Source organism: Aeromicrobium erythreum (assembly GCF_001509405.1).
Taxonomy (GTDB): domain Bacteria; phylum Actinomycetota; class Actinomycetes; order Propionibacteriales; family Nocardioidaceae; genus Aeromicrobium; species Aeromicrobium erythreum.
In genome coordinates this window covers 784,838-900,180 of sequence record NZ_CP011502.1, presented here as the reverse complement: position 1 = coordinate 900,180, position 115,343 = coordinate 784,838, and the positions used below count along the sequence as shown (strand labels likewise).

General features: G+C 72.3%; 100 protein-coding genes and 3 tRNA genes (2 of these 103 running past the window's edge). 43 read left to right on the top strand and 60 right to left on the bottom strand.

What is annotated here, in order from left to right; translation table 11 throughout:
• The 4 genes from Aeryth_RS04320 to Aeryth_RS04305 form a co-directional block, all read right to left on the bottom strand.
• Positions 1–6,472: the 5' portion of a type I polyketide synthase gene (locus Aeryth_RS04320; RefSeq protein ID WP_067855125.1), read on the bottom strand. 2,669 nt of this gene lie to the left of the window's left edge; the window shows 6,472 of its 9,141 coding nt (coding positions 1–6,472); it begins with the start codon at positions 6,470–6,472; the stop codon falls past the left edge of the window.
• Positions 6,473–6,837: 365 nt separating this feature from the next.
• The gene (locus Aeryth_RS04315) at positions 6,838–7,587 is read right to left on the bottom strand and encodes an SDR family oxidoreductase (protein ID WP_067855123.1); all 750 of its coding nucleotides are present in this window, start codon (positions 7,585–7,587) and stop codon (positions 6,838–6,840) included.
• Positions 7,587–8,804 (bottom strand): acetyl-CoA C-acetyltransferase, encoded by a 1,218-nt coding sequence (locus Aeryth_RS04310; RefSeq protein WP_067855120.1) that lies wholly within the window; start codon positions 8,802–8,804, stop codon positions 7,587–7,589. Before Aeryth_RS04310 ends, Aeryth_RS04315 begins: the two co-directional genes overlap by 1 nt.
• A 72-nt stretch (positions 8,805–8,876) precedes the next feature.
• Positions 8,877–10,022: an acyl-CoA dehydrogenase family protein gene (locus tag Aeryth_RS04305; protein ID WP_067855117.1), complete on the bottom strand. Its 1,146-nt coding sequence runs from the start codon at positions 10,020–10,022 to the stop codon at positions 8,877–8,879.
• A gap of 120 nt (positions 10,023–10,142) precedes the next feature.
• On the opposite strand from Aeryth_RS04305, the gene Aeryth_RS04300 reads away from it, so the two are divergent.
• Positions 10,143–10,721, top strand: a complete 579-nt coding sequence (locus Aeryth_RS04300; protein ID WP_144433659.1) for a TetR/AcrR family transcriptional regulator — start codon at positions 10,143–10,145, stop codon at positions 10,719–10,721.
• Between the two features lie 74 nt (positions 10,722–10,795).
• Here Aeryth_RS04300 and Aeryth_RS04295 read toward each other — a convergent pair whose 3' ends face one another.
• The gene (locus Aeryth_RS04295; RefSeq protein ID WP_067855111.1) at positions 10,796–11,329 is read right to left on the bottom strand and encodes a YceI family protein; all 534 of its coding nucleotides are present in this window, start codon (positions 11,327–11,329) and stop codon (positions 10,796–10,798) included.
• Positions 11,330–11,457: 128 nt separating this feature from the next.
• Here Aeryth_RS04295 and Aeryth_RS04290 point away from each other — a divergent pair, with 128 nt between their 5' ends.
• Positions 11,458–11,949, top strand: coding sequence for a MarR family winged helix-turn-helix transcriptional regulator (locus tag Aeryth_RS04290; RefSeq protein ID WP_067855109.1), 492 nt, complete (start codon positions 11,458–11,460; stop codon positions 11,947–11,949).
• A gap of 78 nt (positions 11,950–12,027) precedes the next feature.
• Here Aeryth_RS04290 and ettA read toward each other — a convergent pair whose 3' ends face one another.
• The 4 genes from ettA to Aeryth_RS04270 all read right to left on the bottom strand — a co-directional run bounded on the left by ettA (position 12,028) and on the right by Aeryth_RS04270 (position 18,475).
• On the bottom strand, positions 12,028–13,710 hold the full coding sequence (gene ettA / locus Aeryth_RS04285) for an energy-dependent translational throttle protein EttA (protein ID WP_067855106.1): 1,683 nt from the start codon (positions 13,708–13,710) through the stop codon (positions 12,028–12,030).
• Between the two features lie 67 nt (positions 13,711–13,777).
• Positions 13,778–15,439, bottom strand: a complete 1,662-nt coding sequence (locus Aeryth_RS04280) for a GTPase (protein WP_083516247.1) — start codon at positions 15,437–15,439, stop codon at positions 13,778–13,780.
• On the bottom strand, positions 15,436–17,169 hold the full coding sequence (locus tag Aeryth_RS04275; RefSeq protein ID WP_236749815.1) for a dynamin family protein: 1,734 nt from the start codon (positions 17,167–17,169) through the stop codon (positions 15,436–15,438). Before Aeryth_RS04275 ends, Aeryth_RS04280 begins: the two co-directional genes overlap by 4 nt.
• Before the next feature lie 97 nt (positions 17,170–17,266).
• Positions 17,267–18,475 (bottom strand): PrsW family intramembrane metalloprotease, encoded by a 1,209-nt coding sequence (locus tag Aeryth_RS04270; protein ID WP_144433658.1) that lies wholly within the window; start codon positions 18,473–18,475, stop codon positions 17,267–17,269.
• Between the two features lie 86 nt (positions 18,476–18,561).
• On the opposite strand from Aeryth_RS04270, the gene Aeryth_RS04265 reads away from it, so the two are divergent.
• Positions 18,562–18,635 (top strand) — tRNA-Arg (locus Aeryth_RS04265).
• A 77-nt stretch (positions 18,636–18,712) separates the two neighbouring features.
• Here the strand turns inward: Aeryth_RS04265 and Aeryth_RS04260 are convergent.
• Entirely contained in the window at positions 18,713–19,663 is a 951-nt protein-coding gene (locus Aeryth_RS04260) for an aldo/keto reductase (RefSeq protein WP_067855100.1), read from the bottom strand.
• 35 nt (positions 19,664–19,698) lie between these two features.
• On the opposite strand from Aeryth_RS04260, the gene Aeryth_RS04255 reads away from it, so the two are divergent.
• Both Aeryth_RS04255 and Aeryth_RS04250 read left to right on the top strand, forming a co-directional pair.
• On the top strand, positions 19,699–20,091 hold the full coding sequence (locus Aeryth_RS04255; protein ID WP_067855098.1) for a fluoride efflux transporter FluC: 393 nt from the start codon (positions 19,699–19,701) through the stop codon (positions 20,089–20,091).
• Positions 20,088–20,447 (top strand): fluoride efflux transporter FluC, encoded by a 360-nt coding sequence (locus Aeryth_RS04250; RefSeq protein WP_067855095.1) that lies wholly within the window; start codon positions 20,088–20,090, stop codon positions 20,445–20,447. Before Aeryth_RS04255 ends, Aeryth_RS04250 begins: the two co-directional genes overlap by 4 nt.
• 49 nt (positions 20,448–20,496) lie before the next feature.
• Here the strand turns inward: Aeryth_RS04250 and Aeryth_RS04245 are convergent, their stop codons facing one another.
• Complete coding sequence (locus Aeryth_RS04245; RefSeq protein WP_067855092.1) at positions 20,497–21,294, bottom strand: DsbA family protein; 798 nt, start codon at positions 21,292–21,294, stop codon at positions 20,497–20,499.
• Between the two features lie 150 nt (positions 21,295–21,444).
• Here Aeryth_RS04245 and orn point away from each other — a divergent pair, with 150 nt between their 5' ends.
• The 3 genes from orn to Aeryth_RS04230 all read left to right on the top strand — a co-directional run bounded on the left by orn (position 21,445) and on the right by Aeryth_RS04230 (position 22,738).
• Positions 21,445–22,077 (top strand): oligoribonuclease, encoded by a 633-nt coding sequence (gene orn, locus Aeryth_RS04240; protein ID WP_067855089.1) that lies wholly within the window; start codon positions 21,445–21,447, stop codon positions 22,075–22,077.
• A gap of 72 nt (positions 22,078–22,149) precedes the next feature.
• A tRNA-His gene (locus Aeryth_RS04235) sits at positions 22,150–22,225 on the top strand.
• A gap of 309 nt (positions 22,226–22,534) precedes the next feature.
• The gene (locus Aeryth_RS04230; protein WP_067855085.1) at positions 22,535–22,738 is read left to right on the top strand and encodes a cold-shock protein; all 204 of its coding nucleotides are present in this window, start codon (positions 22,535–22,537) and stop codon (positions 22,736–22,738) included.
• Positions 22,739–23,420: 682 nt separating this feature from the next.
• Here the strand turns inward: Aeryth_RS04230 and Aeryth_RS04225 are convergent.
• Both Aeryth_RS04225 and Aeryth_RS04220 read right to left on the bottom strand, forming a co-directional pair.
• Complete coding sequence (locus tag Aeryth_RS04225) at positions 23,421–24,203, bottom strand: DUF4097 family beta strand repeat-containing protein (RefSeq protein WP_067855083.1); 783 nt, start codon at positions 24,201–24,203, stop codon at positions 23,421–23,423.
• Entirely contained in the window at positions 24,203–25,939 is a 1,737-nt protein-coding gene (locus tag Aeryth_RS04220) for a glycerol-3-phosphate dehydrogenase/oxidase (RefSeq protein ID WP_067855080.1), read from the bottom strand. The genes Aeryth_RS04225 and Aeryth_RS04220 overlap by 1 nt, the downstream gene beginning before the upstream one ends.
• Positions 25,940–26,064: 125 nt before the next feature.
• On the opposite strand from Aeryth_RS04220, the gene Aeryth_RS04215 reads away from it, so the two are divergent.
• From Aeryth_RS04215 to Aeryth_RS04180, 8 genes are all read left to right on the top strand, one after another.
• Complete coding sequence (locus tag Aeryth_RS04215) at positions 26,065–26,610, top strand: hypothetical protein (RefSeq protein ID WP_067855075.1); 546 nt, start codon at positions 26,065–26,067, stop codon at positions 26,608–26,610.
• 46 nt (positions 26,611–26,656) lie between these two features.
• Positions 26,657–28,318 (top strand): phytoene desaturase family protein, encoded by a 1,662-nt coding sequence (locus Aeryth_RS04210; RefSeq protein ID WP_083516246.1) that lies wholly within the window; start codon positions 26,657–26,659, stop codon positions 28,316–28,318.
• Between the two features lie 49 nt (positions 28,319–28,367).
• Positions 28,368–28,443 (top strand) — tRNA-Lys (locus Aeryth_RS04205).
• 250 nt (positions 28,444–28,693) lie between these two features.
• Positions 28,694–29,140: a hypothetical protein gene (locus Aeryth_RS04200; protein WP_067855072.1), complete on the top strand. Its 447-nt coding sequence runs from the start codon at positions 28,694–28,696 to the stop codon at positions 29,138–29,140.
• 63 nt (positions 29,141–29,203) lie between these two features.
• Positions 29,204–29,911 (top strand): hypothetical protein, encoded by a 708-nt coding sequence (locus Aeryth_RS04195; protein ID WP_067855069.1) that lies wholly within the window; start codon positions 29,204–29,206, stop codon positions 29,909–29,911.
• A 530-nt stretch (positions 29,912–30,441) separates the two neighbouring features.
• Complete coding sequence (locus Aeryth_RS04190; protein ID WP_067855066.1) at positions 30,442–30,723, top strand: TFIIB-type zinc ribbon-containing protein; 282 nt, start codon at positions 30,442–30,444, stop codon at positions 30,721–30,723.
• Positions 30,724–30,781: 58 nt separating this feature from the next.
• Positions 30,782–31,633, top strand: a complete 852-nt coding sequence (locus tag Aeryth_RS04185) for an NAD-dependent epimerase/dehydratase family protein (RefSeq protein ID WP_067855063.1) — start codon at positions 30,782–30,784, stop codon at positions 31,631–31,633.
• A 14-nt stretch (positions 31,634–31,647) separates the two neighbouring features.
• Entirely contained in the window at positions 31,648–31,947 is a 300-nt protein-coding gene (locus Aeryth_RS04180) for a DUF503 domain-containing protein (protein WP_067861323.1), read from the top strand.
• A 4-nt stretch (positions 31,948–31,951) separates the two neighbouring features.
• Here Aeryth_RS04180 and Aeryth_RS17825 read toward each other — a convergent pair whose 3' ends face one another.
• From Aeryth_RS17825 to fdxA, 9 genes are all read right to left on the bottom strand, one after another.
• Complete coding sequence (locus tag Aeryth_RS17825; protein ID WP_158509170.1) at positions 31,952–32,122, bottom strand: hypothetical protein; 171 nt, start codon at positions 32,120–32,122, stop codon at positions 31,952–31,954.
• Positions 32,123–32,181: 59 nt separating this feature from the next.
• Positions 32,182–32,862, bottom strand: a complete 681-nt coding sequence (locus Aeryth_RS04175; protein ID WP_067855060.1) for a response regulator — start codon at positions 32,860–32,862, stop codon at positions 32,182–32,184.
• Positions 32,859–35,399: an ATP-binding protein gene (locus Aeryth_RS04170; protein ID WP_067861322.1), complete on the bottom strand. Its 2,541-nt coding sequence runs from the start codon at positions 35,397–35,399 to the stop codon at positions 32,859–32,861. The genes Aeryth_RS04175 and Aeryth_RS04170 overlap by 4 nt, the downstream gene beginning before the upstream one ends.
• A 4-nt stretch (positions 35,400–35,403) precedes the next feature.
• Positions 35,404–35,976 (bottom strand): potassium-transporting ATPase subunit KdpC, encoded by a 573-nt coding sequence (gene kdpC / locus Aeryth_RS04165; protein WP_236749866.1) that lies wholly within the window; start codon positions 35,974–35,976, stop codon positions 35,404–35,406.
• 5 nt (positions 35,977–35,981) lie between these two features.
• Entirely contained in the window at positions 35,982–38,012 is a 2,031-nt protein-coding gene (kdpB, locus tag Aeryth_RS04160; protein ID WP_067855053.1) for a potassium-transporting ATPase subunit KdpB, read from the bottom strand.
• Positions 38,009–39,679 (bottom strand): potassium-transporting ATPase subunit KdpA, encoded by a 1,671-nt coding sequence (gene kdpA, locus Aeryth_RS04155; RefSeq protein WP_067855050.1) that lies wholly within the window; start codon positions 39,677–39,679, stop codon positions 38,009–38,011. Before kdpA ends, kdpB begins: the two co-directional genes overlap by 4 nt.
• A gap of 7 nt (positions 39,680–39,686) precedes the next feature.
• Complete coding sequence (locus Aeryth_RS17275) at positions 39,687–39,776, bottom strand: potassium-transporting ATPase subunit F (RefSeq protein ID WP_083516245.1); 90 nt, start codon at positions 39,774–39,776, stop codon at positions 39,687–39,689.
• Positions 39,777–39,960: 184 nt separating this feature from the next.
• Positions 39,961–41,067, bottom strand: a complete 1,107-nt coding sequence (gene dapC, locus Aeryth_RS04150) for a succinyldiaminopimelate transaminase (RefSeq protein ID WP_067855047.1) — start codon at positions 41,065–41,067, stop codon at positions 39,961–39,963.
• An 82-nt stretch (positions 41,068–41,149) separates the two neighbouring features.
• Complete coding sequence (gene fdxA / locus Aeryth_RS04145) at positions 41,150–41,473, bottom strand: ferredoxin (protein ID WP_067855044.1); 324 nt, start codon at positions 41,471–41,473, stop codon at positions 41,150–41,152.
• Positions 41,474–41,587: 114 nt separating this feature from the next.
• Here fdxA and Aeryth_RS04140 point away from each other — a divergent pair, with 114 nt between their 5' ends.
• Complete coding sequence (locus Aeryth_RS04140; RefSeq protein WP_083516244.1) at positions 41,588–42,532, top strand: GNAT family N-acetyltransferase; 945 nt, start codon at positions 41,588–41,590, stop codon at positions 42,530–42,532.
• A 116-nt stretch (positions 42,533–42,648) separates the two neighbouring features.
• On the opposite strand, the gene Aeryth_RS04135 is transcribed toward Aeryth_RS04140, so the two are convergent.
• Together Aeryth_RS04135 and Aeryth_RS04130 are read right to left on the bottom strand one after the other, a co-directional pair.
• Positions 42,649–45,993: an ExeM/NucH family extracellular endonuclease gene (locus Aeryth_RS04135; protein ID WP_067855038.1), complete on the bottom strand. Its 3,345-nt coding sequence runs from the start codon at positions 45,991–45,993 to the stop codon at positions 42,649–42,651.
• Positions 45,994–46,034: 41 nt separating this feature from the next.
• Entirely contained in the window at positions 46,035–49,124 is a 3,090-nt protein-coding gene (locus Aeryth_RS04130) for an Ig-like domain repeat protein (protein WP_067855036.1), read from the bottom strand.
• A gap of 270 nt (positions 49,125–49,394) precedes the next feature.
• On the opposite strand from Aeryth_RS04130, the gene Aeryth_RS04125 reads away from it, so the two are divergent.
• Positions 49,395–49,988 (top strand): ATP-binding protein, encoded by a 594-nt coding sequence (locus Aeryth_RS04125; protein ID WP_083516569.1) that lies wholly within the window; start codon positions 49,395–49,397, stop codon positions 49,986–49,988.
• A 64-nt stretch (positions 49,989–50,052) separates the two neighbouring features.
• A complete protein-coding gene (locus Aeryth_RS04120) occupies positions 50,053–50,469 on the top strand; it encodes a hypothetical protein (protein WP_144433657.1) in 417 nt (138 codons plus the stop codon).
• A 15-nt stretch (positions 50,470–50,484) separates the two neighbouring features.
• On the opposite strand, the gene Aeryth_RS04115 is transcribed toward Aeryth_RS04120, so the two are convergent.
• Positions 50,485–51,564 carry an adenosine deaminase gene (locus Aeryth_RS04115; protein ID WP_202967706.1) on the bottom strand — a complete coding sequence of 360 codons (1,080 nt, stop codon included), beginning with the start codon at positions 51,562–51,564 and terminating at the stop codon, positions 50,485–50,487.
• A gap of 173 nt (positions 51,565–51,737) precedes the next feature.
• On the opposite strand from Aeryth_RS04115, the gene deoC reads away from it, so the two are divergent.
• Genes deoC through Aeryth_RS04100 form a run of 3 tightly spaced genes read left to right on the top strand, consistent with a single transcriptional unit; the run spans position 51,738 to position 55,081 of the window.
• The gene (gene deoC / locus Aeryth_RS04110) at positions 51,738–52,712 is read left to right on the top strand and encodes a deoxyribose-phosphate aldolase (RefSeq protein ID WP_067855023.1); all 975 of its coding nucleotides are present in this window, start codon (positions 51,738–51,740) and stop codon (positions 52,710–52,712) included.
• 33 nt (positions 52,713–52,745) lie between these two features.
• Positions 52,746–54,194: an aldehyde dehydrogenase family protein gene (locus Aeryth_RS04105; RefSeq protein ID WP_067855019.1), complete on the top strand. Its 1,449-nt coding sequence runs from the start codon at positions 52,746–52,748 to the stop codon at positions 54,192–54,194.
• Complete coding sequence (locus tag Aeryth_RS04100) at positions 54,194–55,081, top strand: aldehyde dehydrogenase family protein (RefSeq protein WP_067855013.1); 888 nt, start codon at positions 54,194–54,196, stop codon at positions 55,079–55,081. The genes Aeryth_RS04105 and Aeryth_RS04100 overlap by 1 nt, the downstream gene beginning before the upstream one ends.
• Before the next feature lie 508 nt (positions 55,082–55,589).
• Here the strand turns inward: Aeryth_RS04100 and Aeryth_RS04095 are convergent.
• The 15 genes from Aeryth_RS04095 to Aeryth_RS04025 form a co-directional block, all read right to left on the bottom strand.
• Positions 55,590–56,060 carry a MaoC family dehydratase gene (locus tag Aeryth_RS04095; protein WP_067855010.1) on the bottom strand — a complete coding sequence of 157 codons (471 nt, stop codon included), beginning with the start codon at positions 56,058–56,060 and terminating at the stop codon, positions 55,590–55,592.
• A 21-nt stretch (positions 56,061–56,081) separates the two neighbouring features.
• Positions 56,082–57,371 (bottom strand): thymidine phosphorylase, encoded by a 1,290-nt coding sequence (locus tag Aeryth_RS04090; protein WP_067855004.1) that lies wholly within the window; start codon positions 57,369–57,371, stop codon positions 56,082–56,084.
• Complete coding sequence (locus tag Aeryth_RS04085) at positions 57,368–58,585, bottom strand: cytochrome P450 (protein ID WP_236749813.1); 1,218 nt, start codon at positions 58,583–58,585, stop codon at positions 57,368–57,370. Before Aeryth_RS04085 ends, Aeryth_RS04090 begins: the two co-directional genes overlap by 4 nt.
• A complete protein-coding gene (locus Aeryth_RS04080) occupies positions 58,582–59,061 on the bottom strand; it encodes a cytidine deaminase (protein WP_067855001.1) in 480 nt (159 codons plus the stop codon). The genes Aeryth_RS04085 and Aeryth_RS04080 overlap by 4 nt, the downstream gene beginning before the upstream one ends.
• Positions 59,061–60,323: an ABC transporter permease gene (locus Aeryth_RS18170; protein ID WP_067854998.1), complete on the bottom strand. Its 1,263-nt coding sequence runs from the start codon at positions 60,321–60,323 to the stop codon at positions 59,061–59,063. Before Aeryth_RS18170 ends, Aeryth_RS04080 begins: the two co-directional genes overlap by 1 nt.
• Before the next feature lie 236 nt (positions 60,324–60,559).
• A complete protein-coding gene (locus tag Aeryth_RS04070; RefSeq protein WP_067854995.1) occupies positions 60,560–61,678 on the bottom strand; it encodes an ABC transporter permease in 1,119 nt (372 codons plus the stop codon).
• Positions 61,675–63,261, bottom strand: a complete 1,587-nt coding sequence (locus Aeryth_RS04065) for an ABC transporter ATP-binding protein (RefSeq protein ID WP_067854992.1) — start codon at positions 63,259–63,261, stop codon at positions 61,675–61,677. The genes Aeryth_RS04070 and Aeryth_RS04065 overlap by 4 nt, the downstream gene beginning before the upstream one ends.
• A gap of 145 nt (positions 63,262–63,406) precedes the next feature.
• Positions 63,407–64,459 carry a BMP family lipoprotein gene (locus tag Aeryth_RS04060; protein ID WP_067854990.1) on the bottom strand — a complete coding sequence of 351 codons (1,053 nt, stop codon included), beginning with the start codon at positions 64,457–64,459 and terminating at the stop codon, positions 63,407–63,409.
• Between the two features lie 135 nt (positions 64,460–64,594).
• A complete protein-coding gene (locus Aeryth_RS04055; RefSeq protein WP_067854987.1) occupies positions 64,595–65,758 on the bottom strand; it encodes an amidohydrolase in 1,164 nt (387 codons plus the stop codon).
• Between the two features lie 115 nt (positions 65,759–65,873).
• Positions 65,874–66,278 carry an SRPBCC family protein gene (locus Aeryth_RS18255; protein WP_236749864.1) on the bottom strand — a complete coding sequence of 135 codons (405 nt, stop codon included), beginning with the start codon at positions 66,276–66,278 and terminating at the stop codon, positions 65,874–65,876.
• On the bottom strand, positions 66,178–67,560 hold the full coding sequence (locus Aeryth_RS04045; protein WP_083516242.1) for an MFS transporter: 1,383 nt from the start codon (positions 67,558–67,560) through the stop codon (positions 66,178–66,180). The genes Aeryth_RS18255 and Aeryth_RS04045 overlap by 101 nt, the downstream gene beginning before the upstream one ends.
• Entirely contained in the window at positions 67,557–67,967 is a 411-nt protein-coding gene (locus Aeryth_RS04040; RefSeq protein ID WP_067854981.1) for a MarR family winged helix-turn-helix transcriptional regulator, read from the bottom strand. The genes Aeryth_RS04045 and Aeryth_RS04040 overlap by 4 nt, the downstream gene beginning before the upstream one ends.
• 523 nt (positions 67,968–68,490) lie before the next feature.
• The gene (locus tag Aeryth_RS04035; RefSeq protein WP_067854979.1) at positions 68,491–69,237 is read right to left on the bottom strand and encodes a succinate dehydrogenase/fumarate reductase iron-sulfur subunit; all 747 of its coding nucleotides are present in this window, start codon (positions 69,235–69,237) and stop codon (positions 68,491–68,493) included.
• Between the two features lie 13 nt (positions 69,238–69,250).
• Positions 69,251–71,215, bottom strand: coding sequence for a fumarate reductase/succinate dehydrogenase flavoprotein subunit (locus tag Aeryth_RS04030; RefSeq protein ID WP_067854976.1), 1,965 nt, complete (start codon positions 71,213–71,215; stop codon positions 69,251–69,253).
• Entirely contained in the window at positions 71,215–71,931 is a 717-nt protein-coding gene (locus tag Aeryth_RS04025) for a succinate dehydrogenase cytochrome b subunit (protein WP_236749812.1), read from the bottom strand. The genes Aeryth_RS04030 and Aeryth_RS04025 overlap by 1 nt, the downstream gene beginning before the upstream one ends.
• 92 nt (positions 71,932–72,023) lie before the next feature.
• On the opposite strand from Aeryth_RS04025, the gene Aeryth_RS04020 reads away from it, so the two are divergent.
• Positions 72,024–72,911 (top strand): LysR family transcriptional regulator, encoded by an 888-nt coding sequence (locus Aeryth_RS04020; RefSeq protein WP_067854973.1) that lies wholly within the window; start codon positions 72,024–72,026, stop codon positions 72,909–72,911.
• A gap of 15 nt (positions 72,912–72,926) precedes the next feature.
• Here Aeryth_RS04020 and Aeryth_RS04015 read toward each other — a convergent pair whose 3' ends face one another.
• A complete protein-coding gene (locus Aeryth_RS04015; protein ID WP_067854968.1) occupies positions 72,927–73,493 on the bottom strand; it encodes a dihydrofolate reductase family protein in 567 nt (188 codons plus the stop codon).
• A gap of 70 nt (positions 73,494–73,563) precedes the next feature.
• Between Aeryth_RS04015 and Aeryth_RS04010 the strand changes: the two genes are divergently transcribed.
• Positions 73,564–74,124: a TetR/AcrR family transcriptional regulator gene (locus tag Aeryth_RS04010; RefSeq protein ID WP_067854963.1), complete on the top strand. Its 561-nt coding sequence runs from the start codon at positions 73,564–73,566 to the stop codon at positions 74,122–74,124.
• A gap of 18 nt (positions 74,125–74,142) precedes the next feature.
• Here the strand turns inward: Aeryth_RS04010 and Aeryth_RS04005 are convergent, their stop codons facing one another.
• Together Aeryth_RS04005 and trpS are read right to left on the bottom strand one after the other, a co-directional pair.
• The gene (locus Aeryth_RS04005; protein ID WP_236749811.1) at positions 74,143–74,709 is read right to left on the bottom strand and encodes a 2'-5' RNA ligase family protein; all 567 of its coding nucleotides are present in this window, start codon (positions 74,707–74,709) and stop codon (positions 74,143–74,145) included.
• On the bottom strand, positions 74,702–75,715 hold the full coding sequence (gene trpS / locus Aeryth_RS04000; protein WP_470207142.1) for a tryptophan--tRNA ligase: 1,014 nt from the start codon (positions 75,713–75,715) through the stop codon (positions 74,702–74,704). Before trpS ends, Aeryth_RS04005 begins: the two co-directional genes overlap by 8 nt.
• Positions 75,716–75,767: 52 nt before the next feature.
• Between trpS and galK the strand changes: the two genes are divergently transcribed.
• The 10 genes from galK (at position 75,768) to Aeryth_RS03950 (ending at position 85,674) form a co-directional block, all read left to right on the top strand.
• Entirely contained in the window at positions 75,768–76,877 is a 1,110-nt protein-coding gene (gene galK, locus Aeryth_RS03995; protein WP_067854947.1) for a galactokinase, read from the top strand.
• Between the two features lie 23 nt (positions 76,878–76,900).
• The gene (locus Aeryth_RS03990) at positions 76,901–77,746 is read left to right on the top strand and encodes a prephenate dehydratase (protein WP_067854942.1); all 846 of its coding nucleotides are present in this window, start codon (positions 76,901–76,903) and stop codon (positions 77,744–77,746) included.
• Positions 77,747–77,816: 70 nt separating this feature from the next.
• Positions 77,817–78,059: a hypothetical protein gene (locus Aeryth_RS03985; RefSeq protein WP_067854938.1), complete on the top strand. Its 243-nt coding sequence runs from the start codon at positions 77,817–77,819 to the stop codon at positions 78,057–78,059.
• A complete protein-coding gene (locus Aeryth_RS03980) occupies positions 78,056–79,186 on the top strand; it encodes a GNAT family N-acetyltransferase (protein ID WP_067854935.1) in 1,131 nt (376 codons plus the stop codon). Before Aeryth_RS03985 ends, Aeryth_RS03980 begins: the two co-directional genes overlap by 4 nt.
• A 150-nt stretch (positions 79,187–79,336) precedes the next feature.
• Entirely contained in the window at positions 79,337–80,872 is a 1,536-nt protein-coding gene (locus Aeryth_RS03975; RefSeq protein WP_317697578.1) for a DHA2 family efflux MFS transporter permease subunit, read from the top strand.
• 10 nt (positions 80,873–80,882) lie between these two features.
• Positions 80,883–81,746, top strand: coding sequence for a formyltetrahydrofolate deformylase (purU, locus tag Aeryth_RS03970; RefSeq protein WP_067854932.1), 864 nt, complete (start codon positions 80,883–80,885; stop codon positions 81,744–81,746).
• A gap of 169 nt (positions 81,747–81,915) precedes the next feature.
• Positions 81,916–82,998: a sulfate ABC transporter substrate-binding protein gene (locus Aeryth_RS03965; RefSeq protein ID WP_067854929.1), complete on the top strand. Its 1,083-nt coding sequence runs from the start codon at positions 81,916–81,918 to the stop codon at positions 82,996–82,998.
• 37 nt (positions 82,999–83,035) lie between these two features.
• On the top strand, positions 83,036–83,881 hold the full coding sequence (gene cysT / locus Aeryth_RS03960; protein ID WP_067854926.1) for a sulfate ABC transporter permease subunit CysT: 846 nt from the start codon (positions 83,036–83,038) through the stop codon (positions 83,879–83,881).
• A complete protein-coding gene (locus Aeryth_RS03955) occupies positions 83,874–84,704 on the top strand; it encodes a sulfate ABC transporter permease (protein WP_067854921.1) in 831 nt (276 codons plus the stop codon). The genes cysT and Aeryth_RS03955 overlap by 8 nt, the downstream gene beginning before the upstream one ends.
• A 13-nt stretch (positions 84,705–84,717) precedes the next feature.
• Entirely contained in the window at positions 84,718–85,674 is a 957-nt protein-coding gene (locus Aeryth_RS03950; RefSeq protein ID WP_067854916.1) for a sulfate/molybdate ABC transporter ATP-binding protein, read from the top strand.
• Between the two features lie 169 nt (positions 85,675–85,843).
• Here the strand turns inward: Aeryth_RS03950 and Aeryth_RS03945 are convergent, their stop codons facing one another.
• Positions 85,844–86,806 carry an MFS transporter gene (locus tag Aeryth_RS03945; protein WP_083516240.1) on the bottom strand — a complete coding sequence of 321 codons (963 nt, stop codon included), beginning with the start codon at positions 86,804–86,806 and terminating at the stop codon, positions 85,844–85,846.
• Between the two features lie 23 nt (positions 86,807–86,829).
• Between Aeryth_RS03945 and Aeryth_RS03940 the strand changes: the two genes are divergently transcribed.
• A complete protein-coding gene (locus Aeryth_RS03940; RefSeq protein ID WP_067854912.1) occupies positions 86,830–87,390 on the top strand; it encodes a TetR/AcrR family transcriptional regulator in 561 nt (186 codons plus the stop codon).
• A 25-nt stretch (positions 87,391–87,415) separates the two neighbouring features.
• On the opposite strand, the gene Aeryth_RS03935 is transcribed toward Aeryth_RS03940, so the two are convergent.
• Together Aeryth_RS03935 and Aeryth_RS03930 are read right to left on the bottom strand one after the other, a co-directional pair.
• Complete coding sequence (locus Aeryth_RS03935; protein ID WP_067854910.1) at positions 87,416–88,621, bottom strand: MFS transporter; 1,206 nt, start codon at positions 88,619–88,621, stop codon at positions 87,416–87,418.
• Positions 88,622–89,816: 1,195 nt separating this feature from the next.
• Positions 89,817–92,033, bottom strand: coding sequence for an NADP-dependent isocitrate dehydrogenase (locus tag Aeryth_RS03930; RefSeq protein WP_067854908.1), 2,217 nt, complete (start codon positions 92,031–92,033; stop codon positions 89,817–89,819).
• Positions 92,034–92,192: 159 nt separating this feature from the next.
• Here Aeryth_RS03930 and Aeryth_RS03925 point away from each other — a divergent pair, with 159 nt between their 5' ends.
• On the top strand, positions 92,193–93,791 hold the full coding sequence (locus Aeryth_RS03925; RefSeq protein WP_083516239.1) for a catalase: 1,599 nt from the start codon (positions 92,193–92,195) through the stop codon (positions 93,789–93,791).
• Between the two features lie 109 nt (positions 93,792–93,900).
• Positions 93,901–94,887 carry a malate dehydrogenase gene (locus Aeryth_RS03920; protein WP_067854905.1) on the top strand — a complete coding sequence of 329 codons (987 nt, stop codon included), beginning with the start codon at positions 93,901–93,903 and terminating at the stop codon, positions 94,885–94,887.
• A 97-nt stretch (positions 94,888–94,984) separates the two neighbouring features.
• Here the strand turns inward: Aeryth_RS03920 and Aeryth_RS03915 are convergent, their stop codons facing one another.
• From Aeryth_RS03915 to Aeryth_RS03905, 3 genes are all read right to left on the bottom strand, one after another.
• Positions 94,985–95,968, bottom strand: coding sequence for a M14 family zinc carboxypeptidase (locus Aeryth_RS03915; protein WP_067854900.1), 984 nt, complete (start codon positions 95,966–95,968; stop codon positions 94,985–94,987).
• 70 nt (positions 95,969–96,038) lie between these two features.
• A complete protein-coding gene (locus tag Aeryth_RS03910) occupies positions 96,039–96,323 on the bottom strand; it encodes a DUF3017 domain-containing protein (RefSeq protein WP_067854897.1) in 285 nt (94 codons plus the stop codon).
• On the bottom strand, positions 96,320–97,183 hold the full coding sequence (locus tag Aeryth_RS03905; RefSeq protein ID WP_067854895.1) for a bifunctional methylenetetrahydrofolate dehydrogenase/methenyltetrahydrofolate cyclohydrolase: 864 nt from the start codon (positions 97,181–97,183) through the stop codon (positions 96,320–96,322). The genes Aeryth_RS03910 and Aeryth_RS03905 overlap by 4 nt, the downstream gene beginning before the upstream one ends.
• Before the next feature lie 147 nt (positions 97,184–97,330).
• Between Aeryth_RS03905 and Aeryth_RS03900 the strand changes: the two genes are divergently transcribed.
• Positions 97,331–97,975 (top strand): TetR/AcrR family transcriptional regulator, encoded by a 645-nt coding sequence (locus Aeryth_RS03900; protein ID WP_144433655.1) that lies wholly within the window; start codon positions 97,331–97,333, stop codon positions 97,973–97,975.
• Positions 97,976–98,027: 52 nt separating this feature from the next.
• On the top strand, positions 98,028–98,645 hold the full coding sequence (locus tag Aeryth_RS03895; protein ID WP_083516238.1) for a TetR/AcrR family transcriptional regulator: 618 nt from the start codon (positions 98,028–98,030) through the stop codon (positions 98,643–98,645).
• Positions 98,646–98,727: 82 nt separating this feature from the next.
• On the opposite strand, the gene Aeryth_RS03890 is transcribed toward Aeryth_RS03895, so the two are convergent.
• The 4 genes from Aeryth_RS03890 to Aeryth_RS03875 form a co-directional block, all read right to left on the bottom strand.
• The gene (locus Aeryth_RS03890; protein WP_067854884.1) at positions 98,728–99,153 is read right to left on the bottom strand and encodes a GNAT family N-acetyltransferase; all 426 of its coding nucleotides are present in this window, start codon (positions 99,151–99,153) and stop codon (positions 98,728–98,730) included.
• A 117-nt stretch (positions 99,154–99,270) separates the two neighbouring features.
• The gene (gene purH, locus Aeryth_RS03885) at positions 99,271–100,827 is read right to left on the bottom strand and encodes a bifunctional phosphoribosylaminoimidazolecarboxamide formyltransferase/IMP cyclohydrolase (protein ID WP_067854881.1); all 1,557 of its coding nucleotides are present in this window, start codon (positions 100,825–100,827) and stop codon (positions 99,271–99,273) included.
• The gene (gene purN / locus Aeryth_RS03880) at positions 100,824–101,474 is read right to left on the bottom strand and encodes a phosphoribosylglycinamide formyltransferase (RefSeq protein ID WP_417864205.1); all 651 of its coding nucleotides are present in this window, start codon (positions 101,472–101,474) and stop codon (positions 100,824–100,826) included. Before purN ends, purH begins: the two co-directional genes overlap by 4 nt.
• Positions 101,365–102,597 carry a cell division protein PerM gene (locus Aeryth_RS03875; RefSeq protein ID WP_067854875.1) on the bottom strand — a complete coding sequence of 411 codons (1,233 nt, stop codon included), beginning with the start codon at positions 102,595–102,597 and terminating at the stop codon, positions 101,365–101,367. The genes purN and Aeryth_RS03875 overlap by 110 nt, the downstream gene beginning before the upstream one ends.
• Positions 102,598–102,666: 69 nt before the next feature.
• Here Aeryth_RS03875 and Aeryth_RS03870 point away from each other — a divergent pair, with 69 nt between their 5' ends.
• Entirely contained in the window at positions 102,667–104,487 is a 1,821-nt protein-coding gene (locus Aeryth_RS03870) for a SigE family RNA polymerase sigma factor (RefSeq protein WP_067854873.1), read from the top strand.
• A 171-nt stretch (positions 104,488–104,658) separates the two neighbouring features.
• On the opposite strand, the gene sucD is transcribed toward Aeryth_RS03870, so the two are convergent.
• The 3 genes from sucD to Aeryth_RS17820 all read right to left on the bottom strand — a co-directional run bounded on the left by sucD (position 104,659) and on the right by Aeryth_RS17820 (position 107,139).
• Entirely contained in the window at positions 104,659–105,552 is an 894-nt protein-coding gene (gene sucD, locus Aeryth_RS03865; RefSeq protein ID WP_067854870.1) for a succinate--CoA ligase subunit alpha, read from the bottom strand.
• A gap of 10 nt (positions 105,553–105,562) precedes the next feature.
• The gene (gene sucC, locus Aeryth_RS03860) at positions 105,563–106,729 is read right to left on the bottom strand and encodes an ADP-forming succinate--CoA ligase subunit beta (RefSeq protein ID WP_067854868.1); all 1,167 of its coding nucleotides are present in this window, start codon (positions 106,727–106,729) and stop codon (positions 105,563–105,565) included.
• Positions 106,730–106,872: 143 nt separating this feature from the next.
• Positions 106,873–107,139 (bottom strand): hypothetical protein, encoded by a 267-nt coding sequence (locus tag Aeryth_RS17820; protein WP_067854865.1) that lies wholly within the window; start codon positions 107,137–107,139, stop codon positions 106,873–106,875.
• 163 nt (positions 107,140–107,302) lie between these two features.
• Between Aeryth_RS17820 and Aeryth_RS03850 the strand changes: the two genes are divergently transcribed.
• Positions 107,303–108,082 carry a M23 family metallopeptidase gene (locus Aeryth_RS03850; protein ID WP_067854863.1) on the top strand — a complete coding sequence of 260 codons (780 nt, stop codon included), beginning with the start codon at positions 107,303–107,305 and terminating at the stop codon, positions 108,080–108,082.
• 60 nt (positions 108,083–108,142) lie between these two features.
• Here the strand turns inward: Aeryth_RS03850 and pcrA are convergent, their stop codons facing one another.
• Positions 108,143–110,530, bottom strand: coding sequence for a DNA helicase PcrA (gene pcrA, locus Aeryth_RS03845; protein ID WP_083516236.1), 2,388 nt, complete (start codon positions 110,528–110,530; stop codon positions 108,143–108,145).
• Positions 110,531–110,595: 65 nt separating this feature from the next.
• Entirely contained in the window at positions 110,596–111,399 is an 804-nt protein-coding gene (locus Aeryth_RS03840; protein ID WP_144433654.1) for a hypothetical protein, read from the bottom strand.
• A 145-nt stretch (positions 111,400–111,544) separates the two neighbouring features.
• On the opposite strand from Aeryth_RS03840, the gene Aeryth_RS03835 reads away from it, so the two are divergent.
• The gene (locus Aeryth_RS03835) at positions 111,545–111,901 is read left to right on the top strand and encodes a GntR family transcriptional regulator (protein ID WP_067854858.1); all 357 of its coding nucleotides are present in this window, start codon (positions 111,545–111,547) and stop codon (positions 111,899–111,901) included.
• Positions 111,898–112,341: a GNAT family N-acetyltransferase gene (locus Aeryth_RS03830; protein WP_144433653.1), complete on the top strand. Its 444-nt coding sequence runs from the start codon at positions 111,898–111,900 to the stop codon at positions 112,339–112,341. The genes Aeryth_RS03835 and Aeryth_RS03830 overlap by 4 nt, the downstream gene beginning before the upstream one ends.
• Before the next feature lie 663 nt (positions 112,342–113,004).
• On the opposite strand, the gene zwf is transcribed toward Aeryth_RS03830, so the two are convergent.
• Positions 113,005–114,438: a glucose-6-phosphate dehydrogenase gene (gene zwf / locus Aeryth_RS03825; protein ID WP_067854847.1), complete on the bottom strand. Its 1,434-nt coding sequence runs from the start codon at positions 114,436–114,438 to the stop codon at positions 113,005–113,007.
• A 59-nt stretch (positions 114,439–114,497) separates the two neighbouring features.
• On the bottom strand, positions 114,498–115,343 hold the end of the coding sequence (locus tag Aeryth_RS03820) for a cation:proton antiporter (protein ID WP_067854845.1). It continues 873 nt past the right edge of the window; only the last 846 of its 1,719 coding nucleotides appear in the window; the start codon falls outside the window, past its right edge; it ends in the stop codon at positions 114,498–114,500.

Below are 115,343 nucleotides of genomic sequence, written 5' to 3'. Positions count from 1 at the left end.
GGCGGGCGCCGGTGCGGGCGTGCGAGCGGTAGAGCTCGCGGAAGAAGCCGACCTTGCGGCTGTCGAGGCTCGACGTGGTGGCGACGACCGTCGCGCCGCCGGCGAGCAGCTCGCCCACCACCGACGCGGCGATGGAGCCGCGGCTGGCACCGGTGACGAGCGCGACGTCGTCGGCCCAGGCGCCGGGCGTCGTGTCGAGCGCGACGTCGGCCACCTGCTCCAGACGCCTCTTGAGTCCTGCGTCGTCGGTGCGCCCCGCCCACCAGCGGGCCTGGCTCGCGATGACGTCGCCGGCACCCGTGAACCGGCCGGGCTCGACGTCGACCTGACCGAGCGCGAGCCGCGCCAGGTCCTCACGGGCACTCGCCCACCGGTCGTCGAGCAGCACGGCCCGACGCTCGTCGAACGCGGGCGCGACGGCCTCGACCCAGTCGGAGCCGAGCTCGGCCTCGACCCGCGCGAGCACGCGCCGGGCGTCCTCGTCGTCCTCGACGACGGGCGCCTCGGCCGCGAGGCCGAGCCGGTCCAGCAGGTGACGGGCGGTGCTCGCGAGCACGCCGTCGGGTCCGGTGATCTCGCCGGTAATCTCCGCCAGCGCGGCGGCGTCGACGGTGGTGTCGGAGCCGCCGGTGGACGGCAGCGCGACGCTCACGCCGTGGCGTGCCGCCACGGCCTGCACGGCGGCGTCGACGGCCGCGTCGACCTCGGCACCGTTCGTCGGCATGGCGACGGTGGCGAGGTCGCCCCCGCGCACGCTCGCGCCCTCACGCGTCGAGAGGGCCAGCTCGGCCAGCACGTGGCTGGCCCAGCCCGCGCCGAGCTGCCAGACGTCGGTCACGCGGTCGGCCACGGCCGACTGCTTGCGACCCGTCGGCCCGAGCACCTTCTTCAGGTGGTCGGCGAAGGTCGCCGAGAGCACCGGCCCGAACGGCTTGTAGCCGCGGGCCAGACCCTTCACCTGGGCCGACAGGGTCGGCACGTCGGCGTCGGCCGCACCGTCGATGGCCCCCAGCGACAGCTCGCCGCCGAGGTCGACGAGCAGCTGGTTGCGGCGCGACGACGCACCGTCGCACAGCGATTCGATGGAGTCGGCGGCACCGATCTGCTCGGGCCGCAGCTTGGTCCACCACGCGATGAGCGTGCGGGTGCCGTCGGCGGCGTCGAAGGCGAGGTCGTCGGGACGGGGACCCGACGACGTGGGTGCAGCAGCGGGCGCCGCGGCGACGGGAGCGGCTGCTCCCTCGGCAGCCGGGGACTCCGCGACGACCTCGTCCTCGACCGGCGCCGGGTCCTCGTCGGTCGCGAACACCGCGGCGGCGTCGCGCTCGATGTTCGCGACGTCGACGCCGCGGGCGCCGAACGTCGACTGCACCGCCGGGAGCTTGAGCGTCGACGACGCCAGGTTCGCGACCGTCGGCGACTGTCCCACGCCGATCTCCACGAACCGTTCGACCCCGAGGCCACCGTTCTCGACGCTCGCGAACATGAGGTCCTGCGTCTCGATCCAGCGCACCGGGCTGGCGAACTGCCAGGCCAGCAGCTCGACGAGCAGCGTGCGGCACAGCGCCTGGGGGCGGGCGGTCCACGCGTCGACGTCGGCGAGGACGGCGTCGAGAGGCGAGGGGCCGACCAGGTCGGCGACCTCCTGGATGAAGTCCTCCGCGAGCGAGAACGGCCGCGGCACGAGGTTCGGCACGTAGCGGCCCTCGAGGATCGACGGGTCGATCTCGGCCGGCAGCAGCTCCTCCAGGCGGGCGCGGAAGTCGGGCACGCCACCGTGCAGCACGCGCGAGTGGAACGGCACGTCGATGCCCGGCACCAGGATGAACGCGGCCTTGCCGCCGAACCGCTCCCGACGCTCGGCGATGTCGGCCTCGAGCACCTCCAAGCCCTTCACCGTGCCGGCGATCGCGTACTGCGAGCCGCGCAGGTTGTAGTTGACGATCTGCAGGAACTCGCCGCTGCGCTCGGCCACGCCGTCGACGTAGTCCGTGACCGTCTCCATCTGTCGCCCACGGCCCGACGCCGCCCCCGCCGTGTCGTCCTCCAGTCCGATCTGCGACGGACGGATGGCGGCGAGCCGGTAGTCGCTGCGGCCCTGCTCGTCACGCGGGACGAGGGTGTGCATGACGGAGCCGCGCTGGAACACGACCTCGACGACGGCCTCGAGCGGGATCACGCCGGAGACCGCTGCGAGGGCGTTGTACTCGCCCACGGAGTGGCCGGCCAGCACGGAGCCCTCGACGAACGCACCCGACTCGCGCAGCTCGGCCATCTGCGCCGCCCCGAGGACGGCCATGGCCACCTGCGTGAACTGCGTCAGGAAGAGCACGCCGTCGGGGTGGCGGTGCGTGACGCCGTCAGCGACGAGGACGGTCGGGTTGTCGCGCACCACCGTGAGGATCGAGAAGCCGAGCGCCTCGCGGGTGTGCGCGTCGGCACGGTCCCACACGGCCCGGGCCGCCTTCGACCGCTGGTAGCCCGCCATGCCCATGCCTGCGTGCTGGATGCCCTGGCCCGGGAACGCGTACGCGGTGCGCGGCGCACGCAGCCGTGCGGTGGCGGCCATGACGAGCTCACCGCCCGCACGGCAGGTGACCTCGACGACCTCGTCGCCCTCGACGAGGGCGGTGCGCTCGGCCTTGACCGAGACCTCCGCCCCCGGAGCCAGCGGGCTGAGCCAGCGCGTGGTCCAGCCGAGCAGGGTGCGCCCGGTCTGCTCGACGACGACGCGCTGCGCCGCGGCCGAGAGCCACATGCCGTGGGCGATCGGCTCGCCGAGGCCGGCGAGGCGTGCGGCGGCCGTGCTGGTGTGGATGGGGTTGTGGTCGCCCGAGACCGCGGCGAACGCGCGCAGGTCGGCGGGAGCGGTGACCGTGCCCTCGGCGCGGGTGCGACGCGGGGTCGGGTGCACCTCGACGTCCTCGAGCCGTCCGCCGGCGCGCACGGGCTCCCCGGCGTGGGCGTCACCCGGGCGATCGCGGACGCAGAAGCGCTCGACGAGCGTCGCGACGGTGGAGTCGTGCTGGCGCACCGCGACGTCGACCGTGACGACGCGCCCGAGGTCGGTGGCCTCCACCGAGCGCAGCGAGGCGCGGACGGCGAGGTCGGCCCCGTCGGCCGGCGTGGCGGTGAGGGCGACGGCGTGGTCGAGGTGGACGAGGTCGAGCATGCCCTCCACGACCGGCTCGCCCGACGCAGCGCGGGCCGCGCCGATCACCGCGAAGACCGCGGGCCAGGCCAGCCCGACGAGCGCGTCGGGGACGACGTCGGTCGTGGTGCCGGACGTGACGCCCGCGTGGTCGGCCACGACGTCGTCGCTCCAGGGGGCGACGAGCTCGGCGGCGCCGTCCGTCACCGTCGGCAGCGAGCCACCCGCCGCGGCGGTGAGCAGCTCGACCATGGCCGACGCGGCGGTCGAGACCGGCACGACGGGCGCCGCGCCGGTGGCGACGGCGTCGGTCACGTCGAAGGCCAGGGTCAGCACCCGGCCGGCGCGGTCGAGCGGGACCGTCAGCTCGGCCGTGCTCCCTGCCCCGGTCAGCACGGCACCCGTCTCGGGGTGCTCCGCGCGCTCGGGCGCCACGATGACCCACCCGCTCGACGTCGAGGCCGGGGCCCCGAGCCGGTGGACGGGGTTGCGGACCGTGCGGCCGGCCCAGACGGCGTCCGGCGCCGCCAGCACGAGCGAGACGGCGCCGTCGGCACCCTCCGCGCGACGCAGGCCGACGACCTCGCGCGGCGCGGCGCCTGCGGCGAGCACCGCGTCGACCGTCGCGTCCTCGAAGCGGCGCAGCAGGTCGCCCACCGGCTCGTCCACGCGGGTGATGCCGGCGACGGACACGGTGCCGGGGATGACGCAGACCTGGTCGGCGCCGAAGCGCGGGTCGTGCGCCTGCCACAGCGAGTCCGAGCGCCACCAGCGCCGCACGTCGGCGTCGACCACCGGCACGAACGGCACGGGCTTGCCCGGGCGGCGGCACACCTGCACGAAGAACGGCACGTCGGCCGGGTGGAGCACGACGTCGTCGGCGGCCGGGTACGTCTCCCGCAGGGTGGCCAGCGCGGCCGTGGCGTCCTCGACGTCCTCGGGCGCGGCGAAGAGGGTGGCGACGGGGCCGTGGTCCTCGCGCGCCAGACGCGCCTCCGCGCGCTGCAGCATCGTGTGGAAGCGATCGCGCAAGGTCACGTCGAGCCAGGTGCTGCCTCCGTCCTCGTCGATGCCCGTCGAGGCGACATGGTCGGTCGTGAGGGCCGCGAAGCGGTCGAGCCACGCGCCGTAGGTCATGGCGGCGACGTCGCCGAAGTACGGCTTGGCGGTGCGGTCGAGCGCCTCGACGATCTCGTCGCGCCGGGCCGCGACGGCCTCGGCGTCACCGGCCACCTCGTCGAGCAGGCGACCGGTGCGCGAGGCGGTGTTGTCGATCTCGTGGATGTCGGCACCGAGCTGGCTGCGACCCGACGCCATGCCGCCGGACGCGTGGCCCGCACCCACCCAGTCGGTGGTGCCGGGGGTCTCGACGAGCAGCTGCTTGACGTCGGGCGCGGTGGTGGCCTCGAGCGTCGCCATGGCGGCCGTGCCGACGAGCACGCCGTCGAGCGGCATCACCGGGTGGCCGTGGGCACGCGCCCACTCCCCGGTCAGGTAGGCCGCGGCGACCTCGGGCGTGCCGATGCCACCGCCGACGCACACCACGACGTTGTCGTGCGCGCGCAGCTGGGCGTACGTGGCGACGAGCAGGTCGTCGAGGTCCTCCCAGGAGTGGTGACCGCCGGCCTTCCCGCCCTCGATCTGGATCATCACCGGACGCGGTGCGACCTGCTCCGCGATGGCGAGCACCTGACGGATCTGCGCGACGGTGCCCGGCTTGAACGCGACGTGCTGGACCCCCACCTCCGAGAGCTCCTCGACGAGCGCGACGGCCTCGTCGAGCTCGGGGACGCCCGCGGTGACGACGACGCCGTCGACCGGGGCACCGGCCGCGCGCGCCTTCTGCACCAGGCGCTGGCCGCCGAGCTGCAGCTTCCAGAGGTACGGGTCCAGGAAGAGCGAGTTGAACTGGAACGTGCGACCTTCGTCGAGCAGCTCTCGCAGCTCGACCATGCGGTCGGCGAAGATCGGCTCGCTGACCTGCCCGCCGCCGGCCAGCTCGGCCCAGAACCCGGCGTTGGCGGCTGCGGCGACGATCTTCGCGTCGACCGTCGTGGGAGTCATGCCGGCGAGAAGGACGGGCGAGAGGCCCGTGAGGCGCGTGAAGGCGGTCTCGACGCGCAGCGAGCCGTCGGGCAGCGTGGCGGCCGTGGGGGCGTAGGAGCTCCAGGGACGGCTCCGACGCGGCGCGGCGCCCGGCACGGTGAGCTCGCGGTGCCCGCGCCGGGTCGCGACGGACACGACGCCCGCTCCCCGGACCTTGGCCTCCCCGGCGCTCAGACGCGCCGCGAGGTCGCCGGGGCCGACGTCGAGCAGCCACTCGGCGCCGGCGTCGAGGACACGCTCGACCTCCGCGACCCAGTCGACCGGGTCGACGATCGCCCGACGCGTGAGCCGGCGAACCTGCTCGGCGTCGAGACCGCACGCCTCGGCCCACGTCGCGGCGAGGTCGGCGGCGGCGTCGAGGTCAGGGTGGTGGAAGGCGAGCCGGGCAGCGACCGGCTCCACGACGGGCGAGAACGGGGCACCGCCGGTCACCTTGCGGGCCCGCTCGTCCTTCTCCGCCGTCGCGAGCTCGTCGAGCAGCGCGACGGCCCGGTGCAGACCCTCCTGCGGCCCGGACAGCACGACGGCGCGGCGACCGTTGCGCAGACGGGTGACGACGCCGGCCGAGGCGGGCAGCGACGACAGAGCTGCGGCGACCCGCTCGGGGCTCTCCCCGGACACGCTGAGCATGGTCGCGCCGAGCAGGTCACGGCGACGACCGACGACCTGCGCGGCGGCGCCCGCCAGCCGCGCGTGGGCGTAGAGGTCGGCCGGGTCCGCCCCCGCCAGCGCCTCCACCACGTACGCACCCTGGGAGTGCCCGGCGCTGGCGACGGGCGGCGTCGCAACGACGTCGAGGCCCTGGCGCTGGAGCGCGGCGAGCCCGGCCAGCTGGGTCAGCAGGATGCCGGGCACCGACACCGCGGGCGCCTGCAGCGCCGCCGCGTCGGGGACCTCAGGAGCGTCGTCGTCCTCGGCCGACTCGCCGACGGCGAGCGCGTCGAGCCAGGCGAGCGGCGCGACGTCGACGCCCGTGCGCAGCAGCTCGGCTGCGACCGGCGCAAGACGCTGCTCGGCGCGCGCGACGAGACCGGCGACGTCGGACTCGAGGGCGAAGTCGCGCACGAGCGCGGCGAGCGGCTCGAGCCACGGCTCCCCCTGCCCGCCGGCGACCACGGCGTAGCGCTGGCCCCCTCGGAGCCGGTCGACCAGCGCCTCGCGGCGGCCTCCCGTGGCGGTGGTGGTGCTCGTCGGGCTCGTGGGGGTGGTGGTCACGTCGTGATACCTCGCTGCGACAGGTGGGCGGAACCCCCATCGTCGCAAAACGTGAGAGGAACCTCAAGTTTATTCCGAGGGTTTCCTCATGTTCTTCGTGTCACACGACGCGGCGCACGCCACCCGCCCGCTTCTCCTCCCCCCATCGGTGCCTGGGCAACCGCAGACACGCTCCTGTCGTTGCCCCGACACCGACCGGCCGACCTCCTGCGCATCGGTGCCTCAGCAACATCAGGGGCACTCCTGCGGTTGCAGATCCACCGATGGACGGGGAAGGTCACGCAGCGCAGCAGCAGGTCCTCGGCACAGACGGACGACCCCGCAGCCACCAGGTGGCCGCGGGGTCGTCGAGGACGGCAGCGACGTCAGACGCCGCCGGTCAGCAGGAGGCCGCCGTCGGCGGTGATCGTCTGACCGGTCAGCCAGGCCGCGTCGTCGGACAGCAGGAACCCGACGACGCCGGCGATGTCCTCGGGCAGGCCGAGTCGCTTGAGCGGGTACGGGGCCGACACCTCGTCCTCACGACCGTCGTAGAGCGCCTTCGCGAACTTCGTCTTCACGACGGCCGGCGCCACACCGTTGACCCGGATGTCGGGGCCGAGCTCGACCGCCAGCTCCTCGGTCACGTGGATGAGCGCCGACTTCGACGCGCCGTACATGCCGATGTTCGGGGCCGGCTTCAGCCCGGCCACCGACGACACGTTGACGATCGCGCCGCCGTGCTCGCCCATCCACTGCCGGTACGCCTGCTGCGCCCACGCGACGGCCGACAGCACGTTGACCGCGAAGATCTTCGCCGCGGCCTCGAGGTCGATGTCGATCATGCGGCCGTACACCGGGTTGATGCCGGTGTTGTTCACGAGGAAGTCGAGCCGACCGAACCGCTCGATCGCGGTGCGGACCGCCTCCTCCTGGTGCGCGGCGTCGTCGCCCGAGCCGGCGACGAACGCGGCCCGGTCGGCCCCGAGCGACGCCACGGCCTCCTCGAGCGCGTCGGCCTTGCGTGCCGTGACCAGCACCTTTGCCCCGTCGTCGACGAGTCGCTGCGCGATGCCCAGGCCGATCCCCCGGCTCGCGCCGGTGACGATCGCGACCTTGCCGTCGAAGCGACCCATCAGGACAGCCGCTCGATGACCATCGCCATGCCCATGCCGCCGCCGACGCACATCGACTCGACGCCGAACTGCTTGTCGTGCCACTGCAGGGAGTTGATGAGCGTGCTGGTGATGCGCGCGCCGGTCATGCCGAACGGGTGACCGACGGCGATCGCGCCGCCGTTGACGTTGAGCTTCTCCAGCGGGATGCCGAGCACCTTCGCCGAGCCCCACGACTGGACCGCGAAGGCCTCGTTGATCTCGTAGAGGTCGATGTCGTCGATGCCCATGCCGGCGTTGCGCAGGGCGGCCGGGATGGCCTCGACCGGGCCGAGGCCCATGATCTCCGGAGACAGGCCGGTCACGGCGGTGGAGACGATGCGCGCGAGGGGCGTCAGGCCGAGCGCCTTGGCCTTCTCGTCGCTCATGATGACCACGGCGGCGGCACCGTCGTTGAGCGGACACGCGTTGCCGGCCGTCACGGTGCCGTCGGGGCGGAACACCGGCTTGAGCTGGCTCACGGCCTCGAGCGTGACGCCGGCGCGGGGTCCGTCGTCCTTCGACACGACGGTGCCGTCGGGCAGCGTCACCGGGGTGATGTCCTTCGCCCAGAAGCCGGACTCGATGGCCGCCTCCGCGAGGTTCTGGCTGCGCACGCCGAACTCGTCCTGCTCCTCGCGGCTCATGCCGAGGTGCTGGGCGACGTTCTCGGCCGTCTGGCCCATCGCGATGTAGAGGTCGGGGAGCTCGCCGCTCTCGCGCGGGTCCGTCCAGGTGTCGGCACCGCCCTCGGCGCGCTTCGCGGTGCGGGCGATCGCGTCGGCGAACAGCGGGTTCTCCGAGCCGGGCAGGTCGGAGAAGCCGTTCTGGAAGCGGCTCACCGTCTCCACGCCGGCGGAGATGTAGGCGTCGCCCTCACCGGCCTTGATGGCGTGGAACGCCATGCGGGTGGTCTGCAGCGACGACGAGCAGTAGCGGTTCACGGTGACGCCGGGCAGGTGGTCCATGCCGGAGAGCACGGCCACGGCACGCGCCAGGTTGTGACCCGCCTCGCCGGCCGGCTGGCCGACGCCGAGGTGCAGGTCGGTGATGTCCTTCGGGTCGAGCCCGGGGACCTTCTCGAGGGCGGCCTGCACCATCTGCACGGTGAGGTCGTCGGGACGCATGTCCTTCAGCGAGCCCTTGACGGCGCGGCCGATGGGCGAGCGGGCGGTCGAGACGATGACGGCTTCGGTCATGGTGCTGCCTTCCGGTGGTGGGGTCGTGCGGGGAGCCCGGGCCTGGTGCTCAGGTCCGGACGGGCGCGCTGCTCAGAGGCCGAGGTCGCGGCCGATGAGCTCCTTCATGATCTCGTTGGAGCCCGCCCAGATGCGCGTCACGCGGGCGTCACGCCAGGCGCGGGCCACGCGGTACTCGTTCATGAAGCCGTAGCCGCCGTGGATCTGGACGCAGTGGTCGAGCACCTGGTTCTGGACGTCGGAGGTGTACCACTTGGCCTTGGCGGCGTCGACGGCGCTGAACTTCCCGTCGGCGTGGGCGGCGACGGCGTTGTCGAGGTAGGCCTCGGCGACCTCAATCTTGGTGACGAGCTCGGCGATGAGGAACTTGTTCCACTGGAAGTTGCCGATGGCCTGGCCGAACGCCTTGCGGTCCTTGGCGTACTGGATGGTCTCGACGAGGATCTGCTTGGCGTGGGCGATGTTGGAGATCGCGCAGCTGAGCCGCTCCTGCGGGAGCTTCTGCATCATGTGGATGAACCCGCGGTCGAGCTCGCCGATGATGCGGTCGTCGCCGACGCGGACGTTCTCGAAGAACAGCTCGGCGGTGTCGGACTCGGTCTGGCCGACCTTGTCGAGCTTGCGGCCGCGGCTGAAGCCCTCGTCGCCGGCCTCGATGGCGAAGAGGGTGATGCCCTTGGCGCCCTTCTCCGGCGACGTGCGGACGGCGGTGACCACGAGGTCGGCGCTGTAGCCGTTGGTGATGAAGGTCTTGGAGCCGTTGATGACCCACTCGTCGCCATCGCGGACGGCGGTGGTCTTCAGCGCGGCGAGGTCGGACCCGCCGCCGGGCTCGGTCATGCCGATGGCCAGCAGGCACTCGCCCGACGCGATCTTCGGCAGCCAGCGCTCCTTCTGCTCCTGCGTGCCGAGCTCGACGATGTACGGCGCGGTGATGTCGGAGTGGATGCCGACGCAGGACGCGAGGGCGGCGCTGACCTTGCTGAGCTCCTCGGCCCAGACGGCGTTGAAGCGGAAGTCCTCGGCGCCGGCGCCGCCGAACTCCTCGGGGATCTCCAGGCCGAGGAGGCCGAGCTCGCCCGCGGCCAGCCAGAAGTCGCGCGGGAGGGCCTTGTCCTCGATGTACTGCTCGATGTGCGGGGCGACCTTCTTGGCCAGGAACGTCGCGCAGGTGTCGCGGAAGTCCTCGTGGTCGGCGGTGTAGACGGTGCGGTCCATCGGGTCCCTCGTGCTCTGGTGTGTCTCGTGCTCGGACGTGAAGTGACGCGCCAGTAGGTAAGCGCTTGCTTAGCGTGCCCGGCATGGGCCATGCTGTCAACCGACGAAAGGGACGATGTCATGACCGCCACAGCGCGCGAGCGGCTCCTGGAGGCCGCCGTCGAGGCGTTCGCCGAGAAGGGCTTCACGGCCACGACGACCCGCGACATCGCGGCGCGCGCCGGCATGAGCCCGGCAGCGGTCTACGTCCACCACGACACCAAGGAGTCGCTGCTCTTCACGGTCAGCATCGACGGGCACCGCTCGGCCCTGCAGGTCGTGGAGTCCGCCGACGACCCCGCCGCCGCCCCGCCCGAGCGTCTGCGGCGCTTCGTGCACGACTTCAGCGCCTGGCACGCGTCGCACAGCCGCGTCGGCCGCATCGTGCAGTACGAGTTCGACGCGCTGACCCCGGAGCACCGCTCCGAGGTGGCCGCGCTGCGTCGCGCCATCGAGCGCGTCATGCAGCGCGTGCTCGAGGCGGGCGTCGCCTCGGGCGACTTCGCCGTCGACGACGTCGTCGGCACCACCCGGGCGATCCTGTCGCTCAGCATCGACCTCGTGCGCTGGTTCTCCCCCACCGGCCCGCAGACGCCGCAGGACGTCGCCGAGCTGCACGCCCGCCTGGCGCTGCGGATGGTCCTGGCGCACGACGACTGACGGCGCCCACCCGTAAGGGTGGACGCCGCCAGAGGTGCTGTCGCAGTCGCGCTGCGCAGGGGTGCGGTGCGGGCTCAGGCCTCGAGCACGGCCTCCGCGTTGATCGTGATGGTGATCTTGTCGCCGATCATGACCTTGTCGCCCTCGAGCGGGATGTTGAAGTCGATGCCGAACTCCTTGCGGCTGATCTCGCCGGTGGCCTCGACGCCGACGCGCGTGCCGCCCCACGGGTCCTTGCCCTCGCCGAGGAAGTCGACGTCGAGCTGCAGGGGCTTGGTGACGCCCTTGATCGTGAGGTCGCCGTTGACGACGAAGGACTCGTCGGACTTCTGGACGACGCCGGTGCTGGTGAAGGTCATCTTCGGGTGCGTCTCGGTGTCGAAGAAGTCGCTCGAGCGCAGGTGGTTGTCACGGTCGGCGGTGCCCGTGTTGATCGAGGAGAGGTCGACCTCGACGCTGACCTTCGAGTCGCTGATCGGGTCGGCGCTGACGATCGAGCCCTCGAAGGTCTCGAACTTCCCGCGGACCTTGCTCATGATGTGACGCACGGCGAAGCCGATCTCGGTGTGCGTGGGGTCGAGGTTCCAGGTGCCGGTGGTGATGCTCATGAGGTGTCTCCTGAAGTCGGGGTGCGGCTCGTGGTTGAGCCGTCAACGAGGAAGACGCTACCATGTAGTTGAAGCCTCAATCAACACCCTCTCCTGGACTGCCTCGCCACGAACCTAGGATGTGCCCCATGACCAGCGCCCCCATCGACGAGAACTCGGACACGACGCCCTGGCTCGACACCGAGCAGCAGCGGTGGTGGCGCTCCTACCTCGGCGGCTCGACGGTGCTCCTCGACCAGCTCGACCGCGACCTGCGCGCCGCGCACGACCTCTCGATGGCCGAGTACGAGATCCTCGTCCGCCTGTCCGAGGCCGAGGACCGCTCGATCCGCATGGCCGAGCTCGCCTCCGCCGTCTCGCACTCGCGCAGCCGCATCACCCACACCATCGCGCGGCTCGAGCGTGACGGCATCGTGCGCCGTGCCGCGAGCTGCACCGACGGTCGCGGCGTGAGCGCCGTGCTCACCGACCACGGCCACGACGTGCTCGCCCAGGCCGCCCACACCCACGTGCGCGGCGTCCACGACTACCTCGTCGCACGCTGCAGCCGCGAGGACCTCGCCGCCGTCGGGCGGGTCCTGGAGGCCGTCCGCACCGGCCTCGAGGGTCGCGGCTTCTGACGTCGGGCCCCGCCTCGAGTCACCGACGCCCCTTCCTGAGCCAGGAAGGGGCGTCGGCGTCTCGCATGATGGGAGTGCTCAGTCGCGGGTGAGGCGACGGTGCGTGACGCGGTGCGGTCGCGCCGCCTCCTCGCCGAGTCGCTCGATCTTGTTCTCCTCATAGGACGCGAAGTTGCCCTCGAACCAGAACCAGCGGCCCGGCTCGTCCTCGGTGCCCTCCCACGCCAGGATGTGCGTGGCGATGCGGTCGAGGAACCAGCGGTCGTGCGACGTGACGACGGCGCAGCCCGGGAAGTCGAGCAGCGCGTCCTCGAGCGAGGACAGGGTCTCGACGTCGAGGTCGTTGGTGGGCTCGTCGAGCAGCAGCAGGTTGCCGCCCTGCTTGAGGGTCAGCGCGAGGTTGAGGCGGTTGCGCTCACCACCGGACAGCACGCCGGCCTTCTTCTGCTGGTCGGCGCCCTTGAAGCCGAAGGAGGCCACGTAGGCGCGGCTGTTCATCTCGAAGTTCGCGACCTTGATGAAGTCGAGCCCGTCGGAGACGACCTCCCAGACGTTCTTGTCGGCGGCGATGCTGCCCCGGCTCTGGTCGGCGTAGGAGATCTTGACCGTCTGGCCGACCTCGAGGGTCCCTGCGTCGGGCACCTCGTTGCCGGTGATCATGCGGAAGAGGGTGGTCTTGCCGACGCCGTTCGGGCCGACGACGCCGACGATGCCGGCGCGCGGCAGCGAGAAGCTGATGTCGTCCCACAGCGTGCGGCCCTCGAAGCCCTTGCTGAGGCTCTTCGCGTCGAGCACGACGTCGCCGAGGCGCGGACCGGCGGGGATGTTGATCTCGCTCGTGTCGATCTTGCGGGCGCGCTCGGCCTCGGCCGCGAGCTCCTCGTAGCGGGCCAGACGCGCCTTGCTCTTGGCCTGACGGCCCTTGGCGTTGGAGCGGACCCAGTCGAGCTCCTTCTCCAGCATCTTGGCGCGCTTGGCGTCCTTCGCGCCCTCGATCTTGAGGCGCTCCTTCTTCGTCTCCAGGTAGGTGGAGTAGTTGCCCTCGTAGCCGTGGATGCGGCCGCGGTCGACCTCGGCGATCCACTCGGCGACGTTGTCGAGGAAGTAGCGGTCGTGGGTGACGGCCAGGACGGCGCCCGGGTAGGTCTTGAGGTGCCCCTCGAGCCACTGCACCGACTCGGCGTCGAGGTGGTTGGTGGGCTCGTCGAGGAGCAGCAGGTCGGGCTGCTGGAGCAGGAGCTTGCACAGCGCCACGCGGCGGCGCTCACCACCGGAGAGGTGGTCGACGAGCTCGTCCGGCGGCGGGCAGCGCAGCGCGTCCATGGCCTGGTCGAGGCGCGAGTCGAGGTCCCACGCGTTGACGCTGTCGAGGAAGGTCTGCAGGTCGCCGGTCTCGGCCATGAGGGCGTCGTAGTCGGCGTCGGGCTCGCCCATCTCGGCGTACGCCTCCTCGAGGCGCTTCATCTTGTCCTTGACCTCCGAGACCGCCTCCTCGACGTTCTCCAGGACGGTCTTGCCCTCCGTGAGGGGCGGCTCCTGCTGGAGCATGCCGACGGTGGCCTCGGGGTCACGGACGATGTCGCCGTTGTTCGGCTGGTCGAGGCCGGCCATGAGCTTGAGGAGCGAGGACTTGCCCATGCCGTTCGGCCCCACGACGCCGATCTTGGCGCCGTGCAGGAACGAGAGGGTCACGTCGTCGAGGACGACCTTGTCGCCGTGGGCCTTGCGGACGTTGCGCAGGGAGAGAACGTAGTCAGCCATAGGGCACCCAGCCTACCGACGGCGGCCGACGTGCCGCGCCTCGCGGTGGTCCGCGGCCTCCGTGGCCTCAGCCCAGGGCGCGCAGGATGCCCGAGCGGTAGCGCTCGTAGCGGTCGAGCTCGGCCTGCAGCGGCGCGACGACCTTCTGCTCGGAGACCTCGGCGACGGCGCGACGCAGCGTCGCGTCGGCCTGCTGCGCCCGCCGCCGGGCACTGGTCCGCACCGCGGCACGGGACAGCGCGGCCAGCAGCACGCCGCCGACCAGCCCGCCGAGGAGGAGCAGCAGCGGCAGCGAGGTGCCTGCCACGACCGGCGCGTCACCCACCTCCCAGCCCACGAGGCCGCTGAGCAGCTCGACGGCTCCCCAGCCGACGCCGACCACGAGCGCCGCGAACGCGAGCCACTGCAGCACGTCGACCGCGCGCCACCAGAACGGCGTGCGGGACAGGCCGAGGTCGATGCGGTCGACGGTCTCGTCGAGCTCGCGCACGACGTCGGCGCTCGTGCTCACCGACGCCTCGCGCACGGCGTCGCGCCAGGGTCGCTCGAGGCCGACGGCCGCCTTCTCGGAGATCTCGCGCACGGCCGACTCGGCCTGGGCGCGCTGGACGTGCCCGACCGAGGGCCGCACGGCACGCGAGAGCGAGGCGATGGAGCCGTCGGGGTCGATCCCGAGCTCGCGCAGCGGGTCCTTGCGCAGGCGTCCGACCCAGCGCAGCGGCGGCCAGCCGGTGTGGCGGCGCGCGGTGCGCAGCGTCGAGGCCTCCACCGCCTCGACGAGCTGCGGTGCGCCGACGCTGTCGAGCAGGGCGAGGTCGAGCGCCTGGCGGTCGATGTCGGTGATGCCCGGGATGTCGCTGCGGCCCCCGACCGTGACGATGCCCGCCGCCGACGCCGCGATGTCCTGCGCGAGGCGCTCCTTGGCGGAGGCCTTCGCGCGGATGCGGCGCGCGAGCTCGCGCTTGAGGTCGTCGACCCCGTCGCCGCGGTGCGCGGAGACGCCGAGGACCGGCACGCCCGGCAGACCCTCGCGGTCGAGGATGGCGCGCACGTCGCCCAGCGCCCGCTCCCGCTCGGAGAAGTGGATGCGGTCGATCTGGTTGAGCACGACGAGCGTGACGTCGCGGTAGGCCGCCATCGGCCGGATGTAGCGGTCGTGGATGGCCGCGTCGGCGTACTTCTGCGGGTCGAGGACCCAGATGAGGAGGTCGGCGTACTGGACGAGCCGGTCCATCTCGAGGTGGTGGGAGACCTCGGTGGAGTCGTGGTCGGGCAGGTCGAGCAGGACGAGCCCGTCGAGCTTCGTGTCGGCGGACGAGCGGTCGAGCATGCTCATGCGCGACACCTGGTGGCGCGCGGGGATGCCCATCCACTCGAGCAGCTCCTGCGCGCCGTCGGGTCCCCACGAGCACGCGAGGGCCCACGACGTCGTCGGACGGCGCACGCCGACGCCGGCGAGCTCGAGGTCGGTCAGGCAGTTGAAGAGCGAGGACTTGCCCGAGCCCGTGGCACCCGCGAGCGCCACGATCGTGTGCTCGCCGGAGAGCCGCAGCCGCTCCGAGGCCCGCTCGGCGAGCGCCGCGGCGGGGTCCAGCAGGGTGTCGTCGAGACGGCCCCGGGCGGCCTCGACCGCCTCGCCGAGGCCGTCGAGGCGGGCGGCGACGTCGTTGCGCTCGCCGCCGAACAGCGCCGAGGTCGCGCGCGCGACAGGTCCGGGGCGCTCGCTCATGAGGCGGTCTCTCCGTCCAGGAAGTCGATGTGACGTGCGTACTCGGCCCGGCGCGCGGCGTCGCGCAGCCGGGCCTGGGAGGCCTCGATCACGGCCGGGTCGCTCACGAGGTCGAGGTAGCGCCGGCTCTCCGCCGTCGCGAGCGCCTCGACCGCGGTGACCAGCGACGTGTGGGCGCGCTCGGCGAGGCGGCGGACCGCCTGGTCGCCGAAGATCGCCTCGAGCAGCTTCTGGGCGACGACGGCGGTGCCGCCGGCGACGCCGACCTCGGCGCCGGTAAGACCCGCGGAGCCGCTGACGAACACCAGCACCATGAGCGCGACGCCGATGCCGTTGACGCCGAAGGCGAGGAACTTCGCGGTGAGGCGCTTGTCAGAGCCCTCGGCGCGGACGAGCTCCAGCACCTCGGCCTGCCAGTCGCGGACGAGCCGCTCGGCCTTGACGCGGACGTCGCGGGAGGCGCGGTCGAGACCGCGCTCGGAGGCGATCAGCGCACGGCCGGCTCCGACCGAGGACCAGGAGCGGTACACCGCCTCCGCGGCCGCCTCGAGCTGCTCCACGAGGAGGGTCTGCAGCCCCGACTCGACCGCCTCGCTGACCTCCGCGGAGCGGGTGCGCTTGCCGGTGACCTGGTCGACGAGCCGGTCGCGGATCCGGCTCACGCGCTCCTCGACGGAGCGCAGCAGCTCGCCGTTGCCGACGAACTCCTGCCAGCGGGTCAGCACCTCGCCGCGCATGACCGTGCCGTCGGCGGTGGCCCGGCGCAGCAGGTCGACCGCCTCGGCGTAGGTGCGGGTGGCGTCGTCGTGCAGCTGACGTGCGGCGGCGAGCTGCTCGTCGAGCCCGTCGGCGACGACGTGCGAGCGCAGCACGTTGTGGCGCACGGCGCCGTCGAGCGTGCCGAAGACGACGGCCGATCGACCCTCGGGGTCGGCCGCGAGGTCGCGCAGCCAGCCGCGGATCGGCTCGACGGCCTCGCGCGGCAGCAGGCCGTCCTCGCCGACCGCCGACTCCGGCACCGTGAAGAGCGGGGAGTCCGACAGCCCGCGCGACGTCATCATGCGCGCGAGATGGCCTCGCACCTCCACGACCGCGTCGGCGTGGGTGCGGTCGAGGACGACCGCCACCGACGTGCTGCGCTCCGCGGCGCGCCCGAGGTAGTCCCACGGCACCTGGTCGGCGTAGCGCGCGGCCGAGGTGACGAACAGCCACAGGTCGGCGGCCGCGAGCAGCTGCGTCGCCAGCTCGCGGTTGGCTGCGTCGATCGAGTCGATGTCTGGCGCGTCGAGGATCGCCAGGCCGCGCGGGACCCCCGTGGAGGGCGCCAGGCGCAGGGCGTAGACGTCGTTGGTGACCGCCTTGGTGCGGGGCAGCTCGGGCAGGATGCGGTCGGGCTGGAACCACTCCGCGTCGTCGGGGTGGTGCACCAGCACCGGCGAGCGCGTGGTCGGGCGCAGGACGCCGGACTGGGTGACCTGCTCCCCCACGAGCGAGTTGACCAGCGTCGACTTGCCGGCGCCCGTGGACCCGCCCACGACCGTCAACAGCGGAGCCTCGAGCTGCACGAGCCGCGGGATGACGTAGTCGGACAGCTGGTCGACCATCTCGGCCCGCGTGGAACGCACCTCGTCGACACCCGGGACCTCGAGCGCGAGGGGGGCCGCCGTGACGTCGGTGAGGAGCTTGCTCAGCGCTCCCAGCAGCTCGGCCGAGGCGTGTTCGCTGGGCACCGGTGCTCCTCCCGTCTCGACGTGTCGTTGCGGCTGTTCCGCGGGGTCAAGGGACACGGTAGTGGACTCTGCGTGACCACGGTGCGTCCGCGTCGCGTCACCGTCGGTGCGCGACGGGCAGGGGCGGGGGGAAGCGGAGCGCGGGTCGCAGCCCGTACATCGCGTCGAGCAACGCGTAGGTGCGCTCGACGCCGTGCGGCTTCGTCTGTCCGCGCATGATCGCGTCGTGCAGGAAGGCCATCTCCGTGGCGAGGCGCTGGTAGCGGCGCACGATCCGTCCGGCCACGCGGCCGTGGTGACGGCGGGCGTGCCGGCGGGCCTGCTTGCGGTAGCCGAAGCGCGAGAGGTACGGGATCTCCGCCGGGTGGATCCAGCCGCGCTCGGCGACGTAGGACAACGAGCGCTCGAGGGTCCGCACCTGGCGCGAGCGCGCCACGATCGCGACGACGGCGAGCGTGACGAACAGGACGAACAGCGCGACGTAGGTGAGCGCGAAGCCCACGCCCCCGAAGTACGACGCGGACCCGTTCCAGAGCCCGTGCAGGGCCATGCTGATCGCGAGACCGAGGGTGCCGACCAGCACCTTCAGCACCTTCGAGCGGATGCCGACGGCCAGGCCGAGCGCGATGCCGAACGCCGACAGGAAGAGCGGGTGGGCGAACGGGCTGGCGATCCCGCGGACGACGAACGTCCCGGCCGCACCCTCGGCGCCGGCGATCGGCACGTCGGGTCCGCCGGCGTAGCTGAGCGCGTAGTAGCCGATGTTCTCGACGAACGCGAAGCCCAGACCCACGAGACCGGCCACGATCAGGCCGTCCAGGAACCCGTCGATGATGCGGCGCCAGCGCAGGAACGTCAGGAGCAGGAACAACCCCTTGGCGGGCTCCTCGCTCGCCGGGGCGACGAACGTCGCCAGCTCCTTCTGCGTCAGGTCGGTCGTCTCCCCCAGCAGCACCTGCACGGCGAGCGCGATGCCGACCGCACCGACACCGCCCCACACGAACGCGGCCACCTTGTAGCGACGCGGCTCCGGCTCGTAGCGGTCGAGCCACCAGTACACGAACCACAGCACCGGCAGCGGCACCAGCGCGTAGATGATGGCCAGGCGCGCGCCCTCGAGCGCCTCCGCACCCGCGGCGACCACGACGACCTCGACCAGGCCCAGTGCCACGCCGATGCCCGTGAGCACGATCAGCACGGTGCGTCCCCGCTGACGCGGACGCTCGACGTACCGGGGCATCCGTCGGGGGATCGTCCCGCGGCCCGCCACCTCCGGCGCGGCCTCCTGCGCGTGTGGCTGGCTCACCCCCCGGAGCCTAGGGGAACGCGTCGCCCCGCGCCCCACGGCACGCGTCACGTCCCCCCGATTCGGTGGCACTAGGGTGGGGGCGGGCCCCCGTAGCTCAGATGGATAGAGCAGAAGCCTTCTAATCTTCGGGTCGCAGGTTCGATTCCTGCCGGGGGCGCTCACACCGAGTCCTCCCCGGGTGCTCAGATCGAAGAGCAGAACCCCTTCTCATCCGCGCGTCGCAGACTCGTCTCGTCACGCAGGGGCGTCGAGGGCGGCGAGCTCGTCGGGCGCGAGGTCGACGTCGGCGACGCGCAGGGCCGACTCGAGCTGCTCCACCGAGCTGACGCCGAGGATCGGACGCACCTCGGGCCGCGACGCCAGCAGCCAGGCCAGCACGACGACCGACCGCGCCACGCCGTGCGCCTGTGCGACGTCGTCCAGCACCGCCAGACGTCGCTCCGTGCCCAGGTGACGGTAGGCCTGCGGGAACGGACGGTCGGGCCGGTCGTACGCGCCCCGCACGAGCGGCGAGTACGCCCACAGCTCGACGTCGGGGTGCTCGCTGACGTAGTCGACGGTCTCGTCGGTGACGAAGCCGAACCGGTGGTCCTTGCCCTCCACCGCCGCGCCGGGCCGCGGGTGCACGTACGACGTCGTGAGCTGCAGGGCCGTCCACGGCTCGAGCCCGCGCGCCTCGGCGAGGGCCCTGCCCCGCTCCACCCGCCAGGTCGGGTGGTTGGAGACGCCCAGCCGTCGCACCGCGCCGGCGGCGACCAACGACCCGAACGCCTCCACCGTCTCCTCCAGCGGCGTCCCCCGGTCCTCGCCGTGCGCCCAGTACAGGTCGATCACGTCGATCCCGAGACGACGCAGGCTCGCCTCGCAGCCGGCTCGCACGACCTCGGCCGAGAGCCCCTCGACGGGATGACCGTCCCGGCGGGGCACGTCGAGCGGCTCGACACCGACCTTCGTGGCCAGCTCGACCCGGTCGCGACGCGACGGCTCCGCCGCGAGCCAGCCGCCGATGACGCGCTCGCTCGCTCCCCCGTGCCCGCTCGGGTCGACCCAGAAGGCGTAGCAGTTGGCGGTGTCGAGGGTGCGTCCGCCGGCGTCGAGGAAGCGGTCGAGCAGCGCCCGCGACGTCGCCTCGTCCGTCCGGGTGCCGAGGTACATGGTGCCGAGCACGAGCCGTGAGACGTCCATGGGACGAACCTATCCGCGGGTCGTAGAGTCCGAGCATGGCGACGACCTGGCCACGTCCGGACGCAGTGGCGCTGGTGGCCGCCGGCGGAGCGGTCGGCACGCTGGTCCGTTACGGCGTGGCCGCGTCCGTCGACCCGGTCGACGGACTGCCGGTCGGCATCCTCGGCGTCAACCTGCTCGGGGCGTTCCTGCTCGGCGTCCTGACCGCCACCGTCGCCTCGTCGCGCACCCGCCTGCTGCTCGGCACCGGCCTGATGGGCGGCTTCACGACCTACAGCGCCTTCGCTCTGGACACCCAGGGCCTGCTCGCCGACGGGCGACCCGCCGACGCCCTCGTCTACCTCCTGGCGACCGTCGCGGGCGGCTTCGCGGCGTCGGTGGGCGGGCTCGCCGTCGGCCGCGCCCTGCGGGTCCGGGGTGCACGGTGACAGGCGCGCTGCTCGCCGGTGCGGTGGCGGTCGCCGGCGGCGCGGGCTCGGTGCTGCGGCTGCTCGTCGACACCTGGGTCGGCCAGCGCTCGTCCGGGCGGTTCCCGTGGGGCATCGTCGCGGTGAACGTCACCGGGTCGTTCCTCATCGGGCTGGCCGTCGGGCTGCTCGACGACGGCGCCGCCCGGACGGTCGTGGCCACGGGGTTCCTCGGCGGCTACACGACGTTCAGCACCGCGAGCCTCGACTCCGCCCGCCTGGCGCTCCGCGGCCGGGGCGGCCGGGCCGTCGCCCACGCGGTGGGCACCGCCGTCGTGTGCGTCGCGGCGGCGTGGCTGGGCCTGCTGCTGACGTGACACGGCCCCCGCACCGAGGGTGCGAGGGCCGTGCGCGGGAGGAGCCGGGTCAGGCCTTGGCCTCCTCGACCGCCTTCTGGATCGTGGCGGGGCTGAAGTCGTCGAGCTTCTTGCCGTCGACGAACACCGTCGGCGTGCCGCTGATCTTGCGGTCGCTGTCCTGCGCGACCTCCTTGGCCTTGACGACCCACGGCACGAACTTCTCGGACTTCACGCACGAGTCGATGCCCGCCCCGGTGATGCCGAGGCTCTTGAGGTCCTCCACGAGCTTGGCGTTCTCGGGACCGGCCGTGCCCTCCTGCGGCTGGTTGGCGTACAGGAAGTCGTGGACCTTGACGTAGTCGTCGACGCCGCCGGCGTCGAGGGCGCAGAGCGCGGCGTTGGTGGCGCGCTTGGAGTAGTCGTTGGTGCTGCCACCATTCTCGTCGAGGAAGGAGAACGGCTTGTAGGTGAGCGCGATCTCGCCCGATGCCACCTGCTGCTTGAGCATCGGACCGGCGACCTGCTCGAACTGCTGGCACACGGGGCACTGGAAGTCCTCGTACACCTCGACGCTGACCGGCTTGGCGTCGCCGGACGCGGCGCCACCGTCGGAGGCGCCACCGTCGGCGGACTCGGCGGCCGCCTGGTCGTAGACGATGCCGTAGTCCTTCGTGTTCTTCGGCGCGACGAGGTCGGTGCTCTTGGCGTTCTTGTCGGCCGTCGACTTCACGGCGTAGCCGCCGACGCCGACGAGGGCGATGACGACGGCGACGATCGCGATCGTGATGACGTTGCGCTGGCGCTTGTCGGCCTTCTCGCGCTCCTTGCGCATCTGCTCGGCTCGCTGCTTGCGGTCGTTGCTCACGTGGTCTGGCTCCTGTGCGGCGTCTGGGACAGGACGGGACGCGTGCGCCCGTCGTTCGAGGGGCACAACGAAGACCGCGCCCCGTCGGTTCCCTGGAAGGCTACCCGGGCTGGGCGGCTGGGGCTGTCACGGTGGCCTAGGGTCGGTCGCGTGAACGACAGACTGGTGTGGATCGACTGCGAGATGACCGGGCTCTCCCTCGAGACCGACGCGTTGGTGGAGGTGGCGGCGCTCGTCACCGACTACGAGCTCAACGTGCTGGGGCAGGGCGTCGACCTCGTCATCAAGCCCCCGGCGCAGGCGCTGGAGCAGATGAACGACGTGGTGACGCGCATGCACACCGCCTCCGGGCTGATCACCGAGCTCGAGGCCGGCACGACGCTGCGCGACGCCGAGGAGCAGGTGCTCGCCTACGTCCGCGAGCACGTGAAGGAGCCGCGCAAGGCGCCGCTCGCGGGCAACACGGTCGGCACCGACCGGACGTTCCTCGCCCGCGACATGGTCGAGCTGGAGGGCTTCCTGCACTACCGCGTCATCGACGTGTCGTCGATCAAGGAGCTCGCCCGCCAGTGGTTCCCCCGTGCCTACTTCGCGGCTCCCGCGAAGGCCGGGCACCACCGTGCGCTGGCCGACATCGCCGAGAGCATCGACGAGCTGCGCTACTACCGCCGCGCCGTCTTCGTCGGCGATCCCGGGCCCGAGACGGAGGCGGCCCGCGCGCTCGCCGCCGAGGTCGCGGCCAGCTCGACCCTCGGCCGTCTGGAGGGCTCCGAGGAGTCGTGACGGGGCACCGGCGGGGCCGCGCGCGACGTGGGCTATGATCGTCCGCGTCGTGACGGCCTGCCGCCACGCATGGTGGGCGTAGCTCAGTTGGTAGAGCACCGGCTTGTGGTGCCGGTGGCCGCGGGTTCAAGTCCCGTCGTCCACCCCATGTGACCGAGGCGCGAGCCGCCCGAGGTGTCCACCTCGGCGCGGGTCGCGCCTCGTCCGCGTCCGGGCGGCGCGACGGCCGCTCCCCGCCCCTCCTGCACCCCCTCGCAGCGATCGACCCGACCCGCCTGGCACGGGGTGCGTCCTCCTCGTCCGGACGTGTAGGGTGGGTGTCAGTTGTAGGCGTTAGTTGTGCCAGAAAGATCGAGCGCGCCGGGTCCCCCCGGTCGCTCCAGCTTCTCCCGGTTGATGCGCGTCGCGACACCCGTCGCATGCGACACGCGCATGCGCACCACCGAAGGAGAAACATATGGCTACCGGAACTGTGAAGTGGTTCAACGCTGACAAGGGCTTCGGCTTCATCGCCCCCGACCAGGGTGGCGAGGACGTCTTCGCCCACTTCAGCGCCATCCAGGCGAGCGGCTACCGCTCGCTCGAGGAGAACCAGAAGGTCGAGTTCGACGTCGAGCAGGGCCAGAAGGGCCTGCAGGCGGCCAACATCCGCCCGCTCTGATCTCAGCTCGTCACCCTGACGAGTCACACGACGCCCCCACCGCGTGCGGTGGGGGCGTCGTCGCGTTCAGGGGCGGTTCTCGCTCGACCTGGGGCTGCGTTGGCGCGGCTTCTCAGTCGAGTGGGGCTGCGTCGGCGCGGCTTCGACTCGTCCTGCGCTCCGAAAGGGCCTCGACCGGGCGGCTGGGTGGCGCGCTGCGCTGGGTTCTCGGGCTGCGGGTCGGTGTTGAGGGTCGAGCGGTGGGTTCACCACCGAATCGTCGTCGGCGGTGGATCTGCCACCTTCTCAGCGCTGTACAGGTGGCGGATCCACCGCCGGGAGGGTCAGACGTGGCAGAGGTTCTCCCTTCTCGTGGACCGTGCCACGAGAAGGGAGAAGCACTGCCCACCCCACCCGCAAGGGCACCCACGATTCTTCCTTCGTGCGCTCGAGGTCGAACGCTTCTGCGTTGATGACGGGATCCCGTAGCCAACGCAGAAGCATTGGAGTCCCGCACACGAACGCAGAATCTTGCGTCCACCCGCGCAAAAAGCCACAGCCCGAGACCCCAGACCAGCGCGGTCGCCAGCCGCCCGGTCGAGGCCCTTTCGGAGACCACACCCAGCGCCAGCCGAGGCAGCGCACCAGCAGGACGAGACGACCGCAGCCCACGCAGCCGCAGCCCAACCAGGAGCCGAGCCCCCTACGACCCGTCCTGCTCGACCTCGACGTCGCCGGACTGCGTCCTGACGCGTACGACGCGGGCGTCCTGCGCGTCGGTGGCGGGGATGGTGTCGTCGACCTCGCCGGACTCGCTGCGTGCGTCGACGGCGTAGGGCGTGCGTGTCTGCGGGAGGCCGAGGTCGACGTCGCCGCTGCCGGTGGCGACCTTGACGGCGAACGGCGGGCGGGCGAACGTCGCCTCGACGTCGCCCGACCCGGTGCGGACGGTGAGGTCCTGCGTGCGCAGCCGCTCGGCCTCCACGTCGCCCGACCCGGTCCGCACGGCCACCGCCCCGTCGAGTCCCGAGACGTCGACGTCGCCGGACCCGGTCAGGAGGTCGACGGCCGTGCCCTCGGGCACCGTGATCGTCACGTCGACGCCGCAGCCCGGGCTCAGGAGGGGGCGGCACGCGGCCTCGAGCCGGGTCGCCCCGCCCACCCGCTCGACCTCGAAGTGCGTGTCGAAGAGCCCGCTCGTCACGCGCGCCACGTAACGAGGCACCGTGACGTCACCCTGCACGACCCGCACGTCGGTCGGCCCGGCCTGCAGCCGCAGGAGTCCGGATCCCTCCAGGTCGAGCTCGCCGGTCTCGGTGCGGGTGTCGCCCCACAGGTGCGACGCGAGGGCGAACCCGCCGAGCACGAGGACGGCGAGCACGGCCGTGATGACCACGGGCCGCAGCGTCCGCACGAGCGGCGACGGTCCCGGGTCGTCCTCCAGGTCACCCACGTCGTCGAGGGCGCCCGGCGGCGGGTCGTGCATCACGGCGTGTCGGCGGTGGCGACCGGCACGACGTCAGGAGCCCCCATGCGGGCGGCGTCGGCCGTCTCGTCGTCGGGCATGGTCTGCGACTCGCGCTCGGCGGCGACCCGCTTGAGGTAGTGCTCGACCTCGACGTCGCGCTGCTCGCCCGTCCACCCCAGCGCGTCGCCCATGAGGTCGGCGACCTCGCGGGCCACCTCGGTGCCGCGGTCGAAGGTCTCGATGGAGATGCGGGTGCGACGGGCGATGACGTCGTCGAGGTGACGCGCGCCCTCGTGGGTCGTGCCGTAGACGACCTCGGCGCGCAGGTAGTCGTCGGCGCCGCCGAGGGGCTCGCCGAGCGTCGCGTCGGTGGTGACGAGGTCGAGCACCTCGACGACGAGGGACCCGTAGCGTCGCAGCAGGTGCTCGATGCGCGCGACGGAGAGTCCGCTGTCGGCGGCCAAACGGTGCCGCTGGTTCCAGAGCGCCTCGAAGCCGTCGGCGCCGAGCAACGGCACGTCCTCGGTGCACGACGCCGGGACGACGCGGTCGAGCTGGCGGGTCATGCTGTGCACGGCAGCGTCGACGGCGTCCTTGGCCATCACCCGGTACGTCGTGTACTTGCCGCCCGCGATCACCACGAGGCCCTTGACGCTGGTGGAGACGGCGTGCTCGCGCGAGAGCTTGCTGGTGGCCTCGTCCTCGCCCGCCAGCAGCGGCCGCAGGCCCGCGTAGACGCCCTCGACGTCGGCGTGGGTCAGCGGCTCGACCAGCACGCGGTTGACGTGCTCGAGGAGGTAGTCGATGTCGTTGCGGCTGGCCGCCGGATGGTCCTTCGAGAGGTCCCAGTCGGTGTCGGTGGTGCCGATGATCCAGTGCCGGCCCCACGGGATGACGAAGAGCACGGACTTCTCGGTGCGCAGGATGAGCCCGCCCTCGCCGCGGATGCGGTCGCGCGGCACGACGAGGTGGATGCCCTTGGAGGCGCGCACGTGGAACTGGCCGCGCTCGGCGGCCATCCCCTGCGTCTCGTCGGTCCAGACGCCGGTCGCGTTGAGCACCACCGACGCGCGGACGTCGAGCTCGCGCCCGGACTCGAGGTCCTTGAGGCGGGCGCCGACCACGCGACCGCCCTCGCGGAGCAGGTCGACGACGCGGGTCCGGCTGGCGACGTGCGCGCCGTAGGCGGCGGACGTGCGGGCGAGGAACATCGTGTGGCGGGCGTCGTCGACCTGGGCGTCGTAGTAGCGCAGCGCGCCGACGAGCGCGTCCTTGCGCAGGCCGGGGAAGATCTTGCGCGCCCCGCGGCGGGTGTGGTGGCGGTGCAGCGGCACGCCCTTGCCGTAGCCGGACGCCTTGCTCATCGCGTCGTACAGCGCGACGCCGGACCCGGCGTAGAAGCGCTCCCAGCCGCGGTGCTGCAGCGGGTACAGGAAGGCCACCTCCTGCACGAGGTGCGGCGCGAGCTTCTGCAGGTTCAGCCCGCGTTCCTTCAACGCCTCGGCGACGAGCCGGAAGTCGAGCATCTCCAGGTAGCGCAGGCCGCCGTGCATGAGCTTGCTGGACCGGCTCGACGTGCCCGACGCGAAGTCGCGCGCCTCGACCAGACCGACCGAGAGACCGCGGGTGGCGGCGTCGAGGGCGGCGCCGGCGCCGACGACTCCTCCCCCGATGACCAGGACGTCGAGCGGGGCGGCCTCCATCGCGTCGAGGGCGGCCTGGCGGGCGTGGGGCGAGAGAGGGACGGGGCGCATGCCTCCAGTCAAACAGAGACCCCTCCACGGTGCGCCCTGGGAGGCGCCGCGCCAGTGCGCCCGGCCTAACCCGGTGCCGCCTCCCTCGTTGTGCAGCCGTGGACGCGATACGACGGCACCCCTTCGTGGCGGTGGGGATCCTGGCAGGGCTCGCCCTGCTGGCGGCCCTGCTGGTGCCGATGGGCGGGTCCGGCGCGAGCGGTCGCGACGCCGCGGCCGCCGACGACCAGGGCGTCGAGCGTCCTGGCCTGAGCCGATCCACCCCGTCGCCGTCGATGTCGGCGGCCGCGTCCGACCCCGACGCGGAGCCGAAGGGGCTCGCTCCCCGCTCGGTGACCGGGTTGCAGGAGCCTGCCGGACTTCCCGGCAGTGGCGGTTCCTTCAGCGTCCGCGCCCGGCGCATCACCCTGAGTGCGACGTCGAGCGAGCCGATCGGCGTCGTCGGCTACCTCGTGCCGACCAGCCGCGACCGACCGAGCGGCACGGTCACCGGCGTCGGGACGTCGTGGTCGATGAGCACGCTCGTGTACGGCCGACCCGACTACGCGCAGATGTTCATGCAGGCCGGACCGAGCGGCGCGACGATCACGTGCACGATCACGGTCGACGGCAGGGTGACGGAGCAGCGCTCCTCGGCCGGGCCGTACGGGCAGCTGTTCTGCCAGGGCTGACCCCGACGCTGCGCGGGCGAGACGCCCGTTCTGCCAGAGTGGCGCCATGACGCGCAGGTGGTTCACGCAGCCCGAGGGGTCGGGCTGGTACGCGGTGCCCTCCGACGAGGTCGCGGAGTCGCGGGAGGAGACGGCCGACGTCGTGGTGCTCGGCGGAGGCCACAACGCGCTCGTCGCCGCGACCTACCTGGCCCGGGCCGGCCTCGACGTCGTGCTGCTCGAGCGGCTCGACCACGTGGGCGGCGCGGCGGTCAGCGCCCGGACCTTCCCCGAGCACGACGCGCGGCTCTCGCGCTACTCCTACCTCGTCAGCCTCATGCCTGAGGCGCTCGTGAGGGAGCTCGGGCTCGACCTGGAGCTGCGTTCGCGCGGCACCGCCTCCTACACGCCCTACGAGCGCGACGGCGAGCCGCGCGGGCTGCTCGTCGAGACCGACGAGGGCGAGGCCACGCGGGTGTCCTTCCGCGCCCTCACCGGCGACGACGACGCGTTCGAGGCCTGGCGGGCGTTCTACGGCGAGGTCGGCGGACTCGCCGCTGCCGTCGCGCCCACCCTGCTGCAGCCGCTCCCCCGGGTCGGCGACCTCGGGCCCGCCACCGGCCAGCCCGTGTGGACCGATGTCGTCGAGCGACCGCTGGGCGAGGCGCTGGAGCGTCGCTTCGCCGACGACGTCGTGCGCGGCGTGGTCGGCACCGACGGGCTCATCGGCACCTTCGCGTCGCTGCACGACCCGTCCCTCGCGCAGAACCGCTGCTTCCTCTACCACCTCGTAGGCAACGGGACGGGCGAGTGGCGCGTGCCGGTCGGCGGGATGGGTGCGGTGACCGGCGAGCTGGAGCGCGTGGCGCGGGAGGCGGGGGTGCGGATCCTCACCGGCGCCACGGTGACGCGCGTCAAGCAGCTCGAGGAGCGCGAGGCGTGCGACTGCGGAGACCCCGGCGAGGAGGCCGGCGTCGTCGTCGACGCCGTCGGCGACGACGGGCCCCTGCACGTCAGCGCCGCGTACGCGCTCAGCGGCATCGCGCCGCACGCCCTCGACGCGCTGCTGTGGCCCGACGACCAGGCCGGCCTGCCCCGGCCGTCCGGCTCCCAGCTCAAGATCAACCTGCTCGTCTCGCGCCTGCCCCGGCTCCGCTCCGGCGACGACCCGACGGTCGCGTTCGCCGGGACGTTCCACGTCGACGAGGCCATGAGCCAGGTCGAGGCCCTGCACGCCGCGGCCGAGCGCGGGGAGCAGCCGTTCGCGTCGGGCGAGCTGTACTGCCACACGCTCACCGACCGGTCGATCCTCGGACCCGAGCTGGCGGCGACCGACGCCCAGACCCTCACCTGGTTCGGCCTGCACACCCCCTACGAGAACCTGCTCGACGACGGAGCCGCCGAGCGCGAGTACCGGCGGTTCCTCACCGCCATCGACGCGTACCTCGCCGAACCCCTCGAGCCGCTCGTGCTCGGCGTGGAGGTCAAGACGCCCGCCGACGTCGAGCAGGCCCTCGCCATGCCCGGCGGGCACATCTTCCACGGCGACCTCGCCTGGCCCTGGCTCGAGGACGACGAGCCCGCCGAGACCCCCGCGCAGCGGTGGGGCGTCGCGACCGCCCACGACCGGATCCTGCTGTGCGGCAGCGGCGCCCGACGTGGCGGCGCCGTGAGCGGCATCGCGGGCCACAACGCCGCCCACGCCCTCCTCGAGCTGCTCGGCCGCTGACCCCGATTTCGGCTCCCGGACCCCTGCTGGTAATGTTCTCTGAGCGCGAGCACCCCTAGCTCAATTGGCAGAGCAGCTGACTCTTAATCAGCGGGTTCACGGTTCGAGTCCGTGGGGGTGTACCAGGAAAGAGCCGAGATTGCAGTCGATAGCAGCCTCGGCTCTTTCTTTTACTTGAGGCCGACATAACTCGCGGACGGTACAGTTCGACCGCCTCGACATCCTGGTAGAGCGATCGACTGCCTCACCCCCGAGGCTCTCTCCACATCAACGACCAGGCGCCAACCTCATGACCGGTTGCAACTAGACCGCTATCTGGAACTGGTACGTGTCAATCCGCCTCAGTCCGGACGTCGCCGGAAGTAGGGTGCGTGCGTGACTCAGATCCTCGTGGCACTGGTGACCTTCGGCCTCCCTGCCTTGGTAGCGATCGGCTCCTCCTCTCGAAGACAACTCAGCTTGATCCGCGAAGAGGTGAAGACCCTCAAGGAGCTTCCCACTGACTCGATTGCCGCGCAGCGGATGCGCGATCAGATCGACGAAGCAGTCCGGCTGTACATGGTCACGAGTCACGGCAAGAGCCGGTTCTGGAACCGCCTTTCGCTCTTCATCGGGCTCACTCTCATCTACTGGGGCTTCGCTTTCGCGCTCCTTCTGACCGCCGACTCCTCGATCGTGAGCGACTTGTATCGCGACGAGAGGGAGGAGGCCTTCGGCACCGTTCTCGCGATCGGCGTAACGATCGCCGGCGTGATCCTGATCGTTGTCACCCTGCTGCAGCGGCTCACACACCGCCGTAGCGCGGAAGGCCGAAGGAAGTAGCCCGGTAACTGGGGTTCGAATTCTCGACATCACGAGCCCCTTGTTCCGAAGTAGGGTGCTCTAGTGGACGCGGGCAGCCTTGCCGACTGGGTGGCGGCGGTCGGAACGATGCTCGCACTTGTCTGGGCACTGTTCCTGTACCGGCGGAACATCCGCGAGAGAGAGGAGCGCGCCGCGCGCCAGGTCTATCCCCTAGATCATGGGTCGGGAAATGTTCAGCCCGATGAGCCCGCCGAGTTCGCGCCTGAGGTGTTCGACATCTTCGTTCATGACGATGTGGAGCACGGGGGGTATCTGATCCGATCCGCTGCCCACGGCAACCCCATGCGGTCGACAATCGTTCCCAAGCAAGTCACCCTCGTTTACACCGCAGCGATTGTGAACGGTAGTGACGAGCCCATCACCACGGTCAACTTCGAGATTGCGACTCTCGGTGGAGCGACGGTCAAAAGCTTCACGTACGACAGAGTTCAGATCGTGTTGCCCGGTGAGACGAAGGCAGTCGTACTCCTCCTTCCCCACTTCAAGGACAGAGCCGGCAGCTCGGTACTCATGCTGGGACTTACAGTCGCCGTCCGCTTCACTGATTCGTCCGGGCGGCGCTGGCGACGGGTTGTGGGGTGGCCGACGGAGTCGGTGGAGAACGAGTGGTACAACGGTCGCCGACCCAGAACCTTCCGACGTGACGTCGGGCGATTCCGCCGGAAGGCAGCTGTTCGGGTGAAGAAGATCGGCCGCTACTTCTGGCCCGCCAAGCTCAATCAGAAGTAGGGCCCGCTCCCGGCGACAGGCGGTCCGAGAAGACAGGGTGTCTACGAGCCGTCGGTGACGATGGTCACCCATGTCGGTTCGGTGTTCGGGTCTGCCCCAAGTCTTGTTGACACTCAGGCGTTGTAGCGGTTAGGCCGCCTCTGCGGCTACGTAGTTCGTCCCAATCTCGACGGGGGTGAGCCTGGCGAGGGCCTCTGGCGACGTCGCAATTCTATGGAGACGGCGACAACGCCAAGGCGGAGTCCTTCTTCATCATCCTGCAGAGAACGTTCTAGTAGCCGACGCGGGGACAGCCAATTACACCTCCGCCTGGCGATCGCGACCTGGATCGAGAACATGTGCAACCTGCACGGCCAGGGAAAGCTCTGGCTCTGGGACACCTCCGCGCACCCCACCCGCGAGGACAAGCTCCACTACTCCGCGACACGGACGAACAGTTTCCCGCTCGTCCGAGAGATGGCTGCGGCCGGCGCCCTTGTCAGAGTGACCTGCCCGGGAACCCGATACTGGTCCCGGCCGTTGGACGCACCATGAAGTGCCCCACCGACGGTTCCACCCTGACCATGAGCGAGCGTGCCGGCGTCGAGATCGACTACTGCCCCGAGTGCCGGGGCGTCTGGCTCGACCGTGGCGAGCTCGACAAGATCCTCGACCGCGCCACGGCCGACGCCCCCGCAGCCCCCGCGCCGCGCGACGAGCGTCGTCCTGAGCGCGACCGGGACGACCGGTACCGCCCCGACGACCGGTACCGCGACGACCGCTACCGCAAGCCGAAGAAGAAGGAGCACTGGCTCATGGAGATCCTCGGCTGAACCGTCCACGGAGCGGACACGCCGGAACACCACGCGGACCGTCACGGTTGACGACCCCATGAAGATCCTGCTCACCGGGGGAACCGGGTTCGTGGGTGCAGCCGTGCTGCGCCGCCTCGTCGACGACGGCCACGCCGTCACCGCCGTCGTCCGGAGCGAGAGCTCCGGGCAGACCGTCGCCGCTGCGGGCGCCACGCCGCTGCAGGGCGATCTCTTCGACAGGGCCTGGCTGGCGGCGCAGCTGCGCGAGCACGACGCCGGCGTGCACACCGCCGCCCCGGGCGACGAGACGTCCGCGACCATGGACGACGCCGTCGTCGACGCCGCGGTCGAAGCCTTCGCCGGCACCGACAAGCCGTTCGTGCACACCGGAGGGGTCTGGACCTACGGCTCCGGCGCCGACCTCGACGAGGAGACGCCGTACGACGCGCCCGCCATCACCGCCTGGCGCCAGGCACGCGAGGACCGGCTCCTCGACTCCTCGGTCCGCGCCACCGTCGTGCAGCCCGGCATCGTGCACGCGCCGGGCCAGGGCATCGCCCAGCAGCTCGTGGCCGCACCCCGCACCGGCGAGGGCGCACTCGAGCTGGTCGGCTCGGGCGAGCAGCACTGGACCACGATCCACGTGGACGACCTGGCCGACCTCTACGCGCTGGTCGTCGCGAGCGGCTCCGGCCACGGGCGCCTGCTCGGCGTCAGCGGCCACTCCCCCAGCGTCCGCGACCTCGGGCTCGCGCTGGCCGACGCCGTCGCGGGCACCTCGGTCGAGACCGTGCACGAGAGGCTCGGCGAGGCCTTCGGCGACGCGCTGCTCCTCGACCAGCAGGCCAGCGGCGCCAAGGCGCGCTCGTTGGGCTGGCAGCCCACGCGGCCGACGCTCGTCGAGGAGCTGCGGGCCGCCCGCGCCTGAGCGCCGTGGCAGCCATGTGGGTCGGCTGGCTCGAGGCCGAGCTGCTCCTCGGAGACGTGCACACGCTCAAGCAGAAGCGCGCGGTCGTGCGACCCGTCGTGGCCGAGCTGCGACGCGCGCTCGACGTGTCGGTGGCCGAGGTCGGCCATACCGACCTCTACCGACGCACCGTCGTGGGCGTGGCCCTGACGTCGGGCGACCACGCCCACGCCGACGCGCTGCTCGACCGAGCCGAGCGGCTCCTCGCCTCGCGGCCCGACGTCGACCTGCTGTCGGTGCGTCGTCGCCTCGTGCGCAGCGACGACCTCGACTGAGCCGTCACCCGACGACGACACGCGCCGTGAGGGCCACCGCCCCGACCACGGTCGTCACGCCGGCCGCCAGCCACGCGCCGCCGAACCGCTCCAGACTCTCCTGCAGCGTGTGCGGAGGTCGCGGCTCGTCGGCGGGTGCGGCGGGGACGGGACGGTGGTCGGGTGCGGCGGTCATGCTCAGAGCCTGCGCCCGGGACGCATCAAGGATCCAGCGGGCGTCGCGTCAGGATCGCGTCAGGACAGGTCCGACAGCAGCCGGTAGCCGAGCCCGGGATCGGTGATGAGCATGCGCGGGTGCGCGGGGTCGTCCTCGAGCTTGCGACGCAGCTGCGCGAGGTAGACCCGCAGGTAGTGCGTCTCCCGCTCGTAGGTCGGCCCCCACACCTCGGTCAGGAGGGTGGTCTGGCGCACCAGGCGTCCCTGCGCCCGCGCCAGGACCTCCACGATCTTCCACTCCGTCGGGGTCAGGTGCACCGGCTCGCCGGCCCGGGTGGCCCGTCGGTCCTCGACGTCGAGCACCAGGTCGCCCACCGTCACGACGGGCGCCCGCGAGGGCGCGGCCCGACGTAGCGCCGCCCGGACGCGCGCCAGGAGCTCCTCCATGCCGAACGGCTTCGTCACGTAGTCGTCGGCCCCGAGGTCGAGCGCCTCCACCTTGTCGTCGGACTCGTGCCGCGCCGACAGCACGACCACGGGCACCTGCGACGTCTCGCGGATCCGCCGCAGCACCTCCGTGCCGTCGAGGTCGGGCAGGCCCAGGTCGAGCAGGACGACGTCGGGCACCCGCTCGGTGAGCGACTGCAGCGCGGACCGGCCGTCCGCCACCGTCTCGACCTCGTAGCCCCGCGCGCGCATCGCGATGCCCAGGGTCCGCAGGATCGCCGCGTCGTCGTCGACCGCCAGCACCACCGTCATGCGTCGTCGCCTCCCGTCGTCAGCGTCATGGAGCCCTCCCGGGGCAGCTCGACCACGAGCGTGAGCCCGCCGCCGGGGGTGTCCTCGGCGGTCAGACGTCCGCCCATCGCCTCCGTGAGACCGCGGGCGACGGCAAGGCCGAGCCCGACCCCGGCCCCGCGCGGGACGTCGCCGAGACGCTGGAACGGCTCGAACATCTGCGCTCGGCGGTGCTCCGGCACACCGGGTCCTCCGTCGACCACGCGCACCACGACGTGCTCGCGCGTGGCGGTCGCGTCGACCCGCACCGTCGAGCCCGCCGCGTGCTTGTGGGCGTTCTCGACGACGTTCGCGAGCACCCGCTCGAGCAGCGCGGTGTCGGCGCGCGCCTCCGGGAGGTCGTCGGGCACCTCGAGCACCGTCGGCGTCCCTGCGGCGGCCCGCTGGGCCACCGACAGCACGTCGACGGGCTCCGCACGAGCCACGACCGCCCCGGTCTGCAGCCGGCTCATGTCGAGCAGGTCGACCACGAGCGCGTCGAGCCGGTCGGCGCCGTCCTCGATGGTCTCGAGCAGGTCGGCTCGGTCCTGGTCGGACCAGTCGACGCCGGGGTCGCGCAGGCTGCTCACCGCCGCCTTCACCGCCGCCAGCGGCGTCCGCAGGTCGTGGGACACGGCGGCGAGGAGCGCCGTGCGCGTCCGGGCGGTCTCCGCCAGCACCCGTCGCTCGGCCTTGAGCGCCACGGCCGCGCGGCGCTCCAGCAGCACCGTCGCGTGGGCGACGACGGCCGCCAGCAACGGCTCCTCCACGGCCTCGGCCGCCGACCCCCACAGCACGAGTACGTGCTCGTCGCCCACCGGCACCGTCCGCTCCGGACCCGACGTCACGCCGTGCTCCCCCAGCACGCGGCCGTCCGTCGTGCACAGCTGGGCGCCGTCGACGCCGAACAGGTCGACGGTCGTGCGCAGCAGACGCCGCAGGTCGTTCCCCGCGTGCACGAGCTGGTGCGCCAGCACGCTCAGGCTGTCGGCCTCCGCCCGGGCCCTGCCGGCCAGCCCGGCGAGCCGGGCCGCGCGATCGACGACGAGAGCAACCGACATGCCGACCGCCACGAAGAGGACGACCGCCACCGCGTTCTCGCCCGTGGCGATGCGCAGCGTCTGCACGGGAGGCGTGAAGAAGTAGTTCAGGACGCCGCCGCTGACGAACGCGGCCACGACGGCCGGGCGCAGACCACCCACCAGGGCGGTGCCGATGACGAGCACCATGAACAGCATGGCCTCGGTGGGCAGACCGTGGAGGTCGCGGGTGGCGAGCAGCAGACCGGCCAGCACGAACGGCCCGAGCAGCGCCACGGCGAAGCCCGCCCACGTCCGACGTCGTCCGAGCGCCGACTCCTCGCGCACCCTGGCCTGGCGCCGTCGGGCCTCGTCGTGCGTGACGATGTGCACGTCGATGTCGCCGGACTCGGACACGATCGTCTCGCCGATGCCGGGGCGCAGCAGCGTCGACAGCCGCCCGCGCCGGCTGGCCCCGATGAGCACCTGGGTCGCGTTGCGGGCGCGCGCGAAGTCGAGGATCGCGGCCGCGGCGTCGTCGCCGACCACCGTGTGGAAGCTGCCACCCAGCTCCTGCGCCGTCGTGCGCAGCTCCTCGAGCCGGTCCGGGCCGGTCTGGCGCAGGCCGTCGCCGCGCGACACGTACAGCGCCGTCCAGGGCGCCCCGCCGTCGCCCGACGGACCCGAACCGCGCGAGGCGATCCGCGCGGCGCGCCGCATCAGCGGCTCCGACTCCGGGCCACCCGTGACGCCCACGACGATCCGCTCGCGCGTCGCCCACGTGGCCTCGATCTCGTGACGCGCCCGGTAGCGCTCGAGGCCCTCGTCGACCCGCTCGGCGAGCCAGAGCAGGGCCAGCTCCCGCAGCGCGGCGAGGTTGCCCTCGCGGAAGAACTGCGACAGCGCCGCGTCGACGCGCTCGGCCGGGTAGACGTTCCCGTGGGCCAGGCGGCGGCGCAGCGCCGACGGGCTCATGTCGACCAGCTCGATGGCCTCCGCCGACCGCACGAACGCATCGGGCACGGTCTCGCGCTGGCGGACGCCGGTGATCGCCTCGGTGACGTCGTTCAGCGACTCCAGGTGCTGCACGTTCACGGTGGTGACGACGTCGATGCCGGCCGCGAGCAGCTGGTCGACGTCCTGCCAGCGCTTCACGTGCCCCGATCCTGGCGCGTTGGTGTGCGCCAGCTCGTCGACGAGGCACACCTGGGGCGCTCGGGCCAGCACCGCGTCGACGTCGAGCTCGGTCAGGGTCGTCGCGCCGTGCTGGACGGTGCGCCGGGGCACCACCTCGAGCCCGCCGATCCGCTCCTGCGTCAGCGCCCTGCCGTGCGTCTCGACGACTCCCACCACGACGTCGGTGCCGCGCGCTGCTCTGCGGCAGCCCTCGTCGAGCATCCTGTACGTCTTGCCGACCCCGGGCGCGGCGCCGAGGTAGACCCGCAGGCACCCGCGCCCGTGGTCGGGCGTGGCGTCGCCCCGCGTCTGGACCGTGTGCACGACGTCAGTCTGCACCCGACAGGCTCGCGTTCAGCTCGAGGACGTCCACCGTGGGCTCCCCGAGGAACCCGAGCTGGCGTCCGGAGGTGGCCTCGGCCACGAGACGACGCACGGTCTCCTCGTCGAGTCCGCGCTCCCGGGCGACCCGCGGCACCTGCAGCGCCGCGTAGGCGGGGCTGATGTCGGGGTCGAGCCCGGACCCCGACGCGGTCAGGGCGTCGGCGGGCACGGCCGACGGTGACACCCCGTCCTCGCGCGCCACCGCGGCCCGCCGCTCACGGATCGCCGCGAGAAGATCGGGGTTCGAGGGCCCGAGGTTCGACGGTGCCGACGCGAGGCCGTCGTAGTCGTTGGCCGACGGGCGCGGGTGGAACCACTGCGCGCCCTCGAAGGTCTGGCCGAGGAGGCGGGAGCCGACGGCGACGCCGTCGACGCGCAGCAGGCTGCCGTCGGCCCGGTCGGGCACGGCCCGGCCCACGGCCCACACGGCGGCCGGGTAGAGGACGCCGAGCAGCACGGTGAGCACGAGCAGCACGCGGACGGCGGCGAGGGACTGACGCAGGAGGTCGCGGATCACGACGGTCACCTGATTCCTGGGATCTGGGAGACGAGCAGGTCGATGAGCTTGATGCCGACGAACGGGACGACGACGCCACCCGCGCCGAAGACGAGCAGGTTGCGCCGCAGGACGCTCGCGGCGTCGGCGGCCCGGCTGCGCACGCCCTTGAGGGCCACCGGGATGAGTCCCACGATGACGAGGGCGTTGAAGATGACGGCCGAGAGGATCGCCGACTCCGGCGTGGCCAGCCGCATGACGTTGAGCGCGTCGAGCGACGGGTAGGCCGTCACGAACATGGCCGGCACGATCGCGAAGTACTTGGCGAGGTCGTTGGCGATCGAGAACGTCGTGAGCGCGCCGCGCGTGATGAGCAGCTGCTTGCCGATGCGCACCACGTCGATGAGCTTCGTCGGGTCGGAGTCGAGGTCGACCATGTTGCCGGCCTCCTTCGCCGCCGACGTGCCCGACGCCATCGCGACGCCGACGTCGGCAGCCGCGAGCGCGGGCGCGTCGTTGGTGCCGTCGCCGGTCATGGCCACGAGGCGGCCACCGGACTGCTCCTCGCGGATGAGTCGCATCTTGTCCTCGGGCGTCGCCTCCGCGAGCACGTCGTCGACACCGGCCTCCGCGGCGATCGCCCGCGCCGTCAGCGCGTTGTCGCCGGTGACCATGACGGTGCGGATCCCCATGCGTCGCAGCTCGGCGAACCGCTCGACCATGCCCTCCTTGACGACGTCCTTGAGGTGGACGACCCCGAGCACCCGGGTGGATCCGGCTCGACGCTCGGCGACGAGCAGGGGCGTGCCGCCGGACATCGAGATCTCGTAGCCGGCCGCCCCGACCTCCGCGGGGAGCCCGGCTCCGGTCCACGCCTCGACGGCGCTCCCGGCTCCCTTGCGCAGCTCGCGGCCGTCGGGCAGGTCGACGCCCGACATGCGTGTCTGGGCGGTGAACTCGACCGGCTCGGCGCCGGCCGGCAGCGGTGCGCCCGTGCCGCTGGCACCGGTGTCGGCCACCGCCAGGTCGACGATCGAGCGACCCTCCGGCGTCAGGTCGGCCAGCGAAGCGATGCGGGCGGCCTCCGTCAGCTCCGCCAGGGTGACGCCCTCCGCGGGCACGAAGCGCGACGCCCGGCGGTTGCCGTAGGTGATCGTGCCGGTCTTGTCGAGCAGCAGCGTGCTGACGTCGCCGGCCGCCTCGACCGCACGACCCGACATCGCGAGCACGTTCACCCGCACCAGACGGTCCATGCCGGCGATGCCGATGGCCGACAGCAGCGCCCCGATCGTGGTGGGGATCAGGCACACGAGCAGCGCGACCAGCACCACCGTGGGCTGCGGCGCGCCCGCGTAGTCGGCCATCGGGGAGATGGTGACGACGGCGAGCAGGAAGATGATCGTCGGGCTCACGAGCAGGATCGACAGAGCGATCTCGTTAGGGGTCTTGCGCCGCTCGGCGCCCTCGACCAGGGAGATCATCCGGTCGAGGAAGGTCTCGCCGGGCGCGGCGGTGATCCGCACGACGATCTCGTCGGAGAGGACGCGCGTGCCGCCCGTGACGGCCGACCGGTCCCCGCCGGCCTCGCGCACGACCGGCGCGGACTCCCCGGTGATGGCCGACTCGTCCACCGTCGCGACGCCCTCCACGACGTCGCCGTCTCCGGGGATCACCTCGCCGGCGCTGACCCGCACGAGGTCGCCCACCGTCAGCTCGGTGCCCGCCACGACCGACTCGCTGCCGTCGGAGGCGACGCGCCGGGCGGTGACGTCGGTGCGCGCCGCGCGCAGCGAGTCGGCCTGTGCCTTGCCGCGGCCCTCGGCGACGGCCTCGGCGAGGTTGCCGAACACGACCGTGAGCCAGAGCCAGACCGCGATGGCGACCGCGAAGACGCTCGGGTCGACGACCGCCGACACCGTCGTGACGAGGGAGCCGATCCACACGACGAACATGACCGGGCTGCGCCACAGGTGGCGGGGGTCGAGCTTGCGCAGCGCCGCGGGGAGCTGCTGGACGAGCTGCCGCGACAACGGCGTGGCAGCGGAGGTGCGGGTCATCGCGAGGCTCCTGTCAGGGCCTCGGCCACGGGGCCGAGGGCGAGGGTCGGGAAGAAGGTGAGGGCCGAGACGAGCAGCACGACGCCGACCACGAGCCCGCCGAACAGCAGGGTCGCGGTGGGCAGGGTGCCTGCCGTCGTCGGCACCCGACGCTGGCGGGCCAGCGAGCCGGCGAGCAGGACGACGAGCACGATCGGCACGAACCGGCCGAGCAGCATGGCCGCGGCAAGCGTCAGCTGGAAGAACGTCGACGTCACCGTGATGCCGCCGAAGGCGCTGCCGTTGTTGTTCGCGGCCGACGTGAACGCGTAGACGACCTCGGAGAAGCCGTGGCCTCCCGGGTTGCCCATGGCGTCGGCCGTCGACGGCAGCGCGATGGCGGTACCGATGCCGACGAGCACGAGGGCGGGGACGACGAGCGTGTAGAGCGCGACGTAGGTCATCTCCCGCGAACCGATCTTCTTGCCGAGCAGCTCGGGGGTCCGCCCGACCATGAGTCCGGCGACGAAGACGGCGAGGATCGCGGCGACGAGGATGCCGTAGAGGCCCGAACCGACGCCACCGGGCGAGACCTCGCCGAGCATCATGTGCGCCATCACTGTCCCGCCCCCGAGCGGCGACATGGAGTCGTGGGACGCGTTGACCGCTCCCGTCGAGGTGCCGGTGGTCGACACGGCGAACAACGCCGACGCCCACTCCCCGAAGCGGGTCTCCTTGCCCTCCATCGCCGCGCCGGCAGCCTGCGCGGCCTGGCCCTGCCCGCCGACCTCGGCCCACGTCGTCACGGCGAGGGCCCCGGTCCACAGCACGCCCATCGCGCCGAGCAGCACCAGGCCCTGGCGCCGCGAGCCGACCAGCGTCCCGAAGGTGCGGGTCAGGCAGACCGGCACCACCAGCAGGAGGAAGACCTGAAGCAGGTTGGTCAGCGCCGTCGGGTTCTCGAACGGGTGCGCGGAGTTCGCGTTGAAGAAGCCGCCCCCGTTCGTGCCGAGCTGCTTGACCGCCTCCTGGCTGGCGACGAGCCCGCCCGGCACCACCTGCGTGCCGCCGCCGAGGGCGCGCACCGTGACGTCGGAGAGGTTCTGCACGACCCCGCCGAGCAGGAGCAGCACTGCCGCGACCAGCGCCAGCGGGAGCAGGACGCGGACGGTGCCGCGGACGAGGTCGACCCAGAAGCTGCCGAGGGTGCTCGACTCCGCCCGTGTGAAGCCGCGGACCAGCGCGACCGCGACGGCGAGGCCGACGGCGGCCGAGACGACGTTCTGCACCGTCAGACCGAGCGCCTGTGCCGCGAAGCCCAGGGTCGACTCGCCGGCGTAGGACTGCCAGTTGGTGTTGGTGACGAAGGAGACCGCCGTGTTGAGGGCCATGTCCCAGGGCATCCCGGGCAGGCCACGGTCCCACGGGAGCGCGGCCTGGCCGAGGAGGATCGCCAGGAGCAGGACGATGCCGACGACGGAGAACGCGAGGAGGCTCAGCACGTACCCGCGGGCGCTCTGCTCGGCGTCGGGGTCGATGCCGCCGACGCGGTAGAGCGCGCGCTCGACGCGGAGGTGCCGGGTCGAGGTGAACACGCGCGCCATGTAGTCGCCGAGCGGGACGTAGACCACGGCGAGCAGGGTCAGCAGCGCCGCGATGGTCAGCAGGCCGGAGACGGTGTCGGACATGGGCGACTCAGAACCGGTCGGGCCGCACGAGGGCCACGACGAGGTAGACCAGCAGGGCGGCGACGCCGAGCAGCTGGAGTGCGGTGACGAGGGACATGCCCCCACCCCACACCCGTCCCCGCACCGCGACGCCGCTCCTGACGACCCCCTGACGCGTCTTGACGCGATCTTGACGGCCGGCCGCAGCTCAGCGGTTTACCACGGTCCCGTGGTCAACCTGCTCCTCCCGCGGCAAGCTTCCCGAGGGAGGACGACGTCTACCACGGGACCGTGGTAAACCGTCAGGACGCGGCGAGGCGGGCGACGGCGGCGGCGACGCGCTCGTCGGTGGCGGTGAAGGCCACGCGCACGTGCTGGGCGCCGCGCTCGCCGTAGAAGTCTCCGGGGGCGACGAGGATGCCGCGCTCGGCGAGCCAGGCGACCGTGTCGCGGCAGCCCTCGCCGCGGGTGGCCCAGAGGTAGAGCGCGCCCTCGGAGTGGGTGATGGTGAACCCGGCCGACTCGAGCGCACGGCGGAGCGCGTCGCGACGCTCGGCGTAGCGACGACGCTGCAGGACGACGTGCTCGTCGTCGGCGATCGCGGCGGCGAAGGCCTGCTGCACCGGGGTCGGCAGCATGAACCCGAGGTGCTTGCGGACGGCCAGTAGCTCGGCGACGACCGCCGCGTCGCCCGCGACGAAGCCGGCGCGGTAGCCCGCGAGGTTCGAGCGCTTCGACGTCGAGTGCACGGCGAGCAGTCCGTCGTGGCTGCCCTCGCAGACGTCGGGGTGCAGCACGGAGACCGGCTCGCGCTCCCAGCCGAAGTCGGCGTAGCACTCGTCGGAGACCAGTAGCGCTCCCCGCTCGCGGCACCAACGGACCACCGCGCGCAGGTGCTCGGCCGACAGCACCTCGCCGTGCGGGTTCGCCGGGGAGTTCACGTACACGAGCGCCGGCTGGTCGGTGAGGCCGTCGGCGACCGGGTCGCCCAGCACGACGCGGGCGCCGGCGAAGCGGGCACCGACCTCGTAGGTGGGGTACGCCAGCGCGGGGAGCACGACGGTGTCGGCGGGTCCGAGCGCGAGCTGCGACGGCAGGTTGGCGATGAGCTCCTTCGAGCCCACGGTCAGCAGCACTTGGTCGGTCGTGAGCCCGGTGACTCCGAGCCGACGCTCGAGCCAGTCGACGGCGGCCTGGCGCACGGCCTCGGGGGCCGCCACCGTCGGGTAGCCCGGCGCGTCCGAGGCTGCGGCGAGCGCCTCACGGGCCACCGACGGCGTGGGGTCGACCGGTGTCCCGATGGAGAGGTCGACGATGCCGTCGGGGTGTGCGTGGGCGCGCTGCTTGGCGTCGGCCAGGGTGTCCCACGGGAAGTCGGGGAAGCGGGAGGAGAGACGGGGTCGGTCCATCAGGACGCTCCTTCGCAGGTGGCCTCGGGGGTGACGCGTCGGGCTGCGCCCAGGAGTCGGGCCCCGCTGGAGGGCCCCGCCGTCACTCCTGGTTCTGCGGGGGCAGCGCGGCGATGAAGGCGTGGTCCTTGTCGATCACGCCCATCTTCGCGGCACCACCGGGCGAGCCGAGGTCGTCGAAGAAGTTCACGTTCGCGTCGTAGTACTCCTTCCACTCCGACGGGGTGTCGTCCTCGTAGAAGATGGCCTCGACCGGGCACACCGGCTCGCAGGCACCGCAGTCGACGCACTCGTCGGGGTGGATGTAGAGCATCCGCTTGCCCTCGTAGATGCAGTCGACGGGACACTCGTCCACGCACGCGCGGTCCTTGACGTCCACACACGGCTGGGCGATCACGTAGGTCACGACGGCTCCTTCGACGGCAACGCTGGTCCGCCCTGGTCGGTGGCGGACCGTCCCAGTATCCCGCCTGGTCGACGGGGCGCCGTACTGAGGTATGCCTCATGAGACGGTGGCGTCGTGGCAGACGTCCAGGACCTTCTCGGCCGACGGGTGACCGTGCGGCACCGGCTCGCCGACGGGAGCGCCACCGACGTCGTCGGTCGCGTCGTCGCGGCCGACCCCACCGGGCTCGTCGTGCAGCGTCGCGACGGGTCCGAGACGGCCGTGGACGCCGGTCGTGTCGTCGCGCTCAAGGTCGTGCCCGACCGCCCCGCCCGCAGCCCCCGCGCGCTCGACGTCGACGTCGACGAGCTGGTCCGGATCACCTCGCGCGGGTGGCCGGCTCCCGAGTCGGTGCCGCTCGGTGCGTGGGAGCTGCGCGCCGCCGGGGCGTTCACGGGTCGCGCGAACTCCGTCGCCGTCGTGGGCGACCCGGGACGGCCCGACGACGAGGCGCTCGCCGCGGTGCTCGACTTCTACACGTCGCGAGGCCTGCAGCCGCAGGCGCAGGTCGTCGTCGACTCCGCGTGGGAGCGCCGCTTCCTCGCGGCGGGCTGGACGGCGCGCACCGACTACCTCGGCGGCGCCGTCGTGCAGGTGGCCGACCTCGGTGACGCCCCGGCCCCTGACGGCCGGGCGACCGTGACGCCACGAGCCTCGGACGCCTGGCTGTCGCGCTACGGCCGGGTCGACGACGTGGAGGCCGCGCGCCGGGTGCTGGAGGGACCACGCACGGTCGGCTTCGTCGAGGTCCCCGACGACGGCGTCCCCGCAGCGGCCGTCGGACGGGTCGTGGTGACCGGCGAGTGGGCCGGCGTGGCCGCCGTCGAGACGCTCCCCGAGCACCGCCGACGCGGTCTCGCCGACGCCGTCGTGCGGACCAGCCTGGCGTGGGCGCACGAGCGCGGCGCGACCCGCGTGTACCTGCAGACCATGCCCGACAACCACGCGGCGCTCGCGCTCTACGCGCCGTACGGCTTCAGGACGCACCACCACTACCGCTACCTCGTGCCCGCCTCCTGAGCTCCGCTGGCCAGCCCGGAGCAACCCACCGCCGGGCGGGCTCCCGCGCAGACGCGACGCGCCCGACCGGCTCCTTGACCCCTCCGAGGAGGTGACGGGAGCCGGACGGGCGGACGTCAACGCCGGACGACGCGGATCGTCAGCGGGACCGCGGCCGAGCCGGTGCGACGGTCACCGAGGTACTCCACGGTGAACTGCCTCGTACCCGTGCTGCGCAGCGGTCGCAGGCGCACCTCGGCGGTCCCGTTGCGCAGCGTCGCCGTGCCGAGGATCGTCGAGCCGAGACGCACCCGCACGGTGCCACCATCGGGCCGGAAGCCGTCGGCGCTCACCCGGACCGGGACGACCGCTCGCGTCCGGTCGACGACGACCTTCCCGCGCGGCGCGGTGGCCCGGACGACGGGCGTGGCCTTGGTGACCGTGTGCTCGACCGTGACGTCGTCGGGCTCGACGGAGTCGTTGCCGGCGTAGAGGACCTGGAGCCGGTGGGAACCGGGCTCGAGCGCCGTTCCGGAGATGCGCACGCTGGCCGATCCCTCGCGCAGCGAGCCGATGCCGACGACCGTGGAACCCGACACGACGTAGACGAGGCCGGAGGCGGCCGGGGCGGCCGTGACCTCTACCGTGCCCTGCGTCCCGAAACGGGTGGGCTCGATCGTGGCGGCGAGGTCGGCCTCGCTCTTCAGCACCGTGATGCGGTACTCCGCCGAGACCGGACGCGTCTCCGCGTCGCCGGCGTACTCGACGCTCAGCACGTGCGTGCCGACACCGAGGTCCGCGGTCCTCAGGGCGATCGTCGCCCGGCCGCCGTCCAGGGTGGCCGTGCCGAGCGCGGTGTCACCGTCGCGCAGCGTCACCTCGCCCGCGGGCACGACGCCCTCGAGGGAGGAGCTCACCCGCACGTCGACGTCGACCACGTCGCCGAGGCGTCGGGTGCGCGGTCCGTCCACCGCCAGCTCGCCGGCGGCCGGGCTCACGTCGAGACCGACGATCGTCGGGTCGTGGTCGCTGGCGCGGAACGGCGACGTGTCGAAGAGGTTGGTGACGTTGTAGTTGAAGCGGCTGTACTCGCGGGCGATCGCCTCGGGCGCGTTGATGCGCCACACGTCGGCCCCACGGACCCGGCGCGTCGCGCTGGGCGAGGCGAAGACGTGGTCGAGCGACCCGAGCAGTCCACCGAACTGGTAGGTGTCCTCCTCGGAGAAGCGGTCGGTCACGTTCGTGAACCCGGCGTCCTCGAGGACCTGCATCGGGTCCTCCTTGGAGTAGGAGTTGAAGTCGCCCGCCAGCAGGACGCGGTCGGTGCCGGCGGACTTCTCCACGTCGTCCACGAAGGCCACGAGAGCCCGCGCCTGACGCACGCGGTCGGGGTTGGACGCACCCTGGCCGTCGCGCTGGTCGGCGTTCTCGCCCGACCCCGAGCCCTTGGACTTGAAGTGGTTCGCGATCACGACGAAGTCGCTGTCGGCCACGCCCTTGGCCCGGAACTCCTGGGCGAGCGGGGCACGGGCGTTGGCGAAGGCCGGGTCGTCGAGGATGCGCGCCTCGCCGGCCGTCTCGACCGTCGAGGTGCGGTAGATGAACGCCGGACGGATGACGTCCTCGCCCGTGCTCGGCACGGTGGTCGGCGAGGCGGCACCCGCCCAGACGTCGGCGCCCGCGTCGGCGTTCAGTGCTGCGACGAGGGTCTGCAGCGCCGTGTCGCGCGGCTGGCCGAGGGTGGCGGAGTTCTCGAGCTCCTGCAGCGCGACGACGTCGGCGCCGAGGCCGTTGATCGCCTTGACGATCTTGGTCTGCTGACGCGCCAGGCTCTCGTCCGTGGCCGCACCACGCGGGCCGTTGTTGGTGCACGAGTTGGTGGTGATGGGCGTGCCGGCACGGTCGCGGAAGTACGTGCAGGTGCCGCGACCGGAGGCGACGTACTTCTCGCCCGTCGTCGGGAAGTAGTTCAGGACGTTGAACGAGGCCAGCTTCAGCTCGCCCTCGACCGGGGCGGGCGTGCGCTCCTGCGCGCGCGTGGCACCGAAGGTGGCCGGGGCGTCAGCGACACCGGTGAGGCGCGTGGTGGGCTGCAGCTTCCAGCCGAAGCGGAAGTCGAGCACGACCGGCGCCACGAAGGTCGTCGGTGCTCCCTGGCGCACCTCGTTGTCGGCGGTCAGCCAGGGCAGCGGGACGTCCTTGCTGCCGTTGACGTAGTTGACGCTCGCCCCGTCATCGAGGGTGATGAGTCGACGGGCGTTGTCGGCCACGAGGTCGGTGTAGGCCTGCGTACGCGGACGCACCACGTCGGTGGGCTGGGGCAGCGGTCGGGTGCCGGCGGCGAGCCCGACCTCGCCGAAGGAGTTCGTGGCGAAGTTGTTGGTGACCGTGTACGCGCCCTGCGGCGCCAGGAGCATGCCCTCCAGCGACTCGCGCTGGGTGTCGTCCAGGGGGAAGGCGACCTCGGCGGCCTTCGGCGCGACGGCCGGCTCGGTCAGGACCGTCCAGCCACCGGCGGGGACGGCGAGCTGGGTGAGTCCGCTGGACTCCTCCACGGTGCCGGTGACCTCGAGGTGGTCGCCGATCTCGACGTCGTCGGCCAGCGCGGCCGACGCCACGAACAGACCCGTGGACGCGCGGTGGGTGTCGACGTCGACGTCGCCCGTGCCCTCGGTCTGGATGTACGCGCCGTCGAAGCCGCCGTCGGGGTAGGCCGCGGTCACGACGCCGCGGGTCGTGACCCGCTGTCCGACGATCGGGCTCGCGGTGCCGGTTCCCTGGATCTCCGCGATCGGGACGACCGGGGCGGGCTCGACCGGGGCGGGCGCGGAGTCGCACGCCGTGCCGCACGCCGTGGGCGTCGGGTCGGCGGCCGACAGGTCGGCCCGGTTGTCGTTCGTGTCGGTGCCGCCGGTGCGGCGGACCGCCTTCGTCAGGCTCGTGCCGGTGGCCGCCGCCGAGCCCTCGAAGGTGGTGGAGCTCCCATACCCGACCAGGTCGACGACGGCGGGGTCGGCGAGCACCGTCGACGGGGCGCCGGTGAGGGGCGTCGTCGTGCGGGTGAGGGCGAGGGTGCCTCCGCCGCCGGCGAACGCGACGGTCGACGCGACGTCCGGCGTCGGCAGGTCGGCCCCCGGGTTGGTGGTCGCGTTGTTGCTGTTCGCGCCGACCAGCAGGGTGCCCCCCGCGGGGACGGTGTGGTCACCGAGGGCGATCACACCCGAGAAGTTCCCGGTGCCCGTGGCGGAGCGGTACTGGACCGACCAGCCCGCGACGTCGACGGGACTCCCGGTGGGGTTGTGCACCTCCACGTACTTGTTCTTGAACGACGCCCCGCTGGAGCCGCCGTTCACGTAGACCTCGTCGATCACGAGGTGGTCGGCGGGTGCCGCCTGGGCTGCCGGCGCCGCAGCGAGCGCGCCGGTGGCCAGGCCGCCGGCCAGGGCGAGCCGGAGCGCACGCGAGAAGGATGATCTGGACACAGGGGTCTCCTGGTTCGAGGGATGGTGTCGACGGTCGGCGGTCAGCGAGAGCGGACCGTGAGCGTGGCGCGGCCCGTCGACGGCTTCGCGAGATCGTTGCCGGAGTAGGAGACCGTCAGGGTCCTGCGGCCGGTGTTCGTGAACGGACGCAGGGTCACCGACGCCTTGCCGTCGCGCAGCTCGCCGCGACCGACGACCTTCGAACCGACGCGCACCACGATCGCGCCGCCGTCGGCGGTGAAGCCGGCGGTGCGGACGGTGACCGCCACCGTGGCCTTGCCGCGGTTGCGGACGACGCTCGTCGGGCGCACGGACGCCGAGGTGGCGGAGGTCGCCTTGGTGACCGTCACCGTGACCGGGACGGTCACCGGCTCGAAGTCGGCGCTGCCGTTGAAGTACACCTCGAGCGTGTGCTCGCCGGGCCGCAGGGCGGTCCGGTCGAGGCTGACGCGTCCCGAGCCGTCGGTGATCGTGCCGACGCCGACGACGGTGCCGTCCGACGTGGAGGCGAAGACGAGACCGCGGGCGTCGTCGTCGCTGCTCAGCTCGATCACGGTGGAGGTGCCGTAGGGCGTGGCGGTCGGCGGAGTCACGGCGAGGCTCACGACGCCCTTGGCGAGGTCGACGGCGGCCGTCGTCGTCGACGTGGCGTGGTCGTCGTCGCCGACGTAGACGATCTCGACGGTGGTGGTGCCGATCGGCAGGCTGGACGTGTCGGCCTCGATGGTGGCCTTCCCGCCGGACAGCGTCGCGGTGCCGAGGACCGTGCCGTCGAGCTCGGCCCGGACCTGACCCGTGGGCTGGGTGCCGGTGGCCGAGGTGATGTCGACGGTGAGGTCGACGGGGGCGCCGCGGCGCGGGTTCTCCTCGACGTCGACCGTGGCGGACGTGGCGGCCTTCTCGACCGTCACGGCGACGGTGCCGGTGGCCTCGGGCAGGTCGGTGTCGCCGGAGTAGACGACGGTCAGCTCGCGCGTGCCGGCACCGATGCGCTCGGTGTCGATGCTCACGTCGGCGCGACCCTCGGCGTCGAGGGTGCCGGTGCCGAGCGTGGTCTCGCCGTCACGGACCTCCACCGTGCCGCTGGGCGCGGCGCCCGGGGCGGTGACCGCCACCGAGACGGTGGCGTCGTCGCCGAAGGCGACCGTGGAGGCCGTCGCCTCGATCGTGGCGCCCTTGATCGAGATCGGCACCGTGACGAGCGTGCCGCTGCGGGAGGCACGGACCTCCAGGACAAGGTCGCCGGCGACCTTGCTGGGCAGCCGGCCGGCGATCGTCGCCGCACCGTTGGTGACGGCACGGGCGCCGAGGTTGGCGACGACACGGTCGCCGTCGAGCAGGCGGGCCGAGACGGACCGGTTCGCCGGGCTGCCCGACGACGTCAGGTCCAGGCGCGGCAGCGTGACCTCGAACGCGCCGCCGGCGCGGTAGGACTGCTGCAGGCCGCGCACCTCGACGGCGTGGCGGGCGAAGGACGGCGACACCGGCTGGTTCTTCGACAGGTAGGTCGTCCAGGCGTCGAGGTCGGCCAGGCCGGTGTCACGACGCGCGCCGGCCGCGAAGGCGCGGAAGTTGTCGCCGCCGGAGGCCAGGAAGCTCGGCACGGCGACGTCGTAGGTCTTCTCCGGCGAGACCTTCTCGCCGTCGACCCACAGCGACGTGATCCGATCGCCCTCCGGGCGGGTGGCGTCGAAGGTGTAGCGGACGTTGTCGGACGTGCCGAGCTGCAGGTAGGCACGGCTGGGCACGGCACCGGCGGCGGTGCGCTGCCACTGCTGCTCGAAGACCGTCTTCAGCTGACGGCCGTCCAGCGTGACGACGAACAGGCTGTTGGCGAACGGCAGCACGGAGACCGCCTCGCCGAAGGTGACGACGCCGTCGGTGTTGGTGCCGCCGGTGCCCGCGAACTCGAGGTCGTCGCGCAGGCCGCCGGGGTTCACGATGCCGAGGTCCACGTCGCGGCCCACCGCCGTCCGGGACACCTCGGAGCGGTACATCTCGGCCACGAGGTTGCCGAGCGTGGACTCGTTGGCGCGGTCGTCGCGCTTCGCACCACCGTCGGCGTAGCCGGCCGTGGTGATGTCCTCGGTCACCTCACCGACCGGGCGACGCCCGACCTCTGTGGCGTTGGCGAGGGCGGCGTCGGTGATCCGGGCGACCTCGGCGACCCGCGGGTAGGTGGCGACGAGCGTCTCGTTGGCGGTGGTGACGCGGGCGACGTTGGCCTGGGTGTGCCCGGTGACCGCCCCGGTCGCGGGGTCGACGGTCAGCTGGACCCGGCCGACGTTCTCGCCGTAGCTGCCGGTCTGGAGCACCGGTCGGGTGCCGGAGCGCCCGGGGATCGGCGCCTGCCACGCGTAGGTCTGGTGGGTGTGCCCGTTGAAGATGGCGTCGACGTCGGGGTCGGTCTTGGTGACGATGTCGGCGAAGGCGCCGCCCTTGGCGAGCTCGCTCTCGAGGGTGCCGCCCGCGGTGGTGCCGTTCTGTGCACCCTCGTGGTAGCTCGCGACGATGACGTCGGGAGCGTCGGTCAGGCGCTCGAGGCGCTCGACCTCGGTGTTCACGGCCTCGACCGGGTCGGTGAAGCGCAGCCCGGTGATGCCGTCGGGCGACACGAGGGCCGGGGTCTCCTGGGTGACCGCGCCGACCACGGCGACGTCGAGGCCGCCGACCTCGAAGGTGGCCGACGGCGGGAGCACCGGTCGACCGGTGGAGGTGTCGATGACGTTGGCCGCGAGGTGCGGGAAGTCCGACCGGTCCGCCACACGGCCGAGGAGGTCGGCGGCACCGCGGTCGAACTCGTGGTTGCCGACCGTGGAGGTGTCCAGGTCCAGCGCGTTCAGCACGTCGAGGGTCGGCCCGTCCTGCTGCACCTGCGAGGGGAAGAGGGACGCGCCGATGTCGTCGCCGGAGGAGATGAAGAGCGTGTTGTCCTCGCCCCCCTGCGCCCTGAGCTGCTCGACCGTGCCGGCGAACTTGACCGTGTTGGCGTCGAGGCGACCGTGGAAGTCGTTGATGTCGAGCACCTGGATGGTGACGGGGTCGGCCGCGGAGGCCGGGACGGCGCCGAGCACCGAGGCGGCGGTGACCGCCGCGAGGGTGGCGGCGGCGCAGCGCAGGACGTTCTTCACAGGGATTCCTTCGACGTTCGGACGGGCAGGCCTATCTGAGGAGGTCGAGGCGTCCCCGCGGGGCCGTCGAGACGACGTCCGGGTGAACCGCGGGCGTCGGGACAGGGCCGACGACCGCCTCTCGCGGTCGCGGTCCGTCACGGTGCCGTCGGTCCCCCCGCACCGTTCGGCGCCGGACCAATGGAGGCATCACACCCGACGCCCTGGCCCGCGTCAATGGGTCGCCGGGTAACGATCAGGTAACGGGAGCGCGGGCCTAGGATCGTGGCCGTGCGTGAGCGTCGGGGCGTCCGGGTCGTGGTGGTGGCGGGCCCGTCGGGGGTCGGCAAGTCCCACCTCGCCGAGGTGCTCGGCTGGTCGGTGCTGCGCCTCGACGACTTCTACCGCGACGGCGACGACCCCCACCTGCCTCGTTCGAGCCTGGGCATCCCCGACTGGGACGATCCCGCCTCCTGGGACGCGGTGGCCGCGGTCGGGTCGATCGCGGAGCTGTGCGCCGCCGGCGAGGCCGACGTGCCGGTGTACGACATCGCTGCGAGCCGACGGACCGGCACGCAGCACCTGCAGGTCGGCGACCGCTTCATCGCCGAGGGCCTGTTCGCGCCGGTCGTCGTGGCGGCGTGCCGCGACGCGGGCCTCCTGGACCAGGCGATCTGCCTGCGCCGGCACCGCCTCGTCACGTTCGGGCTCCGCCTCGCGCGCGACCTGCGCGAGGGGCGCAAGAGCCCGTGGGTGCTGGTGCGACGCGGCTGGCGGCTGAAGAACGACGACGACCGGGTCGTCGCCGAGGCGGTGGCCGCCGGCTGCACGCCGATGACCCCGCGCCAGGCGCGGCGGGCGCTGCGTCGCCCGTCCACGAGATGATCCGAGGACGTCGGGCCCGACGCGGTCCCTGGTGAGCAGCGCGGCTGCGCGCTAGCGTGCCGCCATGACTCGCACGACGTCCCGGGACCGCGTGCCCCTCGCAGTGCTCGCCGCGGTCAGCCTCGCCTTGCTCGCCGCGTGCGGCGGGTCGGGCGACAGCGCGCTCGCCGACGCGTCGGCCTCACCGAGCGCCACTGCCGCTCCCCCGAGCCTCGACCCGTCGGACCCGTGCCCCGCACTGGTCGGCGACGACGGACTCGTGGCTCGCGCGCTCGCGGCTGCGGACGGGCCTGCGGTCGACCGCGGCCCACTGCAGGACGAGATGTTCCGCGTCGTGCTGTCGGGCCCGCGACACCTGAAGGACCCGGTCGGCCAGATCATCGACTACCTCGACGACCCCGCGGCCTACCAGCCTCTGGACGGTGGTGAGGACGACGTCGTCACCCGTGCCGTCCGTCGCGTCGAGTCGGCCTGCTCCTGAGTCCGCGAGCCCGACCTAGAGGGCCGCGTAGCGCGGCTTGATGACGTCGTCGATCAGCGCGAGGCGCTCGTCGAACGGCAGGAACGCGCTCTTCATGGCGTTGACCGTGAACCAGCGCAGGTCGTCGGCGCCGTAGCCGAAGGCGTCGACGAGCAGCTGCATCTCCCGGCTCATCGAGGTGCCGCTCATCAGCCGGTTGTCGCAGTTGACCGTCACGCGGAACCCGAGCTCCTTGAGCAGGCCGATCGGGTGGTCGGCGATGGAGCGCATGCCCGGGACGGCCGACGTCTGGAGGTTCGAGGAGGGGCACATCTCCAGCGGGATGCGCCGGTCGCGCACGTAGGCGGCGAGCAGGCCCAGCCGGGGTCCGCCCTCGGCCGCGAGGTCGATGTCGTCGATGATCCGGACGCCGTGGCCCAGGCGGTCGGCACCGCAGCGCTGGATGGCCTGCCAGATGGACGGCAGGCCGAACGCCTCGCCGGCGTGGATGGTGAAGTGGGCGTTCTCGCGACGTAGGTACTCGAACGCCTCGAGGTGCAGGATCGGCGGGAAGCCGTCCTCGGCGCCGGCGATGTCGAAGCCGCAGACGCCCCGGTCCCGGTACTCGACGACGAGCTCGGCGATCTCCAGGCCGTGCTGCGCGTGCCGCATCGCCGTGAGCAGCTGGCCGACGACGATCGGCGTGCCCTCGGCGGCCGCCTCGGCGCGGCCCTCGTCGATGCCCGCCTGCACGGCCTCGACCGTCTCGGCGAGCGTCAGGCCACCCTGCAGGTGCTGCTCGGGCGCCCACCGCAGCTCGGCGTAGACGACACCGTCGGCGGCCAGGTCCAGCACCGACTCGCGGGCCACGCGGGCGAGGTCCTGCGGACGCTGCATGACCGCGACCGTGTGCTCGAACGTCTCCAGGTACCGCGGCAGCGATCCGGAGCTGGCGGCGTCGGCGAACCACATCCCCAGCTGGTCCGGCGGGGCGGGCAGTGGGTGCCCGACCTCCTGCGCGATCTCGGCGACGGTCGACGGGCGGACGCCACCGTCGAGGTGCTCGTGGAGCGCCACCTTCGGGGCGCGGCGGATCTGGTCGGCGGTCAGGCTCACGCGCACATCGTGGCACGTGCCCGGGAGCGCCCCGGGAGGACCTCAACGGTGATGGCGGTGGCGGAGACGTGACCACGCCACGCCCGGGGTGGCAGACTTCATGGGTCTGCGGCCACCCCCGCGCCCCCTGACGACCTCACCCCGCGTCGTCACCGTCTCATCCGGAGGACTTCATGACCACCCCGTCCGGCACGCCCGACGCTGCCGCGATCCGTGCCGCCGTGGGCCTCGGCGGCACCGACAACACCGCGCTCCGCGCCTTCCTCGAGGGGCTGCCGGCCGTCGACCCCGTCGGCGTCGAGGCCCGCGCGGCCCAGCTCGCGACCCGCTCGATCAAGAAGGACACCAAGCGCGCCCTCATCGACCTGGCCATCTCGATGGTCGACCTGACGACGCTCGAGGGCGCCGACACCCCCGGCAAGGTGCGCAACCTCTGCCGCAAGGCCGTCCAGCCCGACCGGGAGGTGGCGGGCACGCCGTCGACCGCGGCCGTCTGCGTCTACCCCGACATGGTGGCCGTCGCCGCCGAGGCCGTGGCCGGCACGGGCGTCAAGGTCGCGTCGGTGGCCACGGCGTTCCCCGCTGGTCGCTCGTCGCTCGAGGTCAAGCTCGCCGACACCCGCCTCGCCGTCGAGGCCGGTGCCGACGAGGTCGACATGGTGATCGACCGCGGCGCGTTCCTCGCCGGCGACTACTCCACCGTGTTCGGACAGGTCGAGGCCGTGAAGGCGGCCTGCGGGGACGCCCGGCTCAAGGTGATCCTCGAGACCGGCGAGCTCGCCACCTACGACCACGTGCGACGTGCGTCGTGGCTCGCGCTGCTGGCCGGTGGCGACTTCATCAAGACCTCCACCGGGAAGATCGCGCCGGCCGCCACGCTGCCCGTCACCCACGTGATGCTGCAGGCCGTGCGAGACCTCTTCGACCTCACCGGCGTGCAGCGTGCGGTGAAGCCCGCCGGCGGCATCCGCACCACGAAGGACGCCATCGCCTACCTCGTCGCCGTGCACGAGGTCGCCGGGCCGCAGTGGCTCGACCCGCACTGGTTCCGCTTCGGCGCCTCGGGCGTCGTCAACGACCTTCTGCTGCAGCGTCGTACCCAGACCCAGGGCCACTACAGCGGCCCCCGCTACGTCAGCGTCGACTGACCCCGTCGACCGACACCACCGAAGGACCCACCCATGGACCTCACCTACGCACCGGCCCTGGAGTCGGCGGCGATCGCCGCGATCAAGCCGCGGTACCAGCTCTTCCTCGACGGCGCGTTCGTCGACGGCGGCGGCGACGACCTGACCTCCGTCAACCCGGCGACCGGCGAGACCCTCACCACCGTCAGCACCGCGTCCGCGGCCGACGTCGACCGGGCGGTCGCCGCAGCCCGCCGCGCCTACGACGGCCCGTGGTCGCGCATGGGCGGCGCCGAGCGCGGCAAGTACCTGTTCCGCATCGCCCGCGCGATCGCGGAGCGCTCCCGCGAGCTGGCCGTCGCCGAGACCCTCGACAACGGCAAGCCGATCCGCGAGACCCGCGACTTCGACGTGCCCACCGCGGCGCAGCACTTCTTCCACCACGCCGGCTGGGCCGACAAGCTCGGCCACCTGGGCCTCGGTCCCGCGCCGCGTCCGCTCGGCGTGGCCGGGCAGGTCATCCCGTGGAACTTCCCGCTGCTCATGGCCGCGTGGAAGATCGCACCGGCGCTGGCCGCCGGCAACACCGTCGTGCTCAAGCCCGCGGAGACCACGCCGGTCACCGCGCTGATCCTGGCCGAGATCCTCGCCGACGCCGACCTGCCGCCCGGTGTCGTCAACATCCTCCCGGGGGCCGGCGACGTCGGTTCCGCCATCGTCAACCACGCCGGCGTCGACAAGGTCGCGTTCACGGGCTCCACGCCCGTGGGCAAGCGCATCCAGTCCGAGCTCGCCGGCACCGGCAAGAAGCTGACCCTCGAGCTGGGGGGCAAGGGCGCGAACATCGTGTTCGCCGACGCGGCGATCGACCAGGCCGTCGAGGGCATCGTGTCGGGCATCTTCTTCAACCAGGGCCAGGTCTGCTGCGCCGGCTCGCGCCTGCTCGTGCAGGAGTCGGTCGCCGAGGAGTTCCTCGAGAAGCTGAAGCGGCGCGTGGAGACGCTGCGCGTGGGCGAGCCGCTCGACAAGAACACCGACGTCGGCGCCCTGAACAGCCAGATGCAGTACGACAAGGTCACCGGCCTGGTCGAGGTCGGGGCCGAGGAGGGCGCCGGCGTCTGGACCAGCAGCTGCGCCCTGCCGGAGCGCGGCTGGTTCGTCGCCCCGACCGTGTTCACCGACGCGACCGCGTCGATGCGGGTGGCCCGCGAGGAAATCTTCGGCCCCGTGCTGACCACCCTGACCTTCCGGACGCCCGAGGAGGCGCTCGCGAAGGCCAACAACACCCCCTACGGCCTGTCGGCCGGCGTGTGGACCGAGAAGGGGTCGCGCGCGATGGGCATGGCCGCCGGCCTCAAGGCCGGTGTCGTCTGGGACAACACGTTCAACAAGTTCGACCCGACCGCCTCCTTCGGCGGCTACGGCGAGTCCGGCTTCGGCCGCGAGGGCGGGACGGCCGGCATGGCCGCCTACCTCGACACCGACGACGAGGGAGCGCTCTGATGGCACGTCTGACGGTCGCGAAGACCTACAAGCTCTACCTCGGCGGCGCCTTCCCGCGCTCGGAGTCCGGTCGTACCTACCAGGTGCACGACACGAAGGGTTCGCTCATGGCCAACGCCGCGCTCGCCTCCCGCAAGGACGCCCGCAACGCCGTCGTCGCCGCCCGGTCGGGCCTGGCGAAGTGGGCCGGCGCCACCCCCTACAACCGCGGGCAGGTCCTGTACCGCGTGGCGGAGATGCTGGAGGCCCGTCGGGCCGAGCTGGCCGACCTCATCGTGCAGAGCCGGGGCGTGAAGCCGGCCGAGGCGCGCGCCGAGGTCGACGCGGCGGTGGACCGGGTCGTGCACTACGCCGGCTGGACCGACAAGCTGTCGGCCGTCTTCGGTGGCGCGAACGCTGTGTCGGGCCCCTACTTCAGCTACTCCGCGCCGGAGCCCACGGGCGTCGTCGCGGTGGCCGCGTCGTCGGCGTCGCCGCTGCTGCCCCTGGTGAGCGCCGTGCTGCCCGTGCTGGCCGGCGGCAACACCGCGGTCGTCGTCGCGTCGCAGGCCGACCCGACGGTCGCGGTGACGTTCGCGGAGGTGCTGGCGACGAGCGACGTGCCCGCGGGCGTCGTCAACCTGCTCACCGGCGACCAGGCCGAGATCATGCCGTGGCTCGCCAGCCACGGCGACGTCAACGGCCTCGACCTCACCGGCGTGCCTGCCGACCAGCGCGTCGCCCTGGAGCGTGCGGCCGCCGACACGGTGAAGCGCGTCCACTCCCCCCGTCGCGAGCCCGACTTCACCGCCGTCCCCGGCACCGCCCGCCTCCGCGCCTTCCTCGAGACCAAGACCGTCTGGCACCCCGTCGGCGCCGTCTCGCTTGCGGGTGGGTCGGCGTACTGACCGCGTGACCCACGGTGTGTGCGGTTGACGACGATCTCTCGTCGGGCTTTCGTCAGTACCTCCACACAACGCGGGGGCCGGCGGGGGCGTAGGGGGTCTGGGGTTGCTGGTGCGCTGCCGCAGGGGGTCTCGTCGAGCTGGGCTGGGTTTTCGGGGTGCGGCCCGCGTGGGACGCAAGAATCTGCGTTCGTGCGCTGGAACTCGAAGGATTCTGCGTTTGCTACGGGATCCCGTCGTGAACGCAGAAAAGTTCGACCTGACTCGCGTGAGTGCAGAATCTTGCGTCCACCGCAAGCCACCGCCCGAGAACCCAGACCACCGGCCCGCCAGCCGCCCGGTCGAGGCCCTTTCGGAGACCGCACCCAGCGCGAGCCGAGGCAGCGCACGAGCAATGACAGGGCGATCGCAGGCTGCGCAGCAGCAACGGCAGGCCCCCTACGACAGCGCACCAGCAGGACGAGATGAACCGCGCAGTGCACCAGCGGGCCGAGACCCCCGCAGGCGCTGCTCAGCCGGACTGGCTGCCCGCCTCGATGAGGACGGTGACGGTCTCGGCGACGCAGGCGGGCTTGTCCTGACCCTTGATCTCGATCTGGTGGCGCAGGGTGACCTGTTGGCCGCGGTCGGTGTCGTGCACGTCGACGACGCTCACGCGGTTGCGGATCTTCGAGCCGACGGTCACCGGCGTCATGAACCGCACCTTGTTGAGGCCGTAGTTGACCCGGGCGACGTCGCCCGCGAACGCGTACACCTGCGCGCCGAGGAACGGGAGCATCGACAGGGTGAGGTAGCCGTGCGCGATGGTCGCGCCGAAGGGTCCCTCCGCCGCGCGCTCGGGATCGACGTGGATCCACTGGCGGTCACCGGTCGCGTCGGCGAACAGGTCGATCCGCTCCTGGGACACCTGCACCCACTCGCTCACACCGAGCTCGGTCCCCACCGACTCGGCGACCTCCTGCCGGTCGTTCAGCACACGCATGCCCTCGACCCTAGGCCATCGTCACTCGACGCGACCCAGCACGACGTCGCGCGGGACGAACGGACCCGAGCCGACCTCTGCCGCGCCGTCGAGAGCCTCCAGCGCGCGCTCGAACCGCTCCGGCGTGTCGGTGTGCAGCGTCATCAGCGGGGCGCCGGCGCGCACCTCGTCGCCCGGCTTCGCGTGCAGCTCGACGCCTGCGCCCGCCTGCACGTCCTCGCCGGGGCGCGAACGCCCGGCACCGAGGCGCCAGGCGGCGATGCCGACGGCGAAGGCGTCCAGCGACGTGAGCACGCCGTCGGCCTGCGCCGTCACGACGTGCGTCTCGCGGGCGGTCGGCAGCGGGGCGTCCGGGTCGCCGTCCTGCGCGGTGATCATCCGCCGCCAGGCGTCCATCGCGCGACCGTCGGCCAGCGCGTCGGCGGGGTCGACGTCGCCCCGACCGGCCGCGGCGAGCATCTCGCGGGCGAGCGCCAGCGTCAGGTCGACGACGTCCGACGGTCCGCCGCCGGCCAGCACCTCGACCGACTCGCGCACCTCGAGGGCGTTGCCGGCGGTCAGGCCGAGGGGGGTGGACATGTCGGTGAGCAGGGCGACGGTGGTGACGCCGGCGTCCTTGCCGAGGGCCACCATGGTCTCGGCCAGCTCGCGGGCCCGCGCCTCGTCCTTCATGAACGCGCCGGAACCGACCTTCACGTCCAGCACGAGGGCGCCGGTGCCCTCCGCGATCTTCTTGCTCATGATCGAGCTGGCGATCAGGGGGATCGCCTCGACGGTGCCCGTCACGTCGCGCAGGGCGTAGAGCTTCTTGTCGGCGGGCGCGAGGCCCGACCCGGCCGCGCAGATCACGGCGCCGACGTCGTCGAGCTGGGCGAGCATCTCCTCGTTGCTGAGGGCCGCGCGCCAGCCGGGGATCGACTCGAGCTTGTCGAGCGTCCCGCCCGTGTGCCCGAGCCCGCGACCCGACAGCTGCGGCACCGCGACGCCGCAGGCCGCGACGAGGGGCGCGAGGGGCAGCGTGATCTTGTCGCCCACACCGCCCGTGGAGTGCTTGTCGGCCGTGGGCCGGCTCAGCGAGGAGAAGTCCATCCGCTCGCCGCTCGCGATCATCGCGCCGGTCCAGCGGGAGATCTCGTCGCGGTCCATGCCGTTGAGCAGGATCGCCATGGCCAGCGCCGACATCTGCTCCGGCGCGACGACGCCGCGCGTGTAGGCGTCGACGACCCAGTCGATCTGGGCGTCGGTGAGCCGGTGGCGGTCGCGCTTGGCGGCGATCACCGCGGGCGCGTCGAACGGTTCGTGCGTGGTCACAGGGTCACCTCGAGGGACTCGTAGCCGCGCAGCACCCACGTGGGGCGACGCGGAGCGGCGCCGTGCAGCGCGATGGTCGGGAAGCGGTCGAGCAGCCGGCGCACGGTGATCTCCAGCTCCACACGGGCGAGCGGTGCGCCCAGGCAGAAGTGCAGACCCATGCCGAAGCCGACGTGCGGATTCGGGTCGCGGCCGACGTCGAAGGTGTCGGCCGCCTCGAAGGCGGCGGGGTCGCGATTAGCCGAGCCCATGAGGCAGGCGACGGTCTCGCCCGCGCGCACGGTGACGCCCGCGACGTCGACGTCCTTCGTGGCGGTGCGCTCGAACATCTGCAGCGGGGCGTCGTAGCGGATGAGCTCCTCGAGCGCGGTGGCCGCGCTGACCTCGCCGCCCGTCACCCTGGCCTGCTGGTCGGGGTGCGAGAGCAGCGCGTGCATGCCGTTGCCGAAGACGTTCACCGACGCCTCGTGGCCCGCGTTCAGCAGCAGCACGACGGTGGCCACGAGCTCGTCGTCGCTGAAGCCGCCGGCCCGCGTGCCGGCGCCCTCCTCGCGCTCGGCGATCAGGTCGCTCACGAGGTCCTCCCCCGGCTCCGCCCGACGCAACGCGACCACGTCGCGCACGTACGCCGCGAACTCGCTGCTGGCCTGCACCGCTGCCGCGCGGACGTCGTCACCGACGCCCTGCTCGTACATGTGCACGATGGCCTGCGACCAGTCCCGCAGACGCACGTGGTCCTCGCGCGGCACGCCCAGGAGGTCGGCGATGACGAACACCGGCATCGGCTCCGCGTAGCGGGCGAGCAGGTCGACGGGACGTCCCTCCCGCAGGTCGGACTCGAGGTCATCGAGCATGGCGTCGGCGAGGGTCTCGATGCGCGGAGCCATCCGCTCGACGTGGCCGCGTGCGAACGCCCCGGCGAGCAGGCGCCGCATGCGCGTGTGCTCCGGCGGCTCGTTCTCCATGAGCTGGTTGCGGTGCAGCGTGTTGAAGGGCTCCATCTGCTCGGCCGGCTCCCAGTCGGTCCACAGCCGGCCGAGCGCGCGGTTGCGCAGCACGGCGCTGACGGCCGAGTGGGTGGTGGCCACCCAGCGTCCCTCGCCGCTGCGCAGCATCGGCCCGGCGGCCCGCCACTGCGCCAGCAGCGGGTACGGGTCGTCGAGGAGCGCGGGGTCGGTCAGGTCGGGTGTGGGCAGGTCGAGCGCTGCGCTCACGCGGGGTTCTCCTGGTCGGGGGCGTCGGGGCCGCTGCTGCCGTCGGCGGCGGCGTCGAGGTCGCTGCTGTCGAAAGCGTCGGGCAGGACCTGGTCCATCGTGACGACGCCACGGGCGGTGAGCAGCTCCATGGCCGGCCCGCCGTTCTCCCACAAGAGCTGCCGGCAGCGGCCGCACGGCATGAGCGGACGACCCTGGCCGTCGACGCACGCGACGGCACGCAGACGTCCGCCACCGGTGGCGTGCAGGGCCGAGACCATGCCGCACTCCGCGCAGAGCGCCACGCCGTACGCCGCGTTCTCGACGTTGCAGCCGAGCACGACACGACCGTCGTCGACGAGCCCCGCCACACCGACCTTGTACTGCGAGTACGGCGCGTAGGCGCGCTGCATCACCTCGGTGGCGTACCGGGTGAGCGCGTCCCAGTCGACGGGGTCGTCGGCGGTGCTGATGCCGAGTCCGAACGAGCCGGCCACTAGCCCGCACTCCCCTTGCGGTAGGGCTTGCCGTCCGCAGCCGGCATCCGCAGGCGTTGCGAGAACAGGGCGAGCACCAGCAGCGTGGTCAGGTAGGGCGTCATGCCCGTGAGGTCCTCGGGCACCGAGCTGGTGAGGAAGTACCAGAGCGCCACGACGACGCCCAGCAGCGCGGCGACCAGCGCCGAGCGGCGGCCGTGCTGACGCCACTGCCAGATCGCCAGGGCGACGAGCCCGACGGCCACGAGCAGCAGCAGGCCGTGGATCGTGTCGCCACCACCGCGCAGGCGCAGCGTGTCGGTGTAGCCGAACAGGCCGGCACCGGCCAGCAGCCCGCCGGGACGCCAGTTGCCGAAGATCATGGCGGCCAGGCCGATGTAGCCGCGTCCGCCGGTCTGCCCGTCACGGAACCCGTTGGCGGCGACCAGTGCGAGGAACCCGCCCGCCAGACCGGCGAAGGCGCCGGACGTGACGACGGCGACGAACTTGTAGCGGATCACGTCGATGCCGAGCGACTCGGCGGCCGCCGGGCTCTCGCCGACCGACCGCAGGCGCAGGCCGAACCGCGTGCGCCACAGGACGTACCAGGTGAGCGCGAACAGGGCCAGCGAGATCAGCGTCAGGACGCTGAGGTTCGAGACGAGCGCACGCAGGAGCGCGGCCGCGTCGGACACGAGGAACCAGTTCTTCGCCTCGAGGTCGCCGAGCGGGTCGGCGAGCGCGCTGATCGTGATCGCCGGCAGGTCGTCGACGCGCGGCGACTGCGTCTGCCCACCTCCGGGGACGCCCGTGAACGCCAGGACGGCCAGGTACTGGACCGCGCCGAGGGAGATGATGTTGATCGCGACGCCGGAGACGATGTGGTCGACGCCGAACAGGACGGTGGCGATCGCGTGCAGCAGGCCGCCCGCGGCACCCAGCAGGATCGCGCCGAGCACGCCCTGCCACGGTCCGTAGAAGTACCCGAAGTAGCCGGCCCCGAACGTGCCGAGGATCATCATGCCCTCGAGGCCGATGTTGACGACGCCCGCACGCTCGGCCCAGAGACCGCCCAGACCGGCCAGGCCGATGGGCACGGCGGCGACCAGCGTGGCGCGCAGGGTGCCCGACGACGCGAGGTCGTCGGCGCCGGTGACGACGCGCAGCACCGCCAGGAGCAGGAGCAGCCCGGCCAGGCCGAGCAGCACCTTGGCGAACGAGACGCGGGAGCGGCCCGCGGGGGCCGTCGGCGCGCCGCCGACGGGAGGGGTGGCCACGCTCATCGCCGCACCTCCGTGGGAAGAGCACGGTACGGAGGTGCCGCGCTGAGGTGTTCGTGGATCACTCGCTGGCGCTCGCTCATCGCCGCACCTCCGTGGGAAGAGCACGGTACGGAGGTGCCGCGATGAGGTGTTCGTGGATCACTCGCTGGCGCTCGCTCATCGCCGCACCTCCGTGGGAAGAGCACGGTACGGAGGTGCCGCGATGAGGTGTTCGTGGTTCCCTCGCTGGCGCTCGTTCATCGGTCTGCTCCCTCCGTGGTGGCGCCGGTGCGTCGTTGGGCGTCGAGCGCGGCGGCGACCTGGCGCTGCTCGAGGCGCACGCCGTAGCGACGCACCACCTCGTAGGCGATGACGACGGTCAGCACGATGACGCCCTGCGTGATCTTGACGATGTCGGGCGAGACGTCCTGCAGGATCTGCAGCGGGTTCGACTGCTCGTCGAGGAAGGCGAAGAGCAGCGCGCCGAGCGCGATGCCGACGGGGTGGTTGCGGCCGAGCAGCGCGATCGCGATACCCGCGAAGCCCAGCCCGGACTGGAAGGTCGAGCCGTACGCGAACGCCTCGCCGAACAGGATGGGCAGGCCCACCAGGCCGGCGGCGGCACCGGAGAGCAGCATCGAGACGAGGATCATCTTCTTCACGTCGATGCCGGACGCCACGGCCGCGGTCTCCGACAGGCCCGTCGCCCGCAGGTCGAAGCCGAAGCGGGTCTTGTTGATCACGAGCCAGTACACGACGCCGACGACGATCGCGATGAAGACGAAGCCGTACACCTCGTTCGGCGACCCGGGGAAGAGCGTGAACCCGGGGATGCGGCTGCCCTCGGGGATCTCCTTCGTCGCGGTGATGTTGGAGCCGGGGTCGTTCACGGCGGCCTTGCGCAGCAGGAAGGCCACGAGCGCCGTCGCGATGGCGTTGAGCATGATCGTCGAGATCACCTCCGAGACGCCCCGCGTGACCCGCAGCAGGCCCGCGATGCCGGCCCAGGCGGCACCCACGAGCATCGCGGCCAGGATGGCGGCGGCGGTGTTGAGCCAGCCGGGCAGCCACGCCTCGCCGGCCACGACCGCGGCGGCGAACGACGCGACGCGGTACTGGCCGTCGACGCCGATGTTGAAGAGGTTCATCCGGAAGCCGATGGCCACCGCGACGCCCGAGAGGTAGTAGACGGTGGCGCTGTTGACGATGTTCGTCAGGCCGCGCGCCTCCGGGATGCTGAGGATCTGCCCCCACACCCCGCCCACGGAGTCGCCCGCCACCACGAGCACGAGGCTCGTGATGAGGAAGGCCGCCACGAGGGCGAGCGCGGGCGCAGCGACCGCGAGGCCGATGCGCTTGAGTCGCTGGTCGGTCATGCGACGTCTCCTGCTGCGTCGTCGCCGGCGCCGGTCATGGCCGAGCCGAGCTGCTGGGGGGTCACGGTCGCCGGGTCGAACACGTCGGGGACGAGACGGCCGCGCAGGATCACGCGGATGGTGTCGGACAGGCCGATGAGCTCGTCGAGGTCGGCGGAGATGAGCAGCACCGCCAGGCCGTCGCGGCGGGCCCGCTTGATGTGGTCCCAGATGGCGGCCTGGGCGCCGACGTCGACGCCGCGCGTCGGGTGGGCGGCGACGAGCAGGCTCGGCTCGCCGGTCATCTCGCGACCGATGATGAGCTTCTGCTGGTTGCCTCCCGACAGCGCCCGGGCCAGCACGTCGATGCCGGGCGTGCGGACGTCGTACTCCTCGACGATGCGCTGGGTGTCGGAGCGGGCGCCCTTTCGGTCGATGAAGGGGCCGGAGACGTTGGGCTCGCGGGTCTGGTGGCCCAGCACGCGGTTCTCCCACAGCGGCGCGTCGAGCAGCAGCGCGTGGCGGTGCCGGTCCTCGGGGATGTACCCGATGCCGGCCTCGCGGCGCCGCCGCGTCGACAGCCCGGCGAGGTCGGCGCCCGACAGGCGCACGGAGCCGGTGGCACCGGGACGCATGCCCATGATCGCCTCGACGAGCTCGGCCTGGCCGTTGCCCTCGACCCCGGCCACGCCGAGGATCTCGCCACGGTGGATCGTCAGGTCGACGTCGGACAGGAGCGGACGGCCGCCGGTGCCGGCGAGCCCGGTCGTGGGCGCCGGCAGCGTCAGGTCGCGGACCTCGAGCACCGGCTGGTCGGTCACCGTCGACGTCTCGGTGCTGGGGCTCGGCAGCTCCGAGCCGACCATGAGCTCGGCCAGCTGGCGCGAGGTGACGCCGGCAGCGGGACGGGTGTCGACCGTCGTGCCGCGTCGGACCACCGTGACCGTGTCGGCGACCGAGAGCACCTCGTCGAGCTTGTGGGAGATGAAGATGACCGCGAGGCCCTCGGCCTTCAGCTCGCGCAGGTTGTCGAAGAGCTCGTCGACCTCCTGCGGGACGAGCACGGCCGTCGGCTCGTCGAGGATGATCACCGACGCCCCGCGGTAGAGCACCTTGAGGATCTCGATGCGCTGGCGGGCGCCGACGCCGAGGTCCTCGACGAGCACGTCGGGATCGATGTCGAGGCCGTACGCCTCGGACAGGCGCCGGATCTCGGCGCGGGCCGCGTCGCCGATGCCGTGCAGCTTCTCGGCACCCAGCACGACGTTCTCGAGCACCGTGAAGTTGTCGGCCAGCATGAAGTGCTGGAAGACCATGCCCACGCCCGCAGCGATCGCGTCGGACGGGGAGCCGAGGTCGACGGGACGGCCCTGGATCTCGATCGTCCCGGAGTCCGGCTTCTGGACGCCGTAGAGGATCTTCATGAGCGTCGACTTGCCGGCACCGTTCTCGCCGACGATGGCGTGCACGGTGCCGCGGCGGACGTCGATGTCGATGTCGTGGTTGGCGATGACGCCCGGGAACGTCTTGCCGATGCCCCGCAGCCGGACGACGACGTCGCCGGTCTCGGGGTTCGTGGTGCCGTCGGGGACGGACGTGGTCACGCAGCACTCCTCTGCGGAGGGCCCGACCGTCGGCCGGGCGGGTGTCAGCGGGGTCGAGCAGGTCGGACGAACGGGTCACGGTCCGGCCCCACGCTCGCGCGCAGGGCCGGACCGCGTCAAGCCGTCAGGATCGCAGGGATCCTCGTCACTCGCTGGGGACGGTGATGGAACCGTCCACGATCTGCTTCTTGTACTCGTCCAGCTTGCTGGCGATGTCGTCGACCTGGCCACCGGTCTTGGAGTAGCCGACGCCGTCGACCTTGAGGTCGTAGACGGTCGGGCCGGTCGGCACCTTGCCGTCGGCGACACCCTGCAGGTAGGAGAACACGGCGACGTCGATGTTCTTCAGCATCGAGGTCAGGATGACGTCGCGCACCGACGGGTCGGCCGTGAGGGCCTGGTCGGAGTCGACGCCGATCGCCTTGGCGTCGGCGTCCTTCGCGGCCTCGAACACACCCGCGCCGGAGCCGCCGGCCGCGTGGTAGACGATGTCGGCACCCTTGTCGAACATGCCCTCGGCGGCGGTCTTGCCCTTCGCCGGGTCGCCGAAGCCGCTGAAGTCCGGCGGCTGCGTCAGGTAGCGGCTCTGGATCTCGATGTCGGGGTTGACGGCCTCGGCGCCCGCCTCGTAGCCGACCTCGAACTTCTTGATGAGCGGCGTCTCGACGCCACCGACGAAGCCGATGTTGTCGGACTCGGTCTTCAGCGCCGCGGCGGCGCCGACGAGGAAGGAGCCCTGCTCCTCGGCGAACAGCAGGTTCGCGATGTTGTCGCCCTCGACCGCGTCGTCGACGATCGCGAAGTTGACCTCGGGGTTCTCCTTGGCGATCTTGCCGACCGCGGAGGAGTACGCGAAGCCCACGGCGATGACGGGGTTGTACCCGGCGTCGACCAGCTGCTGGAGGCGGCCCTCGCGCGCCGACTCGGCCTCGCCGTCCTGCGCCTCGGCGGTCTGCACCTCGAAGCCCAGCTCGCACTCGGCCTTGTCGAGGCCCTTGGCGGCGGAGTCGTTGAACGACTGGTCACCGCGACCGCCCACGTCGAAGGCCATGCCGACCTTGGTGTCGACCTTGGCGACGCAGTCCTTGCCGCTGGCGCTGCTGTCCTCGCTGTCGGTGCTCTTCTTCGCGCAGCCCGCACCAGCGAGCACGAGCGCGGCCACGCCGGCGACGGCGGTGACCTTCGTGAGACGACGCAATGTTCCTCCTCAGACTTCGCCGGCGAGCCCGGCACGCCTGCACCCTAACCGCGCGCAGGGTCCCGCGGGAGGGCCTCGGGGCGATTGCTCCGGGCCGTAACCGGATCGTCACCTTGCCAGGTCGGCGGGGGCGCGCTAGTGCAGCGTCGAGCAGGCCAGGACCTTCGCGCCGACGGCGATCGCGCGCTCGTCGATGCGTAGGTTGCCCTGGTGGAGGTCGTACGTGGGGCCGTCCGGCGTGCGGGTGCCGAGCCGTCCCATGGCGCCCGGCACCGCCTCGACGTACCAGGCGAAGTCCTCGCCGCCGAGGCTCTGGCTCGTCGTCGCGACGGCGGCGGGTCCGATGGCGTCGGAGACGGCCCGTCGCAGGACCTCGGTGACGCCGAAGTCGTTGACGACCGGCGGGACGCCGCGCACGTAGGTGACGTCGGCGCTGACGCCGAACGGCTCGATGATGTCGGCGATGAGGCCGCGGACGAGGTGCTCCGCCTGGTGCCAGGCGGCGGAGTCGAGCATGCGCAGGGTGCCGCTCAGCTCACCCGTGGAGGGGATGACGTTGGGCGCGTTGCCGGCGCGCACGGAGCCCCAGACGAGGCTCGCGCCGGACCGCGGGTCGAAGCGGCGCGAGAGCACGGCGGGCAGCTGGGTGACCAGGCTCGCGAGGGCGTAGGTGAGGTCCTCGGTGAGGTGCGGTCGCGACGTGTGCCCGCCGCGACCGGAGAGGGTCACCTGGATCCGGTCGGACGCGCCGGTGATCGGACCCTCGCGCAGGCCGACCTGGCCGACGTCGAGCGAGGGGTCGCAGTGCAGCGCGACGATGCGGGAGACACCACGCAGCACCCCGGCGGACAGGAGCCGCAGGGCACCACCGGGCATGACCTCCTCGGCCGGCTGGAAGATCAGCCGCACGCGGCGGGGCAGACCGCCCGCCTGGTGCAGCTCCTGCAGCGCGACCGCGGCACCCACCAGGGCCGAGACGTGGACGTCGTGGCCGCAGGCGTGGGCGACGCCCGGCACGGTGGAGCGCCAGGGGTCGGACGTCGTGTCGTCGACGGGCAGCGCGTCGAGGTCGGCGCGCAGCGCGACGATCGGCCCCTCCTCGGGCCCGACCTCGGCGACCAGCCCGGTGCCCTCGAACCGCTCGTGGACGAGACCCAGCTTGTCCATCCAGCCGGCCACCACGTCGGTGGTCCGCTCCTCGTGCCACGACAGCTCGGGGCTGGCGTGCAGGTCGCGGCGCAGCTCGATCAGGTCGGGCGTGACGACCTCGATCGAGCGGGCGATGGCTTCGACGGACATTCGGCCAGGATAGTCCCGCCCGGCACGTCCCGCGGGACGTGTCCGCCGAGCGGCCGTCGTCGTCCCGGTCGGCGCGCCGACAGGGCGCGCCGGAAGGGTCGTGGCCGAGCAGGGGTCAGGCCAGGGCGCGGCGGATCGACTCGACCGTCTCGTCGGCGAGCCCGTCGAGCCGGCGGCGCAGCACGAGCGGCGCGAGCTTGTGCAGCGGGAACGGGAAGTCGAACTGCGCCCGGTAGTGGACCTGCGTGGCGGTGTCGTCGACGGGGGTGAACGACATGACGTCGGTGGCGGTCGTGCGTCCGTTCACGCCCTTGCAGGCGAAGAAGGCCGGCGGGTCGAAGCCGACCGTCTCGTACTCGAGCGTGACGGTGCGCCCCATGAACCGCGACCGGTTCGCGTACCGGGTGCCCATGCCGCCGTCACCCGACAGGCGCGTCGTCTCGATCGTGCCGGGGTCCCAGTGCTCGGTGTTCTCGAAGTCGCTGAGGAAGGCGAAGACCTCCTCGACCGGCCGGGGCAGGGTGAAGGTGCGCTCGACGTCCATGCTGCGAGCGTAGGCGAGCCACCAGCTCGGCGACGTCGCGGCGCTGGATCTCGCGTCCGTGCGCGTAGAACGCCAGCGCGACGGCCACGCCGAGCAGCGACAGCGACCCACCACCGATCAGCGTCCAGCGGGCACCGAACGTCTCCCCCACCCAGCCGATGAACGGCGAGCCGAGCGGCGTGCCGCCCATGAAGATCATGAGGTACAGCGCCGCGACGCGTCCGCGCATGACCGGCTCGGTCGTGAGCTGGATGGTGGCGTTGGCCGCCGTGATCATCGTCAGCGCGCAGAGGCCGAGCAGCGGGAGCACGAGCGCGTAGGTGAGGTAGTCGGGCATCAGCCCCGCGACGATCTCGACGACGCCGAACGCGATGGCCGCCCCCACCACGAACCGCAGTCGCGGCCGTTCGCGCCGGGCGGCCAGGAGCGCGCCGGCCAGCGAGCCGATCGCCATGACCGAGCCGAGGATGCCGTACTCCCCCGCGCCCTTGTCGAAGACGTCGGTCGCCATGAGGGCGCTGGTCATCTGGAAGTTCAGGCCGAAGGTGCCGACCGCGAACACGATGGACAGGACGAGCACGAGGTCGGGCCGGGCGCGGACGTACCGGACGCCCTCGCGCACCGCGCCCTTGCGACTGCCCATGACGGGCGCGGGCGAGAGCCGTGCGGGGTCGAGGCGCTGCAGCGAGGCGATGACGGCGAGGTAGCTGACGGCGTTGGCCAGGATGACCCAGCCCGTCGCCTCGACGCCCGACCCGCCTGCGGCGATGAGCAGGCCCGCGAGCGCGGGACCGATCATGCGGGCGGAGTTGAAGGACGCCGAGTTGAGGCCGACGGCGTTGGAGAGGTCGTCGGGTCCGACCATCTCGACGACGAACGACTGGCGGGCGGGCGCGTCGAACGCGGTGCCGACGCCGAACACGAACGCCAGCACGTAGACGTGCCACGCCTGGGCGGCTCCCGTGACGGCGAGGACGCCGAGGATCGCGGCGGGCACGGCCATGGCCACCTGCGTGCAGCGCAGCACGGTCCACTTGGGGTACCGGTCGGCGACCACGCCGGCGACCGGCGACAGCAGGAGCGCAGGCAGGAACTGCAGGCCGGTCGTGATGCCGAGGGCGGTGCCGCTCGAGGTCAGCTGGAGGACGAGCCAGTCCTGCGCGACGCGCTGCATCCAGGTGCCCACGTTGGAGACGAGGGCTCCCGCGGCGTAGACGCGGTAGTTGCGGACGTGCAGCGCGCGGAAGGTCGGGCTCACGACTCGGTGATCCGGGTCAGGATCGCCGACGCCTCCCGCAGCAGGGCCCGCTCGCGGGGGTCGAGCTCGGCGAGACGCTGGTGCAGCCAGGCGTCGCGACGCCGACGCTCCTCCGCGAGCGTCTTCTCGCCGAGGTCGGAGAGGCTGACGACGACCTGACGGCCGTCCTGCGGGTGCGGTGCGCGCTCGACGAGACCGTCCTCGGCGAGGCAGTTCAGGGTGCGGGTCACGCTGGGGGCGCTCACGCGCTCACGGGCGGCGATCGACGACGGCGACGTCGGACCCAGCTGGCGCAGCGTGCCCAGCACGGACATCTGCGTCGGGGTCAGGTCGGAGTGCCGCTCCTGCCGGAGCCTGCGGTTGAGTCGGGCCACCGCCAGCGCGAGGTTCTGGGAGTCGGTGGGCATGTCCTTAGCCTAGGTCATTAACCATGCTAATTCAAATCTGCAACCATTCACGGATGGGTGCGCGTGCTGTCGGGGCGACAGGTCGCTCCCTCTCGGCGACGGGGCTGCGTCGGCGTGGGTGGTCGCAGTCCTGCTTTCTGCGGGCCTCGACGGGGCAGGGGGCATGGGGTTGACCGGGCACGCCGGAGCCCTCCACCGGTGGGTCAGCAACCCCAGGAGGCGGTCTGCGGTTGAGGATCCACCGATTCGCGCGGCTTCGGGCGCTGCGGTTGCAGATCCACCGATGGAGGGCTCGAGCACGGCGCGTCGGCGCGTCGGGCGGTGAGTTCTCCACTGAAAGCCCCCGAGCGGTGGGTCCTCCATCGTCTCAGCGCTGGGATGGTGGAGAACCCACCGCCCACGGCGGCATCCAGTCGATCGGTGGAGAAGTCACCGCTCGAGGGGCACAGCGCATCCGCCCGGCCCGGACGTCACGACCGCCCGCCACCTCCGGGGAGGTGACGGGCGGTCGAGGGACGGTGCGTCAGGCCTGGCCGGCGGCCAGCGCCCCGAGCAGGTCGCGGTTGAGCCGCGAGATGACGTCGAGCGGGATGCCCTTGGGGCAGGCCGCCGTGCACTCGCCGATGTTGGTGCAGGAGCCGAAGCCCTCCGCGTCGTGCTGCGCGACCATGCTGGCCACGCGCGACTCACGCTCCGGCTGACCCTGCGGCAGCAGGCCCAGGTGGGTCACCTTGGCGGCCGTGAACAGCATCGCCGAGCCGTTCGGGCACGCCGCGACGCAGGCACCGCAGCCGATGCAGGTCGCCGCCGCGAACGCGTGGTCGGCGTCCTCCTTCGGCACCGGGAGGTTGTTGGCCTCCGGGGCCGAGCCGGTGTTGACGCTGATGTAGCCGCCGGACTGGATGATGCGGTCGAACGCGCCGCGGTCGACGACGAGGTCCTTGACGATCGGGAACGCGCCCGCGCGCCACGGCTCGATGTCGATGACGTCGCCGTCCTTGAACGAGCGCATGTGCAGCTGGCAGGTCGTCGTGACCTCGGGGCCGTGCGCGATGCCGTTGATGACGACGCCGCACGACCCGCAGATGCCCTCACGGCAGTCGTGGTCGAACGCGACCGGCTCCTCGCCGGCGAGCGTGAGCTGCTCGTTGAGCACGTCGAGCATCTCCAGGAACGACATGTCCTCGGAGACGTCGTCGAGGTGGTACCCGACCATCTCGCCCTTCGCGTCGGCGTTCTTCTGGCGCCAGACGTTGACGGTGATCTTCACTTGCAGCTCCTGTTCACTTGTACGACCGGGCCTTCATCTCGACGTACTCGTACTCGAGCGGCTCCTTGTGCAGGATCGGCTTCTCGCCGCCGAACTCCCACGCCGCCACGTAGGCGAAGCGGTCGTCGTGGCGCAGCGCCTCGCCGTCCTCGGTCTGGCTCTCGGCGCGGAAGTGACCGCCGCACGACTCCTCGCGGTTGAGCGCGTCGATGCACATCAGCTCGCCCAGCTCGAAGAAGTCGACGACGCGGCCCGCCCGCTCCAGGGTCTGGTTCAGCTCCTCGGCCTCACCGGTGACCTTCACGTTCTTCCAGAAGTCGTCGCGCAGCTCGCGGATCAGGCCGATAGCCTTCGTCAGGCCCTCCTCGGTCCGCTCCATGCCGCAGTACTCCCACATGATGTGGCCGAGCTCCTTGTGGTAGCTGTCGACCGTGCGGTTGCCGTCGACGGCCAGCAGCTTCTGGATGCGCTCCTCGACGGCCTGACGGGCCTCGAGGACCGCCGGGTGGTCCTCGGCGACCGGCTCGAACGGACCCGCGGCCAGGTAGTTGGCGATCGTCGTCGGCAGCACGAAGTAGCCGTCGGCGAGGCCCTGCATCAGCGCCGAGGCGCCGAGGCGATTCGCGCCCTGGTCGGAGAAGTTCGCCTCGCCCGTGACGAAGAGGCCCTCGAGGTTGCTCTGCAGGTCGTAGTCGACCCAGAGGCCACCCATGACGTAGTGCACGGCCGGGTAGATGCGCATCGGCTCGGTGTACGGGTCCTCACCGGTGATCCGGGCGTACATGTCGAAGAGGTTGCCGTACTTCGCCTCGACCGCCGGGCGACCCATGCGCTCGATCGCGTCGGCGAAGTCGAGGTAGACGCCCAGGCCGCCGGGGCCGACGCCCTTGCCGTCGTCGCACTGGTACTTCGCGGCGCGCGAGGCGATGTCGCGGGGCACCAGGTTGCCGAACGCGGGGTAGATGCGCTCGAGGTAGTAGTCGCGCTCGTCCTCGGGGATGTCACGCGGGTGGCGGTCGTCGCCGGCCTTCTTCGGCACCCAGATGCGGCCGTCGTTGCGCAGCGACTCGCTCATCAGCGTCAGCTTCGACTGGTAGTCGCCGGAGACGGGGATGCAGGTCGGGTGGATCTGCGTGTAGCAGGGGTTGCCGAAGTAGGCGCCGCGACGGTGCGCGCGCCAGGTGGCCGTGACGTTGCAGCCCATGGCGTTGGTGGAGAGGAAGTAGACGTTGCCGTAGCCGCCGCTCGCGAGCACGACCGCGTCGGCCGTGTGCGACTCGATCTCGCCGGTGACCATGTCGCGGACGATGACGCCGCGCGCCTTGCCGTCGACCATGACCAGGTCGAGCATCTCGTGGCGGGTGTGCACCTCGACGGTGCCGGCGGCGACCTGGCGCTCGAGCGCCTGGTAGGCGCCGATGAGCAGCTGCTGTCCGGTCTGGCCGCGCGCGTAGAACGTGCGGGAGACCTGCACGCCGCCGAAGGAGCGGTTGTCGAGCAGGCCCCCGTACTCGCGGGCGAACGGGACGCCCTGCGCGACGCACTGGTCGATGATGTTCACCGAGACCTGCGCGAGGCGGTAGGAGTTGGACTCGCGCGAGCGGAAGTCGCCGCCCTTGACCGTGTCGTAGAAGAGCCGGTACACCGAGTCGCCGTCGTTGCGGTAGTTCTTGGCCGCGTTGATGCCGCCCTGCGCCGCGATCGAGTGCGCCCGACGCGGGCTGTCCTGGTAGCAGAAGCTCGTCACGTGGTAGCCGGCCTCGCCGAGGGTGGCCGCGGCGGACGCGCCCGCCAGGCCGGTGCCGACGACGATGATCTTGATCTTGCGACGGTTGGCCGCGTTGACCAGCTTGGCGTCGAACTGACGCTGCTCCCAGCGACGCTCGATGGGACCCGAGGGCGCCTTCGTGTCGTGGATGTCCTCGCCGTGCTCGATGAACTGCTCGGCTGCCCCGGTCGGGGTGTAGGTGTCACTCATCAGGAACCAGCTCCGAAGAAGAAGACGGCGAAGGGGACGATCAGGAAGCCACCGGCGATGACCACCGAGAGCACCCACGACGCGATGGTGATGACGGAGTCCTTGCGGGTGCTGCTGCGGTTCTGGCCGAGCGTCGTGAGGGCGCTCCAGAAGCCGTGCCACAGGTGGAAGCCGACCGCGACGAGGCCGATCGTGTACAGCAGGACGACCCACCAGATCTCGAACCCGTTGACGACGCGCTCGTACTTGCTGTCCGACGGTCCGCCGGGGGCGAGCCAGTTCGGCAGCATCTGGGCGAGGTGGCCGATGATGAACAGCAGCAGGATCACGCCGCCCCAGCGCATCGTGAACGACGCGTAGGAGCGCTGGATGCCCGTGCGGTTCTGCTTGGAGTGGTAGCGCTTGCCACCGGTGTAGCCCGCCGCCACCTTGTTGCGCCGCCAGAGCGTGATCGCGCAGTAGACGTGCGCGACGAGCGACGCGAGGAGCACCACGCGGAGGATCCACAGGGCGCCGCCGTGCGGCAGGTAGGGGTAGAAGATGTCCTCCAGGCCCTCGAGGTAGGAGTCGAAGTACTCCTGCCCCTGGAAGAACTTGAGGTTGCCGTACATGTGGACGAGCAGGTAGCCGAGCATGATCAGCCCGGACACGGCCATCGTGTACTTGAGCACGACGGTCGACCTGCGCGCCGACGCGCGAGTCAGAGTAGTGGCCACGATCCGACGTTAACGCGATTCTTACCTAAGCGCTAAGTCATGATGAGGCCAACCTTCATAGCCTGCGGCTATCGAGGAGTAGGCTGGGGATCGTGCAGTTCCAGCAGCTCTCCTACTTCGTCGCGGTGGCGCGTACGCGCAACTTCACCCGCGCGGCAGCCGAGGTCGGCGTCGCCCAGCCCAGCCTGTCCAAGCAGGTCCGCGTGCTGGAGAACTCCCTCGGCACCCCGCTGTTCGTGCGGCAGCCCGGCGGCATCGAGCTGACCAGCGCCGGCGAGGCGCTCCTCCCCCACGCCGAGCGCATCCTCATCGACGTCGAGTCGGCCCGACGAGCCGTCCACGAGGTCGCCGGGCTGCGGCGAGGGCGGGTGCGCCTCGGCGCCACCCCGTCGATCTGCGACGGCCTGCTCCCCGAGGTCCTGACCCGGTTCCACGAGTCGCACCCCTTGATCGAGCTGGAGGTGCACGAGAGCGGGTCGCGGGTGCTCACCCACGAGCTCGCCCAGGGTCGGCTCGACGTCGCCCTGCTCATCACGCCCCTGTCGCAGGAGCGGCCCGACCTCGAGACCGTGCTGCTGCGGCGCGACCGGCTCGTGCTCGCGGCGCCCGTCGACGACGCCCTGCCGGACGCCGTCGACGTGGGTGCCCTGCGCGACCTGCCGCTCGTGATGTTCCGCACCGGCTACGACCTGCGCGAGACGACGCTCGCCGCCTGCGCCGCCGCCGGGTTCACGCCGCAGGTGTCGGTCGAGGGCGGGGAGATGCTGTCCGTGCTCCGCTTCGTCGAGGCAGGGCTCGGGTACGCGGTGGTGCCGGAGATGGTGCTGGCGAACCGGCCGGGGCTGCGACCGGTGGCCCTGCGCAACCCCTCGCTCGACCGGCACATCGCCCTGGCTCACCGCCGCGACACCCTGCAGCTCGCGGCACTCGCCTTCCACGACGAGCTGTTGCTCTCGCTGCAGGAGGGCGTGCAGCCTTGACCGGCCTCACGGGCCTCAGCGGCGTGCATACTCCTCCACCACGACGCCCGACTCGAACGGGCGCAGCCGGGTCGGGGTGAAGCGCGCGGCGCCGGCGGTGACCCCGCCGAACAACGGGATCCCGGCTCCGAGCACGACAGGGTGACGCTTCAGGACGAGGCGATCGATCTCGGGGAGCAGTGCGCCCGCCAGCTGGCCCCCGCCGCACAGCCAGACGTCGAGCCCGTCGCCGGCCTTGAGCTCGCGCACGCAGGCCACGGGGTCGCGCACGAGCGCGAGCGTCGGGTCGACCGTCCGTCCACCGCGGCTCGCCACGACCTGGTGCAGGTGCGGGTAGGGGCTCGCGATCCCCACGTCGAGCGCGGGCCGCAGGGTGTTCCACCCCATGACGACGGTGTCGAACCGCGTCCCCGGCGGCTCGGTGCCCAGAGCGGCGTGCGCGTGGGCGGGGAGGGCGTCGGCGTACTCCTGCAGCACGACGGACTCGTGGTCGCCCTCGACCATGAACGCATCGAAGCCGCCGTCGACATCGGCGATGAAGCCGTCGACACTGACGGCCACGTAGTAGACGAGCTCTCGCACCTGTCCTCCTATCACGACACCTGTCGTGGTCAGAGTACGACAGGTGTCGTGGTGTCGCTAGGGTGGTCCCGTGCCCCGCAACGACCACCGCCGTGCCGCGCTCGCCGACGCCGGGATCCGCGTGCTCGCACAGGAGGGCGCGCGGGGACTCACCCACCGTGCCGTCGACAGGGCCGCCGGCCTTCCGGTCGGGACGGCGTCGAACTACTTCCCCCGCCGCGACGACCTCGTCGCGGCCCTGGTCGAGCGCATCGGCGAGCGCCTCACGCCCGACGCCGAGGCCGTGCGAGGAGACGCCCCGGCCGACCGCGCCCTGTTCACCGCCTACGTGCGCGACGTCGTGCGACGACTCCGCGCCGACCCGCACGTGGCGCTGGCGCTCTTCGAGCTGCGCCTGGAGGCCGCGCGGCGACCCCACGTCGCCGCGACCCTCGGCGCCTGGCGACAGCGCGCCTTCGAGGACGACGTCGTCTTCAACGCCGAGGCCGGCCTGCCCGGCGGACGCACGGAGCTCGCCCTGCTCCACCACGCCGTCGACGGCCTGGTGCTGGACCAGCTGACCGTGCCGCTCGACACCGGCGTGCCGCTCGAGACCGCGATCGAGGAGCTGGTCGACCGCATCCTGCGCTGAGACGCCGGACCGTCGGGCTCAGCCGGGGCGCGGTCCCTCGAGCGCGAACGTGCGGTGGGTCGACCACCCCTCGCCCTCGCGGTGCAGGTAGAGCGCGACCTCGGTGACGTCGAAGTCGCAGCCGAAGTCCTCGAGCGTCGCGTAGGCGTGGTCGAGGGCGGCGTCGTCGAGGTGGTGCGCCACCGTCACGTGGGGGTGGAAGGGGAACAGCGGCTCCGGCGCGTCGAGCGCGGCCCGCAGGTCGGCCGCGAGGACCCCCGCCTCGGCGATGCCCCGGCTGACCGCCACGAACACCACGGGCGAGACGGGCCGGAACGTGCCGGTGCCCTGCAGCGTCACCTCGAACGGAGCCGTCCGGGCGGCCACGTGCTCGAGCCGCGCCGCGAGGTCGTCGAGCCCGTCCTCGGTGACCTGGTCGGGGGGCAGCAGCGTGATGTGGCTGGGGATCTGCGCGGCCGCAGGGTCGCCGAACGACGCCCTACGGGCGCGCAGCCGCTCGCCGAACGGCTCCGGGACGGCGATCGCGACACCGAAGGTCAGCGCGCCGTCCTGCGACGTCACGCCCTCCAGGCAGGGGTCAGACACCGCGGACGAGCCCGACCTTGTCGTACACGTCCACCACCACCGGCGCCGCGACCTCGCGGGCGCGGGCCGCCCCCGCGGCGAGCACGCGGTCGAGCTCGGCGGGGTCGTCGAGGTAGGCGCGGGTGCGCTCGCCGAAACCGCTCACGAGGTCGGCCACGAGGTCGGCGAGGGCGACCTTCAGGTGCCCGTACTGCTGGCCCTCGAACTGCGCGACCACGTCGTCGACGGTCGTGCCCGCCACCGTCGCGAACAGCGTGAGCAGGTTCGCGATCCCCGGCTGGCCCTCCGGGTCGTAGCGGATCGTGTCGCCGGAGTCCGTGACCGCCGAGCGGATCTTCTTGGCCGCCTTCTTCGGGTCGTCCAGCAGGTCGACGATGCCGTTCGGCGACGACGCCGACTTGCTCATCTTCGCGGTCGGGTCCTGCAGGTCGGCGATCTTGGCGGTGCCCTTGACGATGTAGGCCTCGGGCTGGCGGAACGTCTCGCCGTAGTGGTGGTTGAAGCGCTGCGCGAGGTTGCGCGACAGCTCGAGGTGCTGGCGCTGGTCCTCGCCCACCGGCACGTGGTGCGGGTTGTAGAGCAGGATGTCGGCGGCCTGCAGGATCGGGTACGTGAACAGCCCGACGCTCGCCTTGTCGGCGCCCGCCTTCGCGCTCTTGTCCTTGAACTGGGTCATGCGGCCCGCCTCGCCGAAGCCCGTGAGGCAGTTGAAGACCCACGCCAGCTGGGTGTGCTCCGGCACGTGGCTCTGGCAGAACAGGGCCGACCGCTCGGGGTCGACGCCGGCGGCCAGCAGCTGGGCGGCCGAGCGGTGCACCCGCGCGCGCAGCTGCGCCGGGTCGGGCTGCACCGTCAGGGCGTGCAGGTCGGCGATGAAGTAGAACGCGTCGTGGTCCTCCTGAAGGCCGACCCACTGCCGCACCGCTCCCAGGTAGTTCCCGAGGTGGAACGACTCGGCCGTCGGCTGGATGCCGGACAGCGAGCGTGGACGGGTGCTGCTGGACATGCTGTGCATTGTGCCAGTGGCTCCTCGCGGGACAGGTCCTAGGCTCGGGGCCGTGAGCGACGTACGCACGTGGCAGGTTCCGGGTCGGGTCAACCTCATCGGGGAGCACCTCGACTACAACGGCGGTCCCTCGGTGCCGTTCGCGATCGACCGCTTCCTCACGGTGAAGGTCCGCCGCCGCGACGACGACGCGGTCAACGTCTGGAGCACGCTGCCCGACGGCACCCGCGAGCGCGCGACCTTCCGCACCGACGTCGCACCCGACGACGGCACGGTGTCGGCCGACGACTGGGCCGCCTACCCGGCGGGCGCCGTCTGGGCGCTCGGGACCGCGGGCCCGCTGCCGGGCGTCGACCTGGTGCTCGAGTCGACCCTGCCGCTGGGCTCCGGACTCTCCTCGTCGGCGGCACTCACCGTGGGAGTCGTCTCGGCGCTGGCCGACGTCGCCGACCTCGACGTCGCGCCGCTGGAGGTGGCGCGCCTCGCGCAGCGCGCCGAGAACGACTTCGTGGGGGCGCCCACCGGACTCATGGACCAGCTCGCCGTCACGTTCGGGCGAGCAGGCGAGGCGGTGGTCACCGACCCGCTGTCCGACGACGATCCGACGCGGGTGCCGTTCGACCTCGCCACCGCCGACCTCGCGCTCCTCGTCGTCGCGACCGGCGTCGACCACTCGAACGTCGGCGGCGGGTACGGCGAGCGGCGCGAGGAGTGCGAGCGGGCTGCCGCCGAGCTCGGCCTCGAGCACCTCGCGAAGGCCGGGCTCGACGCCCTCGTCCGCCTGGAGGACCCGGTGCTGCGCCGCCGCACCCAGCACGTCTTCACCGAGACCGCGCGGGTCAAGGCGGCGTTGCGGACGCTCGGCGAGAACGACTTCGAGCAGCTCGGCACCATCCTCACCGCCTCGCACGTCTCGCTGCGCGACGACTTCGAGGTCAGCTGCGCCGAGCTCGACGTCGCGGTCGAGGCGGCCGTCGAGGGCGGGGCCCTGGGGGCGCGCATGACTGGAGGCGGGTTCGGCGGGTCGGCCATCGCGCTCGTCCCCCAGACCAAGGCGCGCGCCGTGCGCGAGCTGGTGGAGCAGCGCTACGACGCGCTGGGGTGGAGGGCACCGGAGGTCTTCGCCGTCCGGGCCGCAGCAGGAGCCCACCGCACCGCCTGACGCGGCGGTGCCACACTGGGCGCGTGACCGCCCGCCGCATCGCGTACCAGGGAGAGCCCGGCGCGAACTCCCACATCGTCTGCCAGCAGCACCACCCCGACGCCGAGGCCGTGGCCTGCGCGTCGTTCGAGGACGTGTTCGCGGCGGTCACGGGCGGCGACGCCGACCTCGCCATGATCCCGATCGACAACTCGATCGCCGGCCGGGTCGCCGACATCCACCACTTCCTGCCGACGTCGGGCCTGCACATCGTCGGCGAGCACTTCCTGCGCATCCAGTTCATGGTCATGGGCGTCCCGGGCACGACGCTGGAGACCGTGCGCACCGTCCACAGCCACGTGCACGCGCTCGGGCAGTGCCGCAAGATCATCGGCCAGCACGGATGGACCCCGATCGTCTCCGGTGACACCGCCGGGGCCGCGCGCGAGATCGCCGAGGCCGCCGACGTCACCTCCGCCGCCATCGCGCCGCCGCTCGCGGCCGAGATCTACGGCCTCGACATCCTCGCCGCAGACGTCGAGGACGAGGACCACAACACCACGCGCTTCGTGGAGCTGTCCCGCGAGCCGGTGCGCGCACCCCAGGGGGCGGGCCCCGTCGTCACCACCTTCATCTTCAACGTCCGCAACCTCCCCGCCGCCCTCTACAAGGCACTCGGCGGGTTCGCCACGAACGGCGTCAACATGACGAAGCTCGAGAGCTACATGGTCGGCGGGGAGTTCACGGCCACCCAGTTCCTCGCCGAGGTCGACGGGCACCCCGACGACCCGCACGTGGCTCGGGCCCTGGAGGAGCTCGGCTTCTTCACCACCGAGACGCGCGTGCTCGGCGTGTACGCGGCCGACCCGTTCCGCGCCGAGCAGCGCTGAGGTCGCGCCCGTCCACAGGTCGGCCACGAAGGCCTTGGTCGTGGGCGTGCACGCGCAGTAGCGTGGCCGCATGACCCCGCCGGACCGCGTGAGCCAGCTGCGCAACGACGTCGACGACCTGTACGAGATCGTCTCGGAGATCCGTTCGACGGTCGACGGTCACACGGGCACCCTCGCCGAGCACACCCGGACCCTCGCCGACCACACCCGGACCCTCGCCGACCACACCCGGACCCTCGCCGACCACACCCGGACCCTGGACGAGCACGGCGCCAAGCTCGACGAGATCCTCGACATCCTGCGCGCGCGGTGAACGGGCTGCCGTTCCCGCTGTCGGTCCCGGTGCTGACCGACGGCGTCGTCACGCTGCGCGCGGCCACCCCGGCCGACGTCGAGCCGATGTGGGAGATGACGCAGGACCCCGCCATGCAGCGCTGGACCGCCGTGCCGATCCCGAACACGCGGGAGATGAGCGAGCAGTTCGCCCTGCACGTCGGCGCCCGCGCCTGGGACGAGGGCACCGCCCGCATGTGGGTCGTGGAGGCCGAGGACGACGACGGACGTCCGCGCTTCGCCGGGAACGTCGACGTGCGCGGCGGCCCCGTCGCCGACATCGGCTTCACGCTCCACCCGTGGGCGCGAGGTCGCGGCATCATGACCGCCGCCGTGCGGCTCGCCGTCGACCACGGCTTCACCGAGGCCGGGATCGAGGCGGTGCACTGGCGGGCCCACGTGGGCAACGAGGCGTCCCTGCGGGTCGCGCACGCCTGCGGCTTCGAGCTGGTGGGCACCGCACCCGCCCTGCTGCACGAGCGCGGCCGTACGCTCGACGCCTGGACGGCCGTGCTGCGCTTCGGCGACGCGCCCTACGCCCGCCGGCCGTGGCAGGACGCGCCGAGGCTCAGGACCGACCGCCTGCAGCTGCGACCGCTCGTGGAGACCGACGCGCACCGCGTGGCGCAGGCGTGCTCCGACCCGACCACGCGGCACTGGCTGCGGACGCTGCCGCACCCCTACACGCCCGAGGTGGCCCGCGCCTTCGTGGCCGACTGCACGTGGCGCTCCGCGACCGGGGAGAAGATCACCTGGGCCGTGGCCGACCCCGTCTCCGACGACCTCGTCGCTCTCGTGACGCTCATGCACCTCGGCGGCGTGAACCCCGGCACGGCCGAGGTGGGCTACTGGGCGCACCCCGATGCGCGCGGTCGCGGACTCGTGGGCGAGGCTGTGGAGGCGGTCACGCACTGGGCGTTCTCGCCCGACGGCCCCGGGCTGCACCGACTCAGCCTGCTGGCCGCCGCGGGCAACGTGGCCAGCAACCGCGTGGCCGAGCGGTCCGGGTTCCGTCGGCTCGGGGTGGAGCGCCAGGCCGAGATGCTGGGCGACGACACGCTCGACGACCTCGTCTCCTACGACCTGCTCGCCGACGACCTGCGGTAGCCGACCTGCGGCCTGGGTTGGACCGGCCTGGACTGGGCTGGCTGGACGCAGGCGTCGCGGCCCGCTGCTGCGTCGGCGTGCTCCGTCAGTGCGAGTGAGACGTCGGCCACTGGCGCTGCTTCTGTCGGCACACGACGGCACACTGGTTGCGTGACCCAACTGAGCGAGCCGCAGCAGCCCGGCGCCACCTCCTCGACGACGCCGTCCCCCTGGCCCGCCCTCTGGGCGATGGTCATCGGGTTCTTCATGATCCTCGTCGACAACACGATCGTGTCGGTGGCGACGCCGGCGATCATCGAGGACCTGCGCACCGACTACAACAGCGGCATCTGGGTCACGAGCGCCTACCTGCTCGCCTACGCCGTGCCGCTGCTGGTCACCGGACGTCTCGGCGACCGCTTCGGGCCGAAGAACGTCTACCTGCTCGGCCTGACCATCTTCACCCTGGCTTCCCTGTGGTGCGGGCTGACGGACTCGATCGGCGGGCTCATCGCCGCCCGCGTGGTGCAGGGGATCGGCGCGTCGCTCCTCACGCCGCAGACCATGGCGGTCATCACCCGCACGTTCCCGGCCGCCAAGCGCGGCAGCGCCATGGCGCTCTGGGGCGCCACCGCGGGCGTCGCGACGCTCGTCGGCCCGATCCTCGGCGGCGTGCTCGTCGACGCCGCCGGCTGGGAGTGGATCTTCTTCGTCAACATCCCGGTCGGTCTCGTCGGCTTCGTCCTCGCCGTCCGTCTGGTGCCCGTGCTCGAGACGCACGCCCACACCATCGACTGGCTCGGCGTCGCGCTCAGCGCCGCCGGCATGTTCCTGCTCGTCTTCGGCATCCAAGAGGGCGAGCGGTACGACTGGGGCACCATCACCGGGCCGATCAGCGTCCCGCTGCTCATCGCGCTCGGGGTCGTCGTGCTCGGCCTGTTCGTCGCCTGGCAGGCGCGCGTGCGCCGCGAGCCGCTCGTGCCGCTCGGGCTGTTCCGCGACCGCAACTTCTCGGTCGGCAACGTCGCCATCGCCATGGTCTCGCTCGCCATCACCGCCATGAGCCTGCCGTTCATGTTCTACGCGCAGGGCGCCCGCGGCTGGAGCCCGACCGAGTCGGCGCTCTTCATGACGCCCATGGCCGTGGTGCTGCTGCTCCTCTCGCCCGTGGTGGGCAAGCTGTCCGACCGCGTCCACCCGCGTCTGCTGACGCTCGTGGGCTTCGGCACCGCCGCGGTGGCCATGCGCTGGCTCGGCAGCCTCGTCGACCCGACGACGCCCGCGTGGCAGCTGCTGCTGCCCATGGCGCTGTTCGGTGTGTCCAACGCGTTCCTCTGGGCCCCGCTGAGCGCCACGGCCACGCGGAACCTGCCGATGTCGTCGGCCGGCGCCGGCGCCGGCGTCTACAACACGACGCGCCAGGTGGCCGCGGCCCTCGGCAGCGCCGCCGTCGCCGCGCTCATCGGATCGCGCCTGGCCGCCAACGGCCTGCAGGGCGACGCGAGCGCGTTCCAGTCCGCGACCGGTGGCTCCGCGAGCATGCCCGCGCCGGTGGCCGAGGCCTTCTCGCGGGCGATGTCGGAGGCCTTCTGGCTGCCGGCCGCCGCGTTCGTCGTCGGACTGGTCGTCGTGCTGCTGTTCGAGCGCCCGCGCCACCAGGGCACCGCCCCGGCCACCGCCCCCGCGCAGGCCGCACCCGCTGCCTAGACTGCGGCGGGTGACCAGCACCCACGTCCTGACGCTGTCCTGCCCGGACCGGCCGGGGCTCGTGTACGCCGTGACCCGGTGGATCCACGAGGCCGGCGGCAACATCCTCGACTCCCAGCAGTACACGGAGCAGCCGGCCGACGACGGGTCGGGCGAGTTCTTCCTGCGCCTGCACGTCGACTTCGGCTCGGACGCACAGACCGCGGCGCTCGCGGACGGCTTCGGGCAGGTCGCCGCCGAGCTGGACATGCAGTTCCGGCTCGTCGAGGCCGAGCGGCCGGCGCGCACCCTCGTGATGGTCTCCAAGGAGGGCCACTGCCTGAACGACCTGCTCTACCGGCAGAGCTCCGGCTCCCTCAACATCGAGGTGCCCGCCGTGGTGTCGAACCACCGCGACCTCGAGCGGCTCGCCGACGCGTACGACGTGCCGTTCCACCACCTGCCGGTCACCCGGGAGACGAAGGCCGACGTGGAGGCGCAGGTGCTCTCTCTCGTCGAGGACCTGGAGGTCGACCTCGTGGTGCTCGCGCGGTACATGCAGATCCTCAGCGACGACCTCTGCCGCTCGCTGGCGGGGCGAGCCATCAACATCCACCACAGCTTCCTGCCCAGCTTCAAGGGCGCGCGCCCCTACCACCAGGCCCACGCCCGCGGCGTCAAGCTGATCGGCGCGACGGCCCACTACGTCACCGCCGACCTCGATGAGGGCCCGATCATCGAGCAGGGCGTCCAGCGCGTCGACCACCGCATGGCGCCCGCCGACCTGGCCCGCGTGGGCCGCGACGTCGAGGCCCAGACGCTCTCGCGCGCGGTGCGCCTGCACGCCGAGTCGCGCGTGCTGATGAACGGACCACGCACCGTCGTCTTCGCCTGACCCGCCGCAAGGGCCGGGCCGCGCCCAGCGCGCGGCTCTGGCCGTCCGTCTCACTCCCCGACCTCGGGGTCCACATGATGAGACCTGCGTGCAGCGCGGTCCCGGACGCCTACCGTCGTACCTCGACGCACCACCCCCGAGGGTGCGCCCGAGACCCGAGGACGACTCCATGACGACGCTCCGCCGCCGACTGACGACCGCCGCCGCGCTCGCGGCCGCCTCCGCCCTGGTGCTCAGCGCCTGCGGGTCGGGCGGCTCCAGCAGCGCCGACACGATCAAGATCGTCGGCTTCGCGGTCCCCGAGGCGGCCAACAAGGCGATCGCCGAGAAGTTCGAGGAGACGCCCGAGGGCAAGGGCGTCTCGTTCAAGACCTCCTACGGCGCGTCCGGCGACCAGAGCCGCGCGGTGGCCGACGGCCTGCCCGCCGACTACGTCCACCTGTCCGTCGCGACCGACGTCGACCGCCTGGTCGACGCGGGCCTCGTCGACAAGACCTGGGACGACGGCCCCAACCAGGGCATCGTCTCGACCTCGGTGGTCGTGCTCGGCGTCCGCAAGGGCAACCCCAAGAACATCCAGGGCTGGGACGACCTGGTCAAGCCCGGCGTGAAGATCGTCACGGCCAACCCCGCCTCCTCCGGCGCGGCCCGCTGGAACGCGCTCGCCGCGTGGGGCAGCGTGACCAGCCAGGGCGGCAGCGACGCCGAGGCCACCGCGTACGTCGACAAGCTCTTCAAGAACGTGGTGTCGCTGACCAACAGCGGTCGCGACGCCACCCAGAGCTTCCTGGGCGGCACGGGCGACGTGCTCCTGGCCTACGAGAACGAGGCCATCCTGGCGAACCAGAACGGCCAGGGCTTCGACTACGTCATCCCCGACACCACCGTGCTGATCGAGAACCCCGGCGCCGTGCTGAAGAAGCACGTCCCGGCGACCGAGCCGTGGCTCGACTTCGTGCTCGGCAAGACCGGCCAGCGCGAGTTCGCGCTCAAGGGCTTCCGCCCCCTCAACGAGGAGCAGCCCGGCGTCGCCGACCTGTCCGCCGTGGGCCTGAAGGCCTCCGACATCAAGGGTGCCGCCGACGCGTCCGACCCGTTCCCGAAGGTCAAGAACCTCCTGACCCTCGCCGACGACTTCGGCGGGCACGACTGGAGCGGCGTGAAGGACAAGCTCTTCGGCGACGGCAAGGACGGCGCGCCCGTCGGCATCGTCACCGAGGCCATCGCGAAGTCCGGCAAGGCCTCGCAGTAACGCCCGGCCCGACCGCACCGACGACCCTCAGGACGGCATGACCTCCACCGCACCGGCGCAGCGCCGGCCGGCACGCTTCCGGCCGGCGCTGCCGAGCACCCTCACCCGCACGTCCGGGCTCGGCCTCGGCATCTCGATGCTGTGGTTCAGCCTGCTCGTCCTCATCCCCCTCTGCGCGGTCGTCATCACCGCGTCCGAGGGCGGCTGGGCGAACTTCTGGCGGGCGATCACCAACGCGCAGACCCGCTCGGCCATCGTGCTGACGCTCGAGGCCGCCGTCGCCGTGACCGCCGTGAACGTCGTCGTCGGCACCGTCATCGCCTGGGTGCTCGTCCGCGACCGGTTCCCCGGCAAGGGGGTGCTCGAGGTGGTCATCGACATCCCGTTCGCCCTGCCGACGATCGTGGCCGGGCTCGTGCTCCTGTCGCTCTACGGCAAGGACGACAGCCCGCTCGGCATCAACGTCGCGAACTCCGGAGCGTCGGTGTACCTGGCGTTCCTGTTCGTGACGCTGCCGTTCGTGGTCCGCATGGTCCAGCCCGTGCTGGAGGAGCTCGACCTCGAGGTCGAGGAAGCCGCCGCGTCGCTCGGCGCGAGCCGGTTCACCACGTTCCGCCGCGTCATCCTGCCCAGCCTCGCGCCGGCCATCACCGCAGGCGCGGCGCTGTCGTTCGCGCGGGCCGTGGGCGAGTACGGGTCGCTCGTGCTGCTGTCGGGCAACCTGCCCTTCACCTCCGAGGTGGCGTCCGTGCGCATCCTGAGCGCGATCGAGAACGACAACCCCGAGGCCGCCGCGTCCATCGCGACCCTGCTGCTGCTCGTCTCGCTGGCGACCATCGTCGTGCTCGACCTGCTGCAGAGGAGGATCAGCGACCGTGGCTGACGCTCGGACGACCCGCCACCCCCGTGGCCCGGTCACCTACCTGCTGCGCGTCGTCGCGGTCGTGTACCTCGCACTGCTCGTGGTCTGGCCGGTCGCGCTCGTCGTGACCAACACGTTCGCCGACGGCCTGACGTCGTTGCGCGGCCTGTTCGAGGACCCCGACATGGTGGCGGCACTGCAGCTCACCGCCGTCGCCGCCCTCTGCGCGACGGCCATCAACCTCGTGTTCGGCGTCAGCATGTCGCTGCTGCTGGTGCGCACCGAGTTCCCGGGCAAGCGTCTGCTCAGCGCCGCGCTCGACCTGCCGCTCTCCGTCTCGCCGATCGTCATCGGTCTGGCCCTCGTGCTCGTTTACGGCGGGCGCGGCGGGTGGTTCGGCCCCACGCTCGAGGGCTGGGGCTTCCAGGTCATCTTCTCCACGCCCGGCATCGTCATGGCGACGGCGTTCGTCTCCCTGCCACTCGTCATCCGCGAGGTCGTGCCGGTGCTGCGCGAGATCGGCACCGAGCAGGAGCAGGCCGCCCGCTCGCTCGGCGCCAACCCCTGGCAGACCTTCTGGCGGATCACCCTGCCGGGCATCCGCTGGGCGGTCGTCTACGGCGTCGTGCTGACCCTCGCCCGTTCGCTCGGTGAGTTCGGCGCCGTCAAGGTCGTGTCGGGCAACGTCCTCGGCGAGACCCGGACCGCCACGCTGGCCGTGGAGGAGAAGTACCTCAACTTCGACGTCGAGGGCGCCTACGCGATCGCGTTCCTGCTCGCCAGCGTCTCCGTCGTCTGCATCGTCGTCGTCCAGGTCCTGCGCTCCCGCGCGGACCGCCACTGAGAGGGAAGGCCCCATGAGCATCGAGGTCGCAGGCGTCAGCAAGCGGTTCGGCGACTTCGTCGCGCTCGACGACGTCGACCTGTCGATCCCCACCGGCCAGCTCACCGCGCTGCTCGGACCGAGCGGTGGCGGCAAGACCACGCTGCTGCGGATCATCGCCGGCCTGGAGAGCGCCGACTCCGGCTCGGTCGTCATCGAGGGCGTCGACACCACCGGCGTGCCCGTGCAGAAGCGCAACGTCGGGTTCGTCTTCCAGCACTACGCGGCGTTCAAGCACCTCAGCGTGCGACGCAACGTGTCGTTCGGCCTGGAGATCCGCAAGCGCCCGAAGGCCGAGATCGAGGCCAAGGTCGATGAGCTGCTGCGGCTCGTGCACCTCGAGCAGTTCGCGGACCGTCGCCCGACGCAGCTCTCGGGCGGACAACGTCAGCGCATGGCACTGGCTCGCGCCCTCGCCATCGAGCCGTCGGTGCTGCTGCTCGACGAGCCGTTCGGCGCGCTCGACGCGAAGGTCCGCAAGGAGCTGCGGGACTGGCTGCGCCGCCTGCACGACGAGATGCACGTGACCACGGTGTTCGTCACGCACGACCAGGAGGAGGCGCTCGAGGTGGCCGACTCGATCGTGGTGATCAACGACGGCCGCATCGAGCAGGTCGGCACGCCCGACGACCTCTACGACAAGCCGGCGAGCGACTTCGTGCTGTCCTTCCTCGGTCCCGTGACCAGGCTCGGCGACCACCTGGTGCGCCCGCACGACATCGAGATCTCGCGCTACGAGCAGGCGGCGGTCACGGTGGGCACGATCACCCGCTGGACGCGAATCGGGTTCGAGGTGCGCCTGGAGGTCACGCCCGAGGACGCCCGCCAGCCGGGCCCGGTGCTCGTCAGCCTCACCCGCACGGACGCGACGGCCCTCGGGCTGCACGAGGGCGACCGGGTGTGGCTGCGCCTGCGGCCCGGGGCCTCCTGACCCGCACCGGCACCGCCACGACCGCGCCGACCGCGGTCAGGCAGGCGGCAGCCGCGAACGCCGCCTCGTGCCCGACGCCGCCCACGAGGGCGCCCGCCAGGGCCGAGCCGAGGGCCTGACCGAGCACGAGCACGACGAACAGCAGCGCCGTCCCCGACGCCCCGCGCCCCTAGTCGACGTCGAGCGTCCAGGCGATGAGTGCGCCCGTGGCGGCGACGAAGCCCCACCCGAACACCGCGCACGCGACGACGGCGACGACCGCCGAGCCGGACCCCAGCCCGAGCGCGAGCGTCGCGGCCGCGGTGACGCCGCAGGTGAGTGCCCACACGGTGCGTGGAGAGCGCCGGCCCAGCCGGCCTGCGGTGGCGACGACGGCGGTCCCGCCCACGCCCAGCGCGATCCAGGCGACGACCGACGTGGTGGTCCCTCCACCCGCCTCGAGGACCACCACGCGACCGTAGCTCCACACTGCGGCGGAACCGGCACCGAGCAGCAGGCTGGCGGCCACCACGCGCCGGTGCGCCGACCACCAGGAGCGCGGCAACGTCACGCTCGGGGCCTGCTCCCCCGTCCCTCCACCCCGCGCGGCCAGGAGCACGAGCGCCGCGACGGCGAACGTGAGCAGACCCGACCACGCCCACGCCGCGCGCCAGTCCGGGAGCAGCGTGAGGGCCAGCGCGCCGGCCACGACGAGCCCTGGCCCGGTGCCGGCGTTGACCGTCGACTGCGCGGACGGGTCGCCCGCCACGACCGGGTCGCGTCGCAGGACCTCCACGAGCGCCGGCGACACCACCCCGGCGCCCACCGAGGCGGAGACCGCGAGGACGGCGAACGTCGGGGCGTCCGGGGCGACCGAGAGCCCGAGGGCCCCTCCCCCGGCCGTCAGCGCGGCGACGACGACGAGCGTGCGGGCCCGCCGCGTGGCGAGCACCAGCCCCAGGAGCGCGCCGAGGCAGTAGGCCAGCGAGGCGCCGCTCGACACCAGTCCCGCGGCCGCGGTGCCCAGTCCGAGCTCGTCCTGGACGTCGGGCAGGTAGAGCCCGGTCGCGAGCCGGACGAGACCGTAGGTCGCGGCCACGAGGGCGAGACCGCCGGGCACGAGCAGGACGGATAACGAAAACGTACGTTTCACTTTCGTGAGTCTAGGCTGGCTCCATGGCCCTGCGCACCTCGACGGAGACCCGGCTGCTCGACGCCGCCGACGAGCTGTTCTTCACGGGCGGCGTGGCGGCGACGCCGGTCGACGCAGTCCTCGCCCGGGCCGGCGTCTCCGCGGCCACGCTCTACCGAGGCTTCGCGAGCAAGGAGGCCCTGCTCGCGGCAGCACTCGAACGTCGCCACCGGGCGTGGACCCAGACCTGGGACGACGCGGTCGAGCGACAGACCACGCCGCAGGCCAGGCTCCTCGCCGTCTTCGATGCGCTCGAGACGTTCCGCCACGGGCCGCTCGGCTCCCGGTGGTGCGCGTTCCTCGGGACCGCAGCGGAGCACGTGTCGCCACCGCCGGAGCTCGCCGCGGCACTCCGGCTCGAGACCGAGCACCTGCGCGACCGGCTGGCGGAGCTCGCCGAGGAGGTCGCGCCTGGTCGCGGGGAGCAGCTCGGTGAGCAGCTCCTCCTGGTGGTCACCGGCGACCTCGCGATGCGTCTGCGCACCCCCGGACGGAGCACCGACGTCGCCCGTGCCGTCGCCGCCACCCTCGTGCGCGCGGCCTGAGCCGACCGCGGCCCTCGCCGTCGCGTCAGACGGTGCGGCGCTGGGCCAGCAGGCCCGCCAGGAAGATCAGGAGCCCGGCGACCGCCAGCGCGGCGCCGACCAGGCTCGGGGCGCGGTACCCGTAGCCGGCGGCGATGACGACGCCGCCCAGCCAGGCACCCAGCCCGTTGGCGATGTTCAGCGCCGAGTGGTTGAGCGCTGCACCGAGCATCTGCGCGTCGCCTGCGGCGTCCATGAGCCGGATCTGCAGGCCGATGGCCACGAGGCTGCCGAGGGCACCGATCGCGAAGATGCCGAGAGCGGCCGGCACGACGAGCCCTGCCGTCTGGTGGAAGACGACGAGCACGGCGATCGTCGCCACGAAGCCCCAGATCACGAGCCGCGGGACGTCCCAGTCGGCGAGCGGTCCGGCCAGCCACGAGCCGAGCACCGACCCGATGCCGAAGGCCAGGAGGAACCAGGGGATCGAGGAGTCCGCGAGGCCGGTGACGTCGGTGACGATCGGCGCCACGTAGCTGTACATGGCGAACAGCCCCCCGAAGCCGACCATGCCGGCGGACACGGCGAACAGCACCTGCGGACGCTTGAGCGCCGACAGCTCGCCGCGGATGCTGGACGTGCGGTCGGCCGCCTGGTGCGGCACGAAGAGCAGCATCATCGCCGCGGCCAGCACCGCCAGCACGACCACGGCCCAGTAGGCGGCCCGCCAGCCGAGCTCCTGGCCCAGCCAGGTGGCGGCCGGCACGCCGGCCACGGTGGCGACGGACAGACCGAGCATGACGCGGCTGACCGCGCGACCGCGGCGGTGTGGCGGCACCAGCGAGGCGGCGAGGAGCGAGGCGACGCCGAAGTACGCGCCGTGGGGCAGGCCGGCGAGGAAGCGTGCGGCGAGCACGGGCACGTAGCCGCTCGCCAGCGCCGTGACCGCGTTGCCGACGCCCAGGGCGAGGATCAGGCCGACCGCCAGCTCACGGCGCGGAAGCCGCGCCCCGAGGGCCACGATGACGGGCGCACCGACCACGACGCCGAACGCGTACGCGGTGATCACGTGCCCGGTGGTGGGGATCGACTCGTCGATGCCGGCGGCGATCTCCTTGAGCAGACCCATCGTGACGAACTCGGTCGTGCCGATCGCGAAGCCGCCGAGCGCGAGGGAGATGATGGCCAGCCCCACGTGCGCGGCGCGCGGGGTGCTCGTCTCGGGCGCTGCCAGGTCCACGGAAGAAGTCACGTGAAGAGCCAAGCACCGCCCCTCGGCGTGTTGTTCCCGGTGTGGGCGACGTCATGCGGACGCTGCTCCCGTCGTCGCCGCGCCGTGAAGGTACCTGGCGACTTGTCCAGCGAGACACTCCGCTGGTCGAGTAGCGGCCACGCGCGACGAAGGAGCGCCGTGGCCGCGTATCGAGACCACCCGGCAACGGCCCAGCGCGGGCCAACCCCCAGCGAAAGCTTGGAGTGGTCTCGACCTCCGCCAGCTCCTCCGTCGCAGCGCCGACTACTCGACCAGCAAAACCCACCGCTGGTCGAGTAGTCAGGACGGCGAGCGCCAGCGAGCTCGTCCTGACGTATCGAGACCACCCGGCAACAGCCCAGCGCGAGCCAACCCCCAGCGCCCGCTCGGAGTGGTCTCGATACGTCCCCGCCAGCTCCTCCGTCGCGGCGCCGACTACTCGACCAGCGAGCCCCTTCCGCCGGTCGAGTAGCGGCACGCGCGACGAAGGAGCTCCGTGCCGCGTATCGAGACCACCCAGCAACAGATCAGCGCGAGCCAACCCCCAGCGAAACCTTGGAATGGTCTCGATACGTCGGGCTCAGGCTCGTCCCTCGCCAAGCCCGACTACTCGACCAGCGAGCCCCTTCCGCCGGTCGAGTAGCGGCACGCGCGACGAAGGAGCTCCGTGCCGCGTATCGAGACCACCCAGCAACAGATCAGCGCGAGCCAACCCCCAGCGACCGCTCGGAGTGGTCTCGACCTCCGCCAGCTCCTCCGTCGCGGCGTCGACTACTCGACCAGCGAGCCCCTTCCGCCGGTCGAGTAGCGGCACGCGCGACGAAGGAGCTCCGCGCCGCGTATCGAGACCACCCAGCAACAGATCAGCGCGAGCCAACCCCCAGCGAAACCTTGGAATGGTCTCGATACGTCGGGCTCAGGCTCGTCCCTCGCCAAGCCCGACTACTCGACCAGCGAGCCCCTTCCGCCGGTCGAGTAGCGGCACGCGCGACGAAGGAGCTCCGTGCCGCGTATCGAGACCACTCGGCAACGGATCAGCGCGGGCCAAACCCCAGCGACCGCCTGAAGTGGTCTCGATACGCCCGAACGAGCTCCTCCGTCGCCGGCCGGCCTACTCGACCAGCGGATCGCTCCGCGGGCCGGGCGCACGACGCCCCCGCGACCAGGGGGTCGCGGGGGCGTCGGTGGCGGCAGGTCAGACGCTGAGCGAGCCGAGGACCTCGTTGAGGGTGCTCGAGGGACGCATGACCTTCTCGGCCTTCTCGTCCGACGGACGGTAGTAGCCGCCGATGTCGGCGGGCGATCCCTGGACGGCGAGCAGCTCGTCGACGATCGTCTGCTCGTTGCCGCGCAGCGCACCCGCGACGTCGGCGAACGCGGACGCCAGCTCGGCGTCCTCGGTCTGCTTCGCCAGCTCCTCGGCCCAGTAGAGGGCGAGGTAGAAGTGGCTGCCGCGGTTGTCGATCGTGCCGAGCTTGCGGCCCGGCGAGCGGTCCTCGTCGAGGAAGGTGCCGGTGGCGCGGTCGAGCGTGTCGGCGAGCACCTGGGCGCGCGCGTTGCCGGCCGTGGTGGCCAGGTGCTCGAAGCTCGCCGCCAGCGCGAAGAACTCGCCGAGGCTGTCCCAGCGCAGGTAGTTCTCCTTGACGAGCTGCTGCACGTGCTTCGGCGCGGAACCGCCCGCACCGGTCTCGAACAGTCCACCGCCGTTGATCAGCGGGACGACGGAGAGCATCTTCGCGCTCGTGCCCAGCTCCAGGATCGGGAACAGGTCGGTGTTGTAGTCGCGCAGCACGTTGCCGGTGACGCTGATGGTGTCCTCGCCGCGACGGATGCGCTCCACCGAGTAGGTGGTCGCCTCGGCCGGCGCCATGATCTCGATCGTGAGGCCGTCGGTGTCGAGCTCGGGCAGGTAGGCGTTGACCTTGGCGATGAGGTTCGCGTCGTGGGCGCGGGTCTCGTCGAGCCAGAAGATCGCGGGGGCGCCGGTGGCGCGGGCCCGCGTGACGGCGAGCTCGATCCAGTTGCGGATCGGCACGTCCTTCGTCTGGCAGGCGCGCCAGATGTCGTGCGGCTCGACGTCGTGCTCGAGGAGCACGTCGCCGGAGGAGTCGACGACCTGCACCGTGCCGGCCGTCTCGATCTCGAAGGTCTTGTCGTGGCTGCCGTACTCCTCGGCCGCCTGCGCCATGAGGCCGACGTTGGGCACCGAGCCCATCGTGGTCGGGTCGTAGGCGCCGTGCGCCTTGCAGTCCTCGACGACGGCCTGGTAGACGCCGGCGTAGCTGGAGTCCGGGATGACGGCGAGGGTGTCGTGCTCCTGGCCGTCCGCGCCCCACATGTGGCCCGACGTGCGGATCATGGCGGGCATCGACGCGTCGACGATGACGTCGCTCGGCACGTGCAGGTTCGTGATGCCCTTGTCGGAGTCGACGTAGGCGAGGCGCGGTCCCTCGGCGAGGCGCTGCTCGAAGGCCGCCTTGATCTCGGCGCCGTTGTCGAGCGCGTCGAGACCGGAGAGGATGCCGCCCAGGCCGTCGTTGGCGCTGAGGCCGGCCGCAGCGAGGTCGTCGCCGTACTGCGCGAACACGTCGGCGAAGTAGGCGCGCACGACGTGGCCGAAGATGATCGGGTCGGAGACCTTCATCATGGTGGCCTTGAGGTGCACCGAGAACAGGACGTCGAGGTCCTGGGCGCGCTGGACCTGCTCGGCGAGGAAGGTGTCGAGGGCGGCGGCGCGCATGACGGTGGCGTCGACGACCTCGCCGGCGAGGACCTTCAGGCCGTCCTTGAGGACGGTGGTGCTGCCGTCGGTGGCGACGTGCTGGATGGTGAGGGTGTCGTCGGCGTCGAGGACGACGGACTTCTCGTTGGAGCGGAAGTCGTCGGCGCCCATGGTGGCGACCTCGGTCTTGGAGTCGCTGCTCCAGGCACCCATGGAGTGCGGGTTCTTGCGGGCGTAGGCCTTGACCGACGCGGGGGCGCGGCGGTCGGAGTTGCCCTCGCGGAGCACCGGGTTGACGGCGCTGCCCTTGACCTTGTCGTAGCGCGCCTTGGTGTCCTTCTCGGCGTCGCTGGTCGGGTTGTCCGGGTACGCGGGGAGGTCGAAGCCCTGCTCCTGCAGCTCCTTGACCGCGGCCTTGAGCTGCGGGATCGAGGCGCTGATGTTGGGCAGCTTGATGATGTTGGCCTCGGGCGTCTTGGCCAGCGCGCCGAGCTCGGCGAGCGCGTCGTCGACCTTCTGGTCGGCGGGGAGCACGTCGGCGAACGCGGCCAGGATGCGACCGGACAGCGAGATGTCGCGGGTCTCGACCTCGACGCCGGCCGTCGAGGCGAAGGCCTCGATGACGGGGAGGAACGAGTAGGTCGCCAGCAGCGGGGCCTCGTCGGTGTGCGTGTAGATGATCTTGGCCATCGCGGGCCACTCCTCAGGGTCGACCGAAAGTCTCTCGACCTCAAGATATCCCGTGCGAGCCGCGTCACCACATCGGCCCGGCGGGGGTGCCGTCGCGCGGTCGCGGGACTCGCGGATCCGGGAGACGGTGGGAGTGACACCGACGCCCGAGGAGTGAGCATGACGCACGAGATCCCCCAGCCCGACGACGGCACCGCCATCGCGACCGCGCCGACGCCCGAGGCGCAGAAGGGCTCGACGACGGAGACCGGCGCACCTGCGGTCTCGGACCGCAACAGCCTGACGCTCGGCGCGGATGGCCCGATCCTGCTGCACGACCGTCACCTGCTGGAGCAGATGGCGCACTTCAACCGTGAGCGGGTGCCGGAGCGCAACGTGCACGCGAAGGGCTCGGGTGCGTTCGGCACGTTCGTGACGACGGAGGACGTGTCCGCGTACACGAAGGCGGCGCTGTTCCAGCCGGGCGTCGAGACCGAGATGCTCGCGCGGTTCTCGACCGTCGCGGGCGAGCACGGCTCGCCGGACACGTGGCGCGACCCGCGCGGGTTCGCGCTGAAGTTCTACACGACGGAGGGCAACTACAACCTCGTCGGCAACAACACTCCGGTCTTCTTCGTGCGCGACACGATGAAGTTCCAGCACTTCATCCGCAGCCAGAAGCGGCGCGGCGCGAACGGTCTGCGCGACAACCACATGCAGTGGGACTTCTGGTCGCTGAACCCGGAGTCGGCGCACCAGGTGACGTACCTGATGGGCGACCGCGGCATCCCGCGCTCGTACCGGCACATGAACGGCTACGGCTCGCACACGTTCCTGTGGATCAACGCCGCCGGCGACAAGCACTGGGTGAAGTACCACTTCCACAGCCAGCAGGGCGTGCAGGGACTGACCGGTGAGGACGCCGACCGCATCGCGGGCCACGACGCCGACTTCCACCGGCGCGACCTGTTCGAGGCGATCGAGGCCGGCGACTACCCGTCGTGGCGCCTGTCGGTCCAGCTGATGCCCTACGAGGACGCGAAGACCTACCGGCTCAACCCGTTCGACCTCACGAAGGTGTGGCCGCACGAGGACTACCCCCTCGTCGAGGTGGGCACGATGACGCTGGACCGGAACCCGCAGAACTTCTTCGCCGAGATCGAGCAGGCGGCGTTCGAGCCGTCGGCGGTGGTGCCGGGCATCGGGTTCAGCCCCGACAAGATGCTGCTCGGTCGCGTCTTCTCCTACTCCGACACGCAGCGCTACCGGATCGGCCCGAACTACCACCAGCTCCCGGTGAACCGGCCGAAGAACGTGCAGCACCACAACACGTACACGTTCGACGGTCCGATGGCCTACGACCACAGCGGCGACCAGCCGGTGTACGCCCCGAACAGCGAGGGTCGTGGCTACAGCGACGAGGTGGGCGTGGTCGAGGACGGGTGGGAGGCCGACGGTCCGATGATCCGCCAGGCGTACACGCTGCGCCCGGACGACGACGACTTCAGCCAGGCCGGGGCCCTCGTGCGCGAGGTCTGGGACGACGCGCAGCGCGAGCGGTTCGTCGAGACGGTCGCTGGCCACCTGCTGGGCGGCGTGACCGGCGAGGTGCTGGAGCGGGCCCTGGACTACTGGCGCCACGTGGACGAGGCGACGGCGAAGCAGATCGAGGAGCTCGTGCGCGCGGGCCTGGGTGGCGACAACCCGGGCGGCGAGGACGACCAGGCGAAGGACCTCGTGGCCAACGCGCTCGTGGAGACGCGCACGCACGCCGGCTGAGCGAGGACCGACGGCCGGCAGCGGCCCGCCCGCGTGCGCACGGGTGGGCCGCTGCGTTACGTTCGTCACAGACCCCGCCGCACCCTTCTCCCACAAGGAGCACCCCGACGTGACCCACCCCGTCAAGGTCGCCGTCACCGGCGCCGCCGGCCAGATCGGCTACAGCCTGCTCTTCCGCCTCGCCTCGGGCGACCTGCTCGGACCCGACACGCCCGTGCAGCTGCGACTGCTCGAGATCACGCCGGCGCTGAAGGCGTTGGAGGGCGTGGTGATGGAGCTGGACGACTGCGCGTTCCCCACGCTGCACTCGGTCGAGATCGGCGACGACCCGCGTGAGGTGTTCGACGGCGTGAACCTGGCCCTGCTGGTCGGGGCCCGCCCCCGGACGAAGGGGATGGAGCGCGGCGACCTTCTGGAGGCCAACGGCGCGATCTTCACGGCGCAGGGCAAGGCGCTCAACGACGTCGCGGCCGACGACGTGCGGATCGGGGTCACCGGCAACCCGGCGAACACGAACGCGCTGATCGCGCTGAGCAACGCACCCGACATCCCCGCGGAGCGGTTCAGCGCCCTCACCCGGCTCGACCACAACCGGGCCATCAGCCAGCTGGCAGCCCGGACCGGCAGCGCCGTGGCCGACATCCGCCGCATGACGATCTGGGGCAACCACTCCGCCACCCAGTACCCCGACCTGTTCCACGCCGAGATCGGCGGACGCAACGCGGCCGAGGTCGTCGACGACCAGGCGTGGATCGAGGACACGTTCATCCCCACGGTCGCCAAGCGCGGCGCCGCGATCATCGAGGCGCGCGGCGCGTCGTCCGCGGCGAGTGCCGCCTCCGCGACCATCGACGCGGCCCGCGACTGGCTGCAGGGCTCCCCCGAGGGCGACTGGGTCTCGATGGCGGTGCGCTCGGACGGCTCCTACGGGATCCCCGAGGGTCTCGTGTACTCCTACCCGGTCACCACGCACGACGGCGACTGGTCGATCGTGCAGGACCTCGAGATCGACGACTTCAGCCGGTCCCGGATGGACGCGACCGCCGCCGAGCTCGTCGAGGAGCGCGACGCGGTGACGGCGCTCGGGCTCGTCTGACCGAGCCGCACCGCGCATTCGTCCGCGCGGCGGGGCGCGGCTCAGTCCAGCACGTCTCGGGCCAGTCCGTCTCAGACCAGCCCGTCAGCCCAACCCGTCAGCCCAGGCGGGCTCGCACCCGCGCGGCACCGGTGATGGCCAGGCCGGCCCGGCGTCCGGCGTAGGCGCTGCTGACCGACGCCCGGTACTCCAGCGTCGTCGCCGTGCCGTGCCGGCCGTAGTAGCGGTTGTACCAACCCGTGAGCGTGGGACTCGTCAGGCCGGACGGCGTCCCGACGCCGACCTCGCGGATGGGCAGGCCGAGCGCGTCGGCGAGGCGTCGCTCCCACCCGCGGTCCTTGTCGGTGCGCACGACGACGCCGAACGGCTGGTGGACCGAGGCGATGTAGTCGGGTCGCTTACGACGCAGGAACGCCGCGACGGCCTTCGTCTCCCGTTCGCTCGCCGCCCGGGGGCCACCCCAGGTGCGCGTGCCCTTGCCGCTCGATCGGTAGCCGCTCGTGCCCCAGTTGCGGTTGAGGTCGACGCCGCGAGCGTTCGTGCGCGTGCCGCGGGCGTTGCCGTCGGGGTTCATGGTCGGGATGACCCAGATCTCGCTGCCCTTGGTGGGCTTCACGTTGCGCCGGACCCAGTCGGCGGTCTGCAGGCCGGCCTTCTCGTCGCCGTGCATCTGCCCGAGCACGACCAGCGTGCGCTTCTGCGTCGTGTGCGACCAGCCGCGGTAGTACCCCATGATCCTGCGACCCTGCACGGTCGTCCCGAGGACGGCGCTGCGCGTGATGAGCTTCGGGGTCGGCTTGGGCTTGGGCGTCGGCTTGGGCGTGGCGGTCGGCTTCGGCGTGGGCGACGCGGTGGGCGTCGGCGAGGCCGTCGGGCTGGGGGTGGGGCTCGCGGTCGGCGTCGGCGAGACCGTCGGTGTGGGGCTGGTCGTCGACGTCGCCTCGACCGCCGGCTCGGACGGGTCCGGCACGTCGCGCCCGAGGGCCGACGCGGCCGACGTCGCGAGTGCGGTGCCGCCGAGCGACAGGACGGTCACGAGGACCAGGGACCGGACCGGGACGCGCCCGACGACGTGCTTCATCGCCCCACGGTAGGCCCCCGCGGACCGAGACGCGCGTCGACGCACCAGACGCGCCGGGGTGGCCGAGCGGTCAGGCCGGCGGGCCCGGCGGGACGACGAGCGCCAGGACCGCCAGACTCACGCCGAGCAGCGTCAGCCAGACGATGTCGAAGGTGCGCCCGCGCACGCGCAGCATGCCGACGTGGTCCTGCGGCACCACCGCGCGGGCGAGACCACCGAGCCCGAAGGTCACGCCGACGACCAGCAGGCCGGCGCGCCAGTGCCCGACACCCACGAGCGCGAGCCCCACCCCGACCCCGACGAGCAGGCAGAGGTAGATCTGCGACCCTCGGCTGCGCGGGAGCACCGGGCTCACGAGACGTCCGCGACGCGCTTCTCGGCCTCGTCGACCACGTTGCTGAGCAGCATCGCGCGCGTCATCGGACCGACCCCGCCGGGGTTCGGGGCGACCCAGCCGGCGACGTCGTGGACGCCGGGGTGGAGGTCGCCGACGATCTTGCCGGCATCGTCGCGGCTCACGCCGACGTCGAGCAGCGCTGCACCGGGCTTGACCATGTCGGGCGTGATGATGCCGGGGACGCCAGCGGCCGCGATGACGATGTCGGCCCGGCGAACCTCGGCCGCGAGGTCACGTGTGCCGGTGTGGCAGAGGGTGACCGTCGCGTTCTCGCTGCGCCGGGTGAGCAGCAGCCCCATGGGCCGACCCACGGTGATGCCTCGTCCGACGACCACGACGTGCGCGCCCGCGATCTCGACGTCGTGGCGGCGCAGCAGCTCGACGATGCCGCGCGGGGTGCACGGGAGAGGCGCCGGCTCGCCGAGGACGAGCCAGCCGAGGTTGGTCGGGTGCAGCCCGTCGGCGTCCTTCGCGGGGTCGATGCGTCCGATCACGGCGTTCTCGTCGATGCCGCGGGGCAGCGGGAGCTGGACGATGTAGAGGGTGCAGGCCGGGTCGGCGTTGAGCTGGTCGACGGCCGCCTCGACCTCGGCCTGCGAGGCCGTGGCCGGGAGGTCGACCCGGATCGACTCGATGCCGATCTCCGCGCAGTCGCGGTGCTTCGCGTCGACGTACCAGCGGCTGCCCGGGTCGTCGCCGACGAGGATGGTGCCGAGGCCGGGGACCAGCCCACGCTCCCGCAGGGCCGCGACGCGACCGGTGAGCTCCGTCTTGATGGCCGCGGCCACCGCCTTGCCGTCCAGGATCTGCGCCGTCACGTCGCCGAGTCTGTCACGCGGCGGGCCCACGTCGACAGGAGGCCCGGCGCCCGTGGGCCCCCTACACTCGGCCACGGGGAGGCCCGACGACGGACGACGTCGCGGCGATCGGACTCGCGTCGCGGGACGCGACGTGGAGAGGTGGACATGACGACGCGTGCGCAGCTGACGCAGGAGCGCAGTCGACTGCGGAGGGAGGAGCTGCTGACCGCGGCCATCTCGCTCTTCGCCGAGGGAGGCGCCCGGGCGGTGACGCACCGTGCCGTGGCTCGTCGGGCGGGGCTGCCGCCGGCCACGACCACCTACTACTTCGCCTCCATCGAGGAGCTCCTGCGCGACGCCCTCCGCGAGCACATCGCGCGCTGGCGCAGCACGCTGGCCGCGCTCGCGGGCCTCGAGACGCCGCCCGAGAACGTCGACCTCGACTCCGTCGCGCCCACGTTCGAGGCCGTGTTCGCGGCGCGCGGACCGGAGGCCGTCGCGGTCGAGCTGTCGATCTACCTGGCCTCCACGCACGACCCCGCCCTGCGCGAGGAGGCCGGCGAGGCACTGAGCGACCTGGAGGGCCTGATCGCCCTCTGGCTGTCGATCCTCGGTCTCACCGACACCTCGAGGGTGGCGCCGACCGTGCTCACCCTGATCGTCGGCACGGCGATGCGACGCCAGGCGCGGCTCTACACGGAGGCCGAGGAGGCGGCGCAGCTGGACTGGGCGATCCGCGGTCTCGTCGCGGCCGAGCTGGCCGGGCCCGACGGGGTTGCCCAGATCATCAGCGAGAAGTTGAACCCTTGACTACGCTGGGCGGGTTCACCAGGGGGACCCCGCACGCGAAAGACAGAGAATCATGCCTGAGGCAGTACCCGGAGGCCGCGCACGTCTGAGCCAGGAGCGGAGCCGAGTGCGCCGCGACCAGCTCGTCGCCGCCGCCGCACAGCTCTTCGAGGAGGGCGGCACCAAGGCCGTCACCCACCGTTCCGTCAGCGAGGCCGCGCAGGTGCCGCTCGCGACGGTGTCGTACTACTTCGCCTCGATCGACCAGCTGGTCGACGTCATGTTCGGCGAGGCACTCACCCACTGGACCGACGAGTGGGCCGCACTCGTGCCCGAGGCCGGGACGAGCCTCTCGCCCGAGGAGGCCGCGGACCGCTTCACCGCGCCGATGCGCACGCTGTCCCCCGACCGCCCGTCGCACTACCTGAACGTCTACCTGGCCTCGCTCGCCCGACCCCATCTGCGGGAGGCGGTGCACGCCATGCGCGACGCGTGCTTCGGCAGCCAGGTCGCGATCGTCGCCGCCACGGGCGCGCCCGACCCCGTCGAGGTGACCCGCGGCGCCAGCCTGCTCTACTCCGGGGCACTCGTGGCCGCCGCCGACCGCGAGATCGGTCTCGACGGCGTCCTCGCGCTCCTGCACGGCCACGTGGTCGAGCTGGTGCGACGCGCGCTGCCGCAGCAGGACTGAGCCGCTCACCCGGTCGTCCCGCGGCTGTGTCGAGACGGCGTCTCGGGCCACGGCGGGGCTGCCCCGCCGTGGCCCGGAAACGTCAGCGCGCCTGCTTGACCCACCGGCTCCAGTCGTCCTGCGGTGCGTAGCCGCACGCGCGCCACAGGCCACGGCCCTCCTCGTTGTCGTCGAGGACCATGGCGCAGACGCGCTCGGCCCCGAGACGGCGCAGGCGCTCCTCCGCGAGCTCGACCATGCGACGACCCAGGCCCTGGCCACGGCACGCCGGGTCGACGGCGAGGCGGTAGAGGTTGGCGCGCCAGCCGTCCCAACCGCCGATGATCGTGGCGACGACCCGGCCGTCCAGCTCGGCGAGCAGGACGGCCTCCGGGTCGTGCTCGACCAGGGCGTGCACGAGGTCGGGGCGGTCGTCCGGCCGCGAGGCGTTCTCACCTGCGCGCGACCAGAGCTCGAGGAGGTCGTCCACGTCGGCCGCGGTGGCGTTCCGCACGCTCACGTCGTCCATGGCCCGACCCTGCCACAGCCGTCCGCAGCGTCCAGGCCCGAGCCCGGACGCCACGCCCCGCGTCTCGACGCACGAGGGCCCCGCGACCGACTGGTCACGGGGCCCTCGTGCAGAGGCTCAGTGGAAGAAGTGCCGGGTGCCCGTGACGTACATCGTGACGCCCGCAGCCTGGGCCGCCGCGATGGTCTCGTCGTCGCGCATCGACCCGCCGGGCTGGACGATCGCCCGCACCCCGGCGTCGATGAGGATCTGCGGGCCGTCGGCGAACGGGAAGAAGGCGTCGGACGCGGCCACGGAGCCACGGGCGCGGTCCTCCCCGGCCCGCTCCACGGCCAGGCGGCAGGAGTCGACCCGGTTGACCTGACCCATGCCGATGCCCACGGAGGCACCGCCGTGGGCCAGCAGGATGGCGTTCGACTTGACCGCGCGCACGGCGGTCCAGGCGAAGGCGAGGTCGGCGAGCGTGGCCTCGTCGGCCGGCTCCCCCGCCACGAGCGTCCAGCCGGACACGTCGTCGCCCGGCGCGTCGACCAGGTCGCGCTGCTGGGCGAGCGCGCCGCCGGAGATCTCGCGCACCTCGCGCGTGGCGCGGTCGGCACCTTCGGCGCGCAGGATGCGGATGTTCTTCTTGCCCTGCAGCACCTCGACGGCCCCCGGCTCGTAGTCGGGCGCGACGACGACCTCGGTGAAGACCTCGGCGACCTGCTCGGCCATCGCGACCGAGACGGGCCGGTTGGTGGCGATCACGCCGCCGAACGCCGAGACCGGGTCGCAGGCGTGCGCGCGGGCGTGGGCCTCGGCCACGTCGGCGCCGACGGCGATCCCGCACGGGTTGGCGTGCTTGATGATCGCGACCGCGGGCGCGTCGTGGTCGTAGGCGGCGCGCCGCGCGGCGTCGGTGTCGACGTAGTTGTTGTAGCTCATCTCCTTGCCGTGCAGCTGCTCGGCGGCGGCCAGGCCGCCGGTGCCGTCGCTGTACAGCGCCGCACCCTGGTGCGGGTTCTCCCCGTAGCGCAGGACCGCCTGGCGCTGCAGCGCCGTGCCCGCGAAGGCGGGCCAGTCGCCGTCGGCCGACCCCTCGCCCGCTCCCCCGGCGGCGAACCACTCGGCGACGGCCACGTCGTAGGCAGCGGTGTGCGCGAACGCCTGGGCGGCGAGCCGGCGACGCTGCTCCAGCGTGAAGCCGCCGGCGGCCAGCGCGGCCTCGACGTCGCCGTACGCGTCGGGCGACGTCACGATGGCCACGCTCGGGTGGTTCTTGGCCGCGGCCCGCACCATCGACGGACCGCCGATGTCGATCTGCTCGACGCACTCGTCGGGCGTCGCACCCGAGGCGACCGTCTCGCGGAACGGGTAGAGGTTGACGACGACCAGGTCGAACGGCTCGACGCCGAGCTCGGCGAGCTGCGCCACGTGGGCCTCGAGGCGCGTGTCGGCGAGGATGCCGGCGTGCACCCGCGGGTGGAGCGTCTTCACGCGTCCGTCGAGGCACTCGGGGAAGCCGGTCACCTCCTCGACGGGCGTCACCGGCACGCCTGCGGCCTCGATCGTGCGGGCCGTCGAGCCCGTGGAGACGAGGGACACGCCGGCCGCGTGCAGCGCACGGGCGAGGTCCTCCAGTCCGGTCTTGTCGTACACCGAGACGAGGGCGCGCTGGATCGGTCGAGTGCTCATGCGGGGTCTCCGAGCGTGAGGGTGCGGTCGGTCAGGGTGAAGCCGCGCCGGGCCAGCTCGCCGACGGAGTCGACGAGCATGCGGCGCTCGCTGGTCTTGATGCGTTCGTGGAGGGAGGCGACGTCGTCGTCGGGCAGCACCTGCACCGCCACCTGCGCGACGATCGGGCCGGTGTCGACACCCGCGTCGACGACGAACAGGGTCGCGCCGGTGATCTTGACGCCGTACTCCAGGGCGTCGCGCGGGCCGTGCATGCCGGGGAACGACGGCGACAGCGCGGGGTGGGTGTTCAGCGTCCGGCCACCGAAGCGTCCGAGGAAGTGCGGACCGGCCAGCTTCATGAACCCGGCGAGGACGACCAGGTCGGGCTCGTGCGCCGCCACCTGGGCGGTCAGGGCGGCGTCCCAGGCCTCGCGGTCCGGGTGGTCCGCGAGCTTCTCGACGAACGTCGGGATCGCGGCCCGTTCCGCCCGCGCGAGGCCCTCGATGCCGTCACGGTCGGCACCGACGGCGACGACCTCGGCGCCGTAGGCCGGGTCAGCCGTCGCGTCGATCAGCGCCTGGAGGTTGGTGCCGGAGCCGGAGACGAGGACGACGAGTCGGGCGCGCGTCGGCGTCGGGCTCGGGGCGGAGGGCACGGGCGTCACGATAGTGCGCCGCGAGCGCGCCGAGCGCACCGCCCACGGCCATCACGGGCACGGCGACCAGCAGCGGTGTCAGGGCGGGCGGCCCTGCGTCGGCCAGTCGTCCGGGACCGACGGCACCGCCGGACGCGCCGACCAGCACGCCGACCACGACGCCACCCGCCGCACCTGCGGCGAGACCGAGCAGGCTGCGGCCCAGCACCGGCCGGTCGGACAGTCCGAACGGCGCCTCGGCACCGGCGCGCACGGTCCAGCCGGCGACGAGACCGGCGAGCACCGGGACGAGTCCCAGCACCACGACCCAGTCGCCGAAGGTGCCGGGAGACGGCAGCGCGGCCAGGACCGGCAGCCCCGGGACGGGGCCGAGCTGGGCACCCGCGAGGTCGACGGACGTCTGCGTCCCCAGCACGAACCCGGGCCCGAGCAGCACCGAGGCGGTCCAGGCGACCATCGTCGGCACCGCGAGCAGGCAGATCGCGGCCAGGGCGGGGGTGCCCGAGGCGCCCGGGTCGAGCAGGGCCCACAGCTGTCCGGCGCGCTCGACGTGGCGCACGAGCAGCGTCACCACGACGACGCCCGCCGCGGCGAGCAGCACGGCCGCGCCGCGCGCGCCGGCGGAGACCGCGCCGCGCACCTCCGGACGTCGCCAGGGCGCGGGCCAGAGGTCGCCGGCCCGTCCGTGGTGCATCGTCGCGCCCAGCGCCGCCGACACCCCCGTCACGACGAAGACCGCGGCCGCGGCGCGTGCCGGGTTGACGACGATCTCCGGCGTGCTCGAGACGCTCGCGAGCACTGCGGCCACCACGCCGCTCGTCCCCGCGACGGTGGCCGCGAAGGCACCCGGCGACTCGACGGGTGCCGGGGTCATCGCCCGCGCGACCCGCGCCGTGAGAGCACCGCAGAGCAGCACGCCGCCGAGCGGCACGAGGCCCAGGGTCGCGCCCTGCAGCTCGATGCCCGCACCCTGCAGCACGAGCCACGACCGGGCGCCGGTGCGCAGCGCCGACACCAGCCCGACCCCCGCCAGGAGGGCCACGCCGGACCCGACGACGAGCGCGACGAGCGCCGAGACCCCGGCGGTGAGGACACCCGGACGCAGGGGTGGGGTCGTGACGGTCGAGTTCACCCGACCATCCTCCCGGTAAGGTCATGACGTTCCGACCAGCCACGCCGACATCCCCGAGGAGGCAGCTCGATGACCCGCGCCGACGAGTTCACGAGCTTCTACGAGGCCACCTCCGCCACCTGCCTGCGTGCCGTGTACGCCATGTCCGGCGACCGTCAGGTGGCCCAGGAGGCCACGGTCGACGCCTACCGACGGGCCTGGCGGAACTGGACGAAGATCCGTCAGCGCGACCCGCTCGCCTACGTGCGGACGGAGGCGTGGAAGCTCACCGCCGTCAGCCGCGGCACCCACCCGCTGCGCCGTCGCCACGAGGAGGACGCCGACACCGCGCTGCTCGACGCGCTGCACGACCTCCCCGTCGACGACCGCCGGCTGATCGTGCTGCTGACCCTCGGCGACACCGACCTCGACCAGGCCTCGCGCGAGGTGGGCGTCGGCGCCGAGGAGGGCATCGAGGTCGTCACGACCGCTCTCGACGGCCTCGAGCGGCGGCTGGGGCTCTCGCTGGAGGAGCTCGAGACCCGCCTGAAGGCGCTCGGGTCGGTCACCGGCCAGCTGAGCATGCCCGCGGCCGACGAGGTGCGCACGACCGCGCGCCGCGGCGGTCAGCGCAACACGGTGCTGCTGGTGGCCGCCGCCGTCCTCGCCGTCCTGGCCGGCGGCCTCGTCGCGACCGACGGCGACGCGCTCGCGACCCAGGCCCGGCTGCCGTACCGCGAGAAGCTCGGCGCCGAGCGGCCCGACCTCGTCCTCGAGGCCCGGGAGATCACCGCCGACAACCTCCTGACGACCCGTCAGGTGGCCGGCATCGACGTGACCCGACGCTGGGCCTCCGAGGGCACCGACGAGGACCCCACCAACACCACGCCCTACGCGACCTGCCCGCCGCAGCGCTACGCCGACCCCGACCCGCTGCGCGTCTTCGTCCGCACCTTCACGGCCAGCGGTGGCGACGACGACCGCGTCGCGGAGTCGATCGAGGTCTCGCGCAACGACGCGGCCGCGGCGAGGGCGTACGAGACGACGCTCGGCTGGTACGCCGGCTGCAGCCATCCGCGTGTCCAGCTCGTCGGGTCGTTCGTGGTCAAGCGCCCGTTCGGCGACTTCCAGATCCTGCGGCTGCGCTCGCACCGGTCGCCGCAGAAGGTCTTCACCGTCGGGCTCGCGCACTCCGGCCGCGTCACGAGCACGCTCGTGCACGAGCGCACCGGCGACGCGGGCCCCGACATCGACGCGTTCGCGACGACCCTCAACGCCTCGATCCAGCGCGTCTGCCGCGACAGCGGCGGCCGGTGCAGCGACGACATCGAGGTCGTCGACGCCCTGCCTCCGAAGACGTCGGGCGCGCCCGGGTTCCTCGACACGGTCGACCTCCCACCGGTCGCCGACATCGACAAGGTCTGGTCGGGCACCAAGCCGCTGCAGACCCGCAACAACCCGGCGGCCACCCAGTGCGGCGACGCCAGCTTCCGGCGCAAGGGGCTGGACAGCACCGCGTCGCGCGTGTTCGTCATCCCCGACGCCGTGGGCGTCCCTGCCGAGTTCGGCGTGACCGAGACGGTCGGCACCTACGACGAGGACGGCCAGGCCCGCAGCCTCGCCGACGACATCGCGCAGGACATCGACGACTGCCCCGACGAGAACCTCTCGGCCAAGGTCGGCCAGCGCAGCACGATCAAGGGCGACGGGTTCTCGGGCCGCTCCTGGCGGATCAGCGTCGAGGTCTCCGACGGCAAGCGCCAGGTGATCCGCACGGGCGTCGTGCGCCGCGGCAAGTCGGTCGCGCAGGTGACGATGACGCCGGTCGGCGACTACGACGTCGACCAGCGGGCTTGGGAATCGCTCGTGCGCCGCGCCGGCGAGCGCCTCGCCTACGCCGAGGACCGCTGACCCGTCTCCTCCCCCGCAGGTGCGGCTTCGTGATCGCGATCTGACCCTGCTGCGTCGTCGTCTGCCTCTGCCTCCGGCTCCGGCTCTAGCTCTGGCCGGACGGTGCCCCGCAACGTGCACGGGCCCCGACCTCACGAGGAGGTCGGGGCCCGGGCGGGGCGGACGCGGACGTCAGCCGTTGAGGATCTCGCGCATCAGGGCGGCGGTCTCGGACGGCGTCTTGCCGACCTTGACGCCGGCGGCCTCGAGGGCCTCCTTCTTGCCCTGGGCCGTGCCCGCACCGTCGGAGACGATGGCGCCGGCGTGGCCCATGGTCTTGCCCTCCGGCGCGGTGAAGCCGGCCACGTAGCCGACGACCGGCTTGGTGACGTTCGCCTGGATGTAGGCGGCCGCCTTCTCCTCCGCGTCGCCACCGATCTCGCCGATCATGACGATCGCCTTCGTCTCGGGGTCGTTCTCGAAGGCCTCGAGCGCGTCGATGTGCGTGGTGCCGATGATCGGGTCGCCGCCGATGCCGATGGCGGTCGAGAAGCCGAAGTCGCGCAGCTCGAACATCATCTGGTAGGTCAGCGTGCCCGACTTCGAGACCAGGCCGATCGGGCCCTTGCCGGCGATGTTGGCGGGCGTGATGCCGGCCAGCGCCTCGCCCGGCGTGATGATGCCGGGGCAGTTCGGGCCGATGATGCGCGTCTTCTTACCCTGGGCGTAGGCCCAGAACTCGGCGGAGTCCTGGACCGGCACGCCCTCGGTGATGATGACGAGCAGACCGATCTCGGCGTCGATGGCCTCGATGACGGCGTCCTTGGTGAACGCCGGCGGGACGAACGCGACGGAGACGTCGGCGCCCGTCTTCTCGATGGCCTCGGCGACCGAGCCGAAGACGGGCAGCTCCACCTCGGCGCCGGAGGCGTCGGTGTGGGTGACGGTCGTACCGGCCTTGCGGGCGTTGACACCGCCCACGACGTTCGTGCCGGCCGCCAGCATGCGGGCGGTGTGCTTGGAGCCCTCGCCGCCGGTGATGCCCTGGACGATGACCTTGGAGTCCTTGGTCAGGAAGATCGACATGTCAGCCCCTTCAGCCGTTCGCCAGCTCGGCGGCCTTGTCGGCCGCTCCGTCCATCGTGTCCACCTGGGTGACGAGCGGGTGGTCCAGCTCGTTCAGGATGGCGCGACCCTCGTCGACGTTGTTGCCGTCGAGACGGACCACGAGCGGCTTGGTGGCGTTGTCGCCCAGCAGCTCGAGCGCGCCCTTGATGCCGTTCGCCACGGCGTCGCACGACGTGATGCCGCCGAAGACGTTGACGAACACGCTCTTGACCTGCGGGTCGCCGAGGATGACGTCGAGACCGTCGGCCATGACCTGCGCCGAGGCGCCGCCACCGATGTCGAGGAAGTTGGCCGGCTTGACCGAGCCGTGCTTCTCGCCGGCGTAGGCGACGACGTCGAGGGTGCTCATGACCAGGCCCGCGCCGTTGCCGATGATGCCGACCTCGCCGTCGAGCTTGACGTAGTTGAGGCCCTTCTCCTTGGCCTTCGCCTCGAGCGGGTCCGCCTCCTCGTGGATGACGAACTCCTCGTGCTCGGCGTGGCGCACCTCCGAGGCGTTGTCGTCGAGCGACACCTTGCCGTCGAGAGCCTCGAGCTTGTCGCCCTCGAGACGGGCGAGCGGGTTGACCTCGACGAGGGTGGCGTCCTCCTCGACGAAGACCTTCCAGAGCGACTGGACCATGGCGACGGCCTGGTCGGCGAGCTCGGCCGGGAACTTGGCCTCCTCGACGATCGCGCGGGCCTTGGCCTCGTCGACACCGGCACCGGCGTCGATCGGGATCTGGCGGACGGCCTCGGGGTTGGTCTTGGCGACCTCCTCGATCTCCACACCACCCTCGACGCTCGCGATGCACAGGTAGCTGCGGTTCGAGCGGTCCAGCAGGAAGGAGAAGTAGTACTCCTCGACCGGGGGCGTGGCCGGCGTGACGAGCACGCGGTTGACCGTCAGGCCCTTGATCTCCATGCCGAGGATGTTCGACGCGTGCTCGTAGGCCTCGTCGGCGGTCTTGGCGATCTTGACGCCGCCGGCCTTGCCGCGGCCGCCGGCCTTGACCTGCGCCTTGATCACGGTGACGCCGCCGAGCTCCTCGGCGGCAGCCTTGGCCTCGTCGGCGGTCGTGACGACCTTGCCGAGCGTCGTCGCGACGCCGTGCTTGGCGAAGAGCTCCTTCGCCTGGTATTCCATCAGATCCACGGTGATGACCGTCCTTGGTTCGTCCAGGGTCCTCTGAGGTAGGTCAGAGCCTCTCGGGACTCTAGCCTCTGTGGGAGGGGAACGGGCGGCGGGGTGCGTCACACCTGGCAGGGGTGACGGCGGCCACGCGCCTGTCCTGCCAATCAGTGCGGCGGCAGCACCTCGAGCGCGACGTCGTCGATCCCGAGGTCGGCGAGCGCGGCCCTGAGTGCCTGCGCGGCCGTGTCGCCGGCGACCACGACCACCCGGCCGGCGTCCTCGGCGCGCACCACCCAGGCGGTCGCGACGGGCTCGCTGCCGCCGAGGTAGACGACCTCGTCGCCGTCCGCGCTCGCCGCTCGGGCGTGGCGCAGCGCGAGCTCCTCGGAGGCACCGCTCAGGTCGGCAACCACGACTCGTGGGATCGGCATCCCGAGATCGTCCCGCACGGCGGTGTTCCTCCTCACAACCACCCCCGCGACACGCCCGGAACGACGGGGAGGGCGTCGTCGGTCTCCAGGTTCCTCCTTGACCATGACCTCCTGTCCTCTAGACTCGACAGGTCCCGCCCCGTGCATCGCTGGAGGTCTCTGCGTGTCATCACCTGCGCCCAAACGTCGACTCGACGTCAGGCAGCAGACGCCGCGCGACTCCGTCGGCGGCCGTCGGGCGGCTGTCCGTCCCCGCCGTCGCAAGACCAGCCTGCGTCTCACGCCGGCTGCCGCGGGTGCCGTCGCCCTCGTGATGGCCGGGATCGGCGCAGCAGCGCTGTCCCCGCGTGCCGACCAGGGCTCGCTCGACTCCGGCTACCAGACGATCTCGGCGAGCTACACCGGCTCCCAGGGCGTCGACGTGACGCCCGAGATCGACGAGGCGACGCTGGCCCGCCAGACCGAGCAGCAGGCCTCGCAGAAGCTGAAGGTCGACGGCGAGCTGCGCGACAAGGCGCAGAACGTCGCCGATGAGTACAAGTCGAACCAGTGGGTGCTGCCGGTCACCGGCTACGCGCTGACCGCGCGGTTCGGCCAGTCCAGCTCGCTGTGGGCCCGTGTGCACACCGGCCTGGACTTCGCGGGCCCGTCGGGCTCGACGATCGTCTCGGTCGCGGCCGGTACGGTGACCGACACGAGCTACGCGGGCGCCTACGGCAACCGCACCGTCGTCACCCTCGACGACGGCACCGAGATCTGGTACTGCCACCAGAGCCGCATCGTCGCCACCCCCGGTGAGCGCGTGCGCGCCGGTCAGACGATCGGCTACACCGGCTCGACCGGCAACGTGACCGGCCCCCACCTCCACCTCGAGGTGCGCCCCGGTGGCGGCGAGCCGATCGACCCCGAGATCGCGCTGCGCGAGCACGGCGTCACGCCGTAGCCCCACCCCGACCTGACGACGCCCCCGGCCAGCGGCCGGGGGCGTCGTGCGTCGTGGCGGCTACAGCTTCTCGACCGGGGCGTAGCGCAGCAGCAGGCGCTTGACGCCCTGCGAGCCGAAGTCGACGCTGGCGACCGCGTTGTCGCCCTGGCCGTCGAGCGCGACGACGGTGCCGAGGCCGAAGCTGTCGTGCGTGACCCGGTCGCCCGGGGTCAGCGACGGCACCGCGCGCTTGCGCTGCGAGCGTGCCGCGGCCGCCTTGGCCGTGAACGCCTGACCGCGACCGCCGCCGCTGGAGGAGCCACCACCGCCGATGGAGGGTGCGCGGGTCCACGCCGTCGGCGACTGTCCCTCCCGGCGCCAGTCGAGCAGGTGGGCGGGGATCTCGTCGAGGAACCGCGACGCCGGGTTGTACGACGGCGCACCCCAGGCCGCACGGCTCATCGCCCGGGTGACGTAGAGCCGTTCGCGGGCGCGGGTGATGCCGACGTAGGCGAGGCGTCGCTCCTCCTGCAGCTCGGTCGCGTCGCCGAGCGCGCGCAGGTGGGGGAACACGCCGTCCTCGAGCCCGGTGAGGAAGACGACGGGGAACTCCAGCCCCTTGGCGGTGTGCAGCGTCATCAGCGTGACCATGCCGTCGCCCTCGTCGGGGATCGAGTCGGCGTCGGCGACGAGCGCGACCTGCTCGAGGAACGCCTCGAGGGAGCCGCTCGTCAGGTCGGCCTCCTCGCGGCCGCTCTCCTCGTCGGAGACGGTGGACGCGTTGACGACGTACTCGCGCGCGACGGCGACGAGCTCGGCGAGGTTCTCCACGCGGGTCTCGTCCTGCGGGTCCTTGCTGTCCTCGAGCGCGGAGAGGTAGCCGCTGCGGGTGAGGGCGGCCTCGAGCACGACGTCGGCGGGCTCGCCCGAGAGCGCGAGCTCGCGGAGCTCGGCCATCGTGGCGGCGAAGGCCTGCACGGCCTTGAGGGAGCGGGGGGCGAGGTCGCCGGTCTCCTCGGCGCGCTGGAGGGCGTCCCAGAAGGAGATCTGCTCGCGTGCGGCGAACCGCTCGACGGCGGCCTGCGCGCCGTCGCCGATGCCACGCTTCGGCTCGTTGACGATGCGCCGCAGCGACACGGCGTCGCGCGGGTTGACCAGCGCCCGGACGTAGGCGAGGGCGTCCTTGATCTCCTTGCGCTCGTAGAAGCGCACACCGCCGACCACCCGGTAGGGCAGCCCCACGCGGATGAAGACCTCCTCGAACACCCGGGACTGGGCGTTGGTGCGGTAGAAGATGGCGACGTCGGACGGCTTCGCGTCGCCGGCGTCGGTGAGCCGGTCGACCTCGTCGGCGATGAACTGCGCCTCGTCGCGCTCGTCGTCGCCGACGTAGCCGACGACCCGCTCGCCGTCGCCGGCCGCCGACCACAGCTTCTTGTCCTTGCGGCCCTCGTTGCGGCTGATGACCGCGTTGGCGGCGTTGAGGATGGTCTGCGTCGAGCGGTAGTTCTGCTCCAGCAGGACGGTGGACGCGGCGGGGTAGTCCTGCTCGAACTCCAGGATGTTGCGGATGTTCGCGCCGCGGAAGGCGTAGATGGACTGGTCGGAGTCGCCGACGACCATGAGGTCGAGGTCGGGGTCGGTCTCGGGGTCGCAGAGCTCCCGCACGAGCGCGTACTGGGCGTGGTTGGTGTCCTGGTACTCGTCGACGAGCACGTGCCGGAACCGACGCCGGTACGTCTCGCGCACCTCGGGGAAGGCCTGGAACAGGTGGACGGTCTGCATGATGAGGTCGTCGAAGTCCATGGCGTTGGCCGCCCGGAGTCGCTGCTGGTAGAGCCGGTAGGCCTCGGCGTAGAGCTCCTCGGTGCCGTTGGTGGCGCGACCGCCGGCCGACTCGTGGTCGACGAGCTCGTTCTTGAGGTTCGAGACCCAGTGCAGCACGGCGCGCGGGTTGACCTGCTTGGGGTCCAACCCCATGTCCTTGCAGACCAGGGTCATGAGACGTCGGGAGTCGGCGGCGTCGTAGATGCTGAACGTCGAGGTGTAGCCGAACCGGTTGGCCTCGCGCCTCAGGATGCGCACGCACGAGGAGTGGAACGTGCTCACCCACATGGCACGCGACGGGCCGCCGACGAGCTCGGCGACACGCTCGCGCATCTCGGCGGCCGCCTTGTTGGTGAAGGTGATCGCCAGGATCGAGCCCGGGTGGGCGCCGCGGGCGGAGATCAGCCAGGCGATGCGCCGCGTGAGCACCCGCGTCTTGCCCGACCCGGCTCCCGCGACCACCAGCACCGGCCCCGGCTCGTGGGAGACCGCGGCCCGTTGGGCGTCGTTCAGCCCCTCCAGGAGCGTCTCGGAGCGGGCGGCGCGGCGGGTGCGGGCCGCTGCCACCGGGCTCGGGTCGGAGTCGTCCGAGGACGACGAGGGGCGGGCACCGGCGGGCACGGGAAAGGGCGACGTCATGACCGGTCCAGCCTAGTCGGCGGGCCCGACAGCGCCGCGCGCGGCGACGACGTCCTGCTGTGCGTCTACCGACAGGCGGGCTGGGGTGCGGCTACCCGCAGGTTCTCCGCCGTCGGGTTGATCTCGATCCGGAAGTCGAGCCCGTCCTCCGCGGCCGATCGTGCCAGTCGGTCCACGGCTGCGTCCCCCGTGTCGCCGAGGACCTCGGGGTCGATCTCGACGTGGTCCAGGCGGCCGCTGTAGATCGCGACCCGCGCCTCGACCGGCTCGTCGGCCCGCTCGCCCTCGAGCTCGATCGGTCGGACCGCGCCGAGCACGAGTGCCACAGCCACGCGAGCCGGCACCTGCACGGTGACGACCTGGCCGTCGTCGTTGCTGAGCTCGGTGGCCTTGGACGCCTCGAACAGGTCGGCGAGCGGCCACCCGGGGTCGACCTCGTCCGAGCCGGGACGTGCCGCGAACGTGCCCGCCGCGTCGGTCCGGCTCCAGCAGCCACTGACTCTCCCGCCCTCGGAGAGCACCGTGGTCCACACGGCGTCGTCCACGACCCGCACCTGCGTGGGACCGTCGGCCTCTGTCGTGAACGTCGCAGCGGCCACGCCCAGCGACCGGTCCCAGAGGACCGCCGTGACCACCCCTTCGTTGGCCTTGGGCTCCCCGTCGAGCACCCGCACCGCGAACGCGCCCTCGTTGAGCGCCAGCTGCTTCCGGACGGCAGCGTCGAGCACAGCCTGGGCCTGCTCGGCCTGGGGCGGGGCGGAGGGAGCGGCGGAGCGCTCGTCCTCCGCGTCGGTCTCCGCGCCGCACCCGGCGAGCAGGACCGCGGCGAGCGCGACGGCGGGACGGGCGAGCAACGCGGTCCTGGTCATGGCGTGAGCGTAGGGGTCGCGGCGCGGCGGCGGGCCGAAACTGTCACAACCAGTTGCACGTCACCCGCATGCCCGTGCCACGGGACGCCGTCGGGGACCTCGTCGGGGCGATGTCGGGTGCGGGTGCGCGTGGCAGGATGCCGACGTGATCGCGCTCGAGATCGACCCCGACGCCACCGAACCGCCGTTCGAGCAGGTGCGGCGGCAGGTGGCCGCAGCCGCCGCCGACGGCTCGCTGCCGCCGGGGCACCGGCTGCCGACCGTGCGCGCGCTCGCCGCCGACCTGGGTCTGGCCGTCAACACCGTCGCCCGGGCCTACCGCGAGCTGGAGGCCGACGGGGTCGTGGAGACGCAAGGTCGGCGCGGCACGTTCGTGACGGCACCGGTCGCCCTCGACGGCGCCACCCGCGCGGCGGTCGAGCAGGTGGTCGCGGACGCACGGCGCGCCGGCCTCTCGCGCGACCAGGTGGTCCGCCTGGTCGAGGAGGTGTGGGGCGCGTGAGCGACCTGGCCGACGTGACCATCAGGCTCGCCCGCGAACGGGACCTCGACGAGCTGACCGACCTCTGGGAGCGGGCGGCTCGGACGAGCCACGGCTTCATGGCCGACCACGACTTCACCGACGCCCACCCCTACCTGCGCGACGCGCTGCTGCCGTCGATGGACGTCTGGGTCGCCGAGCGCGCCGGCCGCCCCCTCGGCCTCGCCGGGTGCCGGGGCACCCACCTGGAGCTGCTGTACGTCGAGCCCGAGGTGCACGGCACGGGCATCGGCACCCTCCTGCTCGACCACGTCGCCCCCACCAGCGTCGAGGTGTACGCCGGCAACGCGCACGGCCTCGGCTTCTACACGTCACACGGCTTCCGCACCCTGCGCACCCACACCACCGACGCCTTCGGCCGCCCCTTCCCCGTCGTGCACCTGGTGCGCGAGCTGTCCTGAGCCTGCGTGACCTTGCTGGTGCGGTGGCTGCGGGGGTCGTGACCTTGCTGGTGCGCTGCCGCAGGGGGTCTGGGCTCGGTGGTGCGCCGCCGCAGGAGGTCTGTGCTTGCCGGTGCGCTGCCTCGGCCTTCGCTGGGGGTGGGCTCCGAAAGGGCCTCGACCGGCAGCGGGCCTGGAGGTGGTCTGGGGTCTCGGGGTCTGGTCTGGGCTCTCGGGTGGCGCACGATTCTTCGTTTCTGCGTTCTCGGGCCAGGGTTCTGCGTTGGCGCGTCCTATCGGTGGATCTGCAACCGCAGGAGCGCCTCTGCGGTTGATGATCCACCGATAGAGGGCTGAGCGTCAGAAGGATGCTGCCTTTGTGTGGAACGGTCCGCGCAAAGGCAGAATCTTGCGTCCCCCCAACGCAAAGGGCACCCAAGATTCTGCATTCGTGCGTCCACCCCGGCACCAACCCGCAGCCCGAGACCCCAGACCAGCGCGGATGCCAGCCGCCCGGTCGAGGCCCTTTCGGAGACCACCCCCAGCGAACGCTGAGGTAGCGCACCAGCGGGTCGAGACCTCCTGCGGCGGCGCACCAGCAGGTCGAGGCCCCCTACGGCAGCGCACCAGCAAGGTCGCGACGACCGCAGCCAGCGCACCAGCGGGACCAGCCCGAACTCTCCCCTACTGCCCCGACTCGTTCGGGTCGCGCCAGGTGCGCTCGAAGGGCAGGCGCCACGCGCGGGGGGCGATGAGCTGGTGCACGGCGTTGGGACCCCACGTGCCGACGGGGTAGGGGCGGACGGGCGGTGGGTCGTCGAGGAGGGGCTGGGAGACCTCCCAGAGCCGCTCGATGCCCTCCGCGGTGGTGAACAGCGTCCGCTCCCCCTTCATCGCGTCGAGGATGAGCCGCTCGTAGGCCTCCAGCACCTCCCCCGCCCGTGCGGTGTCCTGCATCGCGAACTGCATCGACAGCTTGTCCAGCCGCAGGCCGGGGCCGGGGCGCTTGCCGTAGAACGACAGCGACAGGCGGGAGGAGTCGGCGAGGTCGAAGGTGAGGTGGTCCGGGCCCGACAGCCCGACGCCCGACCCGGCCGGGAACATCGACTTCGGCGGCTCGCGGAAGGCGATGGAGATGATCCGCGCGCCCTGGGCCATCTGCTTCCCGGTGCGCAGGTAGAACGGCACGCCCGCCCAGCGCCAGTTGTCGATCTGCGCGCGCAGCGCCACGAACGTCTCCGTCTCGGAGTCGTGGGAGACGCCCTCCTCCTCGCGGTACCCCTGGTACTGGCCTCGCACGACGTCGGAGGGGCGCAGCGGCAGCATCGAGCGGAAGACCTTGTTCTTCTCCTCGCTGATCGAGCTGGAGTCCAGCGACGTGGGCGGCTCCATCGCCATGAACGCGAGGATCTGGAACAGGTGGGTCACCACCATGTCCTTGAACGCGCCCGTGCCCTCGTAGAACCCGGCCCGCCCCGACACCGACAGCGTCTCCGGCACGTCGATCTGCACGTGGTCGATGAAGGTGCGGTTCCAGATCGGCTCGAACAGCCCGTTCGCGAACCGGAACGCCAGGATGTTGAGCGCGGCCTCCTTGCCGAGGAAGTGGTCGATGCGGAAGATCTGGTCCTCGTCGAACACCTCGTGGATGCGGGCGTTCAGGGCTCGGGCGCTCTCGAGGTCGGTGCCGAACGGCTTCTCCATGATGATCCGCGACCGCTCGACCAGGCCCGCCTCGTCGAGGGTGCGGACGACGTCGACCGCGGCCCTCGGCGGCACGCTCAGGTAGTGAAGCCGGCGCGGGGCACCACCCAGCTCCTCCTCCAGCCGGCCCGCGACCTCCGCGAGCCGCGCGGGCCCGTCGGCGACGTTCACGTAGTGCAGCTTGGGCGCGAAGTCGTCCCACTCCTCCTCGGGCACCGGCCGTCCGAACTCGCGGCAGGCGTCCTGGGCGAAGCGACGGAAGCCGTCGTCGTCGAGGTCGTCCATCGAGACGGCGACGATCCGCGAGTCCGCTGCCAGCCTCGAGCGCAGCAGGTGCAGGATGCCGGGCAGCAGCTTGCGGCGGGCCAGGTCCCCCGTCGCGCCGAAGAGCACGATCAGGTGCGGGTCGCTCATGGGCCGAGGCTAGACCCGTCGCGTTGCGCCCGGGTGAACTCCGCGACCTCCTGCGACGCTCAGCGCGGGGGCTGCGGACCGCGTCGGGTCGCGGCGTACTCGGTGACGTCGAGACGGCCGAGCACGGTGTCGAGCACCTGGGAGTCGAAGCGTCCCTCGGACCGCAGGTCGAGGAGCGCCTCGCGCTGCTCCTCCAGCACGGCCCGCCGCAGGCGGACGAAGTCGCGGATCCGACGCTCGCGGTCCTCGCCGTCCTCCCCCGCCCACTCCCACTCCGCGGCGGGGGTGCGGCGGCGACGGACCTGCTCGACGGCCAGCGGGTCAAGCGCGCGGCCGTCGAGCCCCTCCTCGGCCGCCTCGGTGCAGCGGGCGTCGGCGACCTCGCCCATCGCCTCGAGGAGCGCGCGCAGCTGGGCCCGACGCTGCGGGGTCCGGTCGGACTCCGCACCGAGACCGCGCACCACCCAGGCCAACGTCCCGCCCTGGAGCAGCAGCGACACTCCCGCGACGCAGAACGCGGCGAGCACCAGCAGGCTGCGCTGGGCGGTGTCGGGCGGGAGGGTCTGCGCCGCCGCGAGCGTGATGACGCCGCGCATGCCCGCCCACACGAGCACGACGCCGTCGCGGGCTCCGAGCGGCTGCTCGGTGTAGAAGCTGACGTCGGCCTCGCGACGCCGGACGAGCTGCAGGGCCCGTTCGCGACGTCGCCGCGACAGGGTCTGGGCCTGCTCGGAGGCGAGGTACTCCCGGAACGAGGCCAGGCGTGGTGCGTGCCGTTGCACCGCGCGGCGTCCCCGGCGCAGCTCGAGCAGCAGCAGGGCCACCCAGAGGGCGCGTCCGACCCACAGCACGGCGAGCGTCGCGACGGTCACGACCGCGAGCCGGCTCCACGGCTGCCCCGAGTC

What these genes read in the sequence shown, in the direction of transcription:
- Aeryth_RS04315 (WP_067855123.1), bottom strand. Translation starts at nt 7,587, where the DNA reads ATGGGTCGCTTCGACGGCAAGGTCGCGATCGTCACCGGCGCGAGCCGG.
- Aeryth_RS04310 (WP_067855120.1), bottom strand. Translation starts at nt 8,804, where the DNA reads ATGACCGAAGCCGTCATCGTCTCGACCGCCCGCTCGCCCATCGGCCGC.
- Aeryth_RS04305 (WP_067855117.1), bottom strand. Translation starts at nt 10,022, where the DNA reads ATGGACCGCACCGTCTACACCGCCGACCACGAGGACTTCCGCGACACC.
- Aeryth_RS04300 (WP_144433659.1), top strand. Translation starts at nt 10,143, where the DNA reads ATGACCGCCACAGCGCGCGAGCGGCTCCTGGAGGCCGCCGTCGAGGCG.
- Aeryth_RS04295 (WP_067855111.1), bottom strand. Translation starts at nt 11,329, where the DNA reads ATGAGCATCACCACCGGCACCTGGAACCTCGACCCCACGCACACCGAG.
- Aeryth_RS04290 (WP_067855109.1), top strand. Translation starts at nt 11,458, where the DNA reads ATGACCAGCGCCCCCATCGACGAGAACTCGGACACGACGCCCTGGCTC.
- ettA (WP_067855106.1), bottom strand. Translation starts at nt 13,710, where the DNA reads ATGGCTGACTACGTTCTCTCCCTGCGCAACGTCCGCAAGGCCCACGGC.
- Aeryth_RS04280 (WP_083516247.1), bottom strand. Translation starts at nt 15,439, where the DNA reads ATGAGCGAGCGCCCCGGACCTGTCGCGCGCGCGACCTCGGCGCTGTTC.
- Aeryth_RS04260 (WP_067855100.1), bottom strand. Translation starts at nt 19,663, where the DNA reads ATGGACGTCTCACGGCTCGTGCTCGGCACCATGTACCTCGGCACCCGG.
- Aeryth_RS04255 (WP_067855098.1), top strand. Translation starts at nt 19,699, where the DNA reads ATGGCGACGACCTGGCCACGTCCGGACGCAGTGGCGCTGGTGGCCGCC.
- Aeryth_RS04230 (WP_067855085.1), top strand. Translation starts at nt 22,535, where the DNA reads ATGGCTACCGGAACTGTGAAGTGGTTCAACGCTGACAAGGGCTTCGGC.
- Aeryth_RS04225 (WP_067855083.1), bottom strand. Translation starts at nt 24,203, where the DNA reads ATGCACGACCCGCCGCCGGGCGCCCTCGACGACGTGGGTGACCTGGAG.
- Aeryth_RS04220 (WP_067855080.1), bottom strand. Translation starts at nt 25,939, where the DNA reads ATGCGCCCCGTCCCTCTCTCGCCCCACGCCCGCCAGGCCGCCCTCGAC.
- Aeryth_RS04210 (WP_083516246.1), top strand. Translation starts at nt 26,657, where the DNA reads ATGACGCGCAGGTGGTTCACGCAGCCCGAGGGGTCGGGCTGGTACGCG.
- Aeryth_RS04190 (WP_067855066.1), top strand. Translation starts at nt 30,442, where the DNA reads ATGAAGTGCCCCACCGACGGTTCCACCCTGACCATGAGCGAGCGTGCC.
- Aeryth_RS04185 (WP_067855063.1), top strand. Translation starts at nt 30,782, where the DNA reads ATGAAGATCCTGCTCACCGGGGGAACCGGGTTCGTGGGTGCAGCCGTG.
- Aeryth_RS04180 (WP_067861323.1), top strand. Translation starts at nt 31,648, where the DNA reads ATGTGGGTCGGCTGGCTCGAGGCCGAGCTGCTCCTCGGAGACGTGCAC.
- Aeryth_RS17825 (WP_158509170.1), bottom strand. Translation starts at nt 32,122, where the DNA reads ATGACCGCCGCACCCGACCACCGTCCCGTCCCCGCCGCACCCGCCGAC.
- Aeryth_RS04175 (WP_067855060.1), bottom strand. Translation starts at nt 32,862, where the DNA reads ATGACGGTGGTGCTGGCGGTCGACGACGACGCGGCGATCCTGCGGACC.
- kdpB (WP_067855053.1), bottom strand. Translation starts at nt 38,012, where the DNA reads ATGACCCGCACCTCCGCTGCCACGCCGTTGTCGCGGCAGCTCGTCCAG.
- kdpA (WP_067855050.1), bottom strand. Translation starts at nt 39,679, where the DNA reads ATGTCCGACACCGTCTCCGGCCTGCTGACCATCGCGGCGCTGCTGACC.
- Aeryth_RS17275 (WP_083516245.1), bottom strand. Translation starts at nt 39,776, where the DNA reads ATGTCCCTCGTCACCGCACTCCAGCTGCTCGGCGTCGCCGCCCTGCTG.
- dapC (WP_067855047.1), bottom strand. Translation starts at nt 41,067, where the DNA reads ATGGACCGACCCCGTCTCTCCTCCCGCTTCCCCGACTTCCCGTGGGAC.
- Aeryth_RS04120 (WP_144433657.1), top strand. Translation starts at nt 50,053, where the DNA reads ATGACTCGCACGACGTCCCGGGACCGCGTGCCCCTCGCAGTGCTCGCC.
- deoC (WP_067855023.1), top strand. Translation starts at nt 51,738, where the DNA reads ATGACCACCCCGTCCGGCACGCCCGACGCTGCCGCGATCCGTGCCGCC.
- Aeryth_RS04105 (WP_067855019.1), top strand. Translation starts at nt 52,746, where the DNA reads ATGGACCTCACCTACGCACCGGCCCTGGAGTCGGCGGCGATCGCCGCG.
- Aeryth_RS04100 (WP_067855013.1), top strand. Translation starts at nt 54,194, where the DNA reads ATGGCACGTCTGACGGTCGCGAAGACCTACAAGCTCTACCTCGGCGGC.
- Aeryth_RS04095 (WP_067855010.1), bottom strand. Translation starts at nt 56,060, where the DNA reads ATGCGTGTGCTGAACGACCGGCAGGAGGTCGCCGAGTCGGTGGGGACC.
- Aeryth_RS18170 (WP_067854998.1), bottom strand. Translation starts at nt 60,323, where the DNA reads ATGAGCGTGGCCACCCCTCCCGTCGGCGGCGCGCCGACGGCCCCCGCG.
- Aeryth_RS04070 (WP_067854995.1), bottom strand. Translation starts at nt 61,678, where the DNA reads ATGACCGACCAGCGACTCAAGCGCATCGGCCTCGCGGTCGCTGCGCCC.
- Aeryth_RS04055 (WP_067854987.1), bottom strand. Translation starts at nt 65,758, where the DNA reads ATGTCCGTCGAAGCCATCGCCCGCTCGATCGAGGTCGTCACGCCCGAC.
- Aeryth_RS04040 (WP_067854981.1), bottom strand. Translation starts at nt 67,967, where the DNA reads ATGCCCACCGACTCCCAGAACCTCGCGCTGGCGGTGGCCCGACTCAAC.
- Aeryth_RS04030 (WP_067854976.1), bottom strand. Translation starts at nt 71,215, where the DNA reads ATGAGTGACACCTACACCCCGACCGGGGCAGCCGAGCAGTTCATCGAG.
- trpS (WP_470207142.1), bottom strand. Translation starts at nt 75,715, where the DNA reads ATGTCCAGCAGCACCCGTCCACGCTCGCTGTCCGGCATCCAGCCGACG.
- Aeryth_RS03985 (WP_067854938.1), top strand. Translation starts at nt 77,817, where the DNA reads ATGACCCCGCCGGACCGCGTGAGCCAGCTGCGCAACGACGTCGACGAC.
- Aeryth_RS03965 (WP_067854929.1), top strand. Translation starts at nt 81,916, where the DNA reads ATGACGACGCTCCGCCGCCGACTGACGACCGCCGCCGCGCTCGCGGCC.
- cysT (WP_067854926.1), top strand. Translation starts at nt 83,036, where the DNA reads ATGACCTCCACCGCACCGGCGCAGCGCCGGCCGGCACGCTTCCGGCCG.
- Aeryth_RS03950 (WP_067854916.1), top strand. Translation starts at nt 84,718, where the DNA reads ATGAGCATCGAGGTCGCAGGCGTCAGCAAGCGGTTCGGCGACTTCGTC.
- Aeryth_RS03940 (WP_067854912.1), top strand. Translation starts at nt 86,830, where the DNA reads ATGGCCCTGCGCACCTCGACGGAGACCCGGCTGCTCGACGCCGCCGAC.
- Aeryth_RS03930 (WP_067854908.1), bottom strand. Translation starts at nt 92,033, where the DNA reads ATGGCCAAGATCATCTACACGCACACCGACGAGGCCCCGCTGCTGGCG.
- Aeryth_RS03925 (WP_083516239.1), top strand. Translation starts at nt 92,193, where the DNA reads ATGACGCACGAGATCCCCCAGCCCGACGACGGCACCGCCATCGCGACC.
- Aeryth_RS03915 (WP_067854900.1), bottom strand. Translation starts at nt 95,968, where the DNA reads ATGAAGCACGTCGTCGGGCGCGTCCCGGTCCGGTCCCTGGTCCTCGTG.
- Aeryth_RS03900 (WP_144433655.1), top strand. Translation starts at nt 97,331, where the DNA reads ATGACGACGCGTGCGCAGCTGACGCAGGAGCGCAGTCGACTGCGGAGG.
- Aeryth_RS03895 (WP_083516238.1), top strand. Translation starts at nt 98,028, where the DNA reads ATGCCTGAGGCAGTACCCGGAGGCCGCGCACGTCTGAGCCAGGAGCGG.
- Aeryth_RS03890 (WP_067854884.1), bottom strand. Translation starts at nt 99,153, where the DNA reads ATGGACGACGTGAGCGTGCGGAACGCCACCGCGGCCGACGTGGACGAC.
- purH (WP_067854881.1), bottom strand. Translation starts at nt 100,827, where the DNA reads ATGAGCACTCGACCGATCCAGCGCGCCCTCGTCTCGGTGTACGACAAG.
- Aeryth_RS03870 (WP_067854873.1), top strand. Translation starts at nt 102,667, where the DNA reads ATGACCCGCGCCGACGAGTTCACGAGCTTCTACGAGGCCACCTCCGCC.
- sucD (WP_067854870.1), bottom strand. Translation starts at nt 105,552, where the DNA reads ATGTCGATCTTCCTGACCAAGGACTCCAAGGTCATCGTCCAGGGCATC.
- Aeryth_RS17820 (WP_067854865.1), bottom strand. Translation starts at nt 107,139, where the DNA reads ATGCCGATCCCACGAGTCGTGGTTGCCGACCTGAGCGGTGCCTCCGAG.
- pcrA (WP_083516236.1), bottom strand. Translation starts at nt 110,530, where the DNA reads ATGACGTCGCCCTTTCCCGTGCCCGCCGGTGCCCGCCCCTCGTCGTCC.
- Aeryth_RS03840 (WP_144433654.1), bottom strand. Translation starts at nt 111,399, where the DNA reads ATGACCAGGACCGCGTTGCTCGCCCGTCCCGCCGTCGCGCTCGCCGCG.
- zwf (WP_067854847.1), bottom strand. Translation starts at nt 114,438, where the DNA reads ATGAGCGACCCGCACCTGATCGTGCTCTTCGGCGCGACGGGGGACCTG.